Annotated in this window: 99 protein-coding genes and 4 pseudogenes (2 of these 103 only partly in view); 50 read left to right on the forward strand and 53 right to left on the reverse strand. The window is 62.3% G+C overall.

From position 1 onward, the window contains the following. A protein-coding gene (locus tag AC56QP_RS27215; protein WP_489862673.1) for a M24 family metallopeptidase crosses the window boundary here: on the forward strand, positions 1-1,028 show its 3' portion. 226 nt of this gene lie to the left of the window's left edge; 1,028 of the gene's 1,254 nt are visible here — the last part of the coding sequence; its start codon lies off the left edge, out of view; its stop codon occupies positions 1,026-1,028. A gap of 24 nt (positions 1,029-1,052) precedes the next feature. Further along, positions 1,053-2,177, forward strand: a complete 1,125-nt coding sequence (locus AC56QP_RS27220; protein ID WP_489862672.1) for a CobW family GTP-binding protein — start codon at positions 1,053-1,055, stop codon at positions 2,175-2,177. 3 nt (positions 2,178-2,180) lie between these two features. Here the strand turns inward: AC56QP_RS27220 and AC56QP_RS27225 are convergent, their stop codons facing one another. Continuing rightward, complete coding sequence (locus tag AC56QP_RS27225) at positions 2,181-3,884, reverse strand: extracellular solute-binding protein (protein WP_497100980.1); 1,704 nt, start codon at positions 3,882-3,884, stop codon at positions 2,181-2,183. A 133-nt stretch (positions 3,885-4,017) separates the two neighbouring features. Next, positions 4,018-4,338: a putative quinol monooxygenase gene (locus tag AC56QP_RS27230; protein ID WP_489862670.1), complete on the reverse strand. Its 321-nt coding sequence runs from the start codon at positions 4,336-4,338 to the stop codon at positions 4,018-4,020. A 143-nt stretch (positions 4,339-4,481) separates the two neighbouring features. Here AC56QP_RS27230 and AC56QP_RS27235 point away from each other — a divergent pair, with 143 nt between their 5' ends. Beyond that, on the forward strand, positions 4,482-5,351 hold the full coding sequence (locus tag AC56QP_RS27235) for an NAD(P)-dependent oxidoreductase (protein WP_489862669.1): 870 nt from the start codon (positions 4,482-4,484) through the stop codon (positions 5,349-5,351). Positions 5,352-5,687: 336 nt separating this feature from the next. Here AC56QP_RS27235 and AC56QP_RS27240 read toward each other — a convergent pair whose 3' ends face one another. The 10 genes from AC56QP_RS27240 to AC56QP_RS27285 form a co-directional block, all read right to left on the reverse strand. Continuing rightward, positions 5,688-6,212, reverse strand: coding sequence for a VOC family protein (locus AC56QP_RS27240; RefSeq protein WP_489862668.1), 525 nt, complete (start codon positions 6,210-6,212; stop codon positions 5,688-5,690). A gap of 76 nt (positions 6,213-6,288) precedes the next feature. Beyond that, on the reverse strand, positions 6,289-8,799 hold the full coding sequence (locus AC56QP_RS27245) for an ATP-binding cassette domain-containing protein (RefSeq protein ID WP_497100979.1): 2,511 nt from the start codon (positions 8,797-8,799) through the stop codon (positions 6,289-6,291). A gap of 69 nt (positions 8,800-8,868) precedes the next feature. Then, complete coding sequence (locus AC56QP_RS27250; RefSeq protein ID WP_489862665.1) at positions 8,869-9,936, reverse strand: substrate-binding domain-containing protein; 1,068 nt, start codon at positions 9,934-9,936, stop codon at positions 8,869-8,871. Then, entirely contained in the window at positions 9,933-10,880 is a 948-nt protein-coding gene (locus AC56QP_RS27255) for an ABC transporter permease (protein ID WP_497100978.1), read from the reverse strand. Before AC56QP_RS27255 ends, AC56QP_RS27250 begins: the two co-directional genes overlap by 4 nt. Before the next feature lie 98 nt (positions 10,881-10,978). Next, positions 10,979-12,040 carry an SDR family oxidoreductase gene (locus AC56QP_RS27260; RefSeq protein WP_489862663.1) on the reverse strand — a complete coding sequence of 354 codons (1,062 nt, stop codon included), beginning with the start codon at positions 12,038-12,040 and terminating at the stop codon, positions 10,979-10,981. Continuing rightward, positions 12,040-13,026 (reverse strand): zinc-dependent alcohol dehydrogenase, encoded by a 987-nt coding sequence (locus AC56QP_RS27265; RefSeq protein ID WP_489862662.1) that lies wholly within the window; start codon positions 13,024-13,026, stop codon positions 12,040-12,042. Before AC56QP_RS27265 ends, AC56QP_RS27260 begins: the two co-directional genes overlap by 1 nt. Positions 13,027-13,035: 9 nt before the next feature. After that, a complete protein-coding gene (locus AC56QP_RS27270; protein WP_489862661.1) occupies positions 13,036-14,049 on the reverse strand; it encodes a Gfo/Idh/MocA family protein in 1,014 nt (337 codons plus the stop codon). Positions 14,050-14,056: 7 nt separating this feature from the next. Beyond that, positions 14,057-15,124, reverse strand: a complete 1,068-nt coding sequence (locus tag AC56QP_RS27275) for a zinc-binding dehydrogenase (RefSeq protein ID WP_489862660.1) — start codon at positions 15,122-15,124, stop codon at positions 14,057-14,059. Positions 15,125-15,146: 22 nt separating this feature from the next. Then, positions 15,147-15,965: a glucose 1-dehydrogenase gene (locus AC56QP_RS27280; protein ID WP_489862659.1), complete on the reverse strand. Its 819-nt coding sequence runs from the start codon at positions 15,963-15,965 to the stop codon at positions 15,147-15,149. A gap of 666 nt (positions 15,966-16,631) precedes the next feature. Further along, on the reverse strand, positions 16,632-16,844 hold the full coding sequence (locus AC56QP_RS27285) for a hypothetical protein (protein WP_489862658.1): 213 nt from the start codon (positions 16,842-16,844) through the stop codon (positions 16,632-16,634). A 320-nt stretch (positions 16,845-17,164) separates the two neighbouring features. Between AC56QP_RS27285 and AC56QP_RS27290 the strand changes: the two genes are divergently transcribed. From AC56QP_RS27290 to AC56QP_RS27315, 6 genes are all read left to right on the forward strand, one after another. Then, positions 17,165-18,784, forward strand: a complete 1,620-nt coding sequence (locus AC56QP_RS27290) for an ABC transporter substrate-binding protein (protein ID WP_489862657.1) — start codon at positions 17,165-17,167, stop codon at positions 18,782-18,784. A gap of 217 nt (positions 18,785-19,001) precedes the next feature. After that, the gene (locus tag AC56QP_RS27295; protein ID WP_489862656.1) at positions 19,002-20,015 is read left to right on the forward strand and encodes an ABC transporter permease; all 1,014 of its coding nucleotides are present in this window, start codon (positions 19,002-19,004) and stop codon (positions 20,013-20,015) included. 35 nt (positions 20,016-20,050) lie between these two features. Further along, positions 20,051-20,872: an ABC transporter permease gene (locus AC56QP_RS27300; RefSeq protein ID WP_497101031.1), complete on the forward strand. Its 822-nt coding sequence runs from the start codon at positions 20,051-20,053 to the stop codon at positions 20,870-20,872. Then, positions 20,869-21,918, forward strand: coding sequence for an ABC transporter ATP-binding protein (locus AC56QP_RS27305; RefSeq protein WP_497100977.1), 1,050 nt, complete (start codon positions 20,869-20,871; stop codon positions 21,916-21,918). The genes AC56QP_RS27300 and AC56QP_RS27305 overlap by 4 nt, the downstream gene beginning before the upstream one ends. Further along, complete coding sequence (locus AC56QP_RS27310; RefSeq protein ID WP_489862654.1) at positions 21,911-22,945, forward strand: ABC transporter ATP-binding protein; 1,035 nt, start codon at positions 21,911-21,913, stop codon at positions 22,943-22,945. The genes AC56QP_RS27305 and AC56QP_RS27310 overlap by 8 nt, the downstream gene beginning before the upstream one ends. An 11-nt stretch (positions 22,946-22,956) precedes the next feature. Next, a complete protein-coding gene (locus AC56QP_RS27315; RefSeq protein WP_489862653.1) occupies positions 22,957-24,159 on the forward strand; it encodes a serine hydrolase domain-containing protein in 1,203 nt (400 codons plus the stop codon). Here the strand turns inward: AC56QP_RS27315 and AC56QP_RS27320 are convergent. The 4 genes from AC56QP_RS27320 to AC56QP_RS27335 all read right to left on the reverse strand — a co-directional run bounded on the left by AC56QP_RS27320 (position 24,146) and on the right by AC56QP_RS27335 (position 28,493). Further along, positions 24,146-24,499, reverse strand: coding sequence for a RidA family protein (locus AC56QP_RS27320; protein ID WP_489862652.1), 354 nt, complete (start codon positions 24,497-24,499; stop codon positions 24,146-24,148). The genes AC56QP_RS27315 and AC56QP_RS27320 overlap by 14 nt on opposite strands. 81 nt (positions 24,500-24,580) lie before the next feature. After that, entirely contained in the window at positions 24,581-26,056 is a 1,476-nt protein-coding gene (locus AC56QP_RS27325) for an aldehyde dehydrogenase family protein (RefSeq protein ID WP_489862651.1), read from the reverse strand. 38 nt (positions 26,057-26,094) lie between these two features. Then, complete coding sequence (locus AC56QP_RS27330; protein ID WP_489862650.1) at positions 26,095-27,360, reverse strand: D-arabinono-1,4-lactone oxidase; 1,266 nt, start codon at positions 27,358-27,360, stop codon at positions 26,095-26,097. A 23-nt stretch (positions 27,361-27,383) separates the two neighbouring features. Then, positions 27,384-28,493 (reverse strand): LLM class flavin-dependent oxidoreductase, encoded by a 1,110-nt coding sequence (locus AC56QP_RS27335; protein ID WP_489862649.1) that lies wholly within the window; start codon positions 28,491-28,493, stop codon positions 27,384-27,386. Positions 28,494-28,872: 379 nt separating this feature from the next. On the opposite strand from AC56QP_RS27335, the gene AC56QP_RS27340 reads away from it, so the two are divergent. The 9 genes and pseudogenes from AC56QP_RS27340 (at position 28,873) to gloA2 (ending at position 38,859) form a co-directional block, all read left to right on the forward strand. Beyond that, the gene (locus AC56QP_RS27340) at positions 28,873-30,798 is read left to right on the forward strand and encodes a sigma-54-dependent Fis family transcriptional regulator (protein ID WP_489862648.1); all 1,926 of its coding nucleotides are present in this window, start codon (positions 28,873-28,875) and stop codon (positions 30,796-30,798) included. Positions 30,799-30,952: 154 nt separating this feature from the next. After that, a complete protein-coding gene (locus AC56QP_RS27345; RefSeq protein WP_489862647.1) occupies positions 30,953-31,477 on the forward strand; it encodes a flavin reductase family protein in 525 nt (174 codons plus the stop codon). Then, positions 31,474-32,754: an NAD(P)/FAD-dependent oxidoreductase gene (locus AC56QP_RS27350; RefSeq protein ID WP_489862646.1), complete on the forward strand. Its 1,281-nt coding sequence runs from the start codon at positions 31,474-31,476 to the stop codon at positions 32,752-32,754. The genes AC56QP_RS27345 and AC56QP_RS27350 overlap by 4 nt, the downstream gene beginning before the upstream one ends. A gap of 242 nt (positions 32,755-32,996) precedes the next feature. Continuing rightward, the gene (locus AC56QP_RS27355; RefSeq protein ID WP_489862645.1) at positions 32,997-34,106 is read left to right on the forward strand and encodes an extracellular solute-binding protein; all 1,110 of its coding nucleotides are present in this window, start codon (positions 32,997-32,999) and stop codon (positions 34,104-34,106) included. 36 nt (positions 34,107-34,142) lie between these two features. Continuing rightward, positions 34,143-35,222, forward strand: coding sequence for an ABC transporter ATP-binding protein (locus AC56QP_RS27360; protein WP_489862644.1), 1,080 nt, complete (start codon positions 34,143-34,145; stop codon positions 35,220-35,222). Continuing rightward, positions 35,215-36,939 (forward strand): ABC transporter permease subunit, encoded by a 1,725-nt coding sequence (locus AC56QP_RS27365; protein WP_489862643.1) that lies wholly within the window; start codon positions 35,215-35,217, stop codon positions 36,937-36,939. Before AC56QP_RS27360 ends, AC56QP_RS27365 begins: the two co-directional genes overlap by 8 nt. A gap of 43 nt (positions 36,940-36,982) precedes the next feature. Beyond that, on the forward strand, positions 36,983-37,870 hold the full coding sequence (locus AC56QP_RS27370; protein WP_489862642.1) for an NAD(P)-dependent oxidoreductase: 888 nt from the start codon (positions 36,983-36,985) through the stop codon (positions 37,868-37,870). A gap of 155 nt (positions 37,871-38,025) precedes the next feature. Continuing rightward, positions 38,026-38,204, forward strand: a pseudogene (locus AC56QP_RS27375) (GntR family transcriptional regulator); the annotation flags it as partial. 271 nt (positions 38,205-38,475) lie between these two features. Then, positions 38,476-38,859, forward strand: a complete 384-nt coding sequence (gene gloA2 / locus AC56QP_RS27380) for an SMU1112c/YaeR family gloxylase I-like metalloprotein (RefSeq protein WP_489862641.1) — start codon at positions 38,476-38,478, stop codon at positions 38,857-38,859. A gap of 400 nt (positions 38,860-39,259) precedes the next feature. Here the strand turns inward: gloA2 and AC56QP_RS27385 are convergent, their stop codons facing one another. The 3 genes from AC56QP_RS27385 to AC56QP_RS27395 are packed head-to-tail and all read right to left on the reverse strand — an operon-like array spanning position 39,260 to position 42,312. Beyond that, entirely contained in the window at positions 39,260-40,399 is a 1,140-nt protein-coding gene (locus AC56QP_RS27385; RefSeq protein ID WP_489862640.1) for an alpha-hydroxy acid oxidase, read from the reverse strand. A gap of 1 nt (position 40,400) precedes the next feature. Continuing rightward, positions 40,401-41,543 carry an isocitrate/isopropylmalate dehydrogenase family protein gene (locus AC56QP_RS27390; protein WP_489862639.1) on the reverse strand — a complete coding sequence of 381 codons (1,143 nt, stop codon included), beginning with the start codon at positions 41,541-41,543 and terminating at the stop codon, positions 40,401-40,403. 25 nt (positions 41,544-41,568) lie between these two features. After that, complete coding sequence (locus tag AC56QP_RS27395; RefSeq protein WP_489862638.1) at positions 41,569-42,312, reverse strand: glucose 1-dehydrogenase; 744 nt, start codon at positions 42,310-42,312, stop codon at positions 41,569-41,571. A 142-nt stretch (positions 42,313-42,454) separates the two neighbouring features. Between AC56QP_RS27395 and AC56QP_RS27400 the strand changes: the two genes are divergently transcribed. Then, positions 42,455-43,951, forward strand: coding sequence for an aldehyde dehydrogenase family protein (locus AC56QP_RS27400; RefSeq protein WP_489862637.1), 1,497 nt, complete (start codon positions 42,455-42,457; stop codon positions 43,949-43,951). 79 nt (positions 43,952-44,030) lie between these two features. Here the strand turns inward: AC56QP_RS27400 and AC56QP_RS27405 are convergent, their stop codons facing one another. The 6 genes and pseudogenes from AC56QP_RS27405 to AC56QP_RS27430 all read right to left on the reverse strand — a co-directional run bounded on the left by AC56QP_RS27405 (position 44,031) and on the right by AC56QP_RS27430 (position 52,000). Continuing rightward, positions 44,031-44,927, reverse strand: a complete 897-nt coding sequence (locus AC56QP_RS27405; protein WP_489862636.1) for a LysR family transcriptional regulator — start codon at positions 44,925-44,927, stop codon at positions 44,031-44,033. A gap of 224 nt (positions 44,928-45,151) precedes the next feature. Then, positions 45,152-46,651 (reverse strand): sugar ABC transporter ATP-binding protein, encoded by a 1,500-nt coding sequence (locus AC56QP_RS27410; RefSeq protein ID WP_489862635.1) that lies wholly within the window; start codon positions 46,649-46,651, stop codon positions 45,152-45,154. Positions 46,652-46,654: 3 nt separating this feature from the next. Continuing rightward, a complete protein-coding gene (locus AC56QP_RS27415) occupies positions 46,655-47,749 on the reverse strand; it encodes a YncE family protein (protein ID WP_489862634.1) in 1,095 nt (364 codons plus the stop codon). Continuing rightward, a pseudogene (locus AC56QP_RS27420) lies at positions 47,746-49,862 on the reverse strand (ABC transporter permease). Before AC56QP_RS27420 ends, AC56QP_RS27415 begins: the two are co-directional and overlap by 4 nt. 12 nt (positions 49,863-49,874) lie before the next feature. After that, positions 49,875-50,891, reverse strand: coding sequence for a sugar ABC transporter substrate-binding protein (locus AC56QP_RS27425; protein WP_489862632.1), 1,017 nt, complete (start codon positions 50,889-50,891; stop codon positions 49,875-49,877). A 35-nt stretch (positions 50,892-50,926) separates the two neighbouring features. Then, a complete protein-coding gene (locus tag AC56QP_RS27430) occupies positions 50,927-52,000 on the reverse strand; it encodes an ABC transporter permease (protein ID WP_489862631.1) in 1,074 nt (357 codons plus the stop codon). Positions 52,001-53,241: 1,241 nt separating this feature from the next. Here AC56QP_RS27430 and AC56QP_RS27435 point away from each other — a divergent pair. Both AC56QP_RS27435 and AC56QP_RS27440 read left to right on the forward strand, forming a co-directional pair. Beyond that, positions 53,242-54,699, forward strand: coding sequence for a CHASE2 domain-containing protein (locus AC56QP_RS27435; protein ID WP_497100976.1), 1,458 nt, complete (start codon positions 53,242-53,244; stop codon positions 54,697-54,699). A 92-nt stretch (positions 54,700-54,791) separates the two neighbouring features. Continuing rightward, the gene (locus AC56QP_RS27440; protein ID WP_489862629.1) at positions 54,792-55,685 is read left to right on the forward strand and encodes a hypothetical protein; all 894 of its coding nucleotides are present in this window, start codon (positions 54,792-54,794) and stop codon (positions 55,683-55,685) included. Positions 55,686-55,963: 278 nt separating this feature from the next. Here the strand turns inward: AC56QP_RS27440 and AC56QP_RS27445 are convergent, their stop codons facing one another. The 3 genes from AC56QP_RS27445 to AC56QP_RS27455 form a co-directional block, all read right to left on the reverse strand. Continuing rightward, positions 55,964-56,605, reverse strand: coding sequence for a class I SAM-dependent methyltransferase (locus AC56QP_RS27445; protein ID WP_489862628.1), 642 nt, complete (start codon positions 56,603-56,605; stop codon positions 55,964-55,966). A gap of 514 nt (positions 56,606-57,119) precedes the next feature. Continuing rightward, on the reverse strand, positions 57,120-57,866 hold the full coding sequence (locus tag AC56QP_RS27450) for an NAD(P)H-dependent flavin oxidoreductase (protein WP_497109000.1): 747 nt from the start codon (positions 57,864-57,866) through the stop codon (positions 57,120-57,122). Positions 57,867-58,195: 329 nt separating this feature from the next. Continuing rightward, positions 58,196-58,630 carry a monooxygenase gene (locus AC56QP_RS27455; RefSeq protein ID WP_489862626.1) on the reverse strand — a complete coding sequence of 145 codons (435 nt, stop codon included), beginning with the start codon at positions 58,628-58,630 and terminating at the stop codon, positions 58,196-58,198. Between the two features lie 223 nt (positions 58,631-58,853). Between AC56QP_RS27455 and AC56QP_RS27460 the strand changes: the two genes are divergently transcribed. The 5 genes from AC56QP_RS27460 to AC56QP_RS27480 all read left to right on the forward strand — a co-directional run bounded on the left by AC56QP_RS27460 (position 58,854) and on the right by AC56QP_RS27480 (position 63,897). Further along, entirely contained in the window at positions 58,854-60,797 is a 1,944-nt protein-coding gene (locus AC56QP_RS27460; RefSeq protein ID WP_489862625.1) for a winged helix-turn-helix domain-containing protein, read from the forward strand. A 340-nt stretch (positions 60,798-61,137) separates the two neighbouring features. Beyond that, positions 61,138-61,896: an SDR family oxidoreductase gene (locus AC56QP_RS27465; protein ID WP_489862624.1), complete on the forward strand. Its 759-nt coding sequence runs from the start codon at positions 61,138-61,140 to the stop codon at positions 61,894-61,896. 183 nt (positions 61,897-62,079) lie between these two features. Further along, on the forward strand, positions 62,080-62,985 hold the full coding sequence (locus AC56QP_RS27470) for an AraC family transcriptional regulator (RefSeq protein ID WP_489862623.1): 906 nt from the start codon (positions 62,080-62,082) through the stop codon (positions 62,983-62,985). 253 nt (positions 62,986-63,238) lie between these two features. Further along, on the forward strand, positions 63,239-63,547 hold the full coding sequence (locus AC56QP_RS27475) for a hypothetical protein (RefSeq protein ID WP_489862622.1): 309 nt from the start codon (positions 63,239-63,241) through the stop codon (positions 63,545-63,547). 92 nt (positions 63,548-63,639) lie between these two features. Then, entirely contained in the window at positions 63,640-63,897 is a 258-nt protein-coding gene (locus AC56QP_RS27480) for a YMGG-like glycine zipper-containing protein (RefSeq protein ID WP_256752159.1), read from the forward strand. 130 nt (positions 63,898-64,027) lie between these two features. Here the strand turns inward: AC56QP_RS27480 and AC56QP_RS27485 are convergent, their stop codons facing one another. Then, positions 64,028-65,671 carry an alpha/beta hydrolase gene (locus tag AC56QP_RS27485; protein WP_489862621.1) on the reverse strand — a complete coding sequence of 548 codons (1,644 nt, stop codon included), beginning with the start codon at positions 65,669-65,671 and terminating at the stop codon, positions 64,028-64,030. A 231-nt stretch (positions 65,672-65,902) separates the two neighbouring features. Here AC56QP_RS27485 and AC56QP_RS27490 point away from each other — a divergent pair, with 231 nt between their 5' ends. The 3 genes from AC56QP_RS27490 (at position 65,903) to AC56QP_RS27500 (ending at position 69,825) form a co-directional block, all read left to right on the forward strand. Then, positions 65,903-66,400: a DUF1269 domain-containing protein gene (locus AC56QP_RS27490; protein WP_489862620.1), complete on the forward strand. Its 498-nt coding sequence runs from the start codon at positions 65,903-65,905 to the stop codon at positions 66,398-66,400. A 933-nt stretch (positions 66,401-67,333) separates the two neighbouring features. Then, positions 67,334-68,362, forward strand: a complete 1,029-nt coding sequence (locus tag AC56QP_RS27495; RefSeq protein ID WP_489862619.1) for an AI-2E family transporter — start codon at positions 67,334-67,336, stop codon at positions 68,360-68,362. A gap of 326 nt (positions 68,363-68,688) precedes the next feature. Beyond that, on the forward strand, positions 68,689-69,825 hold the full coding sequence (locus tag AC56QP_RS27500; RefSeq protein WP_489862618.1) for a helix-turn-helix domain-containing protein: 1,137 nt from the start codon (positions 68,689-68,691) through the stop codon (positions 69,823-69,825). A gap of 233 nt (positions 69,826-70,058) precedes the next feature. Here the strand turns inward: AC56QP_RS27500 and AC56QP_RS27505 are convergent, their stop codons facing one another. From AC56QP_RS27505 to AC56QP_RS27530, 6 genes and pseudogenes are all read right to left on the reverse strand, one after another. Further along, the gene (locus AC56QP_RS27505; protein WP_489862617.1) at positions 70,059-70,607 is read right to left on the reverse strand and encodes an HdeD family acid-resistance protein; all 549 of its coding nucleotides are present in this window, start codon (positions 70,605-70,607) and stop codon (positions 70,059-70,061) included. Next, complete coding sequence (locus tag AC56QP_RS27510; RefSeq protein ID WP_489862616.1) at positions 70,604-73,771, reverse strand: efflux RND transporter permease subunit; 3,168 nt, start codon at positions 73,769-73,771, stop codon at positions 70,604-70,606. Before AC56QP_RS27510 ends, AC56QP_RS27505 begins: the two co-directional genes overlap by 4 nt. After that, complete coding sequence (locus AC56QP_RS27515) at positions 73,768-74,922, reverse strand: efflux RND transporter periplasmic adaptor subunit (RefSeq protein ID WP_489862615.1); 1,155 nt, start codon at positions 74,920-74,922, stop codon at positions 73,768-73,770. The genes AC56QP_RS27510 and AC56QP_RS27515 overlap by 4 nt, the downstream gene beginning before the upstream one ends. Before the next feature lie 47 nt (positions 74,923-74,969). Beyond that, entirely contained in the window at positions 74,970-75,584 is a 615-nt protein-coding gene (locus tag AC56QP_RS27520) for an HdeD family acid-resistance protein (RefSeq protein ID WP_497103716.1), read from the reverse strand. A 28-nt stretch (positions 75,585-75,612) separates the two neighbouring features. Then, positions 75,613-76,850: pseudogene (gene arcA / locus AC56QP_RS27525) on the reverse strand (arginine deiminase). Positions 76,851-76,879: 29 nt separating this feature from the next. Further along, positions 76,880-78,313, reverse strand: coding sequence for a basic amino acid/polyamine antiporter (locus AC56QP_RS27530; protein ID WP_489862613.1), 1,434 nt, complete (start codon positions 78,311-78,313; stop codon positions 76,880-76,882). 290 nt (positions 78,314-78,603) lie between these two features. Here AC56QP_RS27530 and AC56QP_RS27535 point away from each other — a divergent pair, with 290 nt between their 5' ends. The 4 genes from AC56QP_RS27535 (at position 78,604) to AC56QP_RS27550 (ending at position 82,866) form a co-directional block, all read left to right on the forward strand. After that, the gene (locus AC56QP_RS27535) at positions 78,604-80,034 is read left to right on the forward strand and encodes a basic amino acid/polyamine antiporter (protein ID WP_489862612.1); all 1,431 of its coding nucleotides are present in this window, start codon (positions 78,604-78,606) and stop codon (positions 80,032-80,034) included. Between the two features lie 812 nt (positions 80,035-80,846). Then, positions 80,847-81,899: an HWE histidine kinase domain-containing protein gene (locus AC56QP_RS27540; protein ID WP_489862611.1), complete on the forward strand. Its 1,053-nt coding sequence runs from the start codon at positions 80,847-80,849 to the stop codon at positions 81,897-81,899. Next, positions 81,892-82,257 (forward strand): response regulator, encoded by a 366-nt coding sequence (locus AC56QP_RS27545; RefSeq protein WP_497100975.1) that lies wholly within the window; start codon positions 81,892-81,894, stop codon positions 82,255-82,257. Before AC56QP_RS27540 ends, AC56QP_RS27545 begins: the two co-directional genes overlap by 8 nt. A gap of 414 nt (positions 82,258-82,671) precedes the next feature. After that, positions 82,672-82,866 (forward strand): hypothetical protein, encoded by a 195-nt coding sequence (locus AC56QP_RS27550; RefSeq protein WP_497100974.1) that lies wholly within the window; start codon positions 82,672-82,674, stop codon positions 82,864-82,866. A gap of 255 nt (positions 82,867-83,121) precedes the next feature. On the opposite strand, the gene AC56QP_RS27555 is transcribed toward AC56QP_RS27550, so the two are convergent. Then, positions 83,122-83,343, reverse strand: coding sequence for a hypothetical protein (locus AC56QP_RS27555; RefSeq protein WP_489862609.1), 222 nt, complete (start codon positions 83,341-83,343; stop codon positions 83,122-83,124). Between AC56QP_RS27555 and AC56QP_RS27560 the strand changes: the two genes are divergently transcribed. Beyond that, positions 83,342-83,668, forward strand: a complete 327-nt coding sequence (locus tag AC56QP_RS27560; RefSeq protein ID WP_489862608.1) for a hypothetical protein — start codon at positions 83,342-83,344, stop codon at positions 83,666-83,668. The genes AC56QP_RS27555 and AC56QP_RS27560 overlap by 2 nt on opposite strands. 131 nt (positions 83,669-83,799) lie before the next feature. Here the strand turns inward: AC56QP_RS27560 and AC56QP_RS27565 are convergent, their stop codons facing one another. After that, entirely contained in the window at positions 83,800-83,988 is a 189-nt protein-coding gene (locus AC56QP_RS27565; RefSeq protein ID WP_489862607.1) for a hypothetical protein, read from the reverse strand. Positions 83,989-84,270: 282 nt separating this feature from the next. After that, on the reverse strand, positions 84,271-85,713 hold the full coding sequence (gene mocR, locus AC56QP_RS27570; protein ID WP_489862606.1) for a rhizopine catabolism transcriptional regulator MocR: 1,443 nt from the start codon (positions 85,711-85,713) through the stop codon (positions 84,271-84,273). Between the two features lie 268 nt (positions 85,714-85,981). Here mocR and iolE point away from each other — a divergent pair, with 268 nt between their 5' ends. The 9 genes from iolE to AC56QP_RS27615 all read left to right on the forward strand — a co-directional run bounded on the left by iolE (position 85,982) and on the right by AC56QP_RS27615 (position 95,329). Continuing rightward, a complete protein-coding gene (gene iolE / locus AC56QP_RS27575; RefSeq protein WP_489862605.1) occupies positions 85,982-86,890 on the forward strand; it encodes a myo-inosose-2 dehydratase in 909 nt (302 codons plus the stop codon). A gap of 28 nt (positions 86,891-86,918) precedes the next feature. After that, entirely contained in the window at positions 86,919-88,010 is a 1,092-nt protein-coding gene (locus AC56QP_RS27580) for an ABC transporter ATP-binding protein (RefSeq protein ID WP_489862604.1), read from the forward strand. A 1-nt stretch (position 88,011) separates the two neighbouring features. Next, on the forward strand, positions 88,012-89,331 hold the full coding sequence (locus tag AC56QP_RS27585; RefSeq protein WP_489862603.1) for an extracellular solute-binding protein: 1,320 nt from the start codon (positions 88,012-88,014) through the stop codon (positions 89,329-89,331). Further along, entirely contained in the window at positions 89,331-90,239 is a 909-nt protein-coding gene (locus tag AC56QP_RS27590; RefSeq protein ID WP_256752177.1) for a carbohydrate ABC transporter permease, read from the forward strand. The genes AC56QP_RS27585 and AC56QP_RS27590 overlap by 1 nt, the downstream gene beginning before the upstream one ends. Next, positions 90,236-91,054 (forward strand): carbohydrate ABC transporter permease, encoded by an 819-nt coding sequence (locus tag AC56QP_RS27595; RefSeq protein ID WP_140812981.1) that lies wholly within the window; start codon positions 90,236-90,238, stop codon positions 91,052-91,054. The genes AC56QP_RS27590 and AC56QP_RS27595 overlap by 4 nt, the downstream gene beginning before the upstream one ends. Positions 91,055-91,151: 97 nt before the next feature. Further along, the gene (gene iolG, locus AC56QP_RS27600) at positions 91,152-92,144 is read left to right on the forward strand and encodes an inositol 2-dehydrogenase (RefSeq protein WP_489862602.1); all 993 of its coding nucleotides are present in this window, start codon (positions 91,152-91,154) and stop codon (positions 92,142-92,144) included. A gap of 24 nt (positions 92,145-92,168) precedes the next feature. Then, on the forward strand, positions 92,169-93,107 hold the full coding sequence (locus AC56QP_RS27605; protein WP_489862601.1) for a sugar phosphate isomerase/epimerase family protein: 939 nt from the start codon (positions 92,169-92,171) through the stop codon (positions 93,105-93,107). A 332-nt stretch (positions 93,108-93,439) separates the two neighbouring features. Continuing rightward, positions 93,440-94,219, forward strand: coding sequence for a hypothetical protein (locus AC56QP_RS27610; RefSeq protein ID WP_489862600.1), 780 nt, complete (start codon positions 93,440-93,442; stop codon positions 94,217-94,219). A gap of 102 nt (positions 94,220-94,321) precedes the next feature. Then, complete coding sequence (locus tag AC56QP_RS27615; RefSeq protein ID WP_489862599.1) at positions 94,322-95,329, forward strand: alpha/beta fold hydrolase; 1,008 nt, start codon at positions 94,322-94,324, stop codon at positions 95,327-95,329. Between the two features lie 341 nt (positions 95,330-95,670). Here the strand turns inward: AC56QP_RS27615 and AC56QP_RS27620 are convergent, their stop codons facing one another. From AC56QP_RS27620 to AC56QP_RS27650, 7 genes are read right to left on the reverse strand one after another with little or no spacing between them, the layout of a single operon-like run. After that, positions 95,671-96,204 (reverse strand): NADH-quinone oxidoreductase subunit B family protein, encoded by a 534-nt coding sequence (locus tag AC56QP_RS27620; protein ID WP_497100972.1) that lies wholly within the window; start codon positions 96,202-96,204, stop codon positions 95,671-95,673. Between the two features lie 12 nt (positions 96,205-96,216). Beyond that, a complete protein-coding gene (locus AC56QP_RS27625; protein ID WP_497100971.1) occupies positions 96,217-97,731 on the reverse strand; it encodes a hydrogenase large subunit in 1,515 nt (504 codons plus the stop codon). Between the two features lie 18 nt (positions 97,732-97,749). Then, positions 97,750-99,201 carry a hydrogenase 4 subunit F gene (locus tag AC56QP_RS27630; RefSeq protein WP_489862598.1) on the reverse strand — a complete coding sequence of 484 codons (1,452 nt, stop codon included), beginning with the start codon at positions 99,199-99,201 and terminating at the stop codon, positions 97,750-97,752. Next, positions 99,198-99,860 carry a hydrogenase-4 component E gene (locus tag AC56QP_RS27635; RefSeq protein ID WP_489862597.1) on the reverse strand — a complete coding sequence of 221 codons (663 nt, stop codon included), beginning with the start codon at positions 99,858-99,860 and terminating at the stop codon, positions 99,198-99,200. The genes AC56QP_RS27630 and AC56QP_RS27635 overlap by 4 nt, the downstream gene beginning before the upstream one ends. After that, on the reverse strand, positions 99,860-100,816 hold the full coding sequence (locus AC56QP_RS27640; protein ID WP_489862596.1) for a respiratory chain complex I subunit 1 family protein: 957 nt from the start codon (positions 100,814-100,816) through the stop codon (positions 99,860-99,862). The genes AC56QP_RS27635 and AC56QP_RS27640 overlap by 1 nt, the downstream gene beginning before the upstream one ends. Then, positions 100,807-102,828, reverse strand: a complete 2,022-nt coding sequence (hyfB, locus tag AC56QP_RS27645; RefSeq protein ID WP_489862595.1) for a hydrogenase 4 subunit B — start codon at positions 102,826-102,828, stop codon at positions 100,807-100,809. Before hyfB ends, AC56QP_RS27640 begins: the two co-directional genes overlap by 10 nt. Then, the gene (locus AC56QP_RS27650) at positions 102,825-103,139 is read right to left on the reverse strand and encodes a helix-turn-helix domain-containing protein (protein WP_167365184.1); all 315 of its coding nucleotides are present in this window, start codon (positions 103,137-103,139) and stop codon (positions 102,825-102,827) included. Before AC56QP_RS27650 ends, hyfB begins: the two co-directional genes overlap by 4 nt. Before the next feature lie 270 nt (positions 103,140-103,409). Here AC56QP_RS27650 and AC56QP_RS27655 point away from each other — a divergent pair, with 270 nt between their 5' ends. Next, positions 103,410-104,180, forward strand: a complete 771-nt coding sequence (locus AC56QP_RS27655; protein ID WP_489862594.1) for a spermidine synthase — start codon at positions 103,410-103,412, stop codon at positions 104,178-104,180. A gap of 57 nt (positions 104,181-104,237) precedes the next feature. Here the strand turns inward: AC56QP_RS27655 and AC56QP_RS27660 are convergent, their stop codons facing one another. The 7 genes and pseudogenes from AC56QP_RS27660 to AC56QP_RS27690 form a co-directional block, all read right to left on the reverse strand. Further along, a complete protein-coding gene (locus tag AC56QP_RS27660; RefSeq protein ID WP_489862593.1) occupies positions 104,238-104,708 on the reverse strand; it encodes a BA14K family protein in 471 nt (156 codons plus the stop codon). Positions 104,709-104,793: 85 nt separating this feature from the next. Continuing rightward, entirely contained in the window at positions 104,794-104,958 is a 165-nt protein-coding gene (locus tag AC56QP_RS27665; RefSeq protein ID WP_489862592.1) for a DUF3309 family protein, read from the reverse strand. Between the two features lie 110 nt (positions 104,959-105,068). Next, complete coding sequence (locus AC56QP_RS27670; RefSeq protein ID WP_056593465.1) at positions 105,069-105,242, reverse strand: CsbD family protein; 174 nt, start codon at positions 105,240-105,242, stop codon at positions 105,069-105,071. 343 nt (positions 105,243-105,585) lie between these two features. Continuing rightward, entirely contained in the window at positions 105,586-105,921 is a 336-nt protein-coding gene (locus AC56QP_RS27675; protein WP_489862591.1) for a hypothetical protein, read from the reverse strand. Between the two features lie 363 nt (positions 105,922-106,284). Beyond that, positions 106,285-108,243, reverse strand: a complete 1,959-nt coding sequence (locus tag AC56QP_RS27680) for an ABC transporter ATP-binding protein/permease (protein ID WP_489862590.1) — start codon at positions 108,241-108,243, stop codon at positions 106,285-106,287. Positions 108,244-108,463: 220 nt separating this feature from the next. Continuing rightward, a pseudogene (locus AC56QP_RS27685) lies at positions 108,464-109,210 on the reverse strand (YoaK family protein); the annotation flags it as partial. Between the two features lie 141 nt (positions 109,211-109,351). After that, the gene (locus AC56QP_RS27690) at positions 109,352-109,624 is read right to left on the reverse strand and encodes a helix-turn-helix domain-containing protein (protein WP_489862589.1); all 273 of its coding nucleotides are present in this window, start codon (positions 109,622-109,624) and stop codon (positions 109,352-109,354) included. A gap of 39 nt (positions 109,625-109,663) precedes the next feature. On the opposite strand from AC56QP_RS27690, the gene AC56QP_RS27695 reads away from it, so the two are divergent. Both AC56QP_RS27695 and AC56QP_RS27700 read left to right on the forward strand, forming a co-directional pair. Continuing rightward, a complete protein-coding gene (locus tag AC56QP_RS27695; RefSeq protein ID WP_489862588.1) occupies positions 109,664-109,936 on the forward strand; it encodes a hypothetical protein in 273 nt (90 codons plus the stop codon). Beyond that, positions 109,933-110,145, forward strand: coding sequence for an alkylphosphonate utilization protein (locus tag AC56QP_RS27700; protein WP_091581971.1), 213 nt, complete (start codon positions 109,933-109,935; stop codon positions 110,143-110,145). The genes AC56QP_RS27695 and AC56QP_RS27700 overlap by 4 nt, the downstream gene beginning before the upstream one ends. A 61-nt stretch (positions 110,146-110,206) precedes the next feature. Here AC56QP_RS27700 and AC56QP_RS27705 read toward each other — a convergent pair whose 3' ends face one another. Then, a complete protein-coding gene (locus AC56QP_RS27705) occupies positions 110,207-111,310 on the reverse strand; it encodes a histidinol-phosphate transaminase (protein ID WP_489862587.1) in 1,104 nt (367 codons plus the stop codon). A 218-nt stretch (positions 111,311-111,528) separates the two neighbouring features. On the opposite strand from AC56QP_RS27705, the gene AC56QP_RS27710 reads away from it, so the two are divergent. The 4 genes from AC56QP_RS27710 to hutC form a co-directional block, all read left to right on the forward strand. Further along, on the forward strand, positions 111,529-112,302 hold the full coding sequence (locus tag AC56QP_RS27710; protein WP_489862586.1) for an SDR family NAD(P)-dependent oxidoreductase: 774 nt from the start codon (positions 111,529-111,531) through the stop codon (positions 112,300-112,302). A 206-nt stretch (positions 112,303-112,508) separates the two neighbouring features. Beyond that, positions 112,509-113,831: a histidinol dehydrogenase gene (gene hisD / locus AC56QP_RS27715; protein ID WP_489862585.1), complete on the forward strand. Its 1,323-nt coding sequence runs from the start codon at positions 112,509-112,511 to the stop codon at positions 113,829-113,831. A gap of 15 nt (positions 113,832-113,846) precedes the next feature. Then, positions 113,847-114,872: a zinc-dependent alcohol dehydrogenase gene (locus AC56QP_RS27720; RefSeq protein WP_489862584.1), complete on the forward strand. Its 1,026-nt coding sequence runs from the start codon at positions 113,847-113,849 to the stop codon at positions 114,870-114,872. A gap of 32 nt (positions 114,873-114,904) precedes the next feature. Then, positions 114,905-115,343 carry the 5' portion of a histidine utilization transcriptional repressor HutC gene (gene hutC / locus AC56QP_RS27725; protein ID WP_489862583.1) on the forward strand. Its footprint extends 293 nt past the window's final position, so 439 of the gene's 732 nt are visible here — the first part of the coding sequence; the start codon lies at positions 114,905-114,907; its stop codon lies off the right edge, out of view.

A 115,343-nucleotide genomic window follows, 5' to 3' on the forward strand; every position in this document is an offset into this window, starting at 1 on the left:
CGCTGTGCCCGGTCGAGGGCTCGCCCTTCCTTTGGGATCCCGCGCCTCCCGCCAAACGAATCGCGTCGCCGTGGATAGCCGACAACGTCGCCGCGCCGATCACCACGATGCAGGGCGCCATACCACCTGGCATGAACGTCGCGCGCGATTTCGCCCGCCAGATCAAAAAGGCGCTGGTGCATTACGGCATCGACAAAGAGCCGCTCGGCATCGACATCATGGAACTGGGCATGATCCGCGCGCTCGAAGCCGAGGGCATCGAAATCGTCGACGGCCAGCAGGCCCTGCTCGACGCGCGCGAGATCAAGACCGGTGACGAGATCGAACTCCTGAAAATGGCTGCCGCCATGGTCGACGCCACCTACGTTGACATCGCTCGCGCCATTCGGCCGGGCACGAAGGAAAACGAACTTGTCGCCATCGCCAACGACCGTCTGTTCCGGATGGGATCGGAGCGTGTCGAATGCGTGAACTCGGTGTCCGGCCGACGCGGGCGCCCGCATTCCCACACCTTCTCTGACCGCATGATACAGCCCGGCGACATGGTGTTCCTCGACATCATGCATTCGTTCAACGGCTACCGCACCTGCTATTATCGCACCTTCATCTGCGGCGAGCCGAACCGGCACCAGATCGATGCCTACGAGACCGCTTCGAAATGGATTAGCGCCTCCATCGACATGATCAGGCCGGGCATCACGCCCGACGAGGTGGCAGCCGTCTGGCCCGACGCGCACGAGTTCGGCTATCGCGACGAGGAAGAGGCCTTCCTGCTGCAATATGGCCACGGCGTCGGCCTCTCGCTGTGGGAGCGGCCGATCTTCTCCAAGCGCTTCCGCGGCCAGAACACCCCGCTTCAGGAAGGCATGGTCTTCGCGCTCGAAACCTGGAAGGGCGCCGAGGATGGCTCGGGTGCCGCGCGCATCGAAGAGGAGGTCGTCGTCACAAAAGACGGATGCGAGATCATCACGAATTTCCCCTCCGATCGACTGATCTCCTGCGGCCTGCCGGGCTGCGAGGTGTTCTGATGCGCCCCCAGTGGAGACCGTGAGATGGAAGCTGCCGGCGGCCGGACCCATGCCCGATTGCCCGTGACGCTCGTCACGGGCTTTCTTGGGAGCGGCAAGACGACGATGATCAATGCCGCGCTGAAAGCCCCGCAATTGCGCAATACCGTCGTGGTGGTCAACGAGTTCGGCGAGGTGGGCCTTGACCATTTGCTCGTCGCCAATTCGAACGACGCCGTCATTGTCCTCGAAAACGGCTGTCTCTGCTGCACCGTGCGCAGCGACCTCGTGTCGACCCTTAACGAGCTCTACCAGTCCCGCATTGCGGGGCGTATCTCCGCTTTCGACAACGTGGTCATCGAGACCTCGGGCCTGGCAGAGCCGGGTCCCGTGTTGCAAGCCTTCCTGTCCGAGCCGACGCTGGACGGACTCTATCGCGTGGCAAGCGTTGTCACGCTCGTGGACGCGGTCAACTGGGAAGAAACGAGCCGGAACCACGATGAGGCGGTCCGGCAGGTCGCCCTCGCCGACCAGATCCGGATCACCAAGCTCGATCTCGCCGAGCCAGGCACCGAGGAGCGCCTCGCGAGCGAACTCGCACGCCTTAATCCGGCGGCCGACATCAGGCCGATAGTCTCCGCGACGGCAGACATTGCGGCCCTGCTGACAACGAAGGGTTTCGACGCGGCCGACCCGAGAGACGACCCCCGGCCATGGTTGTCACTCTCTCGCTACCAGGCGACCGCAATTGACCACCATGTCTGCGACGACCATTGCGCGCACCATCATCACAGCCCCAATCATCTCGCCGCCAAGGAGATCGAATCCTTTGTCCTGATCCGGGACGAGCCGGTGTCGCGCGCCGAATTGCAGTTCCTGCTGGACGGCATTTCGCAGAATCTCGGACCGGGCCTGTTGCGTGTGAAAGGCCTCGTCAACGTTGCCGGGGAGCCAGGCCGTCCTGCGGTCATCCAGGGCGCTCAGCACCTGCTTCACACAATGACGTGGCTCGACCGCTGGCCCGATGACGATGAGCGCACGCGCGTCGTCTTCATCACGCACGGCATTCCCCACGACAGTCTTCGCGACGCCATCGAACTGCTCGACCGCATGAGCGCGCGCACCTTCAAGGCACGCGAGAAGGCAAAGGTCGCGCGGCAGGGCTCCTGATCATCAGTAATAGCCGGCCTCGCGCATGACCTTGTCGATGCGGTTCTGCGAGCGCTCCAGCGCCTCCTGGTCGGTAACGTCTCCGGTCAGGGCCGCGTAGATCTCGGTGCCGAGGATTTCCTCGACTTGGTGGTATTCGGGGATGGGCGGCCGCTGCCAGTTCTGCAGCTTGTTCTTCTTCGCCAGACGGTCGACGAAGCGCACGATCGGCGTCGAGGCGGCGGCCTCCGGATCCGCGCTGACCGAGAAGCGTGGCGCCACCGGGAAGCCGTTCTTGACATATTCCTTCATCGCCGACGGCGAGGCCATCCAGGAAATTGCCTCGAATGCGAGCTTGGCGCGCTCTGGCGGCAGCGACTGCGGAATCATCAGCACGAAACCGCCGATCGGGCTGACGCTTGTCCCCCCCGGCCCATGGGGATGGGCGAGATAATCGACCTTGCGCTTCACCACCGAGCGAATGTCGTATTCGAAGCGCGCCGCGCGCATGGTCCACGTGTAAGCCATGGCGGAATGGCCCGTCATGAAATATTCGAGCCCCTTGTTCCAGTCGATGTCGAGGATGTCGGGTGGCGAGATCGACAGCAGCCGATGCATGAAATCGAGTGTCTTGCGGCCGGCGTCGCTGTCGAGGCGGGGTCGCATCTGCTCTCCCGAAAGCCGGGAATAGTCCATGAAGAGCCGCGACGTTGGCAGATTGATCACGGCGCCGCCGCAACAGGCCATGAAAAACATGAAGGAATGGGAGATGGGCATGCCGCGAGCGGCGTTCCACACCACGCCGTACAGGCCGCGGTGCGGCTGGTGCAACTGCTTTCCGACTTCGATGACACGGTCGAAACTTGTTGGGGGTTGCAGCTTGTAGGCTTCCAGCAGGTCCCTGCGGATGGCGAGTGTCTCTACCGTGCAATAGATCGGAACGCCGTACTGAATCTTGTCCCATGACCCGCTCGCCCAGATGTTGGGATGGAAGTCGAGGGGGTTGATCCCGCTTTTATCAAGGAACTGGTTCAGGGGCTGGCAAACATTTCGCTTCACCGCCTCGCCGAGCCAGGGCATGTTGACGGCGATGACGTCGTACTTGCTGTGCTTTCTGCGGGCGTTCTCGAACACTTCCTCCTGGAGCTGGGGTAGTGGCAGAAGCGTGAAGTTCTTCCGCGAGGAAAGTTTCGCGCGGAAGTCCGACCACATGTCCCGCATCGAGGCGAAGTAGTTGTCGTCGTGAAGCAGAAATTTCAGATCTTGCCCGGTGTCCTGGCTGCTTGCCATGATCTCGAGGGGTGGAATGATCTGGCCCGCCAGATAGGAGCCGCCGAAGTAGTAGTCCTCCTCATCGCCGTTTCCGGATTTCAGTCCGAAGGTTTCGGCCAGCAGGGCTTTGACCTTGCGGGCGTATTCGGTGAAGTTCTCGATCATCCGGCTGCTGGGAACGACATAGAAGGTCTTTGAATCCGGCCCTTTTTCCTGCTTCTCGACCTCACCGAGTTCGATCAACCGGTGGATGCGCCGCATGGCGCTCGCGAAGGGAACCTCGGACGACTGGGCGAGCGACGACATGCTCACCGTCTGGCCCCGAAGATAGCTCCGCATGAGGAAGATCACCATGTTCCAGTTCTGGTCCGGTTCAGCGATGGGGAGGAGCTGATCATAGGGTTTGCGCATCCGCTCGAGAAAGCTGATGATCCGCAACAGTTCGTACTCGGTCATTTGCTCCGGCCTCCCAACCGGATCGTCATGTTGTCGCCTTCATACAGATAATCAAGGCTCGCGGGCGCCTCACCGTCCCCAGTGTCCCGCTGGGCGCGACTTGGGAGGAAATCACTCGAATGCGCCGAGGCGGCTATTGTCCGGCGGCGGCACTTCCCTGCCGCGCGCCGGCGACCAGATCGAAGAACTGGATATCTATTTCTTCCTGCAGGAAGTCATTCCGGTTCTGCCAGAACCATTGAGACTGCGGAAGGGCACCGTTGACATCAAAATCGGTCTTGCTCAACCAGTGCTCGTAGATCATCAGGCGACACGCATCCCTGGGGTCGGCGTGAAGGTACATGGCCAAGCATCCAGGGCTGTCGCGACTTGGAGCGATCAGGTTCTGCAATGCATCGATCGTTTGGGCGAGCCTATCGGGCCGGGACCGAAGGAACGTGAGCACCCCGATCATCAAAGCCTCCCTTCTTCGACCTTGGCATCCTAGGGTCGTGCCCCCCGGCACACTGACAAATGATTCTCAAAGTGAGAAACTTTCGCGACTTAACCGTGACAGTGCTGGTCTAACACCAGCATGGAACTGGAGGTGGCGGAGCCATGGCGACGAGCGCATTCCGAGCGGTGGGATGGATTGGCCTCGGGAAAATGGGCCTGCCGATCTGCCGGCGCCTGAATGCGGCCGGTATCCAGGTAACCGTGCTCGCGCGAAATGAGGCGAGCGCCGCCAAGGCCGAGGCGCAGCGATTTGCGATCTGCCGCGGCCTTGAGGCCCTTGCCGCCTCCGATGTCATAGTCTCGGCAGTTCCCGATGATGCCGCCCTGCTCGGTTTGATGACTGACGCTTTTCTCGCGGCACTCCGCCCCGTCCATGTCTTCGTCGATATTTCCACGGTGTCGCCGGCGGCCTCTGTCGAAGTCGCCCGCAAACTGACGCCGACGGGGGCGCGATATATCCGGGCGCCCATTTCAGGTTCCACGATGCATGCCGCCTCGGGCCAGCTTACCGCCATGGCGTCTGGCCCCCGGTCTGCCTTCGACGAGATGCAGCCGATCCTGTCCGCTTTCTGTGCCAAGCAGTTCTATGTTGGTCCTGAGGAGCAGGCTCGATATCTGAAGCTTGCCATCAATTCCATCCTGGCCGCCAACTCTGCCCTCGTGGCGGAGGCGCTGGCGATCGGCGAAGCAGGCGGACTGCGCCGATCCGACATGCTCGAAGTCATGACGCAAAGCGCGATTGCCACACCGCTACTGGGTTACAAGAAAGATGCCCTCAACAAAGGTGAATATCCGGCGGCGTTTTCGGTAAGCCAGATGGTGAAGGACCTCGATCTCGTGCTCGGCGCTGCCCGCGCCGATCATGTCCCCGTCCCGCTCAATGCAATCGTCCGGCAGCGCTTTGAGCAGGCCTACGCAGACGGGCTTGGGGAAAAGGACTTTTTCTGTCTTTCCGGGGCGTCAAAGAGCTAAAGCAGGATCGACCAGGCGCGCGACACGTTCTGCGATCGTAAGCGAGGACGGGCAGGGGCCCCCAACGCCGAAGTGCTGAACTATGCCCCGGCATGCCAAGCGTTTACGACCCTCCGGTCCACGCCTTGCCCGACAATCTTTTGCCGGATGCCGCAGAAGGCCGGATGAAGCTCGCATGCCGCGACACCGGGCCAATACCCGGCTATCGCCGTCCCAAACGGGTCATCGCGCCGTTCGTGCAACGTGTAGTCGACCGGGTCTATCCACCCCCATACGGGGTCGAGGTGCCGGTGGCAGGAACCAATGAAGCGGTACGCTGCGAGCGTTCATGGCCAATCAGGTCCGCGCGCGATCATTTGCGCGCCACAGACGGTGCGGCGAACTCTTCTCGTAGCCGAGCTTGTCGAAGCTGGCGATCTCAAGCATCTGCCCCCAGGGCGTGCGCAAATAGATCCAGTCGAAACCGGCAAGCGGACCGTTTTCGACCCTATTGGGGCCCTCCAGCAACTCGACACCCTGTGCGCGAAGCCGTTCCGCCGAGGCGAAGACATCGTCAACTTCGAAACAGAGATGCATGCCACCGACTTCCGAGGAACGCCGCGGAGGTTTCTTTTTATCCTCACCTTCGTATTCGAAGAGCTCGACGCTGGTCCCCTCGCCGCAGCGCAGGAACACGAGATCGCGAATGCGCGATTGTGCCGAGGCGCCCAACTTGTTCTTCATGAAGTTCTCGTCGACGTCAAATGCGCCCGTCCGGAAGACCTCGATCGCACCGAAGACGGCCTTGAAGAAGGCGATGCCATCCTCAATGTCCGGTACAGTGATCCCGATATGGTGCATGCCCTTCACTTTTTCGGCCATGTGGTCCTCCTCATGTCTTGCAACTTCGAGCATGAAGGCGTTGACGCCTTGAGCTCGTCTGTCGGCGGCCGCGCCCTCAATGCGTCGCGCGCTTCTGCGCGGCCGAATAGATCAGAGCGGCTACGACGATTAGGATGCCCTGGAACAGATACTGGTATGTCTGCGTCAGGCCGAGGAAGGTGACGGCATTGAGCACCTCGGTGATCAGAACCGCGCCAAGAACCGTGCCGATGAAGGTGCCGCGCCCGCCGGTAAGGCTCGTACCCCCAAGGACCACAGCCGTAATGCTCGATAAAGTATAGTTCACGCCCTGGCGCGGATCGCCGACACCGATCTGCGTCATCAGCATGATTGCTCCGAGCGCGGTCAGCAGGGAACAGGCGATGTATCCGGTGATGAAGGTGACGTCGACGCGCGTGCCCATCCTACGGGCGGAATCCTCATCGGAGCCTACGGCCCTGAGGCGCCATCCGGCCCTGGTGCGCCGCAGGACATGCTCGGCACCGAGCGCTGTCACCACGAGCACCAGGAATGCCACTGGAAACGGCCCCCATTGCCAGTTGATCCAGTCCGTGACCGCATTGTTGATATAGCCGTCCGGATTGTCGCGCAGCAAGAAACTGAAGCCTTGTATGGCGATATACATGGCCAGGGTCGCCGCGATAGGCGTGAAGTTCGCGTAGCGTATCAAGATCCCGTTCACGGCGCCTGCGATGAAGGCGCTTGCGAAGATCAACAGGAATCCCGCGACGATCATCAGAGCCGACTTGTCGTCGTTGATGAAGAAGGAAGCCACGACGACAAGAAAGCCGGCGAGCGGCCCAACGGAGAGGTCGATACCGCCCATCAGGAGGGCAACAGTCTGCCCCAGCGCAATGAAGCCGAGCGCGGTCGCCAGCAGGAAGATGTTGTAGATGTTATAGATCGAAAAGAAGTTATCGTTCTGACTGTAGACATAAAACCCCAGCAGGGCGGTGACGAGAGCAAGCGGCACGGCCGGGGCGTTGTCAGACTGCAAAAAGTGCCGAAGCCCGCTTCCTCGAGGGGCAAGGGCACTCGAGACGCCTTCGCCGCCATGGGTTTCCGCCCTGACCGCTGCGGCGACGATCCGTTCTTCAACGACGTCATCGCCTGTCAGGGTCTCGACGACATGACCGCGCGACATCACGATAACTCTGTCGCAGAGGCCCTCCAACTCGACGGCGTCTGACGAGTTGACGACGACGGGTTTGCCCGAATTCGAGACGTCCCGCAGAATCCGGTATATCTCAAAGCGAGCGCCTACATCGACGCCCTGCGTCGGCTCGTCCGCGATGATAAGGCCGGGCTCCGACAGAAGCGCGCGGGACATCACGACCTTCTGCTGGTTGCCGCCCGAAAGCGACAGGATGGGCGCTTCCATGCTCGGCGTCTTGACGGCCAATTCGCCGAAGATGGACTTGACCCGTTCGAACTCCTTCTTTCTGCTGACGATGCCGCCGACCGCGAATTTCTCCAGCGCCGAAAATGTCGCGTTCTCTCGCACAGTCAGTCCGCTTGCAACACCTTCGATATGCCTGTCGGAAGGCATGAAGGCTGCCTGGTCCAGCAGTTCAGTTTGCGTGATCTTGCGACCATGCAGAGCTATGGCGCCTCCGGCCGTTTGCAGGCCCGCCAGCACGCGCATGAGCTCCGACTGGCCATTGCCGGCAACCCCGGCGACGCCAATGATCTCGCCGCGCGGCAGGCTGAAGCTGATATTGCGCAGACCCTGTCCGTTTAAGCCGGTGACCGAGAACGCTATTTCCTGGCTGGCGCACTGCGACTTCGGTGGAAAAGCCGACTCGAGCGTGCGACCCACAATGAGGCGCACGAGATCGGAGTCACTGATGTCGTCCACCCGCGCCGCGCCGCGCACGCGCCCGTCACGCAGGACGGTGACGCGATCGGCGATCTGGCGTATCTCAGCCAGACGATGGGTGATGTAGATGACCGACGTGCCTGTTTTCACGACTTTGCGAATACGGTCGAACAGCATGTCCGTCGCTTCCTGATCCAAGGAGGCGGTGGGCTCGTCCAGAATAAGAACCTTGGGTTTAAGCGCGAGCGCTTTGGCGATTTCCAGCAGATGCTTCTGGGCGACTGTGAGACCCTCTGCGCGCATATGCAGCGGCACCTCCAATTCGACGCTATCCAGCATCCGCTTGGCGACCTCATGCGGTGACTTTCCCGAAAAAAGCGAAACGGGCAGCGCCACGCGGAGATTTTCCAGAACTGAGAGATCTTCAATAATGGCGGGATGTTGGAAGCAGGTGCCGATGCCCAGAGATGCCGCCACCTCGGGCGTCATTTGCTGGATCACCCGGCCCTCGAACCTGATCTCCCCCTGGCTGGGAAGAAGCGTGCCCGAGATGATGTTCATCAGCGTCGATTTGCCTGCGCCATTCTCCCCCAATATGGCGTGTACCTCGCCGGCGCGAAATTCAACGCTGACCTCACGCAGTGCCGGAACGCCCGAGAAATACTTATGGATGCCAGCCAGACGAATGGCCACCTCGCTGTGCGCCTGCTCATCGGCATCAATTGCGATAACGCTTGATTCCGCCATACCCTATGGTCCGTCCTCGCGAAGATTTGCCCGGAGGTCTCCCTCCGGGCGTTCGTCAAATGCTATCGTTCAGTTGCCAACAGCCTTGGCCTGATCCTCGGCCGGCAGTTCAGACGACAGATAGATAGCGCCCGGCAGATCCTTGCGGCACTGCACCGCCTTTGGCTGACCGGTCACCGAGTTCTCAAAGGCCGGCGCCTTGAAGACTTCGTCCTTTGGCGGCACGCCCTTCGTGGCGAGCGCCACGGCCCATTGCACGGCGAGCCGGACATTGTCGTTGCCGGTTGCGACAGTGAACAGCTTGAAATCCGGATTGGTCGCCTGGTTTTCATTCCAGAAGCATCCAAGCGAATTGCCGTCCGAAGTCGCCAGGGCCGGGATCGACTTGCCCTGCTTGTTGAAGAGCGGTAACGCGCCGACGAGCGAGGGACCGAAGTCGGAAACGATGACATCGATCTTCGCATTCTTGGCGATTTCCGCCGTAAGCACCTTTTGCGTGAGTGCCGGATCCCAGTTGGTCACCGCGAACGGCGCCTGATTGACGAAGACATATTCCGGACCAAGGACGTTCTTCATCCCCTTGAGTTCGTCGAGGCCCTGACTGTTGCCGGCCGGGCCGGAAAGGAACAGGAGATTTCCACCTTTGGGCAGTATGCTCTTGATCCACTTGCCCCAGCTCTCTCCGTCATCGACAAAGGATGAGCCGATGAACTTCGAATAGTTCGTACCCTCCTTGCCGCCCACGTTGACGCGATAGGGCACGATGACCTTGCCTGCCTTGAAGACGCTGGTGATCGCGGGAAGGACGGCCGGGCCGGCGTCGCCGAACACGACCAGCGCGTCGATGCCTTTGGCCGCCATGCTCTTGATGTCCGAGATCGACTTCTGGGTGTCACCTTGTCCGTCTGCATATTCGTATTTGGTGATGTTGGGGCAAAGTTCGACTGTCTGCTTGCCCGACGCCGTCGTCACCTGACGCCAGCTGTTGCCGCCATAACCGTCGAGCAGCGCAAGCGTCGCCTTCTTGGGGCCGCACCAGGATGGGACTTCGGCCCGGGCGATGTTGGTGGCGCCGAATGCCATGACCGTTGCGGCTAAGGAGAAGGCCAGGCCTTTTGCGACAGAAGAGTACTTCATTTGTTTTCCTCCACATTTTTCGTTTCAGTCGATTTCCTCACGTTTACCGTCCAGCGGATCGAGTAAACACCGATGCCAAAACCCAAGGCCAAGGCCTGGATGATGGTTTGAGCCGAAAACGGCACACCGACTGTCAGTGCGAATTGGCTCAATTGGTTCAGAAAAAAGGCTGAGACCACCGTCGAGATCGGGTAGCCGCGCCCGCCGAGCAGAGAAGTGCCCCCGAGGACGACCACCGCGACAGACGGCAGCAACAGGCTGTCTCCCTGGAAGGCCGTCGGCTCGCGAGTGATGCCGGCGATCAGGACTCCAGCCATGCAGTAAAGAAGCTGCGCATAGACATAGGCCATCATCCGGTGGATGCGCACGCGCAGGCCTGCGGCCCGCCCGGCCAGGGGATTGGCGCCGATTGCCTCGAACCTCCGCCCGATGACGGTCTTTTTGAGCATGAAGGAGACGAAGGCCATCGCGGCGAGAGCGAAGAATACCGAGTTCGGGATTTCGAGGATTTCGCCGCCCGCGATGTCGGCGAGAAGGTTTGTGGTGATCGACGGGACGCCGCCGGACACAGCGAAGACCGCGCCATAAAGCAGGGCATTGGTGCCGATGGTGGCGATGATCGCGTTGAGCCGAAAGAAGCTGACGAGCACTCCGTTCAGGAAACCCGCGGCGAGCGCGAGGGCGATGGCCAGCAGGACAGCCTGGGAGAGCAGCGCATCATTCTGCTGCGGATAATGCGTTGCGACGACCACGGCGAGCGAGACCGCGCCCGGCAGCGACAGATCAAAGCCCCCCTGTTGCACAACCAGTAACTGGCCAAGCCCAACGATGGCGATGATTGCCGCGAAAGGGAGGCTTCCCGAGAGCGCCCCCCAGGATACGCTGGACGGCGCAAAGATCGCGCACACGACGAGCAAGAAGAGTGTGGAGATAACAACGGTCACGAAGCTCCGCGCTACGGGCATGGCAATCGCGGCCGGTCGGGGAAATGCATCTGGCGTCATCGGACTCGCGTTCATCTCGGTGCGCTCTCGTTTAAGCGTCAGGGCAGCACTTTGGCGGCTCGGAACCTGTCGAAGGCGTCGGTGAAGGAGCGCACCGAGTTCTGGTAGGCCGTGAAGCCCATGTCGCGGCTCTTGGTCATGTCGTTAAAGTTCTCGATGATCCGACCGAGATCGGCATCGCTGTGCCACCACGATGCGACGGTACTGAGCGGGTTCTTCTGGAGCCGATGCTTGGCGACGATCTTGTCCCAGACAGGCTCCATACCCGCCATCTGCTGCTCGAGCGGCTGAGCATGGCCCGGATAATCCGCGGCTGGCACGCCGAGGTGCGCGCCGAGCTTCGGCCACAGCCAGCTCCAGCGGAAGACTTCGCCATTGACGATGTTGAAGGCATTGTTGCCCGCTACCGGTTCGGTCGCTGCCCAGTGCAGCTGCTTGGCAATGATCCGACCGTCAGTGATGTCGACCGCCGCTTCATATTGCTGTGGCGAGCCTGGGAAGACGAAGGGGCGACCGGTTTCCTTGCAGATGGCCGCGTAGGCGCCGAGGGTCGCCGCCATGTTCATCTGGTTGCCGACCGTGTAGCCGATCAGGGTATGAGGGCGATGCACTGACCAGCTGAACCCCTGGCGCTCCGATGCGGCAAAGAGTTCGTCTTCCTGGTCGTAGTAGAAGTTTTGGTAGGGAAGGCGCGGCTGTTCCTCGCGGAAGGGTGTGACGGGCTTCGTTTTCGCATAAGCTTCGAACGGACCCATGTAATGTTTGGCTCCGGTGACCAGCGCGGCATGGCCGACGGGCTTACCCTCGACAGCCTTCAGCAGGTTACGCACCATGCCGGCGTTGACGCGGCAATTCTCGGCCTCGGTGTCCTGCCGGAGCCAGGTCGTGATGAAGACATCCGTGACCTTCACAGCGGCCAGTGCGCGCTTTGTCGCCTCGCCGTCGGTCAGGTCGACGGCGATGTGATTGACGCGCTCGGGCAGGTCGTGCTTGTGGCGGGAAATCCCGGTCACGATCCAACCCGGCGTCGCCGTCAGGTGCTCGGCGAGATGGCGGCCGATAATGCCGGAAACACCGGCGATGAGTGCGTGGCGAGCCATCAGTTCAGTCCCTCCGTATTGAGCGTCACCTTGATACAGGCCTGCGGATTCAGACCGAGCTGGAAGGCTTCGACCGCCTCGGTGAGCTTGAAATGGTGGGTCTGGATGGGCGACAGGTCGATGCCGGTCCGCTCGAGGAAGCGGATGGCGGCGGGCCATACGCCGGGCGAGCCGATGCAGCCGCGGACCGTGAGGTTCTTCATCTGGATGAGACCGAGATTGGCCGAAATCTTCTGGCCGATATTGATGCCGACCATCGACATGCGTCCGTCCTGGCCGGCGTATTCGAAGGCTGCCGCAAGTGAAGCGCCATGGCCGGCAGCTTCGATCACCAGATCAGCGCCACGCCCTTGCGTGATCTCCATGATCCGCTCCGCCGCGCCGGATGGGTCGAGCGCCTCCGAGGCGCCAAGCTTCAGCGCGATGTCGCGCCGGGTCTGGATTGGATCGACCACGAAGACGTTTGCGCCCATGCCGATGGCCGCCGCCGCCGACACGAGGCCGATCGTGCCGCCGCCCGAGACCACGACGGTTTCGCTGGCATTGGTGCTACCCGAGCGGAGCACGGCGTAGAACCCGCAGGTGAAGGGCTCGATGAGAGCGCCGCGGTTGTCGTCAACGCTGTCAGGCAGCTTGTGCAACCAGTCCGGATTGACGTTGAAATACTGCCGGTCGGCGCCGTCCATGGAGAAGCCGAAATGATGCAGGCGCTCCGGCGTTCGAACCACGCATTCGCCGACAACGCGGTCCCCGACGCGGAAGTTCTTGACGGCCTTGCCGACTTCCACGATCTCGCCGCACCATTCATGCCCCGGCGTCACCGGATAGGAGATGGGAATGATGTATCGCCCGGCCAGAAGCTCGTAGTCGGAATGGCAGATGCCGACGGTGCGCGTGCGAACCATGACCTCGGTGTCGTCAATGGTGGGCATCGCAACATCGACGACAGCCGGTTGATTCGGCTTTTCAAAGACAAGCGCTTTCATGGTCCGCTCCTAGAGTGTGACGACCGCGCCATCCTGCGCTGCCGAGGCGATGATGGCTTCGAGGATTGCTATATTGTTGACCAGTTCTTCGCCGGTGATCGGATATGGCGCCTCGCCGCGCACGGCACGGGCAAAGGCCACCAGGTTGTCACGCACAGGTTCAGATGGCGGCACTTCCGTCACGGTGATTGGCGAGCCGGTTTCCGCCGAGGTCACCACCCAGCCCGCGGGCGACTCGACATGCGCCTTGTCGCGGATGTCGATCCAACCCTTGGACCCGAACAAAGCGAAGCGGGAGACGAACGGTGTCACGAGCGTGGCGGAGATATAGGCCGTGCCGCCGGACTTGAACCGGATATGGGCGCTCATCGTGTCTCCCTGGGGAAACGCGGAGCCGAGATTCTCGCAGGACACGCGAACATCCCTCGCCGGGCCGAACAGCGCGGCTGAGAGATCGGTGAGGTGAATGCCGGTTGCCGTCATGCCGGCGACTGGTGCCTCGGCGGCATTGAGGCGCCAGTTGTCCGCGCTGAGGGCCAGGAACTTGTCATGGCTGAAATTGGCTTCGACCTGCAACAGGCGCCCGAGCTTGCCCGAGCGGGCGGCATCGACCATCCTTGCCACCGGCGGTTCCCAGCGACGCTCGTGGCCCATTCCCAGGACCAGGTTCCTTGAGCGACAGGCATTGACCGCGGCCTCTGCTCCCTTTCGGGTATGGCTCAGCGGTTTTTCACAGAACACATGCTTGCCCGCGGCGACCGCGCGCTCGATCTGTTCGGCATGTAGCGAATGCGGCGTGGCCAGAATGACCGCTTCGACGCCAGGGTGGGTCAGCGCTTCTCTGTCGCTGGGATAGCAGACCAATCCGTTCGCCGTGGCGAACTCGGCGCCGGCGGCCGTGGGCTCGGCGGCGCAGACGATCTCGATCTCGTCCGACGCCTTCTGGAGGACGCCGGTCATCTTCCTGCCCCACCAGCCGAGGCCGATCATTGCGACTTTTACAGGCGATTTCTTGCTGGTCATTTTGATCTCATATCGTCACGAGAATCTTCATGTGGTTGACGGACTTGTCGAACAGCGCCTCGAAACCCTTAGCCACGACGTCGTCGGCTGAGATCTCCGCGGTGCAGATCTTCTCGACCGGTAGCAGCCCCGCTTCGACCATGCGGATGATGCGCGGCCAGGACTGCACCGGGTAGCACCATGTCGCCTCCACCGTGATGTCCTTGAGCGCCCAGAGCATTGCGTTGATCGAGGCCGGCTTCATGTGGAGGCCGGTCTGCACCACCTTGCCTTGACGGCGGACCGAGGCGGCGCAGCAGTTGAGGCTGGCCTCGAGGCCGACGCATTCGATCGCGACATCGACGCCGACGCCTTCTTCCGTGTGCTCGCGGATGAAGGCTGGCACGTCTTCCTTTGTGGGATCGAGACAGATCGCATCCGGCACAAGCTGTTTTGCGAGGTTGCGGCGATAGGCATTTGGCTCGCTTACGAAGATGACCGCGGCACCCGCTGCACGTGCGGCGAGCAACGTCAGAGCCCCGATAGGGCCAAGGCCGGAAATCAGCACCGTCGAGCCCGAGGTAACGCCGCCGCGATCGACGGCATAAACGGCGACGGCAGCCGGCTCGATCATGGCCGCTTGCACGTCACTGACGCTGTTGGGGACCCCGGCCACATTGTAGTCGTTGACCACAGCGTACTCCGCCATACCGCCCCAGGCCCAGCTCAGCCCGACGCAACCCATCTGCTCGCTGAGATGATAGAGGCCCCTGCGGCCGTAATAGTCATTGCGCGGGGAGATCAACGGCTGGATCGATACCCGATCGCCAACCTTGACGTTGGAGACGGCCGATCCCCTGTCTGCAACGATGGCGCTGAACTCATGGCCGAGAATCTGAGGATTGGTCGCGCCTGTATAGACGTGCGGCGTTTGCGGCGTCACGATCGGGCCGGCGATGTATTCGTGCAGATCGGTGCCACAGATGCCGGTCACCAGCGGCCTGATCAGCACATCATTGGCGCCGAGCTTCTGCGAAGGCGCGGGCACGTCTTCGACACGGATATCCTTTGCTGCGTGAAATCTGACTGCTTTCATCAAATGCACCTCTGAGACAAGTTCATGTCAGTACCATTCCACCATCGACCATAAGGGTCTGCCCGGTCAGGTAGTCCGACCCGGTCGATGCTAGGAGTGTTGTCACACCCGTGATGTCCTGCGGCCTCGAATAGCGGCCGATCAGGATCGATTGGCTGAATTCGTTGATTGCCTGGTCCGGCTTGTCGGTCAGCCCGCGCTCCATGAACTCTCGGTCCAACTGTTCCCAGAGTTCGGTGCGGACGACACCGGGCGCGAACGCGTTTACCGTGATCCGGTCACCAGCCAACGCCCGCGCGGCAGCCTGGGTTACCGCGACGACAGCGAATTTCGAGGCGCAATAATGCGCGAACAGGGGATAGCCCTGCTTTGCGGCGATTGATGCCGTGTTGATGATCTTGCCTCCGGTTCCCTGGGCCTTCATCTGACGGGCAGCCTCTTGTGTGCCGATCAGCACGCCCAGGGCGTTCACGTCCATGATGCGATGCCAGTCGTCCTCGGTCACATCCATGAAGGGACAGGTCTGGCTGATGCCGGCATTGTTGAACATCACGTCGAGCCGTCCGAAGGACTTGACCGTGGTCGCGATCAGCTCCCGCGTACCTGCCCTGTCGGTAACATCCACCTTCGCCGCCATGGCCGAGCCGCCAATGCCGCTCGCGACTTCCCTCGCGGCATCGATATTGACGTCGGCGACACAGACCATGGCGCCATTGCGGGCGAGGTCACGAGCGATCTCCGCGCCAATTCCACGGCCCGCGCCGGTAACGATGATCGATTTTCCGGTTACTGAGCCCGACACCGCGTCCTCCCTGATCACGGTAAATTCTGCTTCGTTCATTGTTGTGTGGACGCGTTATTCGCTTCTACAACAAGAACTTGCGGGACAAGCTCCTCTCAAGCCCACAGCCACGATCCTAGCTACTAGGGTATGTTCATCCTGTCCTATTTTTCTCAATTTGAGAATTCAGGAGGAGAGGGGGGGCCGCCATCTGCCGTCTCAACCACCGCGGTAAGGAAGGCGATCGAACGGCTATGGGAAGGCCATGGCAGGTCTTGGTGCGGCTAGCGGCCCCCAGTCAGGCATTCGTCTTTTCGCCAAGGAGCATCCGCGCGGGTTCGGCGAAATCTTCGTTCAGCGGCTCCTTCTTCAGGTAGCGGCTCACTATCTCCGCCCGGAACGTCAGATGCTTAGGAAAGTCGACCGCGTCGTATTCTTCGTGACATGCGCACCCCAAGTAGGCGTTGGAGGCGATGCTTGGGAGTCAGGGAGTCCGGGGCGACCCCGCGCTGCCTCAGAATGTGCCGGACGCTCTCAATGGCCCTGTGCCGCCTTGAACATCCGCTAATCGCATGCTGATGCCAGAAGCTGTCTGTCGGCTTGCGGCCCCATTCCAGACTATGGCTGGGATGAAGTCGGCGACAAATCGAGCATGTGACCAAGTCAGCTTTTGATGCTGATCCGGCGGCCGATCATAATTTTACGCCCGACGACACTCCAAACGGGCTAACGGTGCAGATGGACGGTGATCCGGCGCTCGATCCATTCGACGCCATGGTGCAGGATTTCGACCATCTCCGGATAGACCAATGCGGAGCGCGGCACGAGCGAGTAATGTGATCTGGCTTGCGAAGGCGCAGTTGCGGTGGATAGAGCCAATTGCCGACGCACGGTCTCGCGAGTACGACGCCGACCGGTTTGTATCGAGCGCAGGATCATGGCCCGCAACCAGCGGCCCACCGGTATGATCGCCCAGTCGGTATCGCAAATTGAGACAACCGTCGCGTTTGCGAGAAATCGAGACTGATCTGATGCGCAGGTCTCGGTGTCACCGTCAGATTAACAGGTCTGATGTTGGCATGACCCTTGCTTGACATCATTCATCGGTCTGGTGGGGGCAATCGCCACCATCACAAGCCGGTCATGAACGTCCCGCTTTGTACCCCCGCAATCAATTACACTTGCCTCGCTACACAAGGGCATATGTCCGATTGGCGGAACGTGCACGGCCTGAGTTTAAACGAACAAGGGAAATTGTTATGTCAATGGGAAGATCGGGTTACTTTTCTCGGCACGGCCGGCGCTGGAAAAGCCTGTTCGCGGCGACGACGTTGATTGCATTAGCGCTCGCCGTCGACACGGCCTCGGCCAAGACGCTCGTCATCGCGCGGGATATGGACGTGAACTCGCTGGATATTCACCGCTCCTGGTGCGAGTCCTGCGTCATCTACAATGAGGCCGTCTACGAAGGGCTGCTCACGCTGGACGCCAACAACAAGTTCGTCCCGGTCATCGCCGAGAGCTGGCAGGCGAGCGACGACCTGACCACCTTCACCTTCAAGCTCAACCCGAAGGCGACCTTCTCGGATGGCTCGAAGGTCGAAGCCAAGGATGTCAAATGGTCGTGGGAGCGGCTCAAGAACATCAAGTCAAACGGCAGCGCATTCGCCGACACCATCGATACGATCGAGGCACCCGATGAGGCGACGGTCGTCGTGAAGACCAAGGGGCCGAACTCGGAATTCCTCAACATCATCTCCGCGACCTTCTTCGGCATCATCAACAGCGACGTCGCGGAGACACAAGGCAAGGCGATCGCGGGCCCGGAAACGGCGCAATCGGACCCGAGCGAAGGATGGTTTATGTCGCACTCGGCAGGATCCGGCCCGTTCGTGCTCGAATCCTATGAGCCGGGGGCGGAACTCAGGCTCAAGCGCAATGAAAACTACTGGCGCGAACCGGCCAAGGTCGACGAAGTCGTGATGCGGCAGGTCGCCGACTCCGTCGCGCAGGCGCAGCTGTTGCAAAGCGGCCAAATAGACATCGCCATGCAGGTCGACGCCGAGACCGCCAAGACCCTGACGTCGCCGGCCCTCAAGGTCGAGTCCGTGCCCTCGTTCAACTTCATCTATGCCGCCATGGCCCCTGGCGCCGTGGAGAATCCGTTCCCGATGACGCCCGAGATTCGTGAAGCGATTTCGATCGCGATCGACCGGAAGTCGCTGAGGGAGTTCACGGTAGGCGAGGGGAACGGTGAACTGATCTCGGTCCCGTTCCCGCTCCACTTCCCGGGGGCCGACGGCCACGCGATCCCTGAATACAATCCCGACAAGGCAAAGGAGCTTCTCGTCAAGGCCGGAAAGGGCGATGGATTTACGCTCAGCGCGACCTTTCCCAAGCTGAACGTCTACGGCGTAGACCTCTCGATCATGATGCAGAAAATCCAGCAGGATCTTGCAAAGATCAACGTCACGCTCGATCTGAAACCGGTCGAGATGTCGGCGTGGCGGGAAAAGATCAGCACTGACCATATTCCCTTCACGGTGGGTTACTACTCGCCGGACTTCTACGGCACCTCGCAGTTCGTGCAGACGTTCGGGCTGGCCGAGGGGACGCTTTGGTTCAAGCGTGGTGGCGCGGAGCGTGATCCGTCCTACCTGATCCCGGAAAATCTGACGCTGATGGCCGAGGCTCTGAAATCCAAGCCGGAGGAAGCCGAGAAGATCTGGTACAAGATCGGCGAGAACATCAAGAACGCCAACGTCGTCATCCCGATCATCAGCCCCAACCTGCTGCTTACCTATAGCAGCAAGGTCCACGGCATGCGGAACTCTGCAATCTGCATCCTGCCGCTCTACGAAGTATCCCTGGACGATTGATCCGCGGCCGGAAGTGCAAAGGGCGGCCACGGACTTTCAGGTTCCGGGCCGCCAACGCCAAGCCTGACGAACATTCAACAATCTACGCGTTGGATGATCCGATCGCCGACTATCGGGGACGTGCTGAAATGATGGCCATCGCCGGATCAAGTGCGGCCACGCTGTCAGCCCAAGAGATGATCGCGCCTCTATACGAGGTGTGACGAACGAGAGGCCAATGCTTAATTACATCCTGAGGCGGGCCGTTGCGATGCCCTTTATCCTGCTCGGTATTGTCACCCTGGCGTTTCTGCTGACAACGATCACCAAAGGCGATCCGCTGACGGCGATCGTCAGCGAGAGGCAGATGAACAATCCCGAGATCGTGGCGGCGGCCAAGGCGCGCTGGGGGCTCGACCGCAGCCTGCCGGAACGCTACGTGATCTACGTCGCCAATCTTGTGACCGGCGACATGGGGACATCCTTTGTCACGCGCCGCCCGGTGTCGAGAGACATCGCGGCGCGGCTGCCGGCCACGCTTGAGCTGGTCATCGCTGCGATGGCGATTGGCAGCGCGACCGGGATACTGCTCGGCCTGCTCGCGGCTTATTACCGGGGCTCCGTGATCGACCAGGTTGCCCGGCTGTTCTCGCTCTTTGGGTCCTCGATACCGATATTCTGGCTAGGCCTTGCGCTTCTCTTCGTGTTCTCCGTCCACTACCAGCTGTTGCCGGGGCCAGGGCGTCTCGATCCGCGCCTGGCCCCGCCGGTCAGCGTTACGGGTTTCATGGTGATCGACACGCTGCTGGCCGGTAATTTGGCGGCGTTCAAGGACGCGTTGCTGCACCTTATTCTGCCCTCGCTGGTTCTCGGCTGGACCGTGGCCGGGTCCATTTCCAGGATCGTGCGCGCCAACATGCTGGAAATCATGGAGCGTGAATTCATCCTGACGGCACGCGCCAAGGGCGCCGGCGAAATGCGCGTCGTGTTCCGACATGCGTTGCGCAACATACTGGTGCCGGTTCTCACGGTGCTGGGCTACACCTTCGCCTACCTGATTACCGGAGCGGTGCTGACCGAGGCGGTCTTCGGATGGCCCGGGATCGGCAGCTATGCGGTGATCGCGGCGCGGTCGCTGGATTTTCCGGCCATCATCGGCGTCACCATCGTCGGCGGCGTGATGTTCCTGATCACCAACCTGCTGACCGACATCGCCTACGTCTTCGCCAATCCGCGCGTCCGGTTGAACTGATGAGGGTAGCCATGGCAACGGTCCAGTCACAGACCATGCGCGGCCGGCTCCCATCCTGGGTGTCGCCGTCATTCGTCATCGGCGGCGCTGTCGTCCTTTTCTGGCTGTTCGCGACGCTGTTTCCGCAATGGCTGTCGGGATACAATCCGCTTGATCTCGCCGGGCGCCGTCTGCAGCCCCCCAATCCCGATCATCTTCTGGGTACGGACGCGCTGGGTCGCGACGTGTTCGCGCGCACCGTCCACGGAGCGAGGCAGTCCTTGCCGATCGCCGTTGTCGTGGTGATCGGCGCGGTTATCATCGGCACGGCGGCCGGCGCGATCGCCGGCTACAAGGGCGGATTCGTCGGAGCGGCCATCATGCGGCTGGTCGATATCACCCTGTCGTTCCCGGCCATCCTGCTGGCCATGGCCGTCGCCGCGTCACTCGGCCCGGGGCTTGGCAATGCCGCCATCGCCATGGTCGTGGTGTGGTGGCCGATCTATGCGCGACTGGTGCGGGCGCAGGTTCTCGAAGTGCGGGAACGGGAACATGTCGAGGCCGCGGTAGCCGCCGGCGCCGGCGATTTCCGCATCCTGACCAAGCATATCCTGCCCTTGTGCTGGACGCCTATCCTGATCAGCGCGACGATGGACCTGGGGCAGGTGATCCTTCTGGGCGCGTCGTTGAGCTTCATCGGCCTGGGTGCGAGGCCGCCGACCCCGGAATGGGGGGCAATGATCTCGGACGGCACCGTATATTTCTACAATTGGTGGATCGCGTTCGGGCCCGGCATGGCCATCCTGACAATCGTCCTCGGCTTCAATTTCATCGGCGATGGGCTGCGCGACTATTTCGATCCGAGGTCGTCCAAATGACGGCCGCCTTGATGAACATTGTCTCGGCCGCCGGCGAGCCGCTCCTGCGGGTCCGTGATCTCAAGGTCGGCTTTTCGACCGCGAGCGGTACATTGCAGGCGGTGCGCGGCATCGACCTGGATGTCTCGCGAGGCGGTGTGCTTGGCATCGTCGGTGAATCCGGATCGGGCAAGTCACTCAGCATGCTGGCCGCGCTTGGATTGCAGGCGCGCAACGCCGTCGTGAGCGGATCGGTCCATTTCAACAACCAGCAACTTGTCGGCCGTCCGCGCAAGGAGATGCGCTCGCTGCTGGGATCCCGGATCGGCATGATCTTCCAGGATCCGCTGTCGTCGCTCAATCCGGTCATGAGAATAGGCGACCAGATCCGAGAGGTGCTTTTCCTGCATGATCGCCGGCTGACCAGGAAAGGCGCGACCGGGCGGGTGCTGGACCTGCTGCAACTGGTTGCCATTCCCGAGGGCGACCGCCGGATCAATCAGTATCCCTATGAATTCTCGGGCGGCATGCGCCAGCGCGTCATGATCGCGATGGCGATCGCGAACGATCCGGAGCTTCTCGTTGCCGACGAACCGACGACGGCGCTGGACGTCACGGTCCAGGCGCAGATCATGCGGATGCTGCGGGACCTGAAGGAAAAGCTCGGCCTGGCGCTTATCCTGATCACCCACGATCTTGGCGTCGTCGCCGGCCACGCCGACCGTGTGGCCGTCATCTATGCCGGCCAGGTGGTGGAAGAGGCGGAAGTGCATGAACTTTTCGCCAACCCCCGCCACCCCTACACGCGCGGGCTCATCGCCTCGATCCCCAAGCTTACGGTGACCGGTTCCAAGCTTTATTCGATCCCGGGCGCGCCGCCGCGGCTCGGCGCCTACCCCGAAGGTTGCGCTTTCCATCCGCGCTGCATCCATGCCCAGGACATCTGCCGGACGACCGCGCCTCCGACGACGGCCTTCGGCCGGCACCGCTCGGCGTGCCACTTCGCCGACAGGCTGCCGCCCTGGGATCGCGCCAACGAAGCCGAAAGGCAGGGCCAGAATGGCTGAAGACATCGATCGTTCATCGACCGCGCCGAACGGCAAGTTCGCTCTGTCGGTGAGACATCTCTCAAAGTCCTTTCCCATGATGGGCGGAACCTTCATCCGGCGCGTGGTTGGACAACTGAAAGCCGTCGATGACGTTTCCTTCGACCTGGAACCCGGCAGGACGCTCGGCCTCGTGGGAGAGTCCGGCTGTGGAAAATCCACACTCGGACGTTGCCTGCTGCGGCTCATCGAGCCGACCGCGGGCAGCGTCGAGGTCAACGGCACCGATGTCGTTTCGCTGAACGCGGCCTCCATGCGCGAGATGCGCCGCCATCTGCAACTCGTCTTCCAGGACCCGTACGGATCGCTGCATCCACGCATGCGTATAGCCGACAGCATCGCTGAACCGTTGCGAATAGCTGCCATGACCCGTTCCGAGCGGCGCGAGCGGGTCGCGGAAATGCTCGACCTAGTCAGCCTTGGCTCGGATTACGGCCGGCGCTACCCGCATCAGCTGTCCGGCGGCCAGAGACAGCGGGTGGTCATCGCCCGCGCCCTGGCGTTGAAGCCCGAGGTGGTTGTGCTCGACGAGCCCGTGTCGGCGCTGGACGTCTCGGTCCAGGCCGGCGTGCTCAACCTCCTCAAGGAAATCCAGGAGAGATTGCGGACCGCCTATGTCTTCGTGGCGCACGACCTGTCGGTGGTGCGCCACATCTCGCACACCGTGGCCGTCATGTATCTCGGCCGCTTCGTCGAAGTGGCGCCGGCGGCCAGCCTCTATGCGCGGCCGCTGCATCCGTATTCGCAGGCCTTGATGTCGGCCGTTCCCGTCGCGGACCCCGATATCGAGCGCGGGCGCAGCCAGATCCTGCTGAAGGGCGATGTCCCCAGCCCGATCAATCCGCCGTCGGGCTGCCCATTCCGGACCCGTTGCTTCAAGGCGCAGGACATATGCGCCGAGGTCAAGCCGGCGCTGGTGGAGATCGAACCCCAGCATTTTGCCGCATGCCATTTTCCGCAACCGATGGAGGTCGGCTTTGCAAACTGAACGGTGGATTGGTGACCGACACTACTGAGAACCAGATACATGGCTTCGCCTCGAAAGGATATGAAGCCGTAGCCGACCAGTTCCGCGTCAATTTCCTTGACCGTGGAGATCACGGGGCGGCCTTCGCAGCCGTTGTCGACGGCCGTACCGTGGTCGATCTGTGGGGCGGCTGGGCCAACAGGGCCAATCGCCGTCCTTGGCGCAAGGACACGATCGCCGGGATATTCTCGGGCACCAAGGGCTTCGTCGCGACATGCCTGTTGCTGCTGATCGAGCGGGGGCAACTTGAACTGGACAGGCCCGTAAGCGCCTACTGGCCCGAATTCGCCGCGGGCGGAAAGGAGCGGATCCTCGTTCGCCATCTGGTTTCGCATCAGGCGTGCCTTCCTGGCCTTGCCACTCCGGTTTCGGTGGAAGAGGCGACCGACGATGTCCGCATGGCGCGGTTGCTGGCCGACCAATCGCCGATCCGCGAGCCGGGCACGACATTGTATTATCACGCGCTGACATTCGGCTGGCTTTGCGGCGAACTGATCCGGCGCATCGATGGCCGCAGCGTGGGCCGGCTTTTCGCGGAAGATGTCGGCCGGCCTCTCGCTCTGGATGCTTGGATCGGACTTCCCGGCGAAGAGGAGCCCCGCGTGGCGGTACTCGAGCGCGGTCCAAATTATGGGGCGAAACGCAGCGATCTGGAAACGGACCGCCTCGCGTGGTCGATCTGGGACAATCCGCCGAGATCGAGACCCGACCCGCTGCCGCTGAACTCGCGCTCCTGGCGCGCCGCCGAGGTCCCGGGTGGAAACGGCATCGCGTCCGCGCGGGCCGCGGCACGGCTCTACGGATGCCTGGCGCGAGGCGGCGAAATGGAAGGGATCCGCATTCTCCAGCCGGAGACCATCGAGCTCGGTTACACATGTCTCGCGCGCGGCGTCGAGCCTTACCTCGAGCAGGAACTCGCCTTCGGCGTCGGATTTGGATTGCAGACCAAGGAAGCGTTGTTCGGCGACGTTCCGGTGGGATTTGGCCATGACGGCGCCGGCGGTTCCCTGCACGGCGCCTGGCCGCAGCTGAAGACAGGCTTCTCCTACGTGACCAACACGCTTCTGCACTTCGAAGGACACGATCCAAGGTCGGGCTCCCTGCTCGCCGCCCTGTCGGCATGCGTGCAAAGCCCATGGGGTCGCCGCACAGTCGCCGGTCTCAGCTCTGCGTAACGGCCTGGACCTGAATTTCGACCTTCAGGTCGGGGCGGGCGAGTTTCGATTCCACGGTCGCGCGCACCGGGGCGTGCTCATTGTCCAGCCAGGCATCCCAGGCGGCATTCATGCCGGCGAAATCGCCAATGTCGGCCAGCCAGATGTTCGCGGTGACGACATCGCGCTTGGAGGCGCCGGCCTTGGCGAGAAGAGCATCGATCTGCGCCAGGACATCCGCCGTCTGTTCGCCGACATCCGCGCCGGCGTTCCGGGCGGTGACGCCCGCCAGATAGACAGTGTTGCCGACCTCGACGATTCGATGGAAACGACCCGTGAAATCCGTGCGCTTGATCGTCAATGCTCTCTCCTGAAATATCCGTCGGTTGGCGCGTGCCGCCAACGCCTCTCATGGTCCGGCGCGCGTCCGGGGCGACATGCATCAGCCGTTCTGGAGCACCACCGCCTTGGTCGCGAGATATTCCTCGACATGGTCGATCCCGGATTCGCGCCCGTAGCCGCTCATCTTATAGCCGCCGAACGGGATGACCGGATCGAGCACCCCGTAGCAATTTACCCATACGGTGCCGGAGCGGATGCCCTTTGCAACCCCATGCGCCTTGGCCACGTCGCGGGTCCAGACGCCACTCCCCAGTCCGTAGACGGTCGAGTTCGCGATGCGTAGCGCCTCGCCGACGTCGTCGAAGGGGATGGCCGTGACCACCGGCCCGAATATCTCCTCCTGGGCTATCCGCATGTCCTGCCTGACGTTCTTCATCACCGTCGGTTCAAGGAAATAACCCTGGGCGAGCTGACCGTCGACCAGACGGTTGCCGCCGGCAACGACCTCGGCACCTTCGCCGACGCCAATGCCGAGATAGGACTGGACGCGCTCCAACTGCTTGCCTGAGACGACCGGGCCGATCTGCGTGTCGGGCTCGATGCCGTTGCCGACCTTGAGTGCCTTGGCGAAATCGGCCACTCTTTCGACGAAACTGTCGTAGATCGACCGTTCGACCAGCAGCCGGGATCCGGCGCTGCAGATCTGGCCGCTGTTGCCGAAGATGCCCATCGCCGTGCCGGCGACCGCCTTTTCCAGGTCGGCGTCGGCGAAGACGATGTCGGGCGATTTGCCGCCAAGCTCCAGCATCAGCCGCTTGATGTTGCCCTTGGAGGCTTCGATGATCCGGCGGCCGGTCGCGTCCGATCCCGTGAAGGCGATCTTGTCGACATCCATATGGCTCGCGAGCGCCGCGCCGGCCACGGTGCCGAGACCGGGGACCACGTTGACGACGCCGGGCGGAACGCCGGCTTCCAGGGCCAATTCACCGAGCCGCAGCGCGGTCAGCGGCGCGTCCTCCGCCGGCTTCAGCACCATGGTGCAGCCGGTTGCGAGGACGGGTCCGATCTTCCAGATTGTGCCCGTCAGCGGCGCGTTCCATGGTGTGATAGCACCCACGACGCCCACCGGTTCCTTCAACGTGTAGGCGAAAACGTCGCCGGGCAGGGAATTGGGCAGGGTGCGGCCCCCGATCGTCACGCACATCGAGGCATACATGCGCAGCATGCCGATGGCGCGTTGCCGGCGGCCCCGCGTCATGGTGATCGGCATGCCCATGTCGAGCGTGTCGAGCTGGCTGAATTCCTCGAAATGGCGGTCGACGAGGTCGGCGAATTTCAGGATGACTTCCTGGCGCTGGAACGGCGTGAATTTCGACCATGGCCCCTCGAAAGCGCGACGTGCCGCAGCGACCGCCAGGTCGATGTCGCGCGCGTCGCCCTCGGCAACGGTGGCGAGCAGTTCACCCGTGGACGGATTGTATGTTCCGAATGTCCGGCCTTCGACGGGCATCACGAACCGTCCGTCGATGATCAGTTTGCGGACGACATCGGTCCGTCCGAGATTGTGCTGGTTCATGGCAAAGTGTCCTTCAGGTCCTGCGCGGCGTTGACGTTTCAAGCAAACAATGCCCGCAGATGGTCGTTGAGGAACATGCCGGTGGGATCGATCTCGCGGCGCATCTTCTTGAAGGCGTCATAGCGCGGATAGAGTTTTTCCAGTCTGGCGGGCGTCATGAAATGGTGCTTGCCCCAATGCGGCCGGCCGTCATGGCGTTCGAATATGGCATCGACATCCCTGAGCATCGCCCAGGTCGAGACATCCAGCGGGCCCGAAACCGAAAGAGCATAGCCATCGCGCTCGGCGTAGGCGCTGAGATAGGAATCGTCGGCTTTCACCGGCCGGCATTCGACCGGAAAGGTGAACTCCGTGTGTTTGGTCAGGAAGAGGTGACGGACCTCGTCGAAGGTCGCCTCAAAGTCCTCGAATGGAACCGCGTACTCGATCTCGCGGAAGTTCGGTTCATAGATGTTCGGGAAGATCACGGAGCTATGGTCGAACTGTGTACCGGGCTCGGAAGCGGGTGCGGGTTCCTCGACCGGCACGGCGTTGTAGCTGCGCATATGACAGATGTCGTGGTCGCGGCTGGCCAGGTTGGGCACTCCGCTTGGGAGTACGAACAGGTCGGCGGATTCGCGCCTTGGCAACCAGAAGAACCAGAATGTCCTGTTGTCCTCCAGGCGCTGATGAAGCCCGTCGAGGCAATCCTCGATGTCGGCGTTCCAGGAGCGTTTGAGGAGGTTGTAGGACGCAACTGCCTGCAGCGTGATGGAGACCACGACGCCGAACATGCCGATCGAGGCCCGAAACGCCTTGAACAACTCGCCGTCGGCCTCGGCCGAAAGGTCCAGGAAGCTGCCGTCAGCTGTGACGATCCGCGCGGCGATCATCTGCATCGACATGCATGGCAAGGTTATTCCAGCGCCATGGGTCGCCGTCATGATCGCGCCGCAGACGGATTGCGTGTCGATGTCGCCCTGGTTGTTGAGCGACATGCCCTGCGTTCTCAGATAGCGGCTCAGTTCGCCGACGCTGATGCCCGGCTGCACGGTGACGCGCATCAGTTCCTTGTCGATAGACAGGACCTCGTTGAAGGCGCGGAAGTCGATGTGAACACCCGGCGTCGGCACGGCGGGTGTGTTGGCGTGCCCCCTGCCGGACGAACGGACGGGCAATCCAAGCCGCGCCGCCGCAAGGACGGCCTGGCGCACATCCTCTTCGCTGCGCGGTAGGACCGTGTTGGCGGGCACGAAATAGTGCTCGCCGAACCAGTTCCACCACAGCTTGCCCGGCTCCAGGACGTCCGTTTCGGCTTTTCGCATGCTCGTCTCCGATCCTTGTTGCGTCAGGCGATGAGCTTGACGCGGCTGCTCTCCAACTCGGCATTGACCGCCGGCATCACCTGCGTGGCAAGCAGCTCCATGGATTTGTGCATCACGGCCTTGTCCTTGCAATCGTGCGCCGTCATCAACAGCGTGCCGAAGGGCCCCACCTCGTCGCGCAGCTCGAGGATCTTGCGGGTGACGGTCTCGACGCTGCCGAAGATGACAAAGCTGTCGCGCACTTTCTCGTAGGTGATGTCGGCTTCGGGTGTGTCGGGCGTCGGTGCCAGCAGTTTGGCGGCGCCCAGCCGCTGGTAGACCGTGAACATGTAGTCGTAATACCAGTCATAGGCGCCGTTCGGGGTCTTCACATAGGCTTCGGCCGCTTCGTCGGTGTCGGCGACGAAGATCGAGCGCGCCACGCGCCACTGGTTTCCGTCCGGCTTCTTGCCGAGCTTCTTCAACTCGTCGGCATAGGTGTCCCAATGGGTTTTTACTACCCAGGAGGCAACGAAGTTCGCCGAAATCGGCATCATGCCGCGCTGCGCGGCGATGCGTATGGAATTGGAGTTGGGGCTGCTGACGGATAGCGCGAGCGGCGGGTGCGGCAGTTGGTAGGGCTTGCCGAAGGAGCCGACGCCAAGATCGGGCCAGACATTGTCCTTCAGCGTGACGTTCCAATACTTGCCCTTGATCTCGTAAGGCGCGCTGCCGGCCCAGATCTGCTGGATGATGTCGAGCGAATCCATCATCATTTCGGGGCGGTTCGCGTCGGGCATGCCGAAGGCCTCGAAGTCGGATCCCAGGGCGCCCGTGCCGACACCGAGGATGAGCCTGCCCTCGGTCAGATGGTCGAGCAAGGCAACATGCGAGGCGGCCATGACCGGGTGATAGAGCGGCAAGGGCAGAACCCCGGTGCCGAGCTTGATGGTCTTCGTCTTGCTTGCAAGGAAAGCAAGGAACGTGATGGGGGACGAGATCTGCTCGATTTCGCAGGTGTAGTGTTCGCCGACCCAACACTCCTCGAAACCGAGTTTTTCGGCCAGCACGACTGACTCCACATCCTCCATCAAGGTCGTGTGGTAATCGCGGTTCAAATTATGCATCGGCATCATGAAAAACGCGAGTTTCATCGCAATCTCCTTACTCGTTTCAAGTAGGGAGGGCTGAGCAAGGCCCGTGCCAGTGTCGCTGACGTGGCGCGCGCGGCGGATTTCCGCCCAATCGGCTGGGTCTCCGCGTCATCTTCCGGGTGGACCGTCTCGCGGCAGCGAAACTCGTCTCATTTCTGATGCCGCGCGGCGGCTCCCGGCAGGCATTGGTGAATGCGTTCAAGTCTAATGAGCTCGCTGCCTATCTTGACGGCAGATTTCAAAGCTGCATAGTTTGTGGACATATGAGCGACGTCGCGTCCACTTTGACGCGCGAAAAATGCTCGGCTACCTTGAATCTTCGTACCGTGCTTGACCGATCCTGAGTTCGGACCGATGCGTTAGAGAGGACAAGCTCCGCATGGACACATTGGGCCGTGTAGTCGCGCAGTCAACGGCGCTCGGCGGATTGGCCAGTCTCGACAGTTCCTGGCAGCGCTGCCAGGATCGCTATCACTTCGACCCCAATGCGAACCCACGCCTGTCCTCGCTGAGCGACCGCGAGGTCGTGCAGCTTTGCGAGCCATTCGATCACAGCCTTGAAACGATCAAGAACGAGCTGGAGTTCGTGCAGTCGACTTTGCGTGGTTCGAATTTCTGCGCCAGCTTCTCCAACATGGCCGGCATCATCCTGCGATACCGCGGCGATTCCCAGAACGACGAGGATCTGAAGCTCGAGCGGCCCGGCACGATCTGGGCGGAAGGCGCGGTCGGCACCAATGGCGTCGGAACCTGCATCATCGAGCGACGGCCGGTGATGGTGCTGGGCCAGCATCATTATTTCCGTGCCTACTCTTCGGTGTCCTGCATCGCCGCGCCGGTGATGTCGGCCGACGCGGAAATGATCGGCGTTCTCAATGTTGCGACGGGCGATCCGCGCATCACTTCCGACACGTTCGCGCTGGCCGCCGATCTGACGATGAATACGGCCGAACGGCTGAGCAACCAGCTCTTTCTCAATCACTTCCCCGGCAGTTCGATCCTGAAGATTCGCGGCGACGGCTCGACCGTCCTGCTGGCCCTGGATGAAGAGCAGCGCATTGTCGGCGCCAACAGGCAGGCGCGCCATGTGTTCGGATCGATAGCCGAGCGTCTCAACCGGGCGACGCTGTGGGAGTTGTTCCAGGGCACGCCTGAGGCGCGCGACAGCATCACGAGGGACGGCAGGCAGCTTGGCCTGAGGCGGATCGACTCCGAAGCGCTGTACGAAGCGGAAGTCATCACGCCGAGACCAGTGCCGGGCAGGCGCGCGATCGCCAAAGCTGCGCCGCCCGCCGCCCGTCCCGGCGTCGAACCCTCGATCGAGATCGCCCCTTCCCAAGGCCCCACGATAGAACAGTGCCTTGGATCGCATCCTCGCCTGACGGTTCTTTCCAGGCTGTTGCGGCGTGTTTCCGGCAGTGGTTTGCCGATCCTTCTGCTTGGCGAGACCGGTGTCGGCAAGGACACATTGGCGGGTGCGCTTCATCGGGAAGGCGATCGCTGCGACAAGCCGCTGGTCGCCTTCAACTGCGCAGCCATTCCAGAGACGCTGATCGACAGCGAATTGTTCGGCTATGGCGCCGGCGCGTTCACGGGAGCCAAGCGCGAAGGCAATGTCGGCCGCCTGAAGCAAGCCGATGGCGGCACGCTTTTCCTCGATGAAATCGGAGACATGCCGCTGTCGTTGCAGACGCGGCTGCTCAGGGTCCTGGAAACCGGGGAAGTCAGCCCGCTCGGCTCGGCCAAGACCCAGACGGTCGACATCAACATCATCGCCGCCACCAACAACGATCTTTCAACCGCCGTCGCTGAAGGCCGCTTCCGGCGCGACCTCTACTATCGCCTGGCGGGCGTGGTCGTCGACATGCAACCACTTCGGGAGCGCAAGGACATTCTGGACATCGCCCTTCGCCTGCTCGCATCCGACAGGACCGGTCCACAAGTCCAACTCAGCGACGAGGTGCTCGCCGCGCTTCAGACCTATGCCTGGCCCGGCAATATTCGGGAGATGCGCTACGTCCTGCAGCGGGCGCGCCGCGTCTGTGAACATGGCGTCATCGAGGTCGACGATCTCCTACTTACCGACTTCGCGTCGCCGGGATCGGGCGCCGCGGAAATGTCGGCCCCAGCGGCGCATCCCCGCCAAGCCCTGCACGATGCCGAACGGCGGATGATCGTATCGACGCTGGGCAGGTTGGACAGCGATGTGAGCCGGACCGCTGAGGCGCTCGACATGAGCCGGGCCACGCTCTACCGCAAGATGCGCGCGCATGGGATCGTCGCTCAGAAGGTCGTGCGCGGCTGATCCCCGACGTCGGGCCGCCGAAACGCGGCGGCTGACTTCCCGCTGGATTGACGCGCGCGTCAGGCTGGCACGTGACTTGCCTTGCTCCTTTCAACCCATCCGAACGTCGCCGGCTTGCCGGCGCAGCGCCCGCGTGGGTCTGAAGGAGACCGACATGCCTGATCCAATCGAGTTCAAACTGGCCGAGTTCAAGCTCGCCATGCGCCGCCTGGCCGCTGGCGTCTCAATCGTCACCACCATCGACGGCGAGCAACCGCATGGCTTTGCCGCGACGTCGGTTACTTCTGTTTCAGCCGACCCGTCGCCGTTGCTGCTGGTCTGCGTGAACAAATCCGTCTCCTGCCACGATCTGATGCTGGCATCCGGCCGGTTCTGCGTGAATGTCCTCGCCGAAGCCGACATGGAAACGGCGCGGCTGTTCAGTTCGTCCAAGGACCGCCATCGCCGGTTCGAACTGTGCAAATGGGAGACCTTGTCGACCGGCGCCCCGGCGCTGACCGGAGCCTTGGCGAGCTTCGACTGCCGCATCCACCGTGCGATGGAAGTGCAGACGCATACGGTGGTTTTCGGCGAAGTGGTGGAAACCCGGCTGATCGACGACGACCTTCATCCGCTCGTCTATATCGATGGACGCTTCGGCGGGCTCCGCTGTCCGCCCACCACTGGTGCAACCCCATGAGCGAGGCGAGGGGTGCCGCTGGTTCCAAGACCCATGTGGCGGTGATCGGCGGCGGCGTGATCGGCGTCTGCGCGGCGAGCTGGCTGCTACGGGAAGGCTTCGCCGTCACAATCGTCGAACCGGGCGAAATCGCCGGCGGTTCGTCGTTCGGCAATGCCGGTTGCTTCAATCCATCATCTGTCGTGCCGATGTCGATGCCGGGCAATTTGGCCAAGGTGCCGGGCTGGCTGCTCGATCCGCTCGGACCGTTGTCGATCCGGTGGCCCTATTTGCCCAGCATCGCGCCGTGGCTGCTGCGGTTCCTGCAGGCGGGCTCGCGCGAGCGCGTCGAGAAGCAGGCGGCGGCGCTCGCCGACCTGCTGCGGGATTCGCCGGGCGCCTACCGGCCGCTGGTGGAGAATGCGGGGGCCCTCGACCTGCTGCGGCGCGACGGACATCTCATGGCCTATCCGACGCGCGCGAACTTCGAGGCCGACGCATTCGCCTGGCAATTGCGGGAAAGAAACGGCATTGAATACACGGTGCTGGAGCGCGACGCCCTGTGGCAGCTGGAGCCGACTTTGTCGCGCGACTACCAATTGGGGGTTTTCCTGCCGGGCAACGGCCATACGGTCAACCCGCAACGCTTCGTCAACGCCCTTGCCGACGCCTTTCTGCGCGATGGCGGACAGATCAAGCGCGCCAAGGTCGAGGGCTTCGATCTCGCGGGCGACAGGCTGTCCGGGCTGCGCACCGACGCCGGCTTCCTGACCGCCAACCGGGCCGTGGTTGCCGCCGGGGCCTATTCGAAACAGTTCGCAAAGCAGCTCGGCGATACCGTTCCACTCGATACCGAGCGGGGTTACCACATCATCGTCAGCAGCCCTGAGGCAAGGCCGGGCCTGCCGATCATGGACACCTCCGGCAAGTTCGTGGCGACGCCGATGGAAACAGGCCTCCGGCTCGCGGGCACCGTGGAATTCGCCGGGCTGGAGGCCGCTCCCGACTGGAGGCGGGCACGCAACCTGCTGAAGCTCGGAAAACGATTGTTCCCAAGCCTCAGGGAGACCTATCCGGAGGATCGGCTGTCCGTGTGGATGGGCTTTCGGCCCAGCATGCCGGACTCGCTGCCCGTGATCGGATACTCCCGACGCGTGCGTGACGTCGTCTACGCCTTTGGCCATGGCCATGTCGGCATGGCGGCCGGCGCGACCACCGGTCATCTCGTGACGGATTTGATTGCCGGCAGGCCACCGCGCGTGCCGATCGAGGCTTTTTCACCGAGGCGGTTCGGCTGATGCCGGCGAACAACCCCCAATCCGTGTCTCACGCGAGAGACTGGTTCGTCACCGATGCGACGGCTGCAAATCGACGGCGAAACGGCAAGAATGCTGCACGGCACGGCTGCGCCTGTGAACAGCCTATCGAATCAACCACTTGCGGCGGCCTCAAGTCTCGGCGACAATCCGGCGGAGGCGCCGCCGACGTCTGGCACGGCGATTGCTCACTTCCTGACATGAAAATGGGAAAGGACCTGGGCATGAAAAAACTTCTGAATGAAGCCGTCAGCCGTCGCACGATCCTCAAGGCCGGTGGCGCGGCAATCGCCGGTTCGCTGTTTGCACCGAACATCATCCGTCCGGCGAATGCCTCCGAGCAGATCCTGCTGCTGACCTGGGAAACATATCACGACGACGACTGGATCCAGGAATGGGGCCGCGCCAACGACACCGAAGTCCGTGCGGTTCGCATCGGCTCCGAGGATGAGCTCTACTCGCAGCCATTCTCGGGGGCGATCCAGCCGGACGTCCTCTATGTCGAGACAGGCTCCTTGTCGCGCTTCAAGGGCGCGGGACTGATCAAGAAGATCGACGCCTCCAAACTGCCGAACGCATCCAACATATCGTCCCACCTGCCATGGCAGAAGTTCACCACCGTCGACGGCGAACTGGTTGGAGTTCCCTACAATTGGGGCACGCAGCCCCTGATGTACAATGCCGACGTCGTCCCGACGGCCGAGACCGATACATGGGCGACGCTCTGGGACGAGAAGTACAAGGGCAAGGTGAACATGTTCGACGACTGCACGATCAGCTTCCCGATGATCGCGCTCTATGTCGGAGCCAAGGATCCCTTCAATCTGACGGAAGAAGAATTCGGCAAGTGCACGGACGCCTTGCGCGCGCTGCACGGGCAGATCCGGGTCATCGCCCGGGGCTTCGACGACGCGTCGACGATCTACGCCGCGGGCGAGGCCGTGATCGGCTATTGCCAGAATGTCGCCGTGGTCACATCCCTCCAGGCCAAAGGCAAGAACTTCAAATATTCGCTGCCCAAGGAAGGGACGCCGACCTGGATCGACTGCGCCTCGATTTCACCGCAGGGCGACCGCCCGATCGTCTACAAATTCCTGAATGACAATCTGAGCACTCAGTGGCAGTCGCGCTTCATCACCAAGTCCACCAACAACGGCGTGCTCAGCGCGGAATCCGCGCGTGCCGCCGGGCTGAGCGAGGATGCATTGAAGATCACCAACATCGTCGACTCCGCCACTCCCGGTTTCTGGGACAAGCTGGTCGTCTTCCAGAAACCGGAAGACCTCGAGCGTCGCCTGCAGATCTGGAACGATTTCAAATCGGGGATTCTCTAAGCCCCGCGGCAGGCAACCAGAACCGGAGCCACTGCGATGCAGCAATCGGTCAGCAACCATGTGCTTAGCCTGGAAAGTGTCTCCAAGACCTATCCGGGCAACACCAAGCGAGCGCTCGACAGAGTGTCGTTCGAGGTGGCCGCGGGCGAGTTCTTCTCGATCCTCGGTCCAAGCGGCTCCGGAAAGACGACGATCCTGCGCACCATCGCGGGCTTCGAGAAGCCCGACGAAGGTCGCGTTATGATGGTCGGCGGCGATGTCACACATCTGCCGCCGAACAAGCGCGACCTTCGCACAGTATTCCAGAGCTATGCCCTGTTCCCGCACCTGACGATCAGCGAGAACGTTCAATACCCGCTGCGAATGGCCAGCATGGCAAAGACCGAGCGGACAAGGAAGGCCATGCAGGCGCTGGAACTCGTCGCCATGGAATCGCTGGCGGGCCGCTTGCCGCATCTGCTTTCCGGCGGCCAGAGACAGCGCGCCGCGCTCGCACGCGCCATCGTCTCGAGACCGCAATTGCTGCTTCTCGACGAACCTTTGGGCGCGCTCGACCTGCGCTTGCGCCAGCAGATGCAGCATACGCTCGTTTCACTGCAAAAGGAGCTCGGCATCGCTTTCGTCTACGTCACCCACGACCAGGGCGAAGCGCTGTCGATGTCCAACCGGGTGCTGGTGATGCGGGAGGGACGGATCGCGCAGTTGGGAAGACCGCAGGACCTTTATTTCAAGCCGCGATCGGAGTTCGTGGCCGAGTTCGTCGGCAACTCCAACATGCTGCCGGTGGAATTCACCGCCAATCATGGAGCCTATGTCGGATCGATCGGCGGGGTGACGTTCCCGGAAATACGCGGCGACAGGTCCGGCAGGGCGCGTGTCGCGGTGCGTTACGACAATGTCAGGATCTATCCCGACAAGGACAGTTCCGCGACAAGCCGCCTGTCCGGCATTGTCGAAAACGTGCTCTTCCTGGGCACCAACATCGAGGTCGGCATACGCTGTGGCGACCTGCGGATCATGGGCAGCGTGCCGGCCAGCCGCGCCGACAGCCTGGTTGCCGGCCAGGCCGTCTCAATCGGCCTCGATCTGGCGGAGGCAAACATCTTTCATGTCTAGATCGGCCGACATGGCGCTGTTCGCCGCCCCAGCCGTGCCCGCGCGCGTCAGGTTCCGCATCGATTGGCCACAAGTGCCGGTCTACGGATGGCTGGCGCTGATCGTGCTGATCCCGAACCTCCTGCTGATCGGGACGAGTTTCCTGTCGGTGGCGGGCGGGCGCATCAAATTCGAACCGACGCTGGCCAACTACGTGCGCCTGTGGCACTCGGCCGGATTCTGGCGACTGCTCGAGCAGACCTTTCAGTTCAGCCTGCTCGGTGCGTTCCTGGGCGCGCTGGTGGCCTATCCCATGGCCTATTTCGTCGGCCGGGTGGTCAGGAACAACCGCTCCATCCTGACCGTCCTGGTGCTGGTCCCCTTGTGGATCAGCCTGCTGATGAGGGTGTTTTCGTGGCGCCTCATCTTGGGCCAGAACGGTGTGCTGAATTCCTCCCTGGTGTCCAGCGGACTCCTGGACGGCCCGTCCTCGGCCTTCCTTTACACCGGCTCGTCGGTGGTGCTGACATTCGCCTACATATCCATCCCGTTCATCTTCGTCTCGACGCTCAACGCGTTCGAGAAAATACCGCAATCGCTGATCGAAGCCTCGCAGGACCTGGCCGCGACCACGTTCCAGACCTTCTGCCACGTCATCTGGCCGCTCACCCGGCGCAGCTTGGCAATCGGCTTCAGCCTCGCCTTCCTGGTCACGGTCGGCGACTATGTGACGCCATCCATGGTCGGAGGGATCAATGGGACCACGCTTGGCGTGCTGATCTCCTCGCAGTTCGGCATCGCCAGCAACTGGCCTTTCGGGGCCGCACTTTCGATCGCACTCATTGTCGCCGTGTCCATTGTCGTTGCGGTGGTGTTGTGGTCCTGCCCGCAGCGCGGAATCTTTTCGGGCGACGAGGCGCCGTCCTCGGAGCCGCCGCCGGCGGCCGGTGAGGGGCCTCGGCTGGGTTTCATTGGCGGTGCGACGCTTTATGGCGTGGTCGTCGCCTTCCTCTATGCCCCCTTGCTGCTGATGGTCGTGTTCTCGTTCAACGATTCGACCTTGCAGGCCTTCCCGCTGCAGGCTCTGACCTTCAAATGGTATGCCGAGCTCGCCGGCAATTCGGGATTGATCGCCGCCGGACAGCGTTCGCTGATTGTCGCGGTCTGCGTCGTCGTCATATCCAGCATCGTCGGCACAGCGTTCGCGCTGGTGCTCCACTATCGCAACCTGCTTTATTCGCGCGCCATCGAACTGCTCCTGACCCTGCCGCTCGCCATGCCTTCTGTCGTCCTCGGCATCGTCATGGTGCTCGGCACGGAAATCGTCGGGGTTCCGCCGGGCCTCGCCCGCGTCGTCATCGGCCAGGCAAGCTTCATCATGCCCATCACCATGCTCCTGGTGCTGACGCGGCTTCGGCGCCTTGATCCGTCCCTGCTCGAGGCCTCTCTCGATCTGGGCGCGAGCCGCCTGCAGAGCTTCCGGCTGATCGTGCTGCCGCTCATACGCGGCGCCGCGATCGGCGGCATGCTGCTTGGCCTGACCCTGTCGGCGGACGAGGTGATGGTGACATTGTTCCTCGCCGGTCCGTCCCAGACATTGCCGATCTGGGTCTTCAACCAGATGCGGTTCGGCTTCACCCCCTCGGTCAACGCGGTGTTCACCCTGCTCGGGCTGTTCGCGCTGTCGACGGTATTGATCGGCCAGGTCATCGCGCGACGCCGTGCCGTCGAGACCTGAGCGGCCCGAAGGACTCCGGCTCAACACTGAGGAGCAGCGCCACATGCCGTCGTCACCGACAATCGGGCGCCCCGTTGCCGTGCTTGGCATCGGCAGCATGGGAACGGCGGTAGCCAAGGCGCTGATCGAGGCAGGGCACCACGTCACGGTTTGGAATCGATCGAGGGAGCGGCTGGCGGGGCTGACGGGATGTTTCGTGGCGGAGACAGCCGTCGAGGCCTGTCGCGACGCGGAGATCACGTTCACATGCTTTTCGAATCTTCCGGCGACGTATGACGTCCTGAAGCAGCCGGGCGTGGTCGAAGCGCTCCAGCGCAAGGCCCTGGTGCCGATGTCCACCGCCACTCCGGACGAAGTCCATGGCTTCCAGCGGTTCGCACAGGCATCCCGCATCGACTATCTGGACGCCAAGATCGCCGTCACGCCGGCCCAGATCGGCACGCCGACGGCAGTGATCTTCTTTGCCGGACCACAAGCCCTCTTCTTGCGGGTCGAACCTGTCCTTAGGGCGCTGGCGGGACGGGCCACGCTCATGGGAGAGCGCATCGATGGGGCCGTGCTGGGCGACTTCGCCTTTCTCAGCGTCTATTTTGCCAGCACGATCGGAATCCTGCACGGCGCGGCTTTTTTGAGAAACTCGGGACTGGATATCGACCAGTTCTTCAGTCTGATCCCCTGCTTTCTCGACGAGATCAACGCGCGCTCGCAATCGTTCAGGAAAATGATCCTTGCTGGTGATTACACGGATGTTCAATCGGCCTTGAAAACGGATCTGGCCGGCGCCCGGCTGCTTGCGAACGCAACCGCGAATGTCGGGATGCAGAGCCTTTTCTCGAATGCCTTGATCGAGCTGATGCAGGACGCGGTCGCGCAAGGCCACGGTGATCTGGATTCGGCGGCCATGGTGCAAGCCTTTTCCAAAAGATCATGAGCACTCCGCAGCCGGTCGAAGTGCCGGGTTTGAGCCATTTTCATCGGTGACGATGGTAAACTTGTTGACAGGTGCGTGTATCGCTCCTTGTTCGAGAGCAGCAAGGCGGATCTCGGCCGCGTCCTCTCGGTCACCGGCCGCCAGCAGGCCGAGCAGCAGCCCGCGACGCAATCTTTCACGACAAGATCATGGAGCTTTCCCAAAACGATCTTATCCGCGAGACCCCTTGAGCGACCAGCACACGCACTTCCCTATGTTCCGCCTGATGTTCCATTCCTGCGTGACCGAGGAGGCGCTCGACGAACGCGAGGCAATCCTCGCCGCGTTCGGCGCGGTTCGATTGAGGTGATGTCCATTGCCGCGAACATCGCCGGGGAGGGCGGGAGCTCGTTGTCCAGCGATGTGACGGATTTGCCGCCGCAGAGAACGACTTCAAAGTCATCAAGGACGTTTGCCAGCCGCATTTTCGCAGCATCCTGGAGACCGCGACTGGACTGTGCTTCCAGATATCAACGTCGCCACCAGCCCAGCGACAGAGTTTTAGGGACGCCTGCGCACCCGATGATGACCTGGACTCAAATCCCAGCTTGGCTAGAGTTCGCGGCATGCTGAACGCCATTCACCACGTCGCGCTCATCTGCACCGACTATGACCGGTCGCGACGGTTCTACGTCGAACTCCTCGGCCTCGACTTGATCCGGGAGGTCTATCGGGAGGGCCGGCAGTCATGGAAGGCGGATCTGCGGATCGGGTCCGTCCAGCTGGAATTGTTCTCTTTCCCTGCACCAGCGATGCGGCCGTCCCATCCAGAGGCGACAGGCCTGAGACATCTGGCATTTGCCGTGGCGAATCTTGATCCTGTAATTATCCGGCTGGAAGCCGCCGGCGTTGCCGTTGAGCCAATCCGGATCGACCCATATACAGACCAACGGTTTACCTTTTTCAGAGACCCTGATGGACTGCCGCTGGAACTCTACGAAGCCCCGTAAGGAACGGTTCGCTTTCACGACCACGTCATCGGAGGTGGGGACGGCAGTCGGCGGACATAATCCGCAACTCGGGTGCGTCACAAGGCTCCTTGCTACTCGCCAGAGCAATTCCAGGAAAAGTGTGAAACGGTTTTCCCGAGAAAAGCGCACAGCGCTTTCCCTTGGGAATTGCGTTAAAACAAAGAGTTAGAGCGGTTTGCCGTTTCCGTGAAACGGTGAACTGCTCTAGGTGGCCGACCGCTATGCGCCTCACATCGGCCATTGAGAGAATAGCTGCCGCTTCCCAAAAAGCGGATATTACAGGGACCGCGGCGCGAAGCCGACATAGTACAAATGTCCGAGGTCAGCAGCTTTGCTCTGCCAGCGCTCCCTCCACGAAGTGCTGATCATTCGTTTGGCACTACACTATCAGTTCTGGCCCCACTTTCTCAAAACAGGGCAGTCCGCAAAGCTTGAGGCCAGTCACTATTTCGTCCAAGATGATATCGAGGACCTTCGCCGCGCCGGCCTCCCCAGCGACGGCGCCGAACAGGGCGGCTCTGCCGATGGCCGATGCGCAGGCGCCGCGTGCCTTGGCCTTTATGATATCCATGCCGGTGCGGATACCGGAATCGATCATGATCGGCACCCTGGCACCGAGTGCCTGGTGGATGGCGGGCAACGCATCGATGCTCGATATGGCACCGTCGAGCTGGCGGCCGCCATGGTTGGACACCCAGATACCGTCGGCGCCTGCGGCTAGGAGGTTCGCCGCATCGCCGGCGTGCAGGACGCCCTTCACCACCAGCCGGCCCTTCCACCAGTCCCGGATCCGGCGGAAATCGTCCCAGGTGAAGCCGGCATGGAGGTTGGAGCCGACACGCGCGGCGATGGTCAGCCCCGCGCTGGTGTCGCCGAGATACCCGCGAACGTTCTCGAATTGCGGGAGCCCGCCGCGCAACATGCGTAGCGACCAGCCAGGATGCAGCATGGCTTCCCAGAGATGCCGGGGCGAGGGGCGCAGCGGGATCGATATGCCGTTCCGGAGATCCTTTTCGCGTTTTCCCCCGGCCTGCAGATCGAGGGTCACCACCAGCGTCGAATAGCCGAATTCTTCCGCTCGCCGCACCAACTGGCGGTTGAAGTCGAAATCCTTCAAGACATAGAGCTGGAACCACAGCGGTCCTTCGACGGCCCTGGCCATGCGCTCGATGCTGGTCGTGGCCATGGTGGAGAGCGTGTAGGGGATGCCGCGCGCGGCCGCTGCCCTGGCGATGGCGATGTCGGCCCCGGGCCTGACCAGTGCGCAGGAGCCCATCGGGCTGATCACCAGCGGCGTCGGCAGGGTCTGCGACCACAGCGATGTGGAAAGGTCCGGCTGGGAGACATCGGTCAGCACGCGCGGCAGCAGCCTGATTTTCTCGAAATCGCTGCGATTGGCGTTGAGGGTGAGTTCCTGTCCTGCCCCGCCATCGACGAAGTCGAAGACCGATTTCGGCAGGCGGCGGTGCGCAAGGTTGCGGAAATCCTCTACCGAGACCTTGCGATGGAGCGCCGTCAACTCACGCCTCTCCCGCCGTCATCGCCGGTCTGGTCATGACTGCTTCATCCCGGGACGCCGCGAGCCTGTCGCAAACGGAATGGGTTATCTCATGGGTCGAGGCGCTGCCTTTCAGGTCGGCGCTGAGAAGGCCGCCAGCCAGGCAGTCCTCCGTCACACGGCGGATGCGATCGGCGGCCCGATTGAGCTTCTCGTCGCCATGCTTGTGGCCAAGCCAGTCCAGCATCAATGCCGCCGACAGGATCGTCCCATAGGGATTGGCAATACCCTTGCCGGCAATATCGGGGGCGGAACCGTGCGCGGCCTGGAAGAAGCCGTTCGTCTCGCCGATCTCGGCAGAGGGCGCCATGCCCATCCCGCCGACCGTCGCGGCGGCCAGGTCAGACAGGATGTCGCCGAACATGTTCTCGCTGACGATAACGTTGAAATGGCCGGGCTTCAGCACGAGATGCATCGCCATGGCGTCGACCAGCGCATGCTCGGTCGCGATGTCGGGATAGCCCTTCGCCACCTCGTCGAAAACGGAGCGGAAGAAGGCATAGCTGCGCAGCACGTTGGCCTTGTCGCAGCAGGTGACCCGGCGCACGCCGTCGCGAGGGGCGCCCCTGGACTTGCGCGCCAGTTCGAAGGCCTTGCGCACGATGCGCTCGATGCCGAGGCGCGTCTGCACCAGCGTGTCCACGGCGACTTCGCCGCGCAACAGCGCACCCGAGCCGCGCGCGGCGTAAAGCCCTTCGCTGTTCTCGCGCAGGATGATGTAGTCGATGTCGCCCGCCTTCACCCCGCTCAACGGGCTCGGCACACCTTCGAAGAGCCGGATGGGGCGGATGTTGGCGTAGAGGTCGAGTTCGAAGCGGAGCCTGAGCGTGAAATCCAGCCCTGCTTCGGTGCCGTCCGGGTGGACCACGCCGGGCAGGCCGCCCGCGCCATGCAGGATCGCATCGGCCGCCCGGCATGCCTGGAAGGTTGGCTCGGGAAAACTCTGGCCGGTCTTCAGGAAGTGCTCCGCGCCGGCCGGATATTCGCTGAAGCGCAGCGGGCTGTTGGAGCCGAGCGCCGCCTTCACCACCTCGACCGTGGCGGCGCAGACTTCAGGGCCGATGCCGTCGCCATGCACGACCGCGATCTCGTAGACTTCCTTCATCGCCGAACCCCCATGTGCCAGAATCTCAAATGCACTTGCCGCCATCGACGTTGAGGTCGACGCCGGTGATCATGCTGGCCTCGTCGGAACACAGGAAGGCGGCGGCGTTGCCCATATCCGCCGGCGTCGACAGCCGGCCGAGCGGAATGGTGGCGACGACGCGCGCGCGGTTCTCCTCGCCGGAGCCGATGAAGGTGGACAGGAGCGGCGTGTCGCCGGCGACCGGGTTGATTGCGTTGACGCGGATGCCGAAGGGCGCGAGTTCCACCGCCATCGCGCGGGTGGCGGCGATCGCCCAGCCCTTGGAGGCGTTGTACCAGGTGAGGTTCGGGCGCGGCGAGACGCCGCCGGTGGAAGCGACGTTGAGGATCGCGCCCGATTTGATGGACTTGAAATGCGGGACGACCGCGCGGGCGCCGTTGTAGATAGAGCGCATGTTGACGTTGGCGATGCGGTCGAACAGCGCTTCGTCCATCGTCTCCAATGGCAAGGGCGGCTGTGCGACGCCGGCATTGTTGACCAGTATGTCGAGGCCGCCAAAGGCCGAGCGGGCGAGATCGGCGACCGCTACGAAGCTCTCCAGTGTCGAAACGTCGCCGACGATCGGCCGCACATTCTGGCCGACCTCGCTCGCGACCCGCGAAGCGGCCCCTTCGTCGCGGTCCATGAGCACGACCAGCGCACCCTCGGTGACGAATTTCCTGACGATGCCTTCACCAAAACCCGAACCGCCACCGGTGACGATGGCGACCTTGCCAGCAAGTCTCATATCTGTTCCTCCGTTGTCGGCACCATCGGGGAAGTCGCGCGCATTGCACAGTCCGATTATCTGAACGCCCTTTTAGCTTTCCTTGTTTGAGGTCGTCGGTGGCGGGAGTAATAGTCGCGGCGGAATTCGTGAGGAGGAAGAGATGACAGTGAATTTCGACCCGAGGGCGAAGGCCACGACGCTCTACCACGGCGAATTCCGGCCCATGTTCATCGGCGGCAAATGGGTTCCGGCCCTGTCCGGCCAGGAGATGCAGGCGCTGAACCCGGCGACGGGCGAGGTGCTGGCCACGGTACCGCGCGGTGGTGCCGCGGATATCGATGCGGCGGTGGCCGCCGCGCGCGCGGCTTTCGAAGGCCCCTGGTCCAAATTCTCGCCCTACGATCGGCAATGCGTGCTCTTGCGCATCGCCGATCTGTTCGAGAGGCATTGGGAAGAACTCAGCGTTTCCGACACGCTCGACATGGGCCTGCCGATCACCCGCACGCTGGCCAACCGGCGCCGCGTCATCGGCATGCTGCGCTTCTATGGCGGCATGGCGACGGCGTTGCATGGCGAGGCGATCGACAATTCCTTTCCCGGCGAGATCGTCAGCTTCACAAGGCGCGAGCCGGTCGGCGTCGTCGGCGCGATCATTCCCTGGAATGCGCCCACCGCCGCCTCGATCTGGAAGATCGCGCCGGCGCTCGCCACCGGCTGCACCATCGTGCTGAAGCCTTCCGAGGATGCATCGCTGACGCCGCTGCTGATCGCCAAGCTGATGCAGGAGGCCGGCGTGCCCGACGGCGTGGTCAACATCGTTACCGGAACCGGGGCCGAGGTCGGCGCGCGGCTCGCCGAACATCCCGACGTCAACAAGATCGTCTTCACCGGCTCGACGCTGACCGGGCAGGCCATCGCACGGGCGGGTGTCGCCAATCTCAAGCGCGTTTCACTCGAGCTTGGCGGCAAGTCGCCGATCATCGTCTGCCGCGACGCCGACATCGACAAGGCCGTTCCGGTCGCGGCGATGGCGGTGTTCGTACATTCGGGCCAGATCTGCATTGCCGGCTCGCGGCTGTTCGTGGCGCGCGAAATCCATGACGAGTTCGTGCGCCGGGTCGCCGAGTTCGCCGGCAGGCTGCGCATCGGGCACGGCATCGAAGCGGAGACGGAGATCGGGCCGCTGATCAATGCCAGGCAGGCCAGTAAGGTCGAGGACTATATCAAGGCCGGCAACGATGAGGGTGCGGAGCTGGTTGCCGGTGGATCGCGGCTGAAAGGCGAACTCTACGACAGCGGCAACTTCATCGCGCCGACTGTCTTTGGCGCGGTGTCGGACCAGATGACCATCGCGCGGGAGGAAATCTTCGGGCCGGTCATTTCCGCCATGCCCTTCGATACGCTTGATGAAGCTGTGGCGCGCGCCAATGCGACGCCCTATGGCCTCGCCGCCGGCATCTTCACCACCCATCTCGGCACCGCGCACAAGCTCGCGCGCCGCATCAAGGCCGGCTCGGTCTGGGTCAACATGTACCACGCCATCGATCCCGCCGTGCCGTTTGGCGGTATGAAGATGTCCGGATACGGCCGCGAGGGTGGCATCGAACACCTGCATGAGTATCTGGAGACCAAGTCGGTCTGGATCCAGACCGACTGATATTCAGGTGGAGGCCCGGCCTGACCTGGATCTCGACACGCCTGGGCGCGCGATCGAAAGATGCGTCTAAGCGCAGCGGTCAGTGCGCCAGTTCGCGCAGGTTGGTGCGGATCAGGTTCATCAGCTGTTCGGAAAAGCTGTGGTGCACATAGCCGCGGGCGGTGATGATGCCGACAGCGCGGTGGGCGTCGCGATGGTCGATCGGCACGACGCGCATGCGCTCGTCATTGCGCGAGATGGCAATGCCTGGCACGACGCAGACGCCCAGTCCGGAGGACACGAGCGCAACGGCGGTCTGCGCGCTTTCGACTTCGTATTGCGGCTTGAGTTCGATGCCTTCCGCCGCCGTCAGCCTGTCGACAAGGCCGCGCACCGCCGTCTTGCGGTTGAGCAGGATCAGCGGATAGCGCAGCAAATCGGCGAGCAGCAGTTTCTTTTCGCCGCCGTATATTTCCGTGGGGATACAAGCCATCAGCGGATCGTCGAGGATCGATTCGAACTGAAAGTCGGTCAGGTTCGGCAGTTCGGGGCCGATGTAGAACTCGACCTCCTGCTGTTGCAAAAGGCCAAGGGCCGCCTGGGGCGGGGTCTCGATGACCTCGACGATGCTGCGGGGATAGCGCAGCTTGAACGTCGCGAGGATGTCGCCCAGCCGGCTCGCGGCAAGCGTCGGCGCGCAGGCGATCTGGACCTTGCCCTTGCGGCGCGCGGCGATCTCAGTCAGCCGGTCGAGGCTGGTCTGCACCTGCGACATCGCATTTGCGATCTCCTCGAACAGGACTTGGCCTTCCGGCGTCAGGCTGGCACGCTGCGCGGTGCGGATGAAGAGCGAGATGCCGATCTGCTCCTCGAGGTCGCGGATCTGCATCGAGACCGCCGATGGCGACCGGTTGCTCTCTTCGGCAGCACGACGGAAGCTGCCGTTTTCGGCGGCAAGCAGGAACGTCTGCAGAAGTTTGAGGTTGATGCTGGACATTTCCGCTCGGGCAGGTGATCAGACCTCCTGACGTATTCAGACGCGGAACTGATTGCAAGGCAATAGGGCCGGGCCAGGCATTGGTCCTGGCTTAGATCGATTAGATGATTGGTAGAATCATCGACCGATCTAACTCTTTGTTTTCACGTAATTCCGGACGGAAACCGCTACGCACTTTTCCTGGAATTACTTTTGCCAGCAAGATATCCCTCTTCGAACTCGGATCAGTGGACAGCAGCGAACATGACGCGTTCTTCTGTCGCTTCGGACAGCATCATCTCCTCGACCACGCGGCCGCGCTTCACGACCAGGACACGATCGGAAACGGCAAGGATTTCAGGCAGATAGGAAGAGATCACGACGACGGCCATGCCCTGGTCGGCGAGATCGCTGATGAGCTGGTGGATTTCGACGATGGCGCCAACGTCGACTCCGCGCGTCGGCTCGTCGAAGATCACCAGCTTCGGCTTCTGGATCAGCGACTTGGCGATCACGACCTTTTGCTGATTGCCGCCGGAGAGTTCGATCATCCGGGCGCGGTCGCTGATCTGCCGCAGACTCAGGCGCTCGCCCCATTCCCGGGCAAGCTGCCTGGCACGCGCCAGCGACACCATAGAGACCGGGTTGGCTCCCTCGGTCAACTCGCCCATCTGCAGGTTCTCGCCCGCTGTCATGGTTTCGAAGAAGCCGTCGAACTTGCGGTCCTCGGTGACGTAGACGATGCCGTCGCGCACGGCGGGCCTCGGCACGCGGTAGCGCACTGATTTGCCGAGCAGGCGAATTTCGCCGCCATGGAAGATGTTGCGCTTCAACAAGCCGGCAACGACCTTGGCCATCTCGGTGCGCCCGGCGCCGACGAGGCCGAACATGCCGGTGACCTGGCCTGAGAAGACCGAGAATGAGGAGTTGCGCACCAGGCCGGCGCAGGACAGGTTCTCGACGGAAAGCACCTTGTCGCCATAGGGCCGTGCCGTGCGCTTGACCTCGCCGTGCAGCGTCTCGGTCAACGTCCGTCCGACCATGGCCTGGACGATGGTTGCGCGCGTAAAACCCTTGGCGTCGCCCGATGCCACGATCTCGCCATCGCGCATGACGGTGATGCGATCGGCGACGGCAAGTGCCTCTTCGAGCGCATGACTGATGAAGATGATGGCGATGCCTTCCTTGACGAGGCGATGGAGCAGGTTGAAGAAGTGGCTCTTCTCTTCCGGGGTCAATGTCGCGGTGGGCTCGTCGAAGATGATGACGCGGGCCTTGTGGTGGACGGCACGCGCGATCTCGACCATCTGCTTGTGCGCCGCGCCCAGCGTGCTGACCTGCGCGGTCGGATCGACCTGGAAGCCCATGCCGGCCAGGAATTGCCGCGCCTGGATATAGAGGCCGCGCAGCCGGTTGAACATCTTCTCTTCGCCGAGATACAGGTTCTGCGCCACGGTCATGGCCGGCACCAGATTGGTTTCCTGGAACACCATGGCGATGCCGGCTCGCAGCGCTTCGGCGGGCGTCGAGAAGGAGACGTCCTTGCCGTCGAAGGTCATCTTGCCCTCGGTCAGCTTGAACACACCCGCCATGACCTTGGTCAGCGTCGACTTGCCGGCTCCGTTTTCGCCGAGCAGCGCATGGATCTCGCCCTTGCGCAGGTCGAAATTGACATTCTTGAAGGCCGGGATACGCGAGAACGCCTTGGTGGCGTCCGTGAGCTCGATGATGTTGGCGTCCGACATGGCTTAACCCCGCTTGCCGCCGGCGGCGCCGGCCACGCGCACGACTCTCGAGCCGCCGCGCGAGGCGACCAGCAGATCGTCACCAGACTCGCAGGCGCTGACCGTGCCATGCACCATGCCGTCGGCGCGCGAATGGTAGCTCGACAGCGGCTTCATGTTCTGGTCGCAATGCACCACCAGCCCGTAGGATCGGGTGACGGCATAGGGCTTCAGCACATTCATCTGCTTCAGCTGGCTGCCTTGCATCGGCTCGCGGTAATCGCGCCATGAGCTCAGCGACGGCGCCATCCAATAGGCTTCGGGGACCTCGGCCAGCATGCGCTTGCGATAGGTCTCCTCGCGCAGGATGAACTCCACCAGCTGGTTGCGGACGGAATAGAAGGTCAGCCAGTAGCCGGCGTTGAAGGCGGGCGCGATGCGGGCGGGGTAGGCCGGCAGATGTTCCAGCACCGCCGTCGTCGTTTTGGTGGCAAGGTCGATCGCCACCACACGGTGGCGCCAGGCCTCCGTGACATAGATGCGGTTGGAGCCGGTGGTGGCTATGCCGGCCGGCCAGGCCAGGCCGTCGCGGATCAGCTCCAGCCGGCCGCTTTTCAAATCAAGGCGCCAGAGCGAACCGGAAGCATTCTTCCGCATCAGGTCGCGGCGCCAGCCGCTTGCCGGCAGCGCGGCCGAGCCATTGGCGATCAGCAGGCTGTTGCTGTCGAGGAAGGTGAGGGCTGTGATGCAGGAGAGCCGCAAGGCCTCGTCGCCTGTCGCCTCGCGCCCGTCATGCAGGCCGCCCCGGATGACGACGCCCTTGCCGTCGATCGCCAGCGCCGTCATGCCGCGGGCATGGGCGAGGGCGGTGATCTCGCCTGGGAATTCCTGCAGCACCTCGGCCTGGCCATCGGCGCCGAAACGCACCAGCGAGGCGGCGCTGCTGGCCAGCACGCTTTTGTCGGTGCGCACGAGATTATCGGCGTCGGCGAGGCTGGCGAAGGTCTCGGCTTCCTCCAACCCCTGGTTGGGCAGCAAGGGGCCGTCAAGCGTCGGCACCGTCACCGCCCAGTCGCCACGGCCGAGAAAGCGGTCGAAAAGCTGGCTCACGGCGCTCATGCCTTCTTGCCCCAGTAGGAATCCGAGCTGAACCAGTTGGGATCGACGCCCTTCAGCGGCAGGGTTCCCATGCGGTTGTTGAAGATGCCGCAGAGATAGAGCACGCCCTTGTGCTCGCGCATCGAGGTAATCATCGGATGCCTCTCGCCGGCGCGGTCCCACAGGCTTTCGAGGATCTGGCCGTTTTCGTCGAAGCGCAGCACGCAACCAGTGTTGAGGTTGGGCATCAGCCACGCATCTTCCGACACGCGCCGCGCCATGCGGCGGCGGAAGCCCGGCATTTCCAGCGACAGGTCGAGCGCCGGCGTGCGCATGCCCATCAAGGCGAGCCAGTAGGTTCCGTCCGAAGCGCGGTTGATGTTGTCGGGATAGCCGGGCAATCCCTCGATGACGCGTTCGACCTTGCCCTTCTTCGGCCCGTCGAAATAGTAGCGGCTGATGCGGCAGGCCCAGCTTTCGGCGAACAGCACGGACTGGCCGTCGAATGCCGTGCAGATGCCATTGGGGAAGACCAGGTTCGACAAGAGCGTGCGCGTCGAACCGGATTTCGGATCATGGACGATGATACGTCCGTTGCCGCGGCTTTCCAGCGCATCGGCGTACCAGTCATGCATCTCGAAGCGCACGGTGGCTTCGGAAAAGACGATGCGGCCGTCGGGAAGGATGTCGCAGTCGTCGGCGAGCTTCATCGTCGAGTCGTCGACGACCGAAGTCAGCGAGCGGTTGGTCTCGGCGGTAAGCAGCTTCACCTCACCGTTCGGCGCGACCCGGTAAAGGCCCATGCCGGCGACGCAGATGACCAGATTGTCGTCGCGATCGAATGCCATGCCGAGCGGCGAGCCGCCAATGTGGGCGAACACTTCGCTCTCGGTGTAGTGCGGGGGCTGAAAGCGCAGATGTCGCCTTGTCGGGTGCCGGTGTAGAGGCGGTCCTGGCGGTCGAAGATCACATCTTCGGCGCCGTCGAGGACGCCAAGGCCGATCACGCCGACATCCTTGAGCCGGTCGTTCACCGCGATCGGCGTGCCTGGCGCGGTCGAGATCGGCTCGCGCATCTTGGCGAAGGTCGGCGAGATGTAGACGCTGCGCAGGATCTTGTGGCGGTTCTTCACCCAGCGCACGTCGAGCAGGACCGAGAAAAGCAGAACGAGGCCGAGGATCAGATAGTTGACCGGGCCAGACACGGCCAGAGCGAGCAGGCTGTTCGACAGGACGAGCACGAAGATCGTCCCCATCAGGGCCTTGGCCACCGAGCCGCGCCCGCCGCCAAGCGAGATGCCGCCGAGCACGGTCGCGGTCAGCACCTGCAGTTCGAGCCCGGTGCCGATATCGGAAGCAGCGCTGCCGATGCGGGCGGAGAAGAAGAAGCCGGAGAGCGCGACCAGCACCGAGCAAAGAACGTAGGCGCTGAACAGGGTAAAGCGCACATTGATGCCGGCATTGTACGCGGAGCGGCGCGCGCCGCCGACAGCGAACAGCCGCCAGCCATAGCGGGCGCGCGACAGCATGAGGTGGATCACCAGTGCGATGACCACGAAGACGACGAAGGAGGTCGGCACGCCCCAGATCGTGCCGAAGCCGAGAAAATCATAGGTCGGGGAATCCGGCCCGCTCGTGACGATCGGCGTCGAGACCTGCGGGAAGATGACATCGAAGGTCGAACGGTAGATGATGAGCGTCACCAGCGTGGTCAGGAATGCCCGCATGCGCAGGAAGCCGACCAGGAAGCCGTTGATGGCGCCGCAGACGATGCCGAGCCCGAGGCACGCCAGCAGGCCGGTGCCGAAACTCCATTGCCCGACATTCATGCCGTAGAGCGTCACCAGCACCGCCAGCGCGAAGGTCGAACCGACCGACAGGTCGATGCCGCCCGAGACCATGACGATGGTCATGCCGAGCACGACTAGACCGAGCTCGGCGGTCTGGCCGCTGAGATTGGTCAGTGTCGCCACGCTGAAGAAGCCCGGCACGATCGAGCCGAAGATCGCGCACAGAATGACCAGCGCCGTGAAAGGGATGACGCTGTCGATCCATTTCTTGGTCAGGATCTCCCCGACCACGTGGTCGGGGAGCAGGCGGTAGCGCCAGCGCACAAGGCTTTCGGCCATGCTCATCAAGTCAGTCCGTTACTTGAGCTCGTCCAGCTTCCAGCAGTTCCTGCCGGTGGCGTTGGTCTTGTCGACACGGGTGATCGGGCCGAAGAAGATGGTCTTCTCGCTGCCCGCCTGCCGTTCGGGGTGCTGCAGCAATTCGGAAATCTGCTGCGCGGCGATCTCCGCCTGGATCGGCGAATTGAAGTTGAAGATCACATCGAGCAGGCCGTTCTTGATGCTCTCGCAGCCGGTGGCGCTGCCCGCGCCATTGGTGACGATGGTGACCTGGTCCTGCTTGCCGGCGGCCGCGACAGCGGCACCGGCGCCGACTTCGGCGTTGTCCCAGATGCCCATGATGCCGCACAGGTCCGGATGCTGCTGGAGAACCGTCTCGGTGATCTGGCGGGCCTTCTCGCTCATGTAGTCGGCCGGCTGGTCGGAGACGAGCTGCAACTCCGGATTGGCTTTCAGCACCTCATCGATGCCGGTGCGCATATAGATGTTGGCGGCACCGGTCTGGACGCCGGCAAGCCAGACCACCTTGTGCGAGACGGCGTTCGGCCCGGTGCAGTGCTTGGCCAGTTCGCCCATTTCGAGACGGCCCATCTCGATCCAGTCATTGCCGACATAGCTGTCGGTCTGGGTCGCGGACTGCATGTTGACCTGCAGCACCTTGATGCCGGCGGCCTGCGCCTGCTTCAGCAGGCGTGCGTAGGTTTGCACGTCCGGATTCTGCACGATGATCAGATCCGGCTTCTCGGCGATGGCGCCCTGCATGGCGCGGATGCCGGCATTGGTGTCGCCGTTGGGATCGCGCACTTCGAGGCTGAAGCCGTAACGGGCGGCGTGCCGCTGCCACACCACGACCCAGGACTGGTTGAGGTCCATGCCCTGCGAGATCGGCACGAAGATGACCTTCTTGCCCTTGAGTGCCTCGAGATATGGCGCCCGCCCGACCTGGTCGGTTTCCTGAGCGGTGGTGACGTTGGCGGCGCCAAGCAGCGAAAGCGCCGTCAGGCCCGCGAACAGGCAGTTCTTGAGTAACTTCATGGTTTCCTCCCTGATTGATGTCTCGGGTTGTTGTTTCAGATGTCGCCGCTCTGCGAGGTCTGCTCGTCGCGCGGATTGATGATGGCGTCGATCGCCAGCGCACCCAGCAGGATCACGCTCTTGATCAGGTTCTGGCTGGTGTAGCTGAAGTTCAGGATCGTCATGCCATTGGTCAGGATGCCGACCAGGATGGTGCCGACGATGACGTTGCGTACGCCACCCTGGCCGCCGGAAAGGCCGATGCCACCCAGCACCACGACCAGCAGCACGTCGTAGATCAGGCTGGAATTGTAGAGGCGCGTGTCGATGCCGGTGACCAGCCCCAGCATGATGATGCCGGCGGTGAACGCGATGAGCGCGCTGATGACATATTGCGTCACGATGATCGGGCGCGTCGGCAGGCCGGTGGTACGGGCGGCGTTCGGATTGTCGCCTGTGGCATAGACCAGCCGGCCGAAGCGCGTCTTCTTCAGGAAGAAGCCCATCAATGCCGCCACCGCCGCGAAGATGATCACGACCATCGGGATGCCGAGGACGGTGCCGCTGCCGACGAATTTCAGCCAGGCAATGTTGGACGGGGCATAGAGCACGTCGGAGGCAAAGACGATGCGGCCGGAGCCGTAGACCGAGGAGGCGATGGCAAGCGTGGCGAAGATCGGCGGGATTTCGGCCACCGCCACCATAATGCCGGTGAACAAGCCGATTGCCGCGGCGAGAAGGGCGCCGCAGACAACGGCCAGCGTGAAATCGACGCCCCAGGTGGAAATCCAGATGCTGAAGGCGACGCCGACCACCATCACCGCCACCATGGTCAGGTCGATGCCGCGGCCGACGACGATGAAGCCCATGCCGACGGCGAGCGTGCCGAGGATCGAAACGTTCTTGAGGATGGCAACGATGTTGCCCTGGCTCAGGAAATTGCTGAGCGTCGCGGAGAAAACGATGAAGAGGATGGCCGAGATCGCGACGACGACCAGCTCCTGGGACATTTTGATGCCCATGCGCGCGCCGTCGGATTTGCCCGAACCAGCCAATTCCATTCCTCCCTCGCTGCCAGCCTCAAGCGACAGCTTGCCCGAGCGGCCTTGCCGCTCCGGCGGTTCCTCCACAGCCCCAAGCCGGCTGCCTCCCCGAAGACCATTGCGGCTCGGGGCGGCAGGGGCAATTTCGATTTTCTGATGCGCTGTGCAGTTTGTTCGCGTGGAGACCCGGGTGCCAAACCGAAGGCCGACGCATCGGTGCAGCGCCCAGATAATTCTCAACAGCTCATCGATGACATTTATCCAAAGTCATCGATGTGTCCCAGGATGGCGGCGTGCCGACAAAGCGCTTCGGATTGTTGCGAAAAGTTGCCCGCAACGTCAGCCCGATATCGCCCGGCTTTCGATTCACAGTGGAAACGGTGAGATGCAACTTCGCCAATATTTCATCGTTGAGACCTCAACCAAGCTCGCGAACCATTCAGCGCCGAAACAGCACTACACTGGGCTCACGACCAATCTCCCGGCTTCGATGCAAGTTGAGTTTTCCGAATTGCACCAACAATTTCGAGTTGCCGCCAGTCGCTATGAATCTTGGAATCTCGAGCTTGTTGCGGTGAAGGGCACCTCATCCGGCTGCCCCAGATCCGATCGGCTCTGCAGGATATTGCTCGGATTGGCGAGCAGACAGAGCCGAACCAAGCTTCGGCCGGATGTGCAGCGTGGCGCGGGACCAAGGCAGGGGACGGTGGACCCGCCCAGCCGCTTAGCCTCTGCGCGAAGTCTTCCATCGAAGTCGCAGCCTCGGGTACTGGTGCGGTAACCCGCCATTCACATATCAGGTTCAAACTTTGATCATGCGTTTCTTCATTCTATTCTTCGGATGGGTAATATTTTTCGGCTGGGACCTCGCTGCCAATCGTGGCGGAGTCACGATGGGTCTTGGTATGCGGGCCGTGCATCTAGCCTACCGGCTCGGGATCATGTGACTAAGGATCGTGCGGCCTCTGGCGCACTCATGATCATGGCCGTCATGCAACTTCGCAAGCTTTTGCTGGAGCACGCGCAATCGATCGGCGAAGTAAACGCCTTTCCATAGGCATCCAGAGCTTCCCGCAGTCGTCGGGGTGGTGATCCTCAATTCCTGGCGATGACCGAGATCCGCAACCACACACATCCAACCCGTCAGCTCGCTGGAGAATGCAGACCTTATCGGCCAATTGACTCAAGGTTGGCGTGGACTGATGATTTGTCGTTAGATTTGAACGTGCCGCCGACCTCCAAATTCAAGACGCCAGATCGACGTGGACAACGAACCAAGCTCGCATCCATGGCAGAACTTGTTTCGGGCATTTGCAATAGAGTGGCTATTGCTTTGCGCGTTGGCGCTTGTTGTCAGTCTCGTCATGACGGCGCTTGGCCATCTTGAGGCTGTGCGGTCGCTCGACCGCAGCGTCACCGACGTTATCATGCGCGAACTCGCGCGGGAACGGCTGGCCGGTGCTCCGCCGGAGAAGAGCGTGCGCTACGTCTTTGTCAATGTCGGTGAGGCGACGTGTCGTATCTGGGCGCAGGCCCGCGGTGAGGCCTGCGCTTCCGGCTTCGCGACACCTCGCGACAAACTCGTCGAGATGTTGAAGGCGCTTGCTGGCGCCAATGCCGGCCGAACTCCGATGAAGCTTGTGATGCTCGACGTCGAGCTCGCGCCACAGGTGGATGACAAAGCGAGCGACACCGACAAGCTGCTGTGCGCAGAGACATATTCGATCGCGAAGTCGATCCCCGTACTGGCCGTGCGGCCGGTGGTGAACGAAGCCTCGAATCCGGCACGGCCGATTGCCCAAGCCTATCCATCCATTTTCGATGATACCAACTGCAGTCCCGATGCCTCGCCCTCGTCGCATCCCGATCTCTGGTTCGCGTCCCCGCTGCTCCAGCCCGATCCGGACAATGTCGTGCGCTCGGTCTATGCCTGGCACCCGATACGCGGGGATACGCCGGCGGCGGCGCAACGCATTTCCGGCTTTGGACTGCTTGGCGCCGCGCTAACGGACGAAGCAGTCGACCGAAGCGGTCTTGCGTGCCTGTTTCCGGCCTCGCGTCCCGGCTCGAGCGCGAAGTGCGAGGCCAAACCTCTCAATCTGGCAAACCACGTTTACGAGCCATCGGACAAGGACGACTTGTCGATCCTGCGGATAATGTTTTCGCTGCCGTCGGATCCGGGCAGCGCGGTTGCCGCGACCTACACCTATGCGCCATTTGTTTTCCAGACCATCGAAGCCTACGAGTTGCAGCAGCGCCTGAGCGAGAACCCGTCGCTGCTGGACGGGGCTGTCGTCATCATCGGCGGCAGCTACGCGGCTTCCGGGGATCTGCATGCGACGCCCTTGGGACTGCGCATGCCAGGCGCGATGGTGCACGCCAATGCAATTCGGGCGATCGCCGCCGGAACCTTGGTCAACGAGTATGAAGGCTGGAGCTGGGAGCTGCTGCTGATCGGCCTTGCTAGTTCGATCGGCGCCGTCTTCCACGTCGCCGGCCATCAGGCACATGAGCGGCTGCGATCGCCTTTCAATCACATCGCCAAACTCGTCCTGGCGGCGCTCTCGATCGTCGTCACCATCCTGGCGGTATTTATTCTTGGGGCCGTTCATGGGTTCGCCAGCCTTGCGGCTGGAACAGCCATAGCTGTCATGTCGCCGATCATTGCCGTTGCCTTCGAGGGAATGTCCTCTATCCTGCAGGTCATCCGAGAGGCGCTTTCGGCGGCTCTGACCTGGGCGCTGGCGATTGGAAGCCGCCCGCATGTTCCGCCGACTGGCGAGTGAATTCTGCTGACGGGCCGCTAGGGGGCACGATGGTGGTTGATAGGCGCTTCGAACTGCGGAAGGGGTGCGGACGGTTTGCCTTGGGCGTCGCGATGGCTGTCGCCGTGGCCCTGTCCTGCGTGCAAGCCGCCTTGGGCCAGGACGAGAAACCATCTCTTTGTGAATGTGGTCCCAACACCCGTGCAAGCGTGATCAAGGTCGAGCGGCAGGCCGGCGCGGACACTTGGCTCAGCGTCGAACGCGGCCTTGATGTCCAGCAGGCAAAGGCGGGCTGTTTCCTGCAGCCGGGCGATATCGTGCGTCCAGGCGCCGGTGTGAGCGCCGAGATCAACATGCCGGACAACACCGTGCGTCCGGTGAAGTTTCCCGATGTCGTGGAAATACCCGAGGTCGCGGTGACCGGAAGTTTTCGGCGCCTTATGGACTTTGCGTTGGATATCATCGGCAAGGATTGGCAAGAGACGCGCGATATGGCTGCTGCCATTGTTGGCGATACCCGCGAGATGATACCCTCGCAATATCTGATCATGCCGGGCGTCTATGCCGTTGGCGAACAGTCGATCGACCCCAGCCATACGCTTTCCATCCGCTGGGTCGGCAGCACGGCGCCCTATTCGATTTCCATGGCCAAGGACGATGGCGGCGCCGCGAAGGTTTTGGACGTCACCGACGATCGTCACGCGAACCTGACGATGTCCGGCGTGGCGCCGGGCGTTTACACACTCGAGATCAAAGGTGCCAACGGCATATCCCTCGAGCTGCCTGTCCGCCTTGTGGCGGCAAAGGATGTCCCGCTGCTGGAAGGCGCCACCACCGACGAGCCGTCGAGCCAGGAATATCGGCTGGAAGAGGCTCTGTTCCTGCTCCGGCGCGCGCCCCCGACATGGCGAGTGGAGGCCATCTCGCGCTTGCTGGTTCTGGCCAATGAGAACCAGGATTTCTTTGCTCAAGCCATCGTCGGCCTGGAAAACACCACCAGGAAATAGGCTGCCATGGCACCAGACAACTGAGAACGTGCCCAGAATAGGACCGTTCCGCGGCCAGGTCAGTATGTTCGGAAACCTTGTCCGGTTTGCGCCGCATTCCTCACGTTTGCGTCGCGAGGGATAGTCGTGATCCGATCGGAAGCGGACGTTCCAGTCGTGGCAGTACCGGAGCTATCTCGGCATTGGCGGGCCGAGATCGTGAGGTATCATTTTCCGGGAGAGCCATTCGAGGCTCCTGCTTCTTTTCGAAAAGTGCGGGTTTCGACGGCGAAGGTCCGTCAACTTGTCGGGGGTGCCGCGACACCGGTGTAGTGGCTTCCCAATTGCCAGAAGTGCAGGGGGAACCGCCCGCGCTCCTCTTCAACCAGACGGAAGCCCGCTCCGCGAATCAACCGCAAGGGATCGCGGTTGAGGTGGCAGCCACCAGCGAACGATCCCCACAACCGATTCAGGCGCTGCTGCCATCTGCGACGCCGCGGCCCCTCGGCCTGGCCGTGTTCGATGAAGATCAGCCGGCCCGTCGGCTTCAGGATGCGCCGGATTTCGGTCAATGCCGCCTCGGGGTCCGGAATTGTGCAGAAGGCATAGGTCACGACCACCGTGTCGGCGAAGGCATCGGCCAACGGCAGGCTCTCGCCGCTGGCCCGGAGGCATTCGACGTCGAATGGCAGGGAACGGCTCTTCGGTCCGGCCAGGCCGAGCATAGTGCCGTCTGGATCGACGCCGACCAGCAGCGCCACCCTGGCGGCGTCGTAGTAGGGAAGGTTCAGGCCAGACCCGAAGCCGACTTCGACGACAACGCCCTCCGCCCGCGGGATCATGCGCCTTCGCATGTGGGTGAATGCGTTGGCCGAACAGCCGGCGTCGACGAGGTAGGGAGCAATGCAGCGTGCGTACCAGGAGAGGCAGGATTGGCACATGTCTCAGCCTCCTTGCCCGGTGCTCGCGGGGCCGAAAGGCGTGCCATCCCCGAAATCAGGCTCGGCCGCACGACGGTGGGGGAGAGTATTGACCAGTGACATTTCTCGCTCCAAGGGAGTCTCCTGATCGGGCCCACTTGGCCCGACGTCCCCTGGGTACATAGAAGGCCGGCGTCCCCTCAGCGTCCCCCGCGGCCGCGTACGGATCGATGGAGGGATCGAAGCTCCGACTTCTGGGTTTTCCGGAGTTCCGTCTCAGCGGGTGGCGGGTGGAACTCGCCCTGCGCAAGGCGGCAGCGCTCCCGATCACCCTCGCCGAGGCCGGGGCGGTTCCTCGCGGCCAAGATCCCAGGCGCGCGCTTCATTGAGGTCCCCGGCGACGATCACTGGTTCTGGGTGGGCGACAGCCACTGCTCAACGGCATCAGCGCGTTTGCGCGACCCGGCTGTTCGCTCAGCCGGAGCGCGCGCACTGCCGGGATGATCGTTGCGAATGGTTCTGTGAAGGCCGCGCGCTAGGCGGCTTCCCCCATGCCAGCCAGACGGCGAAGCACTGACTTTGCCTCGGCCGTCATGCGCCGGACTATCTCGCCCGCGGGCAGAACCTCGTCGATGTTGCCGGCGCTTTGTCCAGCCGTCAGGCATGCCTGCTCTATGTCGCCGTCGAAATCGGGCGTCGGCAGGATGGCGCTGTAGCGCGGCACCGGGATTGTCTGGCCGTTCAGGACGGTAGAGCCGACGACCTGGCCTTCTGCATCCCTGGTGGCTTCGGCTTCCCGCCCCAACGCCGCGCGTGCGCCGTCATTGACGATGGCCCGCATGGGCTGGTCAGGCCACTCGGGGCCGTAGATGGACAGGATCGCCGTATCGCCCACATCGGCAGCTTGCACGCGGGCCTTGTAGGCATCGTGCGCCTCGGCCTCCAGCGAAGCGAGGAAACGGCTGCCGCACCAGACCGCGTCAGCCCCGAGAGCGAGCGCCGCGGCCATGGTCGTGCCATCCACTATGCCGCCTGCGGCAAGCAGCGGCAGGCCCGGGAAATGTCGGCGAATGCGGGGAAATAGCGTCATAGTGGAGGCTTCCGCCCGATTGTGGCCGCCCGCCTCGGCACCCTGGACGACAAGTGCTTCGGCGCCGAGGGCGACCGCTTGCTCAGCTTCCGCGACGCGGCCGACCTGCATCCAGACCTTGATGCCGGCGTGCTTCAGCCGTCCGACATGCTCCGAGGTCGGCAACGTCCAAAAGAAGATCGCGAGCGCCACCTGCTCCTCAAGCAGGACGGATATGTGTTCGTCGGTGACGAAGTCGCCGATCAGGTCGACGCCGAAGGGACGCTTCGTGAGTGCCTTGGTCTTCCGGATGAGATCGCGCAGGACTTGGGGCGGGTTGATGTCGGAGCCGATCGTGCCAAGCCCGCCGGATTCTGCACACGGCGGCCGCGAGAGCGGGACGGGCGATCATCGCCATGCCTGCATTGACGATCGGCGTCGCGAGCCCGAAGTCCCGCATAATGGATGTCGAAATCATGGTCTGTATCCTTTGATGCAATCGAGGGTGGCCTGCGCGTATCGCGCCGTCCGGGGTTTGATCGTCATGGCCGTATCGTCATCGTGGCCATCGAAGGAATTTCGGAAGCGTTGGGTTCGCCGAGCGCGGCCCGCGCCATGGTCAGAACCGACAGTTCGGTATTGACCGAGAAGGCATCCACCATGACCCCGGCAAGTCCCATGGAGGCAAGCCGCCGCTCGTGCTTTTCCCGATATCGGCCCGCCGCTGCGGCATCCTCGAACAGGTAGATGCCCCCGGCCTGCTCCGTTTCGCGGTCTTCCAGCCAGATCTTCCAAACAAGCCCTTCCTGACTGGCGATGTCGCGGGCTAGTTCTTGCGAGGCTTGCGCCAGTTCCTCTCCCCAAGGCCCGGCGAAAGGAAAACGAAACAACAGTGCGGTCGGCATGGCTGCGCGCCGCGCACCGCGATCGCTGGGGACGGACCTGCGGCGGCCGGTCCTGGTGTTGAGTTCATTCATGATCTCTTTCCTTTTAAAGTTCCCGAGACCGCGGTGGCCTTGGCAGCCAGCCATGGCCTGAAGGACAACCGATACCGTTTCCGCGACCCCATTCGATGCGGATCGTCTGCCTTGGAAGGCGACCTTTCCTGCGGCGGCGGCCCTTCTCAATGCGGCCTTGGTAGACTGAACGGTTCGATAAGGTCATGATGAGCCGATGAGTAATCGATGAGAACTTTGCTCCATGACTTCGGCCACGATCGCCGACCTGATACGGGCAGAGCGCCGTTCTTCTCTGGCAGGACGCGATTCGGAATTGCGCCTTCTGCGTCAGGTAACGGCTCCGGGTGGACCGATCGTTGTCTACCTTCACGGCCCCGCCGGCATCGGCAAGACGGCGCTCGTTTCAGCGCTCGAAGCTATTCTCCGCGAAGATGACGGAGTCCGCCGGCTCAAAATTGCAGCAGGATCAGTGGAACCCACCCCCTCGACAATCCTGGCTGCGATGGGCCGAGCGCTTGGCAACGAAGTCACCCGGACGGTTGCCGATTTGGCGGATGCGCTGACAAGCATCAAGGAAATCACGGTGGTGATGATCGACGATGTCGATACTTGGCGCCTGGCGAGTTCATGGCTGCGGGCCGAGCTTTTTCCTGCTCTGCCCGCAAGCACGCGTTTCGTTTTAGCAGGTACAGCCGTTCCACCGCCGGCTTGGTCGTCGGACTACGGACGGTATTTCGTCGATATCAAGCTCGGCGCGCTTCCGAGGCCCCAAAGCGATGCAGTGGTTGCTGCGGCGGGCCTGTCGCCGGAAACAACCGAGCGCATTTGGGCCTTGACCGGCGGTCATCCTCTTGGCCTGCACATGGCGATCCACGCGGCGCGCACCGGCTCGCTCGGCACCGCACGCGACGCCGGCGAACTCGCCAACACCATCCTGAATGCCATCGGAGACACCCAGTTGCGACGGGCTGTCGAAGCATGCGCCATTGTTCGACGCGCAAACCGAGCCCTGGTGTCAGCCATTCTGCAAACTGAAGAGCCGGTACAGCTTTCGCTGCTCGAGGCTGTCGAAGCCTTGCCATTCGCGACGCGCGACGCGGAAGGAATCTATATCGTGGAGCCGGTGCGGCGGGCCATAGTCGATTGGATGTCCGGCGTTGAAGCCGAACGCTATCAGTTGTGGCGCAAGATCGCGGCAGACTGGATCGTCGAACGCCTTCGCAGTTCGGGACGCTCCGGCCGATGGCGGCACATGGCCGATCTTCTCCACCTGCTGGAGCAGCCCGCACTTCGCAATGCGTTTTTTCCTCCGGAGGCGGAAGCGCCGCCTGTCGAGGCGGCCCGCGCTGATGATTTCCAGCAAATTCTGGACATCGTCGATCTCCGCGACGGCGGCGATGAGCGCACACGTATCGAGGCATGGATTCAGTGTCTGCCGCACCGGTTTTCTGTAGCGCGAGGACCCGGCGGTGAAGTGCTGGCTTTCTACTTGTTCACGCGCCAGGACGATCCGCATGACGGGCTCGGCGCACTTGATCCTCTCTTTGGTGCGTGGCAAATCCATCTGGCCGCAAATCCCGTAAATGGGGAAGTCCTGTTCATCCGCCAAATTTCGGCGAGGGCCACCGAAGCCCACGAAGCTAGCCGCATCGCCTGCATTCTCGACCTGAAACGCAACTATATCGAGCGTTGGGGAATGGCGCGGATTTACTGCTATGCCTTTGCGGGCGACCGCGAGCTGCTGCATCGGCTCGGGTTTCGCCCCTTGCAGAAAGCACTAACCGACATGCCGGCCACCATGGTGCTCGAAGTTCCGGGCGGCGACATGATTGGATGGATCTCGGCTCTGGTCGATGCCGGACCGACGGGAATGATCGACAGGGACAATCTGGATTTTGCGCGCGATCGCCGCGAGGTGGTTGTGGAAGGACACGCAGTCGAGCTGACCCGTCTGGAGGCGCAAGTCCTTGGCGAGCTGATCGATCGTGCGCCCGCGGTGGTACGACGCGAGGATCTCATCGAACGCATCTGGCGACGCACATATGTCGGTAGCAACGTTGTCGATACGGTCGTGCGGACGTTGCGCAAGAAGCTGGGATCCAGGCGCGATTGCATCCAGACGGTCCCAAAGGCCGGTTATCGATACGTCAACCCGGCACGTCCGCCGCACGCACTTGACCAATAGTTGCCAGACTTCACGATCCGCTTCTTGTTTGCTTCACGCACATAGGCGTCCGTCACGGTCATCGAGGAATTCAAGCGGCAAGGTGTCTTTCGCTGAGCCATTCGGCCGTGCGCTGGCTCGCCTGCTCGGCGGAAACTTCAAGGCTGAGACCTTGGAGCAGGCCATGCAGGAAGATCCCGGTGAAAAAGTCACCGGCGCCGACAGCGAGCCTCCACCACCGCCTGGGCAGGCAGGCCGTGTGGCAATTCGGACTATTGCAAATCAATTATGGACTTAGGATTATATATAGTCCGGTTCGGCAAGGGTATCTTCGCGTCATCAGACACGAAAGGAGATCGCCATGAAAACCGCGCTTATCACAGGAACCTCGTCGGGCTACGGCCTCGAAACCGCCAGGCTCTTTCACGCCAAGGGCTGGAACGTCGTCGCCGCCATGCGCACGCCGCGTGAGGATATCCTACCCAAATCCGACCGCATCCGGATTATCCCGCTCGACGTTACCAATGCGGACAGCATCAAGGCAGCAGTCGAAGCGGCAGGCCCGATCGACGTGTTGGTCAACAATGCCGGCATCGGCATGTTCGGCGCCTTCGAGGCGACGTCGATGGACACGGCCCGCCAGGTCTTTGAGACCAACACGTTCGGTGTCATGGCCATGACCCAAGCGGTGATTCCCCAGTTCCGCGCCCGCGGTTCGGGCACCCTCATCAACGTCACCTCCAGCGCCGTGCTGGTCCCGATGCCACTGGTCGCCATCTACACGGCCAGCAAGACGGCCATCGACGGCTTCACCGCGTCGCTCGCCAACGAGCTCAATCATTTCGGCATCCGCGTGAAGATGGTTCAGCCGGGTTACGGGCCGACGACGGCGTTCTCCCGCGATGCGGGTTCCTATGTCGAGCGCTTCATTCCCGAAGCCTATGCAGGCTATGCCAGCGAGATCTTCGCAGAGATGACCCGGCCGATGGCACACACGGTGCCTGAAGACGTTGCCGAGGTTGTCTGGCAGGTCGCACACGATGACTCCGCAAGGATCAGCTTTCCCGCCGGACCCGATGCGGTGGCGATGAGCCAAGCGCGCCACGTGATGGCTGCCTAGTCCCCGTCTCCATATCTGCCGCACCATGTGAATTTGCCGTCAGGTGCGGCAGAGGCTCTCCGCACGATACCCGCAGCAAGTCGCCGTCGCCGGGTGGCTTCAGCCGCGGGATTTGGCCAAGCTAAGTCGATTTTTAGGACGATTCACAATTGAAAGGTGCCATTTGTTAGCTAAAGTCCAAGAATGACCGACCCGCTCTCCGAAGTCATTGAACTGCTCCGGCCCCGGGCCGTGTTCACCAAAGGCATCAGCGGTGCCGGACGCTGGGGCGTCCGTTATGACGATTTTGGCCACCCGAGCTTCGCCATTGTGCTCGAAGGCGCATGCCGGCTAGCCGTCGACGAGCAACCGCCGCTCACGCTGGAGGCCGGCGACTTCATCTTGCTGCCGAGGACACCGGGATTCACCATGACGGGCTTTGAGCCCGTCATTCCTGAGTTCATCGATCCACATGTCGCTGCCTCGACGACGGAAGGCGAGGTTCGCCATGGAACCCAGGATGGGCCGCCCAGCGTGCGCATCCTTGGGGGCTACTTCATCTTCGACAGCGAGGATTCTGAACTTCTGGTTTCGCTGCTGCCGGGGCAGGTCCACGTCCGCGGCGTCGATCGCCTGTCGATCCTGGTGAAGCTGTTGATCGAGGAGGCCGCCCGGCGCCAGTCGGGACGCGAGCTGGTGTTGAACCGGCTCATCGAGATCCTTCTGGTCGAATCCCTGCGGCTTACACAAACGCCCGACGCTCCAGCCGGACTGCTGCGCGGCCTGGGGGATGTGCGGCTGGCCGAAGCTATCCGGCAGATGCATGCCGATCCGGGGCGTCCCTGGACGATGGCGCAACTCGCAAAGGAGGCCGCACTTTCCCGATCGGCATTTTTTGACCGCTTCAGCCGCAGTGTGGGCGTGCCGCCGATGGAGTACCTCCTGGCTTGGCGCATGGCCCTGGCCAAGGACATGCTGCGCCGGCAGGAAATCGACATTGCCGAGGTCGCCGAGCGCGTCGGCTATGGCTCGGCAAGCACCTTCAGCACGGCCTTCAGCCGCCATGTCGGTCAGCCGCCCGGCCGCTACTCCAAGACGACAGCACATTAGACGCCAGTCATCCGGTGTTTTTGAGGCAAGCTCGCCCCATCAGCGTAGCTGGATGACCACCGGACTATTGCCGTTCACAAAGAGACGCAGGGCCCAGCCCGGGGATTTTCGGCTAATTTCTTCGCGCGTCCGTGCAGATAGAGTGCTTGCTTGCAACAACTCGGTACGTTGCAGGAATAGGCTCTGCGCGATGCACTCGCTCGGGCGTCCGCAGAAGCAGCGACGTGGGTTCTATGGTGGAGTTCGCTTAGCCATGCCGGGGGTCGCAAGCACATTGCTGGTCGTGGAGTTTGTCTGCGGGGCAGCAACCGGAATTGTGCTCGGCCGCAAGGTGCCAAGCTTCAGCCTTGGCAGGGTCACCGACGGCATAATTGGCGGCATCGGCGGTTTGCTTTTTGTTTGGCCGTCCGCGCGGATTCCAGGTGTTGGACCCCTGATAGGCCACCACGCCGATGGCCTGACGCCGACTATGTTGATCGGAGCCGGCATAGCAGGACTGCTCGGAGGTCTTGTCCTGATTGTGTTGGCCGGTTTCGTCGGGGCACTCATAAAGGGCTCATAGCCACGAATGAAGAAGATGATGGCCACGCAGACGCTTACCGCCCACCGGGTGGGCCACTGCTGGCGATTGCGAGGTAACCAGGAGGAAACATCATGAGGAAATTAGCTTTCGCTCTTGCAGTCGCCTCAGGTTTGGCAGGCTGCACCAACGCGGAAAAAGGCGCTGTGATCGGGGGAGTTGGCGGCGCCGCGCTCGGCACGGCAGCTGGCGGTAACGACGTGCGAAATGCGGTCGTTGGCGGCGCAATCGGGGCCGTTGCGGGTACCCTGATCGGAGCGGCGGCCGACCGCCGTGGATACTGTCGATTCCGGGATCGGAACGGGCGGATCTTCGAGGCGCCGTGCAGGTGATCGCGTCTCGCGTCGTGCACAGCTCGCCGGACGCGAACCACGCGTGACTGTTTGGCCCTGAGGACTCATGGGGCCGAGCCTGGTCCTTCGTCATGAAGGGTGTGTGAGCGGCCTCAGGGGACTCACCCCGTCAGGGCAAACGAGCAAGATGTCGTTTCAATTCCGCTATCTGCGCCGGGGACCACCCCTGGACATTCGTCACCTCGATCCAGGCATCTACGTAGTGGGCCGGCGCATAGACGTGTCCGTGGCCGATCGGCGCGGTCGTTGCCATAGCCATGTCGAGCGTGAGCTGCAGGAGAGTCACCACAGGGTACCAGCGCAGTTCAGGCGAGACGTCCGGACCGCGCGGGGGCTTCATCCAATCCGGCTCGCGGTAGAGATCGCGATAGTCGAAGAATGTCACCGGGTCGCTCGCATATTGGAGATAGACGATTCGTATTGGCCCCCAAACGGAGCCCGGAGCCGCTGCCACGCCCTCCTGATTCATGAACCGCACAATCGATCCGTCACGAAAACGGGGAAGCCAGGCAGGCGAGCCCGGATTGCGGTCCCTGGTAAAAGAGCGCCAAAGGTTACTCTGGTAAGGCGGTCCGCTCCATAGCGCGCCCTGGAACGGATCTCCGACCACGTCGAACAGGTCGGTTGATCGTTCGGAGTTCATCGCCCCCAGACTGAGGCCGTGCAGATAGAGCCGCGGGCGGCTATCCTTCGGAAGTCTGATCCAATAGTCGTAGACATCCCGGAAGAGGGCTCGCGCAGTATCGGCTCCGTAGTCAGGCTCCACAAGCAGCGACAGCCAGCTAGCAAGGTAGGAGTATTGTACCGCCACGCTCGCGACATCGCCGCTGTGAAGATACTCCAGGCTGTCCATGGCTGCCGGATCGATCCATCCGCTTCCGGTGGGTGTCACGACGACCAGCGTCGAACGCTTGAAACCGCCGACCCGTATCAGCTCATTCAGCGCCAGCCGCGCTCTGGTCTCCGGACTATCGGCGGATCTCAACCCGACATAGACGCGGATCGGCTGCAGCGCCTCCTTGTTGGTGAAAGCGTGTATTTCTTCGCCCGTCGGCCCTGTGGCAACGAACTCGCGCCCCGCCCGTCCCAACTCGTTCCAATCGAGCAATGAGGCGCTGCTGCCGGTCTTGTAGGGGTCGGTTGGCTGTGCGGTCTCCGGTTCGATCAGTGCATCGTATTTCCTGTAGGACGAGTCCGCCAGGTGAAGCACGACACGAAACAGCACGCCGCTGGTGATCGACCAGAAAAGCGCAACCGAGACGATCACGCCGACGACGTTCGCGACCCTCCTCGGCGCAAAGCGGTTGACCCTGGTCGAAACGAAGCGGGCCGTCCGCTGGAAGAGCGATGCCAGGGCGATGACGAGAGCGAACGTCACCAGTGCGAGCAGACCAACCTTGAGCGGGTGTGCGCTTTCGACAAGGTCGAGACCCATCAGCTTCCGGATCGAGTTCTGCCACTGCGCCGCCCACCAGAGGAAGATGCACGCGACGACCAAACATCCGACGGCGGCGACCAGCCTTGCGGTGCTCAGGCCTCGCGGCACTGGCAACTCCAGGTAGGTACAAAGCCACTGGCCGAACACGCCGATGCCATAGCCCGCGGCCAGGGCGAATCCCGAAAGCACGCCTTGGGTCAGAAAGGTCCGCGGAAGCAGCGTCGGGGTAAGCGAGGCGGCAAAGAACAGCGTTCCGAGAAGAAGGCCACCGGCCGAGAGCGAACGCCACAGCCCGACCAGCCAACGCCGCTTCATGCAGACCTCCGGATATGTGACGGCTGCGTGCCGTTGAGATGAGGTAATCGCGTGCGGTGATCCGGCGCAAGTTGAAGATCTTCAGTCATCCCGGGCCGTGATCAAAAAGGGACGGATCGCAAAGGTGCGGGATTCCCGGCTAATTTCTTCGCTGCGGCAGAGACCTAAAATGCCATCCCGCAATCTTGAGGGCGCATCTCGATCCCATCGAATTTCGCAGTGGAGGGCCCCATGTCCGACCTGATCGCCATAGTCTACCCCACCGAAGCCAAGGCAGAAGAGGTGCGCCAGCGCCTGTTTGCATTGCAGAAGGAATACCTCATCAACATCACTGACGCCGTGATTGCGACCAAGACGGAGGCCGGCAATGTGAAGCTCAGTCAGATCATGAACACGACCGTCGCTGGTGCTGTATCGGGCAGCTTCTGGGGTATGCTGATAGGTGTGATTTTCCTCAATCCCGTCGTCGGTGCGGCCATCGGCGCCGCTTCCGGAGCGCTTGGCGGCGCGCTGACCGACGTCGGAATAAACGATGCTTTCATGAAGGATCTGGCGACCAGCCTGCAGCCGGGAAATGCCGCCTTGTTCGTGCTCATTCACGGGATGACCGCCGACAAGGTGCTGAACGCGATCAAGGGATTTGGTGGCGTCGTACTCAAGACATCGCTGGACGAGACGAAGGAGCGAATCCTGCGCGAGGCACTCAGTCAGGCGTCCGCAGCTGTGTAACCGGAAGGTTTCGCGCCGCTCCGGAAGTGCGTGAGCCGATCGCCTGGCAATGTGGACAAGAATGATGGGCGCAATCGAGACCGCTGTCGTACTTACCGTGGAGGGCGTCTGTGGTGCAGCGGCCGGTCTCGCTCTGGGGCGATGGACGGATCTTGGTCTGGGCGCAAAGGTCGATGCCTTGACGGGCGCGACCGGCGGACTCGCTCTGACCTGGCTGGCCGGACAACTGCCAGGCGTCGCCCGTTTTGTCGGACACGTCGAGAGCGCAGTGGACGCCATGGCGCGAGGCGTTGGCGTCCTTACCCCTGCAGTCCTTGTCGGAATTGGCATTGCGGGATTGTCAGGCGGCCTCGTCCTAACCGCGAGCATTGCCATTGCCGTGGGTGGAGCGGGGCGTGGAGGGTGACCCGAAGGAGAGGTTGGATGAAGCCGGTACAATGTCTATTTGCCCGCCCGAGGACGTGGTTGCTGGTCGCTTCGTTGTTGTCCGCATGTACTGTGGCTGTCGACCAGGCTCATTCGATTTCGAATCGGCCGCAAGCCTGCAGCTCGGTACACGCGCCCGTTTGCGGTCGACGCGGCGGAAGGCTGCGGACGTTTGGCAACGCGTGCATGGCCCGCGCTCAAGGATTCCAGATCGTGAGGAATGGTGAGTGCCGCATGTCGCGGCCAAAACGGCCAGCAGCCTGCACCCTCCAGTATGCTCCGGTTTGCGCAATCAGAGGCGGGCGCTCGCGCACGTTTTCCAACGAATGCCTGGCTCGCGCGGACGGCTTTCGGCGCGTCCATGCCGGCCGTTGCCGCTGAGCCTATCGATAGGATGAGGGTCGGTTTTCTCCGGCGCGAAAGCTTCCCGCGAGTCCGTGCTGGAGAACCACACGCGTGAGTGAAACAAGATCGCGGCGACCGCGCTCGAAAAGCGAGAAGGCAAACGTGGCAGAAGCGAGCAACCGCCGTGCGGTCAACCCGGTTGCGACCGGCATCCTCGTTCTCGCCGCGCTCTATTTCGCCAGATCAATTCTCATGCCCCTTGCCTTCTCACTGTTCGTGATCGCATTGGCATGGCCAATTCAGACGGCTCTGCAACGACGAATCCCGCGATTGGCAGCCTTGCTGATTACACTTCTGCTTACCGTTCTGGTGATCGTCGTCGTGGGCTCGGCGATTGTCTGGGGACTCGGCGAGCTGTCGCAATGGCTGTTCTACAATACCAGCCAACTGCAGGCGATCTACGCTCATTGGGTCGACTGGCTGGAGAATCACGGGATCGCAATTGTCGGCCCGTTGGGAGAACTTTTCAGTATATCCAGGCTGATCGGCCTGACGCGCAGCCTGGTCATGCGGCTGAACAGCATCGCCGGCTTTGCCGTGGTGACCTTTATCTTCGTGATGCTTGGCCTATTGGAAGCCGACAACCTGCAATGTCGCCTGCTTTCAACGTCCGCCCAGCCGCAAGGCGAGACACTCTTGCATATCGGCCGTGAAATTGGCGGCAAGATTCGCCGCTTCATGATTGTGCGCAGCATTGCATGCGTCCTAACGGGCTTGGTCGTGTGGGTGTTTGCGCTTGCTGCCGGGCTCGAGCTCGCCAGCGCTTGGGCGGCAATCGCCTTCGCGCTCAACTACATCCCTTTTGTCGGACCGCTGCTGGCTACGATCTTCCCGACCCTGTTCGCCATCGCGCAGTCGGGGTCCTGGCAGCTGGCGCTGATTGTGTTCGTCGGCCTGAATGTCATTCAATTCACCATTGGCAGCTATCTGGAGCCATTCCTGACCGGCGCATCGCTGGCAATCTCGCCTTTCGCCGTTATGTTCTCGGTGTTTTTCTGGAGCTTCATGTGGGGGGTGCCCGGGGCTTTCATCGGCGTGCCGATCCTGATTGTTGTGATCACATGGTGCGCGCACGTGAAGTCAACACGCTGGGTAGCAACGTTGCTGTCTGGGGGATCTTCGTCGGCTTGATGTCTGTCCATGCCATTAACTATACCTTCCCCAAAGTGGAGCGAGTAATCAGGAAATTAAACTTGAGCTTTCTGGCAATTCAGGTTAGATTAATGCGTATGCGGGGAGATGTTCTTTGGCAGAAAGATATCTCCGATGGGTTCTTTTGCGTCGCTGGCGCACGTCGACTGCGCTGTAAAGAATATATATTATGCGCTGCTAATGCATATGGGGTCTCGACACCGTGTCACAACGGCAGGGTTGTTGAATGACTCCGGTCGAGAAGTTGTCTCGCTCTACCGCTTGTTCATCCCATGCCCATTGCTGGCGCCGTTGAGGGTTCCGTCGTGATCCCCCATGTGGCGAGATCGGCTCCGGCGGGGTTGAACGCGCATGCGATCCGGGAATCCGCGGCTCGCATCACGGCCGACCCCATGCCCGTCGTCCCGCTACGAACTCCAATTCCCCGCTTCGAATTCTCGACCCGCGAGTTGCCCCCGAAGGATCAATTTGCCGCGTGGCGCCAGAGCTTCGCGACCGTGCTCGACTTTGCCGCGCCGAGCGACACGGCGGCGGGTTTCGCCGGCACGCAGGTCATCTGGGACCTGGGCGATCTTGCCCTGGCTCAGGTCCGCACCGATGGTTTGGACTTCACCAGTCTGGCGGGTCACATTCGCCGAGATCCCATCGATCATTGGTTGGTGACGCTTATCCGGGAAGGCAGATCGCAGACGATCACCCCCGCCAGGTCTTTCGACGCGGGCGCCGGATCGGTGCAGGTGCATCCGCTCGGCGGTGTCTTCGAGGGAAGCGTTACAGACAGCGAAATGCTGTTGCTCTTCGTACCCCGCGACTTCTGCCGTGACATGGGGTGGGGTCTGGACGCCGCCGAATTCTCGGTGCTTCGTGGGGGCATGGGCCTGCTGCTCGCCGACTATCTGAGCAGCCTCACCCGGAGGCTTCCGACGATGGATGTTGGTGATCTTCCTGGCTTGCTCAGTGCGACCCGAGCGATGCTACACGGTTGCATCTCGCCATACTCAGACCATCTCGCCGAAGCCCATGACCCGATCTCCGCCACCTTGCTCGAGCGCGCCCGTCGATTCGTGCAGCGTCACCTTTTCGAGCCTGATCTGTCCATCGAGCAAATGACGCGGGAACTTGGGATATCGCGCTCGCGGCTCTACCGAATTTTCGAAGCTTCCGGAGGCGTCGTGCACTATATCCAGCATCGGCGCCTCCTGGCGGCCCACGCAGCGCTCGCCGATCCGAATGACCGCCGTCGAATTCTCGACATTGCCGACGAATACGGCTTCTGTGATGGCGCGGAATTCAGCCGCGCTTTCAGGCGCGCGTTCGGATACTGCCCAAGCGAAGTGAGAGCCGGTGTCAAGAACGGACCGTCGAACTGGCACGTAGACGAGGTGAAGACGGCCGCTCCTGTCCAGCGGTTGGGCCAACTTCTTCACAGACTGCAAGCATGATCACAGGCCAATCAAGGACGCGACCGACATTTGGCCGCGCCGCCCGGCGATAAAGTTCGACAGCACAGGCCTGTCCGGATTTGGCCTTACGCAGCTGGCGGCGAAACCATCATTTCCGCGTGGCAATTGGCGCAGCGCGCGCTGGTCCCGATAATCTCCGCGTCGCTCACGCGCAACTCCCTGCGGCATTTCGGCGGCCTGCCGGCGCCTCCGCAAAATCGAACTGCGGACCACTACGCTGTCTTGGCCGCCGGCAGCCAGCCGTATGTCAGCCAGGCAATGCCCTGCGAGATGAGGTCAATACCGAGCAGAAATCCAAGCACCCAAAGACCAGTCATGGGCCATCCAGTCAGGATAACCAGCCCAGCCAGAACTCCGAATGCTCCTGACAGAACCATTGTCCAGCCGACGTCGCTCCAGCGCTTGATGCCGACAAAAAGGCGGACGATGCCGGAGGCCGTGAGCAGCAGTCCGAGGATGTAGGTCAGGACAAGGGCACCAGACAGAGGCTGGTTCACCACCATGGCGCCGAAAACGACGTACAGGATGCCAAGAACGAATTGCCATATGAAGCCGCCCCATCCCTTCGTCCAGAAGGCGTGCATCATCTCGAACGCACCGACGACGATGGCTGTGACACCAATGACTATGGCGCTGATTACCGTGGCCAGCGCTATGTCACCCAGAACGAACACTCCTCCGACAATCAGCACAAGACCAAGAAGAAGACGAACCGAAGGGGGTGGCACAGTCGACGCCGTTCCATTCTCATAGGTGGTCATGTTCTCCTCCTCGATTGCGGGACTATCTCATCGGTGTTCGATTCTGCCTTCGGTCGGACAGCGGCCCATTCCGCGATGTGCTGGATCACCGCGAATAGGGTCGGGATGATAAAGAGCCCGATCGTCGTTGCGGCCAGCATGCCGCCAAAGATCGTGACGCCCACCGCCTGGCGCGCGCCGGCCCCGGCGCCGGTGGACACCGCCAGCGGGATAATGCCCAGAATGAAGGACAGCGCCGTCATCATGACGGCGCGGAAGCGCTGCTCGGCACCAAGTCTTGCCGCTTCGGCGACCGGGTGCCCCTCCTCGCGGCGTTCCTTGGCGAATTCGACGATCAGGATGGCGTTCTTCGACGCCAGCCCGATCAGCAGCACGATGGCGATCTGCGCGTAAAGGCTGTTTTGCAGTCCGAAAAGCATGAGTGCCCCGGTGGCGCCGAACAAGGCGGCTCCGAGGGACAGGATGACGGCGATCGGAAGCATCCAGCTTTCGTATTGCGCTACCAGGAACAGATAGGCGAACAGAAAGGCCAGCCCGAAGATGAGGGTCTCTTGTCCGGCGCTGCGCCGCTCCTGGAACGAGAGGCCTGACCACTCGTAGCCATAGCCGGCCGGCAGCGCGTGGGCCGCGACGCGTTCGATGGCGTCCATCGCAGCCCCGGAACTGCCGCCGGGCGCGACTTGCCCGTTGATCTGTGCCGCTACCGAGAGGTTGTAGCGGGAGATGACGAAGGGCGCGAGTATGGTGCTGGTCGACACCACCGCCCTGAGCGGCACCATTGCACCCGCCCGGCTGCGTACATGGAGATTGAGGATATCCTCGGCGTCCCCACGGTGCTCGGCGTCAGCCTGCAGGTTGACCTGGAAGACCCGCCCCTGCAGCGTGAAATCATTCACGTAACGCGACCCGAAGCTGGCGCCGATCGTCGAATAGATGTCGGACACGCTCACGCCAAGCGCTTCCGCGCGGGTCCGGTCGACATCGACGTAAATCTGCGGCACATCGGCGCTGAAGGTTGTCGCCACGCCGCCGATTTCCGGGGCCTGGTTGATCGCCGCAACGAATCCGCGCACCACCTCAGCGATCTCCTCCGGCGACTGACCCTGCAAAGCCTGGAGGCGCAGGTCGAGGCCGCCGACCGCGCCGATACCGGAAATGGCCGGTGGCGAAAAGACAGCGACATTTGCGCCCGGAATGGTCGAGAACTGCGCGCGCAATCTTGCGAGGATGGCGTCCAGCCGCAGGTCCGGCGTTGTGCGCTGGTCCCAGGGATCCAGCGCCGCCACCACCATCGCTCCGTTGGGAGATTGCGTCCCCTGCACGATGCTGAAGCCGGCGACCGAAATCACGTTTTCGACGCCTTTCGTCGCCGACAGCGTCTTTTGAACCTCGCCTACAATCGCCCTCGTGCGATCAAGGGAGGCTGCGTTCGGAAGCTGGATATCCACAAACAGGGCGCCTTGGTCCTCGTCCGGGAGAAAGGTGGCAGGCAGGCTGCTGAGCAGCAGGTAGGCGGCCAGGAAGCAGGCGGCAAGCGCGCCAAGGGGTATGATCCACAGCCGCACCAGGAACCCGATTATCCGGCCATAGCCGACGCGCGTCGCATCCATGAGGCGCGCGAACCAGCCAAGTGGACCGCGCCGATATCCGCGTTGTCCGCGTCTCAGCAGGATCGCGCTGAGTGCGGGACTGAGTGTCAGACCGACAAGCGACGACAGAACCAGCGCCGCTGACAACGTGATCGCGAATTGACGGTAGAGCTGCCCGCTTATGCCGGACAGAAAAGCTGTCGGCGTTACCACGGCCAGGAGCACGAGCGTGGTGGAAATGATCGGACCCGTGATCTGCCCCATCGCCTTGCGGGCGGCTGCCGCCGTTTCGATCGCGGGGTCGTCCTCCATGACATGCTTGACATTCTCCACGACGAGGATCGCGTCATCCGCGACCAGTCCAATGGCCAGCACCAGGGCGAGCAGCGAGATCGAGTTTATCGAGTATCCAAACGCCAGCAGGACGGAGATGGCGCCCAGCATCGAGACGGGCATCGCCAGTGCCGAAACCAGGGTGGCGCGCCAGTCCTGCAGGAACAGGTATGTGACGACGAGCACGATGAGGAAAGCCTCGCCGAGGATACGCACGATCAGCGCAAGGCTCGTCCGGACGAAACGCGTTGCATCGTAGACGACCTGATATTGGAGGCCGGGCGGGAACCCGGATGAAAGGCGCTGGAGCTCGGCGCGCACGGCATTGGCGGTCTGGATGGCGTTGGCCCCAGGCGCCTGGTTTATCTGCAACATCGCCGTTTCATGTCCAGCGAAGCTCGCGCTCGACGAATAGTTCCGGGCACCGAGTTCGATGCGGGCGATGTCGCGCAGCCGTATGATCGCTCCGGCCTCGCCGGTGCGCACGACGATGTTGCCGAATTCCTCGGTGCTCATGAGCCGGCCGCGCGCCACGAGTGTATATTGTAGCTCGGTGCCTTCCCGCGCAGGCGGGGCGCCGGCCTGGCCGAGCGAGGCCTGGATGTTCTGCCGCTGAATGGCGGTCGCTACGTCATCGGCCGTTATGCCGAGCGCATCCATGCGCGCCGGATCTACCCACACACGCATCGAGTATTCGGAGGCGCCGACGACGGAAGCCTCGCCGACGCCGGCGACGCGCGAGATCGCATCGGCGATCGTCGTCGATGTGAAATTGGTGATCTGCAGCACGTCGAGCTTGCTGTCCGGAGAGTAGAAGGCGATGCCGAGCACGAAATCGGGCGAGCGCGACCGCACCGATACGCCCTGCTGGGTGACAGCGGCCGGCAACTGCGAGATCGCCAGTTGCGCCCTGTTCTGCACATTGACCTGCGCAATGTCAGGATTTGTCCCCACTTCGAAAGTCACGGACAGCGAATATTGCCCGGCATTCGAGCTAGTCGAAGACATGTACATCATATTGGGGACGCCATTGATGGCGGTCTCCAATGGACCACCGACGACATCGGCAATCACTTCCGCGCTGGCGCCGGGATAGGTGGCGGAAACCGTGACCGTCGGCGGCGTGATCTCGGGGTATTGCTGGACCGGCAGCGAAAAGATGGCGATCGCGCCGGCAATCGAAATGACGATTGACATGACGATCGCCAGCCGGGTCCGGCTTATGAAGAGGTCGGAAATCATGAGCCGCCGCCGACCGGCTGGCCTTCGCTCGGCTGAACCGTCATGCCTTCGGCGAGACGCTGGATTCCCTGGACGACGACTTGCTCGCCTCCATTCAAGCCGGTGTTGACCGCCCATCCATTGCCGACGCGCGCGCCGGTATCGATGCGCCGTTGCGAGACGACATTGTTCTTGCCCAGCAGGTAGACAAACCGCCCCTCGCTATCCTGCAGCACCGCCGTCTGGGGCACTACCGGCAAGCTGGGCGCGTCTTTCCGCTGCACATAGAGGGTGACGAATTGCCCGGGGAGAAGGATGTGACGGGGATTGGGGAAAACCGCGCGAGCCGCGACGGTACCCGTCTGCGGGTCGATCTCGTTCTCGACAAATTCAAGTCGACCAGTAGCGTCGTAATCCGTCCCGTTGGCAAGGCGCAGTGAAAGCTTCAACATCTTCGGATCGATGTTGCTGCCGCTCGCCTCCTGCTGCCTTATGGTCACAAGCAACCCCTCGGTCACGGCGAAAGCCACGCGGACCGTGTCCAGGCTGACTATTCGTGCCAGCGAACCGGAATCCGGTCCGACCAGATTGCCCGTCGTGAATGTCGCACGGCCGATGTTGCCGGAGATCGGCGCCGTGACGCGAGCATAGGCCAGGTTGAGTTCGGCGGTGTGGAGGGCCGCCTCCGCAACCTGCACATCGGCGGCAGCGACATCGAATGCCGCCTGGACCTCGTCCAGGGCGGCCTGCGAGACCGTTCTTCGAGCGAACAGGTCCCGGTTGCGCGTCAGCGTCCGTTCGGCCGACCCGCGTGTCGCCTCGGCACGCGCCACCTGCGCCCGCGCCGACGTGACCAGGGCATCAAGCTGATCCGGTTCGATTTCAAACAGCGTGTCCCCAACCTTCACCGCCTGCCCATCCTTGAAATCGACGGAGTGCAGAAAGCCGGTGACGCGCGCTCGGATGTCCACTGCTTCGATCGCCTCGACACGAGCAGTAAACTGCGCGGGACTGCTCACCTCCTGAACCTTGATCTGTTCGACGACGACAGCAGGCGGTGGAAGTCCCTGCCTCGCTCCAGGCTGCTGAGCGAAGGAAACGGAGCCGATGCAAGCGGGCGCGGCGGCGGCCAGACAAACGATCACCAGGCAAGTGCGGACATGTCTGGTCATCCGCTTCCCAACCGAACAATCTTGCCCGGATGTTTCGCGTGAGATGTTCATGACCCGGCCCTGCGCATCATCAGGGATATGGCAATGTACGCGCCGCCGGCGACAAGGAGGGAAATGCCAGCAATCGTCCCTGGCGTGTAGGTGCTGGTGTAGGGCAGCTTCAATGCGAGCGTCGCGCTGGCGGCCAGCGCCACCAAGCCCGAAACTCCGAACCACTGCCAGCCAGCTTGCTTGCGCACCCGTACCGCGAGCGCAACTTGTAGAATGCCCTGAACGAGAAACACCAGAGCGATCAGGAGCGTGATCGCGAGAGCGCCCTTCAAGGGGTTGAAGTATATCAGGATACCACCGACCAGCTCGACCGCGCCGGTCAATTCTTGCCAGATGAACCCGCTCCACTCCTTGACCTGCAGGGATTGGACCATCTTCACGATGCCCGCGAGCGAAAGGACGAATCCGAGGACAACGCTTGCGGCAAATGTTGAAACCACGGGCAGGGCTACGGCCAGCACTCCAGCCGACGCCAGGGCGATGCCCAACGCCAAGAACCACCCCCATTTGGAGCGCAGGGAGGCCGCTTGATGCCGGTGATCGGTTCCGCTCGTGGAAACGCCGCTCATCGTCGATTGCCCAACCAGAGTTCCTGCATGAACGCCCTCCATCTCTGATCTCCGGAAGCGCTCTGCGCTGTCAGTAGTCCACCGCATCCCTGATTATCGGACAGGTCATGCAATGGCCGCCACCACGACCGCGGCCGAGTTCCGCGCCGATGATGGTAACGACCTCGATGCCCTCTTTGCGCAGCAGCGTGTTCGTGTAGGTGTTGCGGTCGTAGGCATACACGACGCCCGGCGACGCACAGACGAGGTTGGCACCGCTGTCCCACTGGGTGCGCTCACGCACATAGGCGTTGCCGCCGGTCTCCACCACGCGCATCTTCTTGAGGCCGAGCGAGTCGCGCACCGTCTCGACGAAGGTACCCTTGTCCTTGTGCAGCTCGACGCCGCCCTTGCCGTTCGGCCGGTAGGAGAATGCCTCGATGCCATTGACGATGTCGGGGTAGAGCAACACGCAGTCGCGGTCGGCGAAGGTGAACACCGTGTCGAGATGCATTGCCGCGCGCAGCTTCGGCATCGCCGCGACGATGACGCGCTCGGCCGCGCCCTTCTGGAACAACGTCGCCGCGAGCTGGCTGATGGCCTGACGCGAGGTGCGCTCGCTCATGCCGATCAGCACATTGCCCTTGCCGATCGGCATGACGTCGCCGCCTTCCAGCGTGGCGAGGCCCCAATCCTTTGTCGGGTCGCCCCACCACACGTTCACCTTGCCGGCGAAGTCGGGATGGAACTTGTAGATCGAGGTGGTGAGGATGGTTTCCTCATGCCGCGCCGGCCAGTAGAGCGGGTTCTGCGTGACGCCGCCATAAATCCAGCAGGTCGTGTCGCGGGTGTAGAGCGTGTTCGGCAGCGGCGGCAGCAGATACTCGTTCACCCCGGCCGCGTCGCGGATCATCTCGAGCTGTTCGCCGCCGATGGATTCGGGAAATTCGTGGGTCGAGAGGCCACCGATCAGCGTCTCCGCCAGATCGCGGTGGGAGAGCCCCTCCAGATAGGAGCGCACCTCGTCGACGAGGCCGAGGCCGCCTGGTTCGGCACCACCTGATTGTCGAGAATCCATTTCTTCGCCTCGGGGACTGCGACAGTCTCGGCAAGCAGGTTATGCATCTCCACCACCTCGATACCGCGGTCGCGCATCTTGGTCATGAAGTCGAAATGGTCGCGCTTGGCGTTCTCGACCCACAGAACATCGTCGAACAGCAGTTCGTCGCAGTTGCTGGGGGTCAGGCGCTGATGGGCGCGACCGGGTGCACAGACCATGACCTTGCGGAGCTGGCCGACCTCGGAATGCACGCCGAATTTCGTTTCCATGGTGAGCCTCCTTGGTATCGTTTGTTTCGTCAGGGTGTGATGATGCCGGTCAAAAGTCCGTAAGCGCCAGCGAGACCGGCCAGCACGGTGACGCCGAACACGATCAGTTCCACGGGCGCGAAGAGGCGGGCGTTCTGTTCGCGCCGGGCCCAGAAATAGAGGATGGTGCCAGGCACGAAGAGGACCGCCACCAGCAGCACGTATTTCAGGCCGGCGGCGACGAACATGAACAGTGTGTAGACGACAGCGATCCAGGCGAAGAGCTGGTCGCGCCCGCGCTCGTTTTGCGTGGTTTCGTAGCCCAGGCCGCTGCGCGCGATCAGCACGCCATAGCCCGCGACCAGCAGGTAGGGCAGCAGCGCCGTCACGCTGGTCATGTCGAGCATGAAGTTGAAGGCGTCACGCGACCAGTAGGTTGAGATGACGAACAGCGAGACGACGATGTTGGTCAGCCAGAGCGCGTTGGCCGGCACGCGATTGCTGTTCTGCGCCGCGAAGAGCTTCGGCATGTCTTGCGACTTGGCAGCAGCGAACAGCACCTCGGCGCAGATCAGCGACCAGGCGAGATAGGCGCCGAGCACCGAGATCAGAACGCCGATGGAAATCAGCACCGCGCCCCAATGGCCCACGGCCAGTTCCAGCGCGCCGGCGAGAGAGGGGTTCTGCACCCCGGCGATCGCCGCGCGAGGCGCGGTCGCATAGGGCAGCAACGTGATCGCGACCATGAGGCCGGTCACGGCCACGAATCCGAGGATGGTTGCGGAACCCACATCCGCCCGCGTCTTGGCAAAGCGGGAATAGACGCTCGCGCCCTCGATGCCGAGGAACACGAACACCGTGATGAGCATGGTGTCACGCACCTGCGCAACCAGCGTCTTCTCGGGCATGCCCACGCCACCGAAGAAGTTTTCGGAGAATTGCGAGTATTTGAAGAAGAAGATGAAGCCGAGAATCGCAACGATCAGTGGCACGATCTTGGCGATGGTGACGACGGTGTTGATGAAGGTCGCCTGCTCAACTCCCCGAAGGATCAGAAAGTGGAACGACCAGATGCCGATCAGCGACACGATAATCGCGATCGCGGTGCTTCCGTCGCCGAAGGGGCCCGGGAAGAAGCGTCCCAGCGTCGAGCCGATCAGCACCCAGTAGAATACGTTGCCGAGGCAACTGCCGAGCCAGTAACCGAAGGCGGACAGGAAGCCCATATAGTCGCCGAAGCCGGCCTTGGCATAGGCGAAAACGCCGGAATCGATGTCTGGCCGTTTCTCGGCCAATGCCTGGAACACGCGGGCCAGCATGTACATGCCGGTACCGGCGATCAGCCAGGCGATGATGGCGCCGAACGGGCCGGTTGCGGTAGCGAACCGGCCAGGCAGGTTGAAGATGCCGGCCCCGACCATCGACCCGACGACCATTGCGATCAATGCGAATAGGGACAGCTTCTGCTCGGATTTACTGGTCACGGTTCCCTCCGGCGATGGGACCAAGCGAGCCCACAACCGATGGGCGAGTAAATCTATGCCTTTGAAACGGGCGTGAAATTAGCTGGGAATCTCACGGCTTGGCACCAAGTCTCTATTTGGGACTTGTGGCGTCGCAGAGCGTCACCTCGGCTAGACTTGGCGATGACGTCGATGCAGCATCGAAACCTCATCGCCTCCCTGGCCGCGTTGGAGCGGGCGGAAGGATGGTCTGGAATGCGACAGCAAAGCTCACAGCCGGGGTAAGCAAACGCCCTCCTTAGGACGCGACCATGACATCCGAGTCGCCGCGATCCCTTTCATTGGCCGCGCTAACCTCCATGGTGGTCGGATCGATGATCGGCGCGGGTATATTTTCACTCCCGCGGACTTTCGCCCACGCGACCGGGCCGGTCGGCGCTGTCATCGCCTGGTGTATCGCCGGGGCAGGGATGTACACCCTGGCGCGCGTCTTCCAGGCACTCGCGGAGCGCAAGCCCGAACTCGATGCCGGCATCTTTGCATACGCCAAGGCCGGTTTCGGGGATTACGCGGGGTTTCTCTCCGCCTTCGGTTACTGGCTGGTCGCCTGTATCGCCGACGTCTCTTACTGGGTCCTGATCAAATCGACGCTTGGCGCTTTCTTCCCGTTTTTCGGCAACGGCGACACGGTTCCCGCCGTCCTGGTCTCTTCGCTCGGCCTCTGGCTATTCCATTTCACGATCCTGCGCGGGATCAGAGAAGCTGCCGTCGTCAACACCGTCGTGACCGTCGCAAAAGTCGTCCCTATCCTTGTCTTTATCGTGATTTTGATAAGCGCGTTCAACACCGACCTGTTCGTCGCGAACCTCGGGGACGCAGAGTCCGCATCGCCGGATGGTCTCTTCCAGCAAATCCGCGCGACCATGCTGGTCACCATATTTGTCTTCATCGGTATCGAGGGAGCAAGCGTCTATTCCCGCTACGCGCAAAAACGCTCGGATGTCGGCACCGCCACGATCTTGGGTTTCGTCGGCGTGCTGTGCTTGCTGGTCCTGGTTACGCTGCTGCCCTACGCCACACTGGCGCGGACGGAAATCGCGGCTATGAGACAGCCATCCATGGCCTCGGTTCTGGAGGCCCTTGTCGGACCGTGGGGAGGAATTTTCGTCAGCATTGGACTGATTGTTTCGGTGCTTGGAGCCTATCTGGCCTGGTCTCTGATTTGTGTGGAGGTGCTGTTCGCAGCCGCAAAGAGCGGAGACATGCCAAAGATCTTTGCAAACGAAAACCGCCACAAGGTGCCATCCGCCGCCCTCTGGCTGACCAATATCGTGATTCAGTTGTTTCTGATCAGTACTCTTTTCTCGGAAGACGCGTTCGTGCTGATGGTGAAGCTGAGCAGCGCGATGGTCTTGGTTCCTTACTTGCTGGTTGCCGCATACGGCCTGCTTCTCGCACTGCGTCGCGAGACTTACGACACCAGACCGCAGGAGCGATCTCGCGACCTGATAATTGCCGGTATCGCAACGCTCTATGCCGCGTTCATGATCTATGCAGGCGGCCTGAAATTCCTTTTGCTGTCATCCATCCTCTATGCGCCCGGCACGTTGCTCTTTGTTCAGGTCAGACGGGAGCAGAACAAGCCGGTGTTGGTCGGCGCGGAATGGATTGTCTTTGCGGCCGCGGCAGTTGGCTGCCTTGTTGGGATCTACGGCGTTGCGACGGGCCAGATCGCTATCTAGCCTCGGGGAGGAACGGGATAGTCGGCCCGTCGAAGACGCTCGTAAAGAGATGCTTCGTCGAGCTCGCCCGTCGAGATTAGCGCCATTGCGCTTGCTCTCAGTTCGGCCGCGCGATGACTGCCTTCGGCAATTCCCTGCTCACGGCAAACGCGGTTGTAGACCCGCTTCAAAAGGATGAGGTCGCTCCGATGAGTGATTCCAAATTTGGACGTTTTGGGGTTAGCCATGGCTCACTCCCGCCCGCATGGTCGCTCGGTTCAAGCCCGTCAACGCTTGTGATCTCTTGTCACCGGCGAAGGCAGACTAACCCTCTTGAGACTGGAGTCCAGCCAGATGGCGTGTTCGACCGCATTGAACGGGAGCGGTTGAGGCCAGAAGGTCGCATTGTCGGGGCGCATGCCAATCTCTTCGCTGTCGTGCGTCCACGAAAATTCGCCGTACTTGATATTCGCGTCGCGGACGCCCGTGGGACGCACCATTGTTGCTGCGGACCGGGCGGGACAGGCGCTTTTGCCATTCGTGGTCAGGACATGAAACCGGGAAAACCATCCAGTTCACCGTACCGCCACGCCCGGTTGACGCGATCCGCAGCAGTCAGGGAACGCAGGCCCCAAACAATCGTTCCGGCGAGGATTAGCGTATCGGCGGCAATTCCGTGGGCGCGTGGAACGACTCGCCAACCGAGTGTCGCAAGCGTACAAATCAGGAGTTGCCTGTGAGTTGGCGCCGGCGAATTAAGTCGATCACATTTTTCTCCAAGGGAGAAGCGCGATGGCTGTCACCGGCATAGCGAACGCCGACCGGTTAACGACATGTCCAGTGTAGTCGCCAAATCCGAAGAGCAGAAGGGCGCCGAAGCCGAAGTCGCGGGCTTTCATGACGACCTCGGACCGTTCGTGGTTGCCGCCGAGACAACGCGAATGGCGATGGTTTTCACCGATGCCAAGGAACCCGGCCATCCCATCATATTTGCCAATGACGCGTTCCTCGCCCTGACCGGATACGCCAGGGAAGAGGTGCTGGGCCAGCCCTTCAATTTCCCGATGGCGGATGGCGCCGACGCGCGAGCCCTGAAACGCATCAAGCTTGAGTTCGACGCCAATGTCGAGCCGGGTCCGGAGATCCTTTACAGACGCAAGGATGGACGCGAATTCTGGGCAGCCCTGTTTGTCAGCCCTGTCCGGGGCGAGGGCGGCGCCATCGTCCAGTATTTTGCCTCCTTCGTCGACCTGACCAAACACAAGGAGGAGCAGGCACAATCCAAAATGCTCATCGACGAGCTGAACCATCGTGTGAAGAACACACTGGCAACGGTGCAGTCGATCGTCTGGCAGGCATCGCGAGCCAATTCCGATCCACGGGCGATCCGCGAAGCCGTCGAATCCCGGCTGTTTGCGCTCTCCCGGTCGCACAATTTGCTGACCCGCGAAAATTGGCACAGTGCCGGGCTTCTCGATGTGCTCCGCGATGCACTGGAACCGTTCGACGTCACCGACGGGCGGGCGAAGCGACTGGTGATTGCCGGCGAGAACATCCGCCTTTCGACAAAAGCTGCGCTGGCCCTTGGCATCGCGTTCAATGAACTCGCCACCAACGCGGTGAAGTACGGTGCGTTTTCCAACGACAAGGGCTCGATCCGGATCGACTGGACGATCGAGCCGACGTCGGAAGGCCGCAGGTTGATCCTGTCCTGGCGCGAGAAGGACGGGCCGCCGGTTACGCCACCGCTGCGAATGGGGTTCGGCTCGCGCGTGATCGAGCGCGGCCTGACCCACGAACTCGAAGGCACTGTGCAGCTTGACTACCGCCCGGACGGGTTGATCTGCACGATGAATATTCCGGTACCGGGACCTCGCGATGGATAAACTGCTTTCTGGCCGGCGCGTGCTCGTTGTCGAGGACGAAATTCTGGTCCTGATGATGATCGAGGACATGCTGGGCGACCTTGGGTGCCAGTCAGTGACCTCAGCCGCCACGATCGAAAAGGCGATCGCGCTGATCGAAGCTCAGACGTTCGATGCCGTCATGCTGGACATGAATCTTGATGGCGACGACAGCAATACCGTGGCCGATGCGCTTGCCGAGCGGGGTGTTCCCTTCATCTATTCGACCGGCAACAGCGGCGGTGACATGCGGGAAGGCTTCAGCGATCGTGCGGTCCTTCGCAAGCCGTTCAGCTTTGATGACCTGACCAGCAAACTCGAAGCGCTTCTTTCTCCCTGACCGAGGAAAGCAAACTCATGGATAGGCGGGGTCGATATCGGCCATCGCTTATCGGGGGTCGATATAGCCATAAAGCCGTTCCAGATCATTGCGGATCGACCATGGAACCACGGTGGGAATTGGCGCAAACCACCACATGGCTTTCGACGAGAAGCGCGCAACACGGCGTGGCATGTGTACGAGCATGACTATGCGCAAGCAGGACCGGTGGTCCTGAACCGCCCGGCCTGACCCGAAACGTCGCCTCGGGCAGGTGGACTGTCTCAAGTCAAAAACCTTCGAACATCAAGGTGCTAACCCTTGGCTGTGGCCGGAGGTTCACATCTGGTCGGAACCATCGCCTGTCGTCGAAGGTTGATGTACCCGGAGCGCAAGAGGCCGTAACCGAGCCATTATCCGTCATGCGAGGCACCAATGGCCTATACGATCGGGGGCATCCCCCAAGACGAGCCTTATGGAGCAATCCACTTTGCAGAAAAGCACGATCTCACGCTGAGAGACGCCAAGTTCATCATCGCCGCGAATGGACCATCGCGAAAGGCGTGCGATGCGGCAGCCGCTGCATTCGTGCGGAACAAAGCCGCGAGGTTCAAGAAGTGGCTTCGCTGATTGCGCCAAGGCGATGCATCGGCATTGGCCGTCCGGGTCCAGAAATCAGCTATCGCTTTGGTATCGAAAACACAGATGCCGGCCGGCGCTCATGCAGCCGCGGTGAGCCTCTCAGGGCCAAGTTCAGATCCTGGGCGGCTGTGTCGCATCTGACACGTGAAGGGCAAAGTCCTTGGTGATCCGTCGTGCCTGGGCCTGCGTGATCCCATGCTTCCTGGCGAAATACGCCGTTTCGTAGGGTTTTCGCACAGCCGGTTAGCGCCATCTTTTCTTGTTGTCGATCGGCAGAGGACGAACAGGGCCGGCCGAAAATGTGTAGGTGGCAAAAGGATCGGGCTTGTGGGCGGGATGCCCATATCCAAACCGGCCGCCGAAATCTCCTTCAGCATCCTGATGTTGGGATGGCAATTCGAGCGGCGTACCGACCGAACCTGTGTGGTGGGGACCTTCCGTGGCGACCGGGTCGGTTTTTTTCATGCAGCTAAAGAAAGCGTCAGGCCAGATGGTTCCCTGGGAAACCTGGACATGGTTTCTGAAACCTTTCCAGCCGAGGCAAGGCCTGCGGTTCTTGGGCTGGTCGTGCCCGATAGGTATGCATTGGAACAAGAATGCCATGCGGAACGTTGGTGGAATGTCAAAGTGGCAGGAACAATTCATGCCCCATGGGGCAAGAGTGGCAAACGGCGAACCGGCTGGGCGCGCTCAGGAGGCGCATATGGATACCACCACAATTCTGGTCATCGTTCTTATTGTTCTTCTGCTGGGCGGCGGCGGTTTTTATGGTCGCGGCCGCTGGTACTAGGTCTCGCAAGGGATTTCTCTTGCTCGTTTGCCTGGACCCGCGTCAATCGAAAGTCCGACCGGGTGAAGGACCGTCTTTCGACCTGTAGCCAGGCTGCCCACTGCAGCATCGAGACGAGTGGTCCAGACGACCTAGCTGCCTCCTGCTTGGCTGAATACAACCGTGCCGTCGTCCTTGCGAACTTCCACCGCGACGATCCCCTCGTTCTGCTTTCGAACAAGAAATGTCGCCAGCGCATGATCGCGCGCTGCTTTCTCGGCATCGAAGGGCGTCTTTTCAACGATGCCCTCTTTCCCGTACCAAATCACCGTATAGGCCACCGCTGGAACGCTCCCTTGCCTTTGTCCGAAGCGCCGCCTCGGGCAACTTGATTGCCTGACGTTGAAGACCTTCGAACATCAAGGTGGTAAACCGCGGCCGCGGTCGGAAGTTCCATGTCCGGCCTCAGGCTTGGCGCCCCGCCGGGTGGAGGTGCTCATTTGAAGCTCTTCCCCGGTTCGCCACCGAATGCGAGGGATATGGCCTGGCGAACCACCTCCTGTTTTGTTGGGGAGACCATCTCCTCCGGGCCCACCAACCAGTCCATCGCCTGCAGGCGAGGCTCATGACGGAGTCCGCACCTGTTCGATGGCCTGGCGCAGACGTCGGATTCCCGCTTCGCTCTCGGCCTTGTTGCAGGCGGCATAGCCAAGCACCAGGCCATTGCCAGAGGATGACCAGTAGTATTTCGACAGCGGCGATGCGTTGACACCGAGTTTGTCGGCGCAATGCACGACCGCCCGGTCGTCGCAACTTTCGTGAAGTGCGGCAACGACCTGGATTCCGGCTTCGGCGGCCCAAAGGGTCATGTGGTCGGCCAGTTCGGTCTCGCACAATTCGTAGAAAAACTTGCGCCGCTCGGCGTAGATGCGGCGCATGCGCTTGAGGTGGCGGCTCATGTGGCCTTCATCGATGAAATCGGCCAGTGCTGCCTGAAGCACCAGGGGTGCGAACTGCCCGGTGGTGCTCAGCGCATGCGGAATGCCCTCGCACAAAGCAGCGGGCAAGACCATGAACCCCAGCCTCAGCGCCGGAAACAGCAACTTCGCGAAGGTGCCGACATAGATGACGCGGTCGGCGTAGTCCATGCTCTGTATGGCGGGGACCGGCCTCCCCTGAAACCTGTATTCGCCGTCGAAATCATCCTCGATGATCCACGAATTGTTGCGTTCGGCGATTTCAAACAGGCGCAGCCGCTGGTCCATGCGCATCGTGATCCCCAGGGGATGCTGGCAGGCGGGCGTCACATAGATCAGGCGCGGCGAAACCTCCGGCTGGTTCATCTGCCAGCCGTCGCGGTCGACGACAAGCGGCAGGATGTTGGCGCCCGCGACCGTGAAGGTCGCCTTGGCGGCGTAGTAGCCCGGTTCCTCCAGCCAGACCGTGTCGCCCGGATCGAGCAGCAGGCGCGCCAGCAGGTCGAACGCCGCCTGCGCTCCTGTCGTCACGACGATCTGTTCGGGAGAACATCGCACGCCCCTGGCCGAGATCAGGTAGCCGGCTATCGCCTCCTTGAGCGCCGGCAGACCGGTTACATGATAGGTGCCGAACAACATGTCGGCGCCAAACGTCGCCCGGCGCGCGAGAAGCCTGCCCCAGACCCCAAAGGGGAAATTCTGGGAGTCCGGCATGCCCGGATGAAAGGCAAAGCGTCCGGGCGACCCATGATGGAACGGTTGCTGCATCAGGCTCTCCCCGCGCCTGGAAAGCGGGCGTCGAATTGCCGTGGCCGCGGGTTTGTTGCCTCGATCGGTCGAGTTCACGGGCAGGTCGACGACCACCGGGCGCGCGCCCTGCCGGCTTGCAAGGTAGCCTTCCGTCGCCAACTGGTCATACGCACCGACGATCGTGTTGCGCGCGAGGTTCAGATCTTCCGCGAGCGCCCGCGTCGACGGCAGTTCCGACCCCGGCGCCAGGCGGCGGTCACGGATCATCGAGGCAATCTGCCGATAGAGCTGGCGATGGATCGGTTCGTCGATGGTCCGGTCGATGACCAGCGCTTCCATCGGAAAGGCCTGGCGCCTTCGCCTTGATATCCGCATCGAAACCTCGGCCGCGTGAGAACAAGCAGAGCTTAGACGAGCACCGCGCCGATTGAAACTGGCACCTTCACTTCCATGCAAACTGGCTCTCGCGATGGAGACAGATTGGCGCTTAGATAAAAAGAAAAAGGGAACGACGGGCCAGAACAGAGCGCAAGCGAAACGCCTTCACCGACCGGAATGGTTGGGATGAAGCGTCGCGACCAATGGTCTGGTTCGGTGAGGAGCGATGATGGCAGTCCGGATAGGCATAAATCCGATCACGTGGACCAATGACGACGTGCCGGAACTCGGCGGAGATACGCCACTCGAGGTCTGCCTTTCCGAAACGGCGCAGGCCGGCTACGCGGGCACCGAGCTCGGCGGCAAGTTTCCGCGTGCCAGCAAGGAGCTGGCCGCGGTTCTCGCGACCCATGGCCTTGAACTGGTGTCCGGCTGGTATGATGGCCGGATCTGCGAAAAGGAGGTCGAGGAGGAATTCGACGCCATCCTGCCGCATCTGACGCTTCTGCGCGACCTCGGCGCCAGGCACGTCGTTTACGCCGATACGTCGCGCGGCCGCCATGGCGCCATTCACGATCCGATCTCGCAGCGTCCCAAACTCGCCGACGGCGAGTGGAAATCCTACGGCAACAAGATCACGCGACTGGCCGAACGGTTCGCGGATTTCGGCGTCGGCATGGCCTTTCACCATCACATGGGAACCATCGTCGAGACGGATGACGAGATCGGCAGGCTGATGGCCGGTTCGGGCGAAGCCGTGGGCCTCCTCTATGACACCGGCCATTGCCTGTTTTCCGGCGGCGATCCCGAGGCGCTGCTGCGGCGGCATGTCGGCCGCGTCGTCCACGTGCACTGCAAGGATGTGCGACCGGATGTGCTGAAGCGCGCTCGCGCCCTGGATATGAGCTTCATGGGTGCGGTGATGGAAGGCATCTTCACCGTGCCCGGAGATGGGTCCATCGACTATTTGACGCTTTTGCGGGTGCTGGCCGACAATGGCTATGCCGGCTGGCTGGTGGTCGAGGCCGAACAGGATCCGGCCAAGGCCCACCCGCTCACCTATGCGACGATGGGCTATCGCAACCTGCGCGATCTGGCCCTCAAAGCTGGTTTCGAGGTCAAGGAACGGAAGAACTGATATCCTTCGGGGGCGCTGGGGAGCGGCAATGAGTTCTGTCCTGTACCAAGGTGTGGTCAAGAACTACGGCGCGCTGAACGTCTTGCGGTCGCTCGACCTTGCCGTCCCCGACCACATGTTCCTGGCCCTTCTCGGTCCTTCGGGCTGCGGCAAGACGACGGCGCTGCGCATACTGGCCGGCCTCGACATGCCAAGCGCCGGCAAGCTCTTCATCGGCGAGCGCGACGTCACCCGGCTGCAGCCGCGCGACCGCGACATCGCCATGGTCTTCCAGAGCTATGCGCTCTATCCGCAAATGACGGTCGGCGAGAACATCGGCTATCCCCTGTGGATCCGCGGCATGCCGGATGCCGAGCGCCGCGGCAAGATCGACGAGGTCGCCGCGGTTCTCGAGATCGGCCACCTGCTCGATCGGCGGCCGCGCCAGCTCTCCGGCGGCCAGAGGCAACGCGTGGCGCTTGCGCGCGCCATCGTTCGCGATCCGGCGGCCTTCCTCATGGACGAGCCGCTGTCGAACCTGGACGCAAGGTTGCGCCTGACCATGCGCGGCGAGATCAAGCGGCTTTGCCAGCGGCTCGGCGCAACCACCCTCTATGTCACCCACGACCAGGTCGAGGCCTTGACCATGGCCGACTTCGTCGCGGTGATGCACGGCGGCGAGTTGCAGCAGATGGCGCCGCCGGCCGACATCTACGACCGCCCGGCCAACCGTTTCGTCGCCACCTTCGTCGGCAACCCACCGATGAACATCCTTCCGGTCGCGCTTGCCGAACAAGGCATCGCGATCGGTGGAACGCCGGTTGCGATGCCGGCTGCCCGACTGGCGGCGTGCCGTGCGGCGCAAGTGGTCGAGATCGGCCTGCGGCCGGAAGACATGAGCGTTTCGGTGCCGGGCGCGCCCAACGCGCTGCCCGGCGAGATCTATGTCGTCGAACCCATGGGCAACGAGACGCTGGTCAATGTGCGCCTTGGCGGCGGCAATGTCTCGGTCCGCGCGGGCCGCGACTTCAGGGGCGCGGTCGGCGCCAACATCGCGGTCACTTTCGATGTGTCGAACGCATGCTTCTTCAATTCGGCCGGCCTGACGGCCGTCCACAGGGTCAACAGTGATGGAGAGTGAAATGACGCATTCCAGCAGAAGCAGACTTACTCGCCGCTCCGTACTCAAGGGAGGACTTGGCCTGGCGCTTGCCACCACCGCCCTTACCGCACTCGGCCTGCCTGTCCCGGCCAGGGCGGCCGGCAAGAAGGTGATCATCGGCGCTTTCGCCGATGGCGGCCTGACGCCGTTCAAGCAGAAGATCATCCCGCTCGCCAAGGATGCCGGCTTCGACATCGAATTCCTCGAGGATGAATATGGCGTGACACTGGAGAAGTGGTTCGCCGACGCCAAGAACAGCGCCGGCCAGTACGACCTCTACCTCCTCGACGATCCCTGGGTGCCGCAGTTCGGCGCGGCCAATGTGCTCGAGGATCTCGGCGCGGCCGGCATCGACGGCGGCGACAAGGACTGGATCGGCTCGATGATCGACATGGGCTACTGGCCGCCGCAGAAGGGCGCTCGCGTGAAAGGCTTCGAAACCGCCACGCCGACGCTGATCTGCGTGCCGTTCGTCGGCGATCTGCAAACCCTGACCTACCGCAACGACGTCTACACGAGCGGCGCGCCGAAGACCTGGGACGAGGTCATCGCCAAGGGCAAGGAAGGCGTTGCGGCTGGCAAGATCAAATATCCGGTCGTGTTCCGGGGTGTTTCCGGAAATCCGATCGTGACCAGCTGGTATCCGGTCTTCCTGTCGTTTGGCGGCTCGTTCTTCGACGACAAATGGAACCCGGTCTTCAACTCCGCCGAAGGCAAGGCGTCGGCCGAATTCTTCGTCGGCGCCATGAAGCAGAACGCGCCGAGCGGCGTCGTCGAGTTCGACTCGGATCAGGAGGGCGCGGCGATCCTGGGCGGCGAAGCCGGCGCGATCATCCAGTATTCCGGCAATGCGCTGAAGGCCGACGATCCGGCGCAGACCAAGGTGGCGGGCAAGCTGGATTTCGGCGTCGTGCCGAAGCAGACATCGGCGATCGCCCAGATGGGCATCTTCATCGCCGGCATTCCGAAATCGGCGCCCAACAAGGCCAACTCGGTCGAGTTCCTGAAGTGGTATGTCAGCGCCGACATCCAGGCCAAGCTGTCGGAAGCAGGTTCCATCCCGGTCAAGCGCAGCGCCTTCGGCGTTGCCAAGCCAGGCAACCGCCTGATCCCGGTCGCTCTGCAGCAGCTCGACGCCGGCGCGCTGCCGCGGCCGCGCACGCCCGACTGGGCCAAGGTCGAGGAACTGCTCGGCATTGAACTCAACAAGGCGCTGCAGGCCGGCTCGGGTGGCGGCGCCGCGTTGGACAATGCCGCCAAGCAGGTCAAGGACTACCTGTCTTCGGTCGGCTATTACTGATGGCGAACGGCGGGACGCAGAGCCGCAAATACCGTCTGCAGGGGGCGGGGCTCGACCTCGCCCTCCCTTATCTCATGCTGGCGCCAGGCCTGCTGATCGTGCTTGGCGTGCTTGTCTATCCGCTCTGGGACGGCCTGCGCGCCAGCACCAAGGTCTATCGCTACGGCTCGGTCGTCGCCGATGTCGGCATGCAGAACTACATCAAGCTGTGGAGCGACCCGCAGTTTCTGAACTCGCTCTGGGTGACGGTCGAATTCGTCGCCCTGTCGGTCACTTTCGAGGCCATCCTGGGCTTTGCCCTGGCGCTGTTCTGCCTGCGGGAATTTCGCGGCATCCGCTTGCTGAGGACGATCCTGATCATCCCGATGGTGATCACGCCCGTCGTCGTCGCCATCGTCTTCCGGCTGATCTACGCCAGCGACGCCGGCATGCTGACGGCAATCTCCGAGTGGATGGGCGGCGGCCAGGTGCAGATCCTCGGCAGCCCCGTCAAGGCCTTCATCGGCCTCGTCGTTCTCGATGTCTGGGAATGGACGCCGCTGATGTTCCTGATCCTGCTCGCCGGCCTGCAGTCGCTGCCGCACGAACCCTTCGAGGCCGCCCGCGTCGACGGCGCCGGCAACTGGCGGGTGTTTGCCGATCTCACCTTTCCGATGATGCGGCCGGTGCTGGCGATCGCCATCGTGCTTCGAACGATCGACGCCTTCGGCACGTTCGACCAGGTGTTCGTGCTCACCCGGGGCGGACCGGGCGAGGCGACGCGGCTGGTCTCGATCTATGGCTACGACACCGCCTTCAAGTTCCAGCAGACCGGCTATGCGGCGGCACTTTTCGTCACCATCGGTCTCGTCGTGCTTGCGCTGGCCTTCAGCGCTGTGCGGCTTTTGCGCAGGGTGGACGCATCATGAACAGTCGTCTGGCCCGTATCGGGGTGATGAGCGCGGTGCTGGCCATCGTGCTGTTGCCCATCTACTGGCTCGTCTCGACATCGCTGAAGTCCAATCGCGAGATCACCCAGGAAGGCACGCTCTATCCGCATGTGCCGACACTGGACAATTACATCAGGCTGTTCACGGAAAAGCAGTTCGGCGCCTATCTGACCAACTCGCTGGTGGTGACGTTCTTCTCCGTGGCGATCGCCCTGGTCGCCGGCGCCATGGGCGCCTATGCGATCGCCCGCTTTCGCCTGCCTTTCGCGATGGAGCGCAAGGTCGGATTGTTCCTGCTGACGCTGCGCATCGTGCCGCCGGTCGTCATCCTGATCCCGGTCTACCTGCTGATGCTCAAGCTCGGCCTGCTCGACAGCTGGCTGGGTCTGATCGCCACCTACACCGCGTTCAACATCACCTTCTGCGTCTGGATGATGGAGAGCTTCTTTCGCGAGATCCCCGTGGATCTCGAGGAAGCCGCCATGGTCGACGGCGATTCCCGCTTCGGTGCGTTCCGGCGCATCACCCTGCCGCTGGCGGCACCCGGCCTTGCGGCGACCGCCATCTTCGCTGTGCTTGTCACCTTCAACGAATTCCTGTTCGCGCTGGCGCTGACGGCCACGCCCCGGGCGATGACGATGCCGCGCGGCACCGCCACGCTGATCGGCCGCATCGACACCGACTGGGCCTCGATGTCGGCGGCCGGCGTCATCGGCGCGTTGCCGATCGTCTTCTTCGCGCTTCTGGTGCAGCGCCATCTGGTTCGCGGGCTGACCATGGGAGCCGTGAAATGACGACCCGGCTCGGCAGCCACCCACCTCAATCAAGTCGCCGCCCCGGCCGCGCACAAGGCCGGCCGACACCACGCGGCCTTTCAGGGAAATCAAACGCATGATCGATGTCTGTCTATTTGGAGCGGGCCTCATCGGCCAGGTGCATGCGGGCAATTTGGCGCGGCATCCCCGCGTGCGCCTGCGCTACATCGTCGATCCGAACATCGAGGCCGCCTCGAAGGTCTCGGCCCTTACCGGAGCCGAGATCGCCGACACCCAGACCGTGATGGATGACCCGTCGATCCGCATGGTGTTCATCGCTTCGGCGACAAGAACCCATGCGGACCTGGCCATGGCCGCCGCCGCCAAGGGCAAGGCGATCTTCTGCGAAAAGCCGATCGATCTTGATCTCAAGCGCACGGACCAATGTCTGGCGGCTGTCGAGAAGGCAGGCGTGCCCTTTCAGATCGGGTTCAACCGTCGGTTCGACCCGAGTTTTCGGGCGCTCAAGGCGCGCCTTGGGCAAGGCGAGATCGGCGCCGTCGAACAGGTCATCATCACCAGCCGGGATCCGGAACCCGAAACCGAGGAAGCGCTGGCCGGAGGAGGGGGCGTCTTCCGGGAGATGACCATCCATGACTTCGACATGGCACGAAACCTGTTGGGCGAAGAGCCGGTGGAACTCTTCGCGACCGGGTCGTCCCTCGTCGCGCCGCAATATGCCAAGCTGGGGGACTACGATACCGCGATGTTCGTGCTGCGCACGGCGTCCGGCCGGCAATGCCACATCAACAACAGCGTCAGGGCCGCCTACGGCTACGACCAGCGCATCGAGGTGCATGGCGCGGATGGGATGCTGCGGGCCGGCAACAGGGTGCCGACATCGGTCGAAGTTTCAGGCGCAAAGGCGATATCGCGCGACAAGCCCTATTACTTCTTCGTCGAGCGCTATGCCGAGTCCTACGCCGCCGAGATCGATCATTTCATCACCTGTGTCGAAACAGGCCAACGGCCCGACGTCACCGCAAGCGACGGCCGCAAGGCGATGATCCTGTGCGAGGCAGCGCTTGCCTCCGCCAAGTCCGGCCGGTTCGAGACCGTTCGGTTCTAGCGCGATTGAACGAGGAGTTTCCAGATGAAGATCGGCATGATTACGGACAGCCTCGGCAACCTCGCCTTCGACGAGATGTTGCGCGCCTCGGCCGAGCTTGGACTTGAGACGCTGGAGTTTGCCTGCGGCAACTGGTCGTCGGCGCCGCATATCGATCTGCAGGCGATGCTGGCGAGCGCGGCCACGCGCAAGGAATTCGTCGCCAAGATCAGGGATCACGGGATGACGATCGCAGCGCTCAACTGCTCGGGCAATCCGCTGCATCCTGGGCCGCAGGGCGCGGCCCATCATGGCGTTACACAGGATACGATAAGGCTGGCCAGCCTGATGGAGATAGATCGCGTCGTCATGATGTCGGGCCTGCCGGGGGGGCCGGGTGACGCCCATCCGAACTGGATCATCACCGACTGGCCGCCGGAATGCCTGGAGATCCAGCGCTACCAGTGGGAAGAGCGGATAATTCCCTACTGGCGCGATCTCGTCGCGTTCTCAAACAACCTCGGCATCCACAAACTGTGCCTGGAACTGCACGGCCATCAGGCCGTCTACAACGTCCAGACGCTGTTCAAGCTGCGTGACGCCGTCGGTGAAACGGTCGGCGCCAACTATGACCCCAGTCATCCGCTGTGGATGGGGGCGGACCCGATTGCCGCCATCCGCAAGCTCGGCTCGGCGATCTACTATGTCCATGCCAAGGATACCCGGATCGAGCCAATTCCCGCGGCCATCGACGGCACGCTCGATGCTCGCCCACCAAACCTGTACGCCGAACGAGCCTGGAATTATATCACGCTCGGATACGGTCACGGTGAGACCTGGTGGCGGCAGTTCTGTACCGCGCTCAAACAGGTTGGCTACGACGATGTCCTGTCGATCGAGCACGAGGACATGATGCTTTCCCCGATGGAAGGCATGCGGAAATCCGTTGCGCTGCTGCGCAATGTCGCAATCAACCTGTCATAGAGCGAGGACTTGCCGAGGTTCGGGCTGATCGCCCGAAATCTCGCCCTCGACGACGAAGTTTACCAATGATTTTGGGCCGGTTCGCCAACAGTCCGCCAAGCAGCGGCCTGCGTGTCGCCGGCCGTGCGTGGTGCTCATGGACCGTCTGGTCCATGGGCTCTCGGTCCTGCCGGCTCGTTCGGTCCGGGAAGAACGGCGTGGCCGTGCGTAGAGCAGACTTGATCGAGATCGGTGCCGCTCGGCCGTTTGATCCGCCGCAAAGCGTGGCAGCATCCAGCGCGCTTAGGTGGAACTGCCCGGAAACAGCCGGCACACGGAAGAAGGAGCGTCACATGAGCTACAAGGATATCTTGGTGTTCCTCGACGGTTCGGTCGAAAACGCAGCGCGGGTGGATTTTGCCCTTTCGCTGGCAAAAGCACACGGCGCGAGGTTGACTGGCGTCGACGTCGACTCCGCCGCAGCTTTCGCCAGCGAGTGGGCTGAACGCGCGAAATCGCTTGAAGACACATTTTTAGCCAGTGCCAACCGTTTTGGCATCGACGTTCGCTTCAAGGTCGCGGATCGTAACTCGGCGGGATGGAAGCATTACTATACGCCCTATGCGGATCTGGTGGTCGCCACACAGCCCTACCGTGAGGTTTCCGACAGGATTCCGCCCGAGGTGCCCGGGGATTTGTTGACGTCGGCAGGCGTGCCGATGATCCTGCTGCCTCGGGACTGGCGGCCGAGACCCGTTGGAGAAGAGATCGCGATTGCCTGGTCGCCGAGCGGACAAGCCGCCCGTGCCGTGCATGATGCGATGCCCCTTTTGGTCCGGGCGCGGAAAGTAACGGTGTTCGCGTTCGATCCGCCGGCCGATATAAAGGATACGGATATCGACTTGCTGCGCGACCATCTGCTCGCACATGGCGTCAAAGCCGAGACCGACCGCTGGACGGACACCGGCGACCTGTCGGCAATCGAGGCGCTGTTCGCTTCGCGCGCCGTGGAGGACGCCGACTTGATCGTGGCCGGCGCCTATAGCCATTCGCGAATCCGCGAGGCCTTGTTCGGCGGAATGACCAAGTCCCTGCTCGAGCAATTCTCGTTGCCGGTGTTCGTCTCGCATTGAACGGGGGACCGGTCGTGCAAATGACTGGCCGGTCCCCTGCGCGGCTCGCCTTGATTCAGGCGCTTGGCGGCAGAATGGCGGCCCATTTGGTGGAGTATGGCAATGAGCCGAACTAGAGGTTTCCTGCTGGCCATGTTGATCGCCATGATGGCCGCGGCCGGTGTGGCCTTCCTGCTTTATAAGAACGAGCTTGGTCGCATGCGCGACACGGCCAGCCGAGGCAGTCTGGTCGCCAACCTCGACACAGGCCCGATCGAATACGCCGACAGCGGCGCGGGCATTCCGCTTCTGTCGATCCATGGCGCCGGCGGCGGCTTTGACCAAGGCCTTTCCAATGCAGCCGATCTTGTGGGTGAGGGCTTTCGGGTCATCGCGCCGTCGCGCTTCGGCTATCTACGCACGCCCGTTCCGCCGGACTCCTCCCCAGCCGCGCAGGCCGATGCGCACGCGGCGTTGCTTTCCAAACTCAACCTCCCCAAGGCTGTGGTCATCGGTATTTCGGCAGGCGCGCGTTCCGCGGCTGAGCTGGCACTCCGGCACCCGGACAAGGTCGCCGCTCTCATCCTGGTCGTCCCAGCCCTTTATTCGCCCACCAGTCCGATCTCGATCGAAGTGGGCCGCGGCAACAGGTTCGCATTCTGGGCCGTCAACGCTGGCGGCGATTTCGCCTGGTGGGCCGCCGAGAACGTCGCGCCGTCGATACTCATTCGCTTCCTCGGCGTTCGACCGGCGCTGGTAGCGGCTGCGCCTCAGGCCGAGCGGGACCGCGTCATGAGCTTTGTCCGGAGCGTCGAGCCCTTGTCGCTGCGCTTCCCTGGAATCAATATCGACAGCGTCCCCGAACTACATGAAATGCCGTTGGGTGAAATTACCGCGCCGACAATGATCATCTCCGCGCGTGACGACCTGTTCAACACGCTGCCGGCGGCTGAGTTCTCAGCGGACAAGATCCCTGGTGCCAAGCTGGTCGTCTACGACACTGGCGGACACCTTTTGGTGGGTCGGGCGCAGCAGGTTCGCACCGAAGTTCGCACATTTCTGGCAGGCGCGGACCTTATCCCGTCATTGGCAACAACAACATCAATGTCGCTGGTAAGTCGCTCGATGTAAGCGGCGAAGCCGGCACCACCAGCGTGTCGCTGGGCTTTCGACCAGATGGCGTGCCAGCTGGCACGCGACGACAAACAAGCTGCCGTTCTCTCAAGAGGTCGCCCACAGGGAATTGTCCGCTCTGCGGCGGCTTTGCGCCGGCGCGGCTGATTGCACAGGCGGTGCGGTTTCAATGGTGGCGATCCTGTCAGCCACCGAGCGCCGGGACGAGCCCGCGCAGCGAGGGCGAAGCACCAATGCCGCAGCGATGCACGGCGGGCCGTGAAATCGACAATCGAGCGCTCGCAGACGCTATTCCGAGGCAGCGACAAGCCCGGCTTGGAAAGCCTCCACATCGACGTTCAACCCTTGCGAACAGTGGTCCGTGAATCTTCGAGCAAGGCGAGCAAGCCTTTCAGAATTTCGATTGGTGGCGGCGGACAGCCTGGAATGTGCAGATCGACCGGCAGCAGCTCCGACACTCCCCCGACCACGGCATAGCTGCCAGCGAAACAGCCGCCGTTCCTGGCACAATCCCCGAGTGCAACCACCCATTTGGGGTTGGGAGTCGCGTCGTATGTTCGCTTCAACGCTTCGCGCATGTTTTTGGTCACCGGTCCTGTGACAAGCAGGACATCGGCATGACGCGGCGAGGCGACAAAACGGATTCCGAAACGCTCGATGTCATAGAATGCATTGTGGAGCGCATGCATCTCGAGTTCGCAGCCATTGCAGGAACCGGCGTCGACAGCCCGAATGGCCAGGCTTCTGCCCAGCCTTTTGCGAGCGGACCCGTTGAGGGCGCGCGCCAATTCCTCGACCGCCGAGTCGCGTGCCAACGGTGGTCGCTCGGTGAGGGCGGGGCGTATCAGGCTTTCGAAGAGGAGCTTGCGCATGACAGCATGCCTTCAAAGATCGTGCCCGGAATAAGAGCAGTTGAACGATTTGTTGCAGAGCGGAAAGTCGGCGACGATGTTGCCCTCGATGGCAGCTTCAAGAAGCGGCCACTGAAACCATGACGGGTCACGCAGGTGACAGCGCTCGACAAGGCCGCCCTTGCCAATGCGCAGCCAGGCCAGAATGTCGCCGCGAAAACCTTCGACGAGCGCCATGCCTTCATGCGGTCCGTCCGTCGGCGCCAGATCGACATGGATCGGGCCGCCGGGCAGTTTTCCCAGGATCTGTTCGATCAGCGACAGGCTCTGTTTTACCTCGTGGATGCGAATCCAGACGCGCGCGTTCACGTCGCCTTCCTGGAGGAGAGGGATGTCAAAGGCGAGTTCGTCATAGGGCGGATAGGCCAGACCGCGCCGCGCATCGAAGTCCCGGCCAGAGGCTCGGCCGATATAGCCTCCGGCGCGATACTGTCGGGCGAGTTCTGCCTTGAGCCGGCCGGTTGCGACCGTCCGGTCCTGCAGCGACGCCGTATTGTCGTAGAGGTCGATCAACTGGGGGAACCGCTGCCTGATCTCGGTGAGCAGGGACCGAACCGCTGTCGTTCCCTCGTCGCTCAGGAAGCTTGCCACGCCTCCAGGCACGATGCAGTCGCGCATCAGACGATGGCCGAAAGCGGCATCGCTTGCCCGCAATACGCGCTCACGCAGCACCCCGCAGTGGGCATGCATGAGCGAGAAGGAGGCGTCGTTGCAGATGGCGCCGATATCGCCCAGATGATTGGCCAGACGTTCCAGTTCGGCCATGAGCGCTCGCAGCCAGACCGCGCGCGGAGGAATCTCGACATCGAGCGCCGCTTCGACCGCGCGGGCGAAGGCGAAGGAGTACGCCACGGTGCTGTCGCCGGAGGTCCTGGCCGCCAGCCTGGCGGCATGATCGATGTCGGATCCCGCCATCAAACCTTCTATGCCCTTGTGCGTGTATCCGAGGCGCTCTTCCAGCCGGACAACCGTTTCGCCGCTCGCCGTAAATCGAAAATGCCCCGGCTCGATGATGCCGGCATGGACGGGTCCGACCGGGATCTGGTGCAGGCCTTCCCCCTCGGCAGGCAGGAAATGATAGGGGGACGCCGTCGGAGACAACGTCCGCTGGGTTCCCAGCGGATAGCTGACCCCCCACTGGCCATGATCAAGCCACCGTCGTGTATCGGGCGCGCCCTGCGGCAAGAGACCGAACAAGTCGGCGGCCGCGCGTTCGAGGCGCAATGCGGGCGGATGCAGCTGGCCGACCGAGGGGTAGCGGCCGTCCGGACATACCAGGCTGACAACGCCGATCTCCCAGGTGCTTTCATCGAGGAGCGCCATGTGGACGACGCCTGGCTCACCCCAGAGACCGAGCAAGCCCCAGTGACCCTCGACCAGCTGTTCAACGGCAAAGCTCCATATCTTGGGAGCCACCACGGCGCGCGGCCACGGAAAATGGTTGTCGACACGTTGGCCAGCAAGGATGAGGTCGATCAGAGCGGGCATGCTTCTTTCTCCCTTCCTTCATCCCAGAAGGTTGGCGACATGCTGGAACCATGTGACCAGTGGTGGCGGCAGATAGATGCCGGCGGCAAACACCAGCGCCAGGTGGGAATACATCGGAATGTAGGACGCGTCGGCGGGCGCGGTGCTGCCGCGCGGTTCGCCGAAAGCGACGCCGGTCAGCCGAAGCAGCAGGGCGCCGAAGGCGAGCAGAATCCCGAATACCAGCGGCATAGCCAGAAAGGGGTGTCTTGCAAATGTCGAACTCACAACCAGGAATTCGCTCATGAAGATGCCGGATGGAGGGAGGCCGGCGATGGCGACGACGCCGATGACGAGCGCCCAGCCAAGCGCCGGATGCGTTTCCGTCAGCCCCCTGATCTCCGCTATGTTCTGTGTTCCCTTGACCTGTGCGATGTGTCCGACCGTGAAGAAGATCGCCGACTTGGTCAGGCTGTGCATCACCATGTGCAGCAGGCCGGCAAAGTTGGCGAGCGGGCCACCCATGCCGAAAGCGAACACGATGATCCCCATGTGCTCGATGGAGGAATACGCGAACAGACGTTTGATGTCGCGGCGGCGGTAGAGCATGAAGGCCGCGAAAACAAGCGACGTCAGCCCCATCGTGATCATCAACGGCCCCGTGGCGATCGCTTCCGGGCTTGCCGCGAGCAACATCTTGAAACGCAGCACGGCATAGAGCGCGACGTTCAACAGCAAGCCCGACAGCACCGCGGAAATCGGCGTCGGGCCTTCCGCGTGCGCGTCGGGCAGCCAGGCATGCAAGGGCGCAAGGCCTACCTTCGTACCGTAGCCGAGCAGCAGGAAGACGAAGGCGACGTTCAGCAATGCCGGGTCGAAATGCGCCGCGTTTGCGATGAGCATTGTCCAGACCATGGCATTCGTGCCCTCGCCAACAACTGGTTGCGCGGCCATGTAGACGAGGATGGTGCCGAACAGGGCAAGCGCGATGCCGACGCTGCCCAGAATGAAATATTTCCAGGCGGCTTCCAGCGCTTCATGCGTGCGATAGATGCCAACCATGAGCACGGTGGTCAGCGTGGCAAGCTCCACCGCCACCCACATCAAGCCGATATTGTTCGACACGAACGCCAGGTTCATGCCGAACATCATGATCTGGTACATTGCATGGTAGAATCGCAGGTTCGACGCGGTCAGCCGTCCGGTATCCAGTTCGTGCGCAATGTAGGAGGCGCTGAAGACGCTGGTCGTGAAGCCGACAAAGGCATTGAGTACGATGAAAACGATGTTGAGATCGTCGACGAGCAGGTATTGACCGGGCGGTGGCCGATCAGTGACGAAGAGCGACATTGCGGCGAGCAAGGTCAGCAAGCTCGCGGCGACATTGAGGCCAGCCGCCAGCCGGTAATTCGGCAGCGCCGCCAGAAGCGCGGCCGCGACGACTGGTATCAGCAAAATGGCGGCCACCGCATCGAGGGAAAACGCGGTCAACGATGCTCTCCCCTGTAGTCGTCGAGCGCGCCGACATCCACCGAGTCGAACCTCTCGCGGATGCGGAACAGGAACACACCGATGACGATGAAGGCGATGAGGATCGAGAAGGCGACGCTGATCTCGACGACCAGCGGCATGCCCTTGGCCCCGGTGGCGGCAAGGACCAGGCCGTTCTCGAGCGACATGAATCCCACCACCTGGCTGACGGCATTCCGCCGGGTGACCATCACCAGCAGTCCCAGCAATATTATGGACAGCGCGAAGGCCAGGTCCTCGCGGGCGAGGGGGGCGGCGTAGGGGGTGACCCTCAGCATCAGGACCATGGACAGGGTCACCAGGCCTATGCCCGCAAGCATGGTCGAACCGATCCCGACCGCCGTCTCGATATCGCGATGGATGCCGAGCCGCTGAATGATGCGATGAAGCCCGACGGGAATGACGATCGCCTTGAAAATGAGGGCAATCGCCGCCGTGACGTAGAGATGATGCGCGTCCTGGATGTAGGCCTGCCAGGCCACCGACAGGGCGAGCACGATGGCATGGACCGCAAAAACATTGATCAGCGCAAAGAGGCGATCCTGGTACAGCATCATGAAACTGACCAGCACCAGGCCACCGGCCAGCAGATGAGCGATGTCGAAGGTGAGGCCGTTCATCAGAGGCTCCTCGAGACGAACCGCAGGAGCGTGGCAAGCAGGGCCAGCATGAGCGCCGCTCCGAGGAAATCCGGAACGCGGAAGACACGCATCTTGGCGATGGCAGTCTCGAACAAGGCGAGGAGAACGCCGCTCGCGGCAAGTTTGCAGATGTAGAAGATGACGCCCAGAACATAGGACCATGGCCCGGCCCCGGCGGTCACGAGCCCCCAGGGAACGAAGACACAGGAAATCAGCGAGACGTAGAGCAGAAGCTTCAGGAAGGCCGCGAAATCGATCATCGCCAGATGGCGACCGGAATATTCCAGGACCATCGCCTCGTGGATCATGGTCAGCTCCAGATGCGTCGCCGGGTTGTCCACCGGCACGCGGGCATTTTCCGCGATTGCCACCATGACGAGAGCGATCAGTGACATTCCGAGCGATACCCGCAGGCCAACCTGCGGCGAGCCCATGAAAGCCGCCACCGTGGACAGTTGCGTCGCGCCGGCAACGAGTGCCAAGCTGAACACGATCAGGAGCATGGCGGGCTCGGCCAGGGAAGCGATCATCACCTCGCGGCTGGCGCCGATGCCGCCAAAGCTCGTGCCGACGTCCATCGCCGCCAGCGCCAGGAAGAACCGCGCGCTTCCAAGCAGCGCCACGATCGCTATGAGATCGGCGGTCCAACTGAACTCGAGGCCGGTGGCGAATGTCGGTATGAGCGCGGCGGCGACCCAGGTGAAGGCGAAGATCAGATAGGGTATGACGCGAAACAGCCAGGATGCATTGTCGGCCAGAACGACCTCCTTGCGCATGAGCCGCAAGAGATCGCGATAGGGCTGGATCAGAGGAGGGCCCTGGCGCCGCAACAGCCTTGCCTTCACCTTGCGGACGAAGCCGGTCAGGAGCGGTGCCAGCAAAAGCACCAGCAACATCTGCGCGCCCTGGACCGTCAACTCAAGGATCAGGGCCATAGTGCGAGCACCAGGAGCAAGACGATGAGGAAGAGGAAGACAAGGGTCAGGTAGCGCCTGATCGTCAGGAACTGCAGATGGTTCAGGTGGTCGGTCGCAAAGTCGAGGGCCTTGCCGATGGGCAGATAGAGCGTCTCCCAGATCACGTCATGGATTTCCAGCTTGAAACGAGCCGGACCGGTATCGCCGGGTGCCGGCATTTCGACCCTTTCAGTCGCGCGGAACACGAACGTGCCGAAGACCCGGCGGATAGGCTGCGCGAAGCTGACGCCCGTGTACTGCGAGCCCGGGACGGCATCCGCGAAGCCACAACCCCAGGCGGGACCGCGACGCAGTGCGTGCGAGGCGAAGCGATGAATCACATAGACCGCGGCGGATGCGGAAATGGCGATGAATACAAACACCAGCAGGCCGTTGTAGGAACTGCGGCTCTCGGCGATCGGCGCGATCGAAAGCCAAGGTTGCGCCATCTGCACCGGCATGCGGCTGCCGATGAGCGAAAGCGTCACGGGGGAAAGGCCATCTATGACAAAGCCCGGCAGAATGCCGGCAAGCAGACAGAGCGCGGCAAGGATGAACATTGCCGCCAACGAGTAGCGGTCGGCTTCATGCGCGTGTTCCACCGCCGAGGTCCGTGGTCGGCCCAGGAACGTAATTCCGAAGGCCTTTACGAAGCAGGCCGCGGCCAGCGCCGCCGACAGCGCGAGCAGGCCGCCGACGGCGGGCACCATCACCTTCAGGGCCCATTGCGGCAAATCCGGGCTCTGCAGGACAGCCTGGAAGGCCAGCCATTCGGAGACGAAGCCGTTGAAGGGCGGAAGCGAGGAGATCGCCACGCAGCCAACGAGAAAGACGAAGCTGGTCTGCGGCATCCGATGGATAAGACCGCCCAGCTTCTCCATGTCCCGTTCGCCGGTTGCGGTGAGCACGGCGCCGGCGCCGAAGAAAAGCAGGCTTTTGAAGAACGAATGGTTGAGAGCGTGGAACAGCGCGGCCGTAAGCGCCAGCGCCGCGGCCGATGGCATGGCGTTCGCCTTGAAGGCGAGCGCCAGACCAAGGCTTACGAAGATGACGCCGATGTTTTCGATGGTGCTGTAGGCAAGCAGCCGCTTGAGGTCCTTTTCCATCAACGCGTAAAGGATACCCAGGACGGCGGTGAGGCCTCCGAAGAAAAGGACGATGATACTCGACCACCATGTCGGTTCACCGAGCAGGTCGAAGACAACGCGGATGAAGCCATACACGGCGACCTTGGTCATGACGCCGCTCATGAGTGCCGAGACATGGCTTGGCGCGGCCGGGTGAGCGAGTGGAAGCCAAACGTGCAGCGGAACGAGACCAGCCTTGGAGCCGGCGCCCAGCAGCATGAGAGCCAGGACGAAAGTGGCGGTGAGCGGGGTGGCCCCCGCGGCACGCATCGCTTCGAACGTGTAGTTTCCGCCCGGCCCGGACAACAAGCCGAACGCAAGCAGCAGCGCGAGCGTGCCGAAGCTCGCCATCACGAGATAGATGTAACCGGCCCGTGCATTTTCCCGTTCGCGATGGTGGACGATGACCAGCGCCCAGGAAGAGAGCGACATGAATTCCCAGGAGAGCAGGAAGCTGAAGGCGTCGTCCGCGAGCACGACCAGGTTCATTCCGGCGAGGAAGGCGGGGAAGAACGGCAGCACCCGGTGCGGCGAGGGCTCGTGGCTGCCATAGCCGAGACCGTAGAGGCTGGCCATGGCGCCGCCGAAATTGATGACGACGAGGAAGAAGGTCGAGAGCGCATCCAGGCGGAAATGAGCTCCAATCCAAGGCAGCCCGAGCGGCAATACGACAGTCGACGGGGTGATGGGGTCTTCGAGGATGCGGCCAGCGAGGACCAGGAGCGCGGTGGCCGAAATACCGAGCGTCAAGCCGTAGACGAGGCGTGTTCCCGAGCCCGGTGTGCGGCTCAACGCAATCGCAAGCACCGCTGTCCCCAGGAGCGATGCAACGCCCCATAGGAGGACCGCGGCGTCCGAAGTCACGCCACGCTCCTCGCAGCGAGTTTGGCGCCCGCGTCGTCCCCGCCCAGAACCTTGGCGGGATCGAAATCCGCTTTAAGCCGCACGCCGCGTCCACCGATCTGGCTGGAGGCGCCCTCGGCGATCAGCTCGACGCCGGCAAGGTCAAGGGCCCCGATCAACTTCATCAGGGAATCGACGTTGCCCCGGATGATCGACTCGCTGGCTTCCATGCGCTGAATGGTCGGCACCGACAGGCCGGACAATTCGGCCAGCCTGCGCTGGTCAACGCCAAGGAGCGCCCTCGCGGCACGCAACTGTGGAGCGGTTATCACGGGTTGCATCCCTCATTGTCAACTTTGAGATATTGTCCCTGCCGGTTGCAGCATATATTAAAATGCGGTGCATTCAACAAATGATGCGTGACACATCTATCCCTGCGCCATGGGAAACCGCGCGACAGGAGCCGGGATTGGGCGCTCCCCGGTGCCCGGCAAGTGCAAAAGCCGGCCTGCCATGACGGAGGCCGCGAAACGCCCTGGCAAAAGGCCGTTCGAGAGACGAGTTGAGCGGCGGATTTAGGAATTGGCTGTGGTGACCAGGTCATGATCCGGGTTGCGAAATATCATACCGATTTCGGCAACATCGAGGTTCTGCGGACCAAGGATTCCGGTTCGTTCATCTATCGCCAAGGCGGTTGCTACCAAAGCGAGTGCGACCCCAATGGCATCAGCGTCGTGCCCTATATACACGCGATCTTTGGTCTTCTCGCGCAAGCGGAAGTGTCCGACGTCCTGATGATCGGTTGTGGCGGCGGCAGCCTGGGCACGATGCTTGACAGGGTTGGCGTGCGTGTCACGATCGTCGACATCAACCCAAAGGCTTTCCAGATCGCCCAGCAATATTTTGGGCTGCCCCGGGGCGTTCACTGCTGCACGTCCGACGGGCGGGATTTTTTGCGCGCCGACCGTCATCGCTACGACGCCATCGTTCTCGACGCATATTCGGGGCGGCGCATTCCGGATCATTTGTGCGCCGAGACATTCTTCGGTCTGGCGCAGACACGTCTCAAGAACTCATCCGGCTTGCTGATCGGGAATGTTCATGCTCGCCACGACCTTGACACCATGCCGGATCGGGTTGCCGCGAAACTCAGCAATATCTGGGCGAATGTCAGACTGCTCGATACCCGCGGCGCCTCGGACCGCAACGCACTCGTCATGGCAGGCAAGGTGCGTGATCTTGTCCAGCCGATGTTGCTGGTACCGCCATCGGTTGGCGCTGACGAGATCGCGCATGAGCTGAGCCTGCTGGCGTTCAGGCCATGGCATGTGCCACGCCGAGCAGCGCAAGGCGTAGGGCGGGGCGCCAGTTAGAGGCTGGTCCCATCGTGTGCTTCAGGACCAGCCAAGCGGATAGCAGGCGGCGGAACTTCAGTAGGGCGAATGACACTGCCGACGCGGGCCGTTGTAAGGCTGGAAGGTATTGTCCGACGCGCGATACGACCTGTAGTGGTCGTAGCACCACTGCACATGGGCGTTACCCGCATAGACACGGTTGTTCTCGCTGTTGACGATTGCGCTGCCAATCAGTGCACCGGCGGTAAAGGCAGCAAGCGGGAACCAGAAGTCACCGTGCCGGCGATAGCCGCGATGGTACTCGCGGTAGCCGCGGTGGCCGTTCCAGTACATGCCGTCGTTGTGTATGACACGGCGATGCACTCGGTTGCCGTGCCGACGTATCCACCGCGGGTCGCCGTTGCGGGCTTCCACGGCCTGAACGTCGCTTGAAGCTGACGGCGCCTGCGGTACGAACATCTGCACGGCATTGGCCGGCAAGGCGGCGGAAACCGCGAACGAAGCCGACAATGCGCCGGCCAGTATGCCCGAGATGATCTTGTTCATCATCTTCTCCTGGAGGGGATGGTTACCCCTTGTGTGTGTGAGCGATTAAGTGGGTATGCTTTCGCCTGTGTCGTGAGAAATGGGCTCAAACTCGCCCCATCAGAACCAGGACGATGACGATGATCAGAATGACGCCAAGAATGCCAACGCCGCCGTGGCCGAACCCGTAGCCGTATCCACCGAAGCGGCCACTAAAGCCACCGAGCAGGAAAATGATAAGCAAGATGATCAGTATGGCTCCAAGCGACATGGGTCTTCTCCTTTTGATCCCATTGGTCGGACCTTGCCGACGCTCACCCTATCCGGGCAAACTCGATTGACTGTCGATTTGGCAATCCAGAGAGTTGCCAGCAACAGTGCTTATTTCTCCTTGATAACGTCTTTGATGCCTCCGACAGCATTCTGGACCTTGCCTTCAAATTTGTCGGCCTTGCCCTCGGACTCCAACTTGGCGTCACCGACCGCCTTGCCAACAGCCTCCTTTATCTTCCCTTTTACGACCTTCGCAGACCCGATTACCCTGTCTTTGTCCATCATCCATTCCTCCACTTCTTTTCTGTTTGATGACGTTATGAGCAATGCGCCAATTGTCCTTGATTTCGATCAAGGCGAACCGCGCGGGCGCCGCGCGCCTGCTTCAGGGCACGGGATTGGCAGCGAGCAGGGTGTCGGCAGCCGACACGACCGATGCCCATTGCCTAGAACAGTGGTCGCGAAGCTGGGCCGCAAAGCGGACCTTCGGCATCCGCGAGAAGCCGAGACAGCGATCGATGCTCCGTCGGCTTGTCCCGAAGCATTCATTCAGTCGGCAAATTTATTGCCGGAAAGCCGCGGGTCCTTAAGTTGCCCATGAGTCCTGATGGACATGGAAGGGTCGTTATCCGCCACTGTTCTTGCCGGCGGCTGGTCTGCCTCTGCGATCCGATCCGGGCAAGATATCGTCGCCTACGAGACGGTCTTCGGACGATAGTTTGGGCGGTATGAAATGATCAATAGTGCCGGTCTCGCCCAGCCACTCTTCGTAGCCGGCGTTCATTTTTGACTTTAGCTCCTGCGGCTGATCCACCCCGGATTGAAACAAATCCATGAGCCGCCGCCCGAAATGTTCTCTTGCCGGGTGGCCTTTGGGAATTCCTGCCTCGGTACAGTAGTCGTTGAGAACCTTGGCGAGCATTGAGAGCTGCTTGGAGTCGATTGGATGGTCGAAAGACATTGCTTTTCCCTCATGGTGAAAGCGTGGTTGGCTCTTCCATGCCCAAGCGCGCGAACCATGGCCGGCGATCAAGAAATTGTACGCTTCCGGCAGTCGGTTAGCGAGTCAATTCCCGATCCGGCCGATGTGATCGGTCTGTTGAACGCGGCGGCGTCTTCCGCCGTATCGAATGGTCGGGCCGTAGCCGTTCCATCCAGCGCCAGAATGACAGCCAGGAAGGGAAGATCGAGCGCTGGCGGGCTGCAGGCAGCGCATGACGGGCAAGTGATTTTTATCGCCCATGCTGCCGGACGCTCCGGCATTTAGGCAAAGGGCAAGCGCTGGGCTAAAGTGGCACGCGGGGTACCCGATGAAGAGTGGAGGCTATCCTTGGCCGCTGGACCGCGGCTGCACGTCTTCGCGCTCTTTTGCCTTGGCAACCGGTTTTACCCGCGCCGGACCCACGGGGCCGCCTTTCGTGTCCGCGAGCGGCTCCTTTCTGGTGGTGCCGTTTGCGATGGTGACCACGCTGTCGTAGAAGCCCTTGCCGGTGGCGGATATCGGAGGCGTGGCGTCATGCATGATGCTGATCACCGTCGCGCTCGGACAAGCATCCTTGATCGCCTGGTGGAAGGCAACCGTGGCGTCGGGGTCGAGGGCGCTCGTCGACTCATCCAGAAACAGCAGGCCCGGCCGGAGCAGGAGTATCCGCGCGAGTATGATCTTCTGCTTCTGACCGCCGGAAAGGAGCTGGTCCCAGCTATGCCCACTGCGACCCTCCTGGTCGAGGTCGCCGGCGAACTCGGCAAGGCCTGCCTTGGTCAGCGCGACGGCGACGTCGACATCCGAATGGGCTTCAACAAGATCAGGCATGCAAATCAGTTCCTTGAGGGATATGGGGGGTAGGTTCACATCCTGAGCGGCATACAGGCTTCGTACGCCCTCGGGCAGAATTGTCGCGCCGCGACCGTGCGGCCAGAGGCGGTTGATGGCCTTGAACAGAGACGACTTGCCGCTGCCCGACTCTCCGACGAGCAAGGTCCATTCTCCTGGCTTGAAGTGGTGCTTGCCGGTCCTGACAAAGGGCGCATCATCTCCCTCATGCATCAGTTCCAGATCATTGAGGGTCAGGCCAAGTTTGGGGTCCTGCGTGCTGTAGCGCAGTTCGGAAAGGCCGGTTCGCGCGTAGAACTCGCGCGGCCGCTGCACATCCTCGATCGCCCTTGCAAGCTCGGTCAGGCGACCTGAATTCGCCTTGAGCGTCGATATGTCCGGCATGACGTGGATGAACCAGGAACAAGCAATGATCAGCGCGTTCGCCAGTTCGGCTCCCGTAACGTAGGTTTGCAGGCTGATCTCGTTGTCCACATAGGGCAACAGACCCGGCGCGTAGGCAACAATCCGAGAGCCCAGGAAATTGTAGAAGAGCTCAAATGCCATATATCCGGAAACCAGCTTGTTGAGCCTCGCCCAGGTCCGATCAATGTCGAGGTAGCGGCGTTTGTGGATGCCCTTCTGCGCAATCTCGCCCGAGGCGGCGGCGGTATAAAAGCTGTTGTGGAGAAGCCTGTTCAGTTCGCCGCGGTAACCGCCCTCGGCCCTCTGCATCGTGTTGTCCAGCACCTGCAACACCGCCCCCAGCTTCGTCGCGACGAAGGTTGCAATCGGGACGTAGGCAATGACGGCAACAAGCGTCAGGAAGGCGCTGCCGTAGCTACCGAAGAAGGGCAGTCCATCAACCGGAGCGGACGTTTCGACGATCTTGCTGCCAACAAAGACAAGTGACAGCAGCACCCCCGCGATACCCATGGCGACGCCAATGGCACCGCCGGCCATTCCCTTGATCGATTCCTGGACACGCTGATCAATATTGTCGGGGACCGAGATCTCGGGCGGTATGGCATGGGTGGCGCCATGTTGAAGATGATAGTGCGTGTGGTTCCTGTCGAGCAGGGCATCGTTGAACCGCTGATCAAGCCACGCACGCCACTTGCGGTGCAGCGTCGTCGAGAAATAGTGACGGACGGGGATGAAGCCTATATCCCGAAGGACCACGATCGCGCCAAGTATCGCGGCACTCTCCAGGATGGTTCTCAGCGTCGCGGGATCTTCAGGACGGTGAAGAAGAGCAATCGCGCTGACAAGCTGGCCCGACACCTCCGCAAACCAGACACTGGCCAAGGCCGACAAGGCTGTAAGTATGATGATGACCGACGTCAGCCCCCATGCCTCCAGCCATTTCTCCGATCGCCAATAAGCGGCCATCAGGCCCGAGAAGCTGCGCATCGAGGAAACGGGAGTTGCCGGCTTCTGCTCCACCGAGCGACGGCTCAACCAGCCCAACGCGACCTCCCGCCGTTGATGAGCGGGTGTCTGCGCACGCTACGCTCTTTGCATATGAAACGGGCTCTTCCCCCCGACAGGATGAGGGGCACCAAAGAGGGAGAATCTGTACAAGGCATGTCGGGTGACGCCAAGAGACAATTTGCTGTCGCCGATATGGTGCCGGATTCCCGACGGCCAATCCGGCATGTGGCAAAGCTCCATGGGGCTACTGCCAGAGCCGCCTCATGCGAATGGAGACATCCTCCAGGACCGGCATGGAGGCCAGCACGAGGAGAATGGCAGCGAGAAACAACGTCACCGCAAAGCCGACGTGCTTGAAACCCATGGCGCCGATGACGCCGCCGACAAAGAACAATGCAACAAGCGACGCAAGCAGCCTCAGCTTCCTTCGATCCGCCTTCACGAACAGTTCGTTCGAGTCATTCCTCGAGATGTTCCAATAAAGCAGCTTGCCGAGTTCGATGCCCATGTCGGTCACCAGGCCGGTGACATGCGTCGTGCGGATTCTGGCTTCCGACAGCTTGGTGATGATGGCGTTCTGCAATCCCATGATGAAGCAAAGCAGCATCACCGTCATTGGCACGAACAGCGCTTCGTGACGTGCGAGATGGCCGCCGAGCAGACCGAAACAGATCAGCAGGACCGCTTCCAGGACAAGTGGGAACGCGTATTCGCTCTGCAGGCCCTGCCGCCTTCCCCAGTTGACCAGGACCGCCGAACAGGCCGCGCCGGCGACAAATGACAACAAGGCCCCCAATCCGGAAAGCGCCAGCCCGATATTGCCGAGTGCCACGTGGTCGGCCATCGACGAAACGATACCCGACATGTGGGAGGTGTACTGCTGAACCGCCAGAAACCCGCCAGCGTTGGCGGCTCCCGCGATGAACGTCAGAAAACGAGCGAGGTGCCGGTCGGTTCTTTCGCTTCGTTCCTTTCCGGTCAACCGGCGCAGATACACGATCATGAGCGAATCCTGCCTTTTGATGCGGCAAGTCGTGACCAAGAATGGGGGTGCCGAGGCGGGTTCATCAACAGGTTCTGGACGCGAAAACAAGGGATCGGCCAACGCATAGTGCTGGCGTGAGCGAAGGTGGGTGCTGGGGGCTTAGTTTGGTATGCCTGTCAGCGCATCGGGATGCCGGAACCTGACGCCGCGCCCGCCGTCGTCGCTGCGTACATGCTCGCTGATCAGTTCTATGCCGGCCCGGTTGAGCGCATTGATCACTTTCATCAGACTGTCGACAACGCCTCGCACATTGCCGTGGCTGGCTTCCATTCGCTGGATCGTAGGTACGGAGACGCCCGCCATTCCCGCCAGGGTCTTCTGGTCAATGTTGAGGAGGGCACGGGCGGCACGAAGCTGGAAGGCTGTGATCATCGAGGCATCAGTGTCTGAGTATGAGAAATGATAATCTCGATGGTATCATTGATGTACAGAACATCAATACAAACCGAAAAATATTCATCCTCCCTTGGCATGGCGGGACGCCGCGATTATGGTGCCGGCATGACTCAACGCTACAAACTTTGCCGGGAGCCGACTGGCACCTGGGCCGTCAACGATGCTCTTACCGGGCGGCCCGCCGAGATGGGCAGCCGAACCATCGTTGGGATGAACCAGCAGGATGCCGAGGAAATCGCCGATCTTCTCAGCAAACTCGATGCACAAAGACGGGAAACAGGACCATGAAGGTCAAGGACAGCAATGGCACGCCACTGAACGAAGGCGATTCCGTCACGCTCATCAAGGATCTCAAAGTCAAGGGCACCTCCGTCACCCTGAAACGTGGAACGCTGATCAAGAACATCCGTCTCACGGGCAACGAGGACGAGGTCGAGTGTCGGGCCGAAAAGGTCAAGGATCTGGTTCTCAGGACGGAATTCCTGAAGAAGGCCTAGGAAGCTCGCTTCGTTGGCTGACGCGGCGTCGTGGCTCGGCTCAGCGCCGGCAGGCGTGCGTTCATAGCAGGTCCGATAGGACAGCCATGAAGTGGTCGTTCTCCGAAGCCGAGCCGATGCTGACGCGCACATAGGTGTCGAAGCCCTCTTGCTTCCACGGTTTTACGATGACGCCTTCACGCAGCAGGCTTTCGGCGAATGCGGAGGCATTTTGCCGGCAGTTGAAGAACAGGAAGTTGCCTCTGGAGGGAGCGACTTCGAGGCCCTTGCTGGCGAGGAAATTCCCGACGCGTGCCCTCTCGGCCCTGGCCAGCGCGACGACCCTGACGAGGTGTTCCTCATCGGCCAGGGCCGCCAGCGCGGCGGCCTGCGCCATGCCGTTGGCGTTGAATGGCGTGCGGACACGGTCGAGCAGCGCGCGCAGCTCCGGGTCACCGACAATGCCGAAGCCGATGCGCAATCCGGCGAGGCCGAACGCCTTGGAAAATGTCCGGAGCACGATCCAGGGCCGGTCGAGCTTGCCGAGGTGGGGCAGGGACGACGCATAGCCGTCGCCCTCGGCGTATTCGGCATAGGCTTCATCGATGACGATCAGCGTCTCGTCGCCCGCCGCATCCAGGACCCGAGACAGATCGCCACTGGAGAGCCAGCTGCCGACCGGGTTCATCGGGTTCGAGAACAACAGCATGCGAGGCCGTTCGCGCACCGCCTCGACCAGCGCATCGACATTGATGGTGAGATCGCCGTTGACGGCAACGCGCTTGACGGTCGCGCCCATCAATGTCGCGTAATCTTCGTGCAGCGGGAACGATGGATAGAGAGTGACAACGGCGTCGCCCGGCCGCAAGACGGCACGGCTGATGACGGAGAGAAGGTCTTCGGAACCGTTGCCGAGGATGACCTGATCCTCGGCAACGGCATATCTGTCGCCGATCGCCTGGCGGAGCTTGCGGCCGGCGGGGTCCGGATAGAGCCGGAACATCTCGGAGCCAGCATGCATCATCGTGGCCAGGGCCGGGCTCGGGCCTAAGGGGTTTTCGTTGGAGCCCAGTTTGGAGATCCTTGAGGGTGCGTATCGCAGCATGACCTCGTCAATGGTCAGCCCGGAATTGTAGGGCGACAGACGCGTGACTTCGGCTCGGACCATATTCGAGGCTTTCGACACAAGCGGGCTCCTCTGCGGCGGGCCGACAAGCTCATCGGCCGGGTTCTCAAACGCCGGGTTTCGCGGCATCTTCCCAGGGCAAGCCGGGACAGGCGCGTCCGTGCGGTGGATTTTGTCATCATTACCGCGGTCGAAATAGTTTGTATATGCTTGTATATGGAACTTGATCTGGTAATCTCGAAACCGGCGCCGAAGACGGTGCCGGCAAGGAGGATCACATGCGCAATGCTTCTCTCTTCGATCTCTCCGGCAGGAAGGCGCTTGTCACCGGCGCAAGCCGCGGCATCGGGCGCAGCATCGCCGAGGCGCTGAGCGCGGCCGGCGCCGACGTCGCGGTCACGGCGCGCACGCTGGCCTCGCTGGAGGACACCACGGCGGCCATCCGCGCGGCCGGCGGGGTGGCACACGCCATCGCGCTGGATGTCACCGATGTCGAGCGATGCGGGACGGCGACCGCCGAGGCCGCCAGCCTGCTTGGCGGTCTAGACATCCTCGTCAACAATGCCGGGATGGAAGAGGTTCGGCCCTCGCTCGATGTCGACGAGGCGCTGTGGGACAGGATCGTCGACACGAACCTCAAGGGAGCCTTCTTCTGCGCCCAGGCCGCCGCGCGGCAGATGCGGGACGCCGGGCGACCCGGCGCCATCATCAATCTGTGTTCGCTGACATCCGAAGTCGGCATTCCCACGGCGGTGCCGTATGGCTCGTCGAAGTCGGGCCTGCTCGGCATGACCCGGGCGCTCGCGGCGGAGTGGGCGGAGCTTGGCATCCGGGTCAACGCCATCGCCCCGGGCTATTTCAGGACGGCGATGACCGATGTCTTCTACAGCAACGAGGCATGGCAGCAATCCATGCTCGCCAAGATCCCGCAGCGCCGTTTCGGCGATCTCAGCGACCTGCACGGCATCGCGGTGTTCCTCGCTTCGGATGCGGCGGCCTACATCACCGGCCAGTCCATTCCGGTCGATGGCGGCTTTCTCGCCTCGATCTGATGCGCGGGTTGTCCGGGACAGTTTCGGCTGGAAGGATGACGGAAAAATCGCTGGCGATCATTATACATACATGTATATACTTTTCGCCGTGAGAAGCCTCGTGATGGCTGTGATCCTTGTCCGGGTCGACCTGTCGATCTCCAGAAGAGTGGCCGACCAGCGCCAACCAACATTGCTTTCCAAGAGTTCCAAGAGAAGGAGCAGCCATGTCCGACATCAGCTTCCACGACCTGTCATCCATCGGCGCCGACCAGCGCGCCAGTCTGCTGAAGCGCGCCGAGGGCGATCTGACGGTCTTCATCGAAAAAGTCCGTCCGATCATCCAGGCCGTCAAGGACGAGGGCGACGCCGCCTTGATCCGCTTCGCCCGGGAACTCGACAAGGCCAATGTGACCGAGGGCGAACTGAAGGTGTCGGAGGCGGAGTTCGACGCGGCATTCGACAAGGTCGAAAAGGATGTCGTGGAGAGCATCAAGTTCGGCATCGACAACATCCGTCGCTTCCATGAGGAGCAGAAACCGGAAACGATGTGGCTCAAGGAAGTCCGGCCGGGCGCCTATGCCGGCGACCGGTACACGCCGATCGCGTCCGTCGCGCTTTACGTGCCGCGCGGCAAGGGCGCCTTTCCGTCGGTGACGATGATGACGTCGGTTCCGGCGGTGATTGCCGGCGTGCCACAGATCGCCATCGTGACGCCGCCGACAGCGGATGGTTCGGTCGATGCGGCGACGCTGGTCGCGGCTCGCCTTGCAGGCGTGCAGACTGTGTACAAATGCGGTGGTGCGCAAGCCGTCGCCGCCGTCGCCTACGGCACCGAGACGGTGAAGCCGGCGCTCAAGATCGTCGGCCCCGGCAGCCCGTGGGTGGTGGCGGCCAAGAGCGTGCTGTCGTCGATCATCAACACCGGCCTGCCTGCCGGTCCGTCGGAAGCGATCATCTTCGCCGATGACAGCGTCGACGGCGGCCTTGCCGCGCTCGACCTCTTGATCGAAGCCGAGCATGGGCCGGATTCCTCGGCCTATCTGGTGACGCACAGCCGCAAGGTCGCCGAAGCGGCGCTCGCCGCACTTCCCGAGCACTGGGCGCGGATGACCGAACAGCGTGTGGAATTTTCGCGCGCTGTGCTGACGGGAAAGCGCGGCGGCATCGTGCTGACCGCGTCGCTGGAAGACAGCTACCGCTTCATCAATGACTATGCGCCCGAACATCTCGAGATCCTGTCGAAGGAGCCGTTCGCGCATCTCGGACACATCACCGAGGCGGCCGAAATCCTGATGGGTCCGCACACGCCGGTGACGCTTGCCAACTTCGTCCTCGGGCCCAACGCGGTGCTGCCGACCAGCCGCTGGGCGCGAACCTATGGGCCGCTCTCGGTGACGGATTTCGTCAAGCGCTCGTCGGTCGGCTATGTCACCTCGGCCGCCTATCCGGAGCTGGCGCTGCATGCCCGCAGGCTTGCCCGTTACGAAGGGTTCAGCTCGCATGAGAACGCGGTCTCGGAGATCCGCGACCGCTATCTCGCTGGCTGAGCGGAAGCGATCGCGATGAAGGCGGCACGACTCTATGGACCCGGCGATCTGCGCGTCGAGGATATCGCCGCGCCGGGCGCTCCGGATGCGGGCTGGGTGAAGCTGAGAGTCGATGCCGCCGGCATCTGCGGTTCGGACCTGCACAATTTCCGCACCGGCCAATGGATAAGCCGGTCGCCTTCGACGGCCGGCCATGAACTGACCGGCACGGTGACCGCCATCGGCGAGGGCGTCGACACTGTCGCCGTCGGCGACAGGGTGGTCGCCGATTCCCGCTTCTGGTGCGGGGACTGCGCGCAATGCCGTGCCGGAAGGCGGCATCTCTGCGCCTCTCTGGGGTTCGTGGGAGAAATCTGCGACGGCGGATTTGCCGAGCAAGCGGTGTTGCCCGCACGCCTGCTGCATGTGATCGACGCCGCGCTCGACGAGCGGGTCGCGGCGATGGCCGAGCCGCTTGCCGTGGCGCTGCACGCGGTGCGGCGGCTGCCGAAGACGGCGGGCTCGGTGCTGGTCGTCGGCTGCGGGCCGATCGGCGGTCTTGCCGCGCTGCTGCTCTCCCGAACCTTTGCCGGCACCGTGCTCGTCGCCGACCGCAACCAGAACCGCCGCGCTCGCGTGGCGCGGGTGACGGGTGCGACGATCGTCGATCTCGACCGCGATGCCATTGCCGCCGCGACCGGTAATGCCCCTTTGCTGGCGGCCGTCGAGGCGACCGGCAGCATCGCGGCCTTCAATCAGTTGCTCGATGTTCTCGATTCCGGCGGCACGGTGGCGATGGTCGGCATCTTCCACGGCCGCCTCGACATCGACCCCAACATATTGGTCGAACGCGAAATCGGATTGCTGGGATGCCATGCCTTCGCCGACGAACTGCCCGACGCCGTGCGGATGCTGGGTGAACTCGGCGAGCCGCTGCTGGCTCTGATCGACCGCGAGATCGGCCTGGATGATATTCCCGCTGCCTATGAGCGGCTGTTGGCGGGGCAGAGCGACGGCTTGAAAACAATCATCCGCATGCGGCAACCTGTCGAGCATGGGTGACTTCCGATAAATCGCCGGAAAGGACTTTTGAGATGATCGATTTGCCCGATACGGCCAGCCCTCTCTACGAGAAGGTGAAGGATTACATCCTGACCAACATCGGAACGGGCCGGTGGGGCAAGGATCGCAAGCTGCCATCCGAGAATGAGTTGGTGGCGTCGCTGGGCGTGTCGCGGATGACGGTTCACCGGGCCTTGCGGGAACTGACCGCGGCGGGCTTCCTGATCCGCCTGCAAGGCGTGGGAACATTCATCGCGCCACCCCGGCCGCAATCGACGCTGATCGAGATCAACAACATCGCGGCGGAGATCGTCGAGCGCGGCAACAGGCATCGCTCCGAGGTCCTCGTCCTCGAAACAATCATGCCGACAAAGGAGCTCGCGCTGTCGTTCGAGTTCGCAAAGCGTGTCTCGATCTATCACTCCGTCGTCGTCAATTTCGAGAACGACCTGCCGGTGCAACTGGAAGAGC

Source organism: Mesorhizobium sp. RCAM 05104 (genome assembly GCF_059683645.1).

Excerpts from the sequence above, each read along its gene's own strand:
- AC56QP_RS27485 (WP_489862621.1), bottom strand. The coding sequence starts at position 65,671 with ATGAAGCGGCGTTGGCTGGTCGGGCTGTGGCGTTCGCTCTCGGCCGGT.
- AC56QP_RS27585 (WP_489862603.1), top strand. The coding sequence starts at position 88,012 with ATGACGCATTCCAGCAGAAGCAGACTTACTCGCCGCTCCGTACTCAAG.
- AC56QP_RS27615 (WP_489862599.1), top strand. The coding sequence starts at position 94,322 with ATGAGCCGAACTAGAGGTTTCCTGCTGGCCATGTTGATCGCCATGATG.
- AC56QP_RS27300 (WP_497101031.1), top strand. The coding sequence starts at position 20,051 with ATGCGCGGCCGGCTCCCATCCTGGGTGTCGCCGTCATTCGTCATCGGC.
- AC56QP_RS27225 (WP_497100980.1), bottom strand. The coding sequence starts at position 3,884 with ATGACCGAGTACGAACTGTTGCGGATCATCAGCTTTCTCGAGCGGATG.
- AC56QP_RS27720 (WP_489862584.1), top strand. The coding sequence starts at position 113,847 with ATGAAGGCGGCACGACTCTATGGACCCGGCGATCTGCGCGTCGAGGAT.
- AC56QP_RS27470 (WP_489862623.1), top strand. The coding sequence starts at position 62,080 with ATGACCGACCCGCTCTCCGAAGTCATTGAACTGCTCCGGCCCCGGGCC.
- AC56QP_RS27455 (WP_489862626.1), bottom strand. The coding sequence starts at position 58,630 with ATGAATGAACTCAACACCAGGACCGGCCGCCGCAGGTCCGTCCCCAGC.
- AC56QP_RS27235 (WP_489862669.1), top strand. The coding sequence starts at position 4,482 with ATGGCGACGAGCGCATTCCGAGCGGTGGGATGGATTGGCCTCGGGAAA.
- AC56QP_RS27230 (WP_489862670.1), bottom strand. The coding sequence starts at position 4,338 with ATGATCGGGGTGCTCACGTTCCTTCGGTCCCGGCCCGATAGGCTCGCC.
- AC56QP_RS27475 (WP_489862622.1), top strand. The coding sequence starts at position 63,239 with ATGCCGGGGGTCGCAAGCACATTGCTGGTCGTGGAGTTTGTCTGCGGG.
- AC56QP_RS27620 (WP_497100972.1), bottom strand. The coding sequence starts at position 96,204 with ATGCGCAAGCTCCTCTTCGAAAGCCTGATACGCCCCGCCCTCACCGAG.
- AC56QP_RS27590 (WP_256752177.1), top strand. The coding sequence starts at position 89,331 with ATGGCGAACGGCGGGACGCAGAGCCGCAAATACCGTCTGCAGGGGGCG.
- AC56QP_RS27410 (WP_489862635.1), bottom strand. The coding sequence starts at position 46,651 with ATGTCGGACGCCAACATCATCGAGCTCACGGACGCCACCAAGGCGTTC.
- AC56QP_RS27555 (WP_489862609.1), bottom strand. The coding sequence starts at position 83,343 with ATGAAAAAAACCGACCCGGTCGCCACGGAAGGTCCCCACCACACAGGT.
- hisD (WP_489862585.1), top strand. The coding sequence starts at position 112,509 with ATGTCCGACATCAGCTTCCACGACCTGTCATCCATCGGCGCCGACCAG.
- AC56QP_RS27695 (WP_489862588.1), top strand. The coding sequence starts at position 109,664 with ATGGTATCATTGATGTACAGAACATCAATACAAACCGAAAAATATTCA.
- AC56QP_RS27515 (WP_489862615.1), bottom strand. The coding sequence starts at position 74,922 with ATGACCAGACATGTCCGCACTTGCCTGGTGATCGTTTGTCTGGCCGCC.
- AC56QP_RS27330 (WP_489862650.1), bottom strand. The coding sequence starts at position 27,360 with ATGCGAAAAGCCGAAACGGACGTCCTGGAGCCGGGCAAGCTGTGGTGG.
- AC56QP_RS27640 (WP_489862596.1), bottom strand. The coding sequence starts at position 100,816 with ATGGCCCTGATCCTTGAGTTGACGGTCCAGGGCGCGCAGATGTTGCTG.
- AC56QP_RS27520 (WP_497103716.1), bottom strand. The coding sequence starts at position 75,584 with ATGGAGGGCGTTCATGCAGGAACTCTGGTTGGGCAATCGACGATGAGC.
- AC56QP_RS27660 (WP_489862593.1), bottom strand. The coding sequence starts at position 104,708 with ATGAACAAGATCATCTCGGGCATACTGGCCGGCGCATTGTCGGCTTCG.
- AC56QP_RS27355 (WP_489862645.1), top strand. The coding sequence starts at position 32,997 with ATGAAAAAACTTCTGAATGAAGCCGTCAGCCGTCGCACGATCCTCAAG.
- AC56QP_RS27275 (WP_489862660.1), bottom strand. The coding sequence starts at position 15,124 with ATGAAAGCAGTCAGATTTCACGCAGCAAAGGATATCCGTGTCGAAGAC.
- AC56QP_RS27480 (WP_256752159.1), top strand. The coding sequence starts at position 63,640 with ATGAGGAAATTAGCTTTCGCTCTTGCAGTCGCCTCAGGTTTGGCAGGC.
- AC56QP_RS27490 (WP_489862620.1), top strand. The coding sequence starts at position 65,903 with ATGTCCGACCTGATCGCCATAGTCTACCCCACCGAAGCCAAGGCAGAA.
- AC56QP_RS27665 (WP_489862592.1), bottom strand. The coding sequence starts at position 104,958 with ATGTCGCTTGGAGCCATACTGATCATCTTGCTTATCATTTTCCTGCTC.
- AC56QP_RS27280 (WP_489862659.1), bottom strand. The coding sequence starts at position 15,965 with ATGAACGAAGCAGAATTTACCGTGATCAGGGAGGACGCGGTGTCGGGC.
- AC56QP_RS27415 (WP_489862634.1), bottom strand. The coding sequence starts at position 47,749 with ATGAGCGCCGTGAGCCAGCTTTTCGACCGCTTTCTCGGCCGTGGCGAC.
- AC56QP_RS27400 (WP_489862637.1), top strand. The coding sequence starts at position 42,455 with ATGACAGTGAATTTCGACCCGAGGGCGAAGGCCACGACGCTCTACCAC.
- AC56QP_RS27560 (WP_489862608.1), top strand. The coding sequence starts at position 83,342 with ATGCAGCTAAAGAAAGCGTCAGGCCAGATGGTTCCCTGGGAAACCTGG.
- AC56QP_RS27270 (WP_489862661.1), bottom strand. The coding sequence starts at position 14,049 with ATGACCAGCAAGAAATCGCCTGTAAAAGTCGCAATGATCGGCCTCGGC.
- AC56QP_RS27290 (WP_489862657.1), top strand. The coding sequence starts at position 17,165 with ATGTCAATGGGAAGATCGGGTTACTTTTCTCGGCACGGCCGGCGCTGG.
- AC56QP_RS27405 (WP_489862636.1), bottom strand. The coding sequence starts at position 44,927 with ATGTCCAGCATCAACCTCAAACTTCTGCAGACGTTCCTGCTTGCCGCC.
- gloA2 (WP_489862641.1), top strand. The coding sequence starts at position 38,476 with ATGCTGAACGCCATTCACCACGTCGCGCTCATCTGCACCGACTATGAC.
- AC56QP_RS27670 (WP_056593465.1), bottom strand. The coding sequence starts at position 105,242 with ATGGACAAAGACAGGGTAATCGGGTCTGCGAAGGTCGTAAAAGGGAAG.
- AC56QP_RS27370 (WP_489862642.1), top strand. The coding sequence starts at position 36,983 with ATGCCGTCGTCACCGACAATCGGGCGCCCCGTTGCCGTGCTTGGCATC.
- AC56QP_RS27220 (WP_489862672.1), top strand. The coding sequence starts at position 1,053 with ATGGAAGCTGCCGGCGGCCGGACCCATGCCCGATTGCCCGTGACGCTC.
- AC56QP_RS27390 (WP_489862639.1), bottom strand. The coding sequence starts at position 41,543 with ATGAAGGAAGTCTACGAGATCGCGGTCGTGCATGGCGACGGCATCGGC.
- AC56QP_RS27625 (WP_497100971.1), bottom strand. The coding sequence starts at position 97,731 with ATGCCCGCTCTGATCGACCTCATCCTTGCTGGCCAACGTGTCGACAAC.
- AC56QP_RS27365 (WP_489862643.1), top strand. The coding sequence starts at position 35,215 with ATGTCTAGATCGGCCGACATGGCGCTGTTCGCCGCCCCAGCCGTGCCC.
- AC56QP_RS27250 (WP_489862665.1), bottom strand. The coding sequence starts at position 9,936 with ATGAAGTACTCTTCTGTCGCAAAAGGCCTGGCCTTCTCCTTAGCCGCA.
- AC56QP_RS27535 (WP_489862612.1), top strand. The coding sequence starts at position 78,604 with ATGACATCCGAGTCGCCGCGATCCCTTTCATTGGCCGCGCTAACCTCC.
- AC56QP_RS27550 (WP_497100974.1), top strand. The coding sequence starts at position 82,672 with ATGGCCTATACGATCGGGGGCATCCCCCAAGACGAGCCTTATGGAGCA.
- AC56QP_RS27335 (WP_489862649.1), bottom strand. The coding sequence starts at position 28,493 with ATGAAACTCGCGTTTTTCATGATGCCGATGCATAATTTGAACCGCGAT.
- AC56QP_RS27445 (WP_489862628.1), bottom strand. The coding sequence starts at position 56,605 with ATGTGCCAATCCTGCCTCTCCTGGTACGCACGCTGCATTGCTCCCTAC.
- AC56QP_RS27340 (WP_489862648.1), top strand. The coding sequence starts at position 28,873 with ATGGACACATTGGGCCGTGTAGTCGCGCAGTCAACGGCGCTCGGCGGA.
- AC56QP_RS27360 (WP_489862644.1), top strand. The coding sequence starts at position 34,143 with ATGCAGCAATCGGTCAGCAACCATGTGCTTAGCCTGGAAAGTGTCTCC.
- AC56QP_RS27345 (WP_489862647.1), top strand. The coding sequence starts at position 30,953 with ATGCCTGATCCAATCGAGTTCAAACTGGCCGAGTTCAAGCTCGCCATG.
- AC56QP_RS27295 (WP_489862656.1), top strand. The coding sequence starts at position 19,002 with ATGCTTAATTACATCCTGAGGCGGGCCGTTGCGATGCCCTTTATCCTG.
- AC56QP_RS27595 (WP_140812981.1), top strand. The coding sequence starts at position 90,236 with ATGAACAGTCGTCTGGCCCGTATCGGGGTGATGAGCGCGGTGCTGGCC.
- AC56QP_RS27605 (WP_489862601.1), top strand. The coding sequence starts at position 92,169 with ATGAAGATCGGCATGATTACGGACAGCCTCGGCAACCTCGCCTTCGAC.
- AC56QP_RS27700 (WP_091581971.1), top strand. The coding sequence starts at position 109,933 with ATGAAGGTCAAGGACAGCAATGGCACGCCACTGAACGAAGGCGATTCC.
- AC56QP_RS27240 (WP_489862668.1), bottom strand. The coding sequence starts at position 6,212 with ATGGCCGAAAAAGTGAAGGGCATGCACCATATCGGGATCACTGTACCG.
- AC56QP_RS27635 (WP_489862597.1), bottom strand. The coding sequence starts at position 99,860 with ATGAACGGCCTCACCTTCGACATCGCTCATCTGCTGGCCGGTGGCCTG.
- AC56QP_RS27395 (WP_489862638.1), bottom strand. The coding sequence starts at position 42,312 with ATGAGACTTGCTGGCAAGGTCGCCATCGTCACCGGTGGCGGTTCGGGT.
- AC56QP_RS27710 (WP_489862586.1), top strand. The coding sequence starts at position 111,529 with ATGCGCAATGCTTCTCTCTTCGATCTCTCCGGCAGGAAGGCGCTTGTC.
- AC56QP_RS27690 (WP_489862589.1), bottom strand. The coding sequence starts at position 109,624 with ATGATCACAGCCTTCCAGCTTCGTGCCGCCCGTGCCCTCCTCAACATT.
- AC56QP_RS27675 (WP_489862591.1), bottom strand. The coding sequence starts at position 105,921 with ATGTCTTTCGACCATCCAATCGACTCCAAGCAGCTCTCAATGCTCGCC.
- AC56QP_RS27540 (WP_489862611.1), top strand. The coding sequence starts at position 80,847 with ATGTCCAGTGTAGTCGCCAAATCCGAAGAGCAGAAGGGCGCCGAAGCC.
- AC56QP_RS27580 (WP_489862604.1), top strand. The coding sequence starts at position 86,919 with ATGAGTTCTGTCCTGTACCAAGGTGTGGTCAAGAACTACGGCGCGCTG.
- AC56QP_RS27610 (WP_489862600.1), top strand. The coding sequence starts at position 93,440 with ATGAGCTACAAGGATATCTTGGTGTTCCTCGACGGTTCGGTCGAAAAC.
- AC56QP_RS27510 (WP_489862616.1), bottom strand. The coding sequence starts at position 73,771 with ATGATTTCCGACCTCTTCATAAGCCGGACCCGGCTGGCGATCGTCATG.
- AC56QP_RS27655 (WP_489862594.1), top strand. The coding sequence starts at position 103,410 with ATGATCCGGGTTGCGAAATATCATACCGATTTCGGCAACATCGAGGTT.
- AC56QP_RS27545 (WP_497100975.1), top strand. The coding sequence starts at position 81,892 with ATGGATAAACTGCTTTCTGGCCGGCGCGTGCTCGTTGTCGAGGACGAA.
- AC56QP_RS27245 (WP_497100979.1), bottom strand. The coding sequence starts at position 8,799 with ATGGCGGAATCAAGCGTTATCGCAATTGATGCCGATGAGCAGGCGCAC.
- AC56QP_RS27260 (WP_489862663.1), bottom strand. The coding sequence starts at position 12,040 with ATGGCTCGCCACGCACTCATCGCCGGTGTTTCCGGCATTATCGGCCGC.
- AC56QP_RS27425 (WP_489862632.1), bottom strand. The coding sequence starts at position 50,891 with ATGAAGTTACTCAAGAACTGCCTGTTCGCGGGCCTGACGGCGCTTTCG.
- AC56QP_RS27440 (WP_489862629.1), top strand. The coding sequence starts at position 54,792 with ATGGCTGTCGCCGTGGCCCTGTCCTGCGTGCAAGCCGCCTTGGGCCAG.
- mocR (WP_489862606.1), bottom strand. The coding sequence starts at position 85,713 with ATGGAAGCGCTGGTCATCGACCGGACCATCGACGAACCGATCCATCGC.
- AC56QP_RS27305 (WP_497100977.1), top strand. The coding sequence starts at position 20,869 with ATGACGGCCGCCTTGATGAACATTGTCTCGGCCGCCGGCGAGCCGCTC.
- AC56QP_RS27325 (WP_489862651.1), bottom strand. The coding sequence starts at position 26,056 with ATGAACCAGCACAATCTCGGACGGACCGATGTCGTCCGCAAACTGATC.
- AC56QP_RS27460 (WP_489862625.1), top strand. The coding sequence starts at position 58,854 with ATGACTTCGGCCACGATCGCCGACCTGATACGGGCAGAGCGCCGTTCT.
- AC56QP_RS27310 (WP_489862654.1), top strand. The coding sequence starts at position 21,911 with ATGGCTGAAGACATCGATCGTTCATCGACCGCGCCGAACGGCAAGTTC.
- AC56QP_RS27465 (WP_489862624.1), top strand. The coding sequence starts at position 61,138 with ATGAAAACCGCGCTTATCACAGGAACCTCGTCGGGCTACGGCCTCGAA.
- iolE (WP_489862605.1), top strand. The coding sequence starts at position 85,982 with ATGGCAGTCCGGATAGGCATAAATCCGATCACGTGGACCAATGACGAC.
- AC56QP_RS27505 (WP_489862617.1), bottom strand. The coding sequence starts at position 70,607 with ATGACCACCTATGAGAATGGAACGGCGTCGACTGTGCCACCCCCTTCG.
- iolG (WP_489862602.1), top strand. The coding sequence starts at position 91,152 with ATGATCGATGTCTGTCTATTTGGAGCGGGCCTCATCGGCCAGGTGCAT.
- AC56QP_RS27350 (WP_489862646.1), top strand. The coding sequence starts at position 31,474 with ATGAGCGAGGCGAGGGGTGCCGCTGGTTCCAAGACCCATGTGGCGGTG.
- AC56QP_RS27265 (WP_489862662.1), bottom strand. The coding sequence starts at position 13,026 with ATGAAAGCGCTTGTCTTTGAAAAGCCGAATCAACCGGCTGTCGTCGAT.
- AC56QP_RS27285 (WP_489862658.1), bottom strand. The coding sequence starts at position 16,844 with ATGATCCTGCGCTCGATACAAACCGGTCGGCGTCGTACTCGCGAGACC.